Source organism: Methylomonas sp. Uni0011, assembly GCF_056850255.1.
Genome location: NZ_JBVVNO010000019.1, coordinates 1 through 81,343 on the forward strand (window position 1 = coordinate 1; position 81,343 = coordinate 81,343).

The following is an 81,343-nucleotide window of genomic DNA, read 5'->3' on the forward strand; positions in this document are numbered from 1 at the left end:
TCGGAAGTGAAACCGCTTAGCGCCGATGATAGTGTGGCAGGTTGCCATGTGAAAGTAGGTCATCGCCAAGCTCTTAAACATAAAGCCCGTCTCAGACGGGCTTTTTTTTGCCTAGACTCTTCTCACAGCTGCGTGAGCCAGGCAACCTGCAGTATGCGATGGCTCAATCCAGGTACGGGACACGTAAGGCTGCTAATCCGCCTAGAGAGTCGTTCAATTCGACTACATTGCGGCAATTCGTGCTCGCCAGTCCGCTAAATTGAATCGACCAGTCACCCGAGAAACGACATTCCTTTCCCGGTCAATCAAAAAACTGCTGGGCGTCAACGATACATCTCCAAAGGCCCTCGCATGGACGCCTTCGATATCCAAGGCTACTGCATACGGCAATTTCCGCATTTCGCTCAACTGCTTTACTCGGCTGGGAATGTCGTAAGGCATCGCTACCGCAATTATCTGCAAACCCTTGTGGGCGAATTGTTGGTGCAAAGCGATTAAATCCGGAATTTCTTCGATACAGGCCCGGCAGTCGGTCGCCCAAAATGTGATCAATACTGGCTGACCGCCCAATTCTCCGAGCACAATTCGCTCGCCACTTAGCGTGGTGAATTCGGCATCGGGGGCTTTGGGGTTTAGACAATGCCTTCTATCGGGACGGAGGATAGCTACTACAAGAGCGATGGGCTATAAGCCAAAGCACTAAAGACAGTCGTATAAGCCATCAATGAATGCATATAAGTCGCTTTTTAAGCTGAAACCGCCCCTGCGTTTATAAGGTGTAGGCCGCAAAATAGTGTATCGAGAGCTAAGTTGAGGAGGCTATTGATGTGAGTGCCGGAAAAAATTGAAATTGTCTTGACAACAATTTGCTAGGTGGTAGACTGCCTCGCACCTTGAGGGACGTGGGTGTCTTCGAAAGAAGTCTGGTAATAAGGAAAAACAAAGAACTCCCGATTCGATCGGGGATTTAGATAATCTTTTAGGAGGTAGAAATGGCTGCTACAACTGAATCAGTTAAGGCTGATGCTGCGGAAGCACCGCTTTTAAATCAAAAAAACCTGTGGGCAGGCGTTGCTCTGTACTTGGTTTTTTATTCATTCATTCGTTGGTATGAAGGTGTTTACGGCTGGTCCGCTGGTCTTGACTCTTTCGCGCCTGAGTTTGAAACATACTGGATGAACATGCTGTACATCGAGATCGTTATCGAAGTACTGTTGTTTGCTGGTATCAATGGCTATATCTGGAAAACTCGTGATCGCAAAGTAATGTCAATCACTCCACGTGAAGAATTGCGTCGTCATTTCACACACTGGACTTGGTTGGTTTGCTACGGTTGGGCTATCTACTGGGGTGCTTCTTACTTCACCGAGCAAGACGGTACTTGGCACCAAACTATCGTTCGTGATACCGACTTTACTCCAAGTCATATCATCGAGTTCTACCTGTCGTACCCGATCTACATCATCACTGGTTCAGCTTCTTTTATGTATGCAAAAACAAGACTGCCTACATACCATGAAGGTCTGCACCTGATGTACTTGGTTGCGGTTATCGGTCCTTTCATGATTCTGCCTAACGTAGGTTTGAATGAGTGGGGTCACACATTCTGGTTTATGGAAGAGTTGTTCGTTGCTCCTTTGCACTACGGTTTCGTATTCTTTGGTTGGGCTGCTCTGGCTGTAATGGGTGTTGTGAACACCGAAGTAATGGCAATTGCAAAATTGCTGAAAAAAGATCTGGCTTAATAGCTTATCTTTAAAAAGTAAAATACTATCTCCTTTCCTGCCGCTGCTTTAGCTGGTGGCGGTAGGATAAAGAGAAGTGAAAAAAATATAATTTTAATTCTTTAGGAGGTAAGCTAATGAGCGCATCTCAATCAGCTGTACGTTCTCGTGCGGAAGCGGTTCAAGTTTCCCGTACGTTTGACTGGATGATTCTTTTTACACTGTTCACCGCGGTTCTGGGTGGCTATCACATTCACTACATGTTGACCGGTGGTGACTGGGACTTCTGGACCGACTGGAAAGATAGACGTCTGTGGGTTACTGTGGCTCCTATCGTTTCTATTACATTCCCTGCGGCTGTTCAAGCTTGCTTGTGGTGGAGATACCGCTTGCCAGTTGGTGCAACTCTGTCTGTAGTTGCTCTGATGGTGGGTGAGTGGATCAACCGTTACATGAACTTCTGGGGTTGGACTTACTTCCCAGTTAATATTTGCTTCCCATCTAACCTGCTGCCAGGCGCTATCGTTCTGGACGTGGTTCTGATGTTGGGCAACAGCATGACTCTGACCGCTGTAATCGGTGGTTTGGCATACGGTTTGTTGTTCTACCCAGGCAACTGGCCTGTTATCGCTCCGTTGCACGTTCCTGTTGAATACAACGGCATGATGATGACTTTGGCTGACTTGCAAGGTTACCACTACGTACGTACCGGTACACCTGAGTACATCCGTATGGTTGAGAAAGGTACATTAAGAACTTTCGGTAAAGACGTTGCTCCTGTATCAGCGTTCTTCTCCGGTTTCGTTTCTATCATCATCTACTTCTTGTGGCACTTCTTCGGTCGTTGGTTTGCTAAAACTGACTTCATCGCTGACGACGCTTCTTAATTTGAAGTAGTAAGAAAATGAACTTGGCGGCAATATGTCGCCGTCAAAAAGTCTTAATTTAATTTCTCTAGTAATAGAGGAGGAAATATGAAAATAATAAAAGACAAAGTTGCAAAACTGTCCTTTGTCGCACTGTTGGTTGCAATGGCAACAGCGATGTTCTACGCTCCAGCAGCATCTGCTCATGGTGAAAAGTCACAGGCTGCGTTCATGCGTATGCGTACTATTCACTGGTTTGACCTGAACTGGTCAAAAGAAGAAGTGGCTGTCAACGATACAATGACAATTTCTGGTAAATTCCTGGTATTCGCAGGCTGGCCAGAAACTGTTGATAAACCAGAAGTTTCATTCTTGAACGTTGGTATCCCTGGTCCAGTATTTATTCGTGCTGGTTCTTGGATCGGTGGTCAACTGGTTCCTCGTTCAGTTTCTTTGGAACTCGGTGAAGTTTATGAGTTTAAAGTTCTGTTGAAAGCTCGTCGTCCTGGCGACTGGCACGTTCACTCAATGATGAACGTACAAGGCGGTGGTCCAATCATCGGTCCTGGTAAATGGGTAACTGTAACTGGTTCTATGAGCGAGTTCGTAAACCCAGTAACCACTTTGACTGGTCAAACCATCAACTTGGAAAACTACGCTCTGGATAACGTTTACTTCTGGCACGCTGTATGGTTCGCAATTGCGTTCGCATGGTTGCTGTTCTGGATCAAACGTCCTATCTTCGTTCCACGCCATATCGCTGTAAGCACTGGCAAAGCAGATTCTTTGATCTCAGCTGGTGACAAAAAAGTCGGTATGTTGTTTGCTGTTGGTACCATGGTAATCGTAGCGGCTTCTATGGCTTCTACTAATGAAAAATACCCTGTTACTACTCCGTTGCAAGCTGGTTTGTTGCGTGGTATGAAAACTTACCAAATGCCTGAGTCAACTGTTTCTGTAAAAGTTGATGATGCTACCTATCGTGTTCCTGGTCGTGCAATGCAAATGACCTTGACCGTGACAAACAATGGTGATTCTGCTATTCGTTTGGGTGAGTTCAACACTGCTGGCGTTCGCTTCTTGGACCCTGCTGTTCACGAAGACGACACCAACTATCCTGATGACTTGTTGGCCGAAGAAGGCTTGTCTGTTAGCGATAACAGCCCGCTGGCTCCAGGTGAAACCCGCACTATCGAAGTTACCGCTTCTGATGCTGCTTGGGAAGTTTACCGTCTGGCTGACTTGATCTATGACCCAGACAGCCGTTTTGCTGGCTTGTTGTTCTTCTGGGACGCAAACGGCAACCGTCAATTGGTAACTGTTGACGCTCCGCTGATCCCAACTTTCATCTAATATTTGAAAGTGTTCTAGGTTTGTAAAAACTTAGGATTGAAAAACAAACCCCCGCTATTGAAAGATAGCGGGGGTTTTTTTTGGAGTAAATTTCTGATAAAACACATAAATCAGTGTTTTAATCGGAATGAATATTTGAGTTTAAGAGTACAGAAATGAAGAAAGTAATGTTAGTTTGTGCGCTATTTTTACTAGTGGGGTGTGCGGAAAAGGAAGAATATCAAAATGTGGTGTTGGAACAGATGAAAGGAGATAAAGATATTAATGACTACAAAATAGCGCCCGAAAAGATGACAAAATGCGTAGTCCAAACTTCATCGTCAAATATGCCGGGATTGTTTTTTTTGGATCCATTGCGTAGGCAAGCGTATAAAAACTATACAAAGATGTTGCAGCTCAATAAAGCTAGCGACCCCAAAAAAAGCCTAGATGAGTTAAGGCAAGAGTTTGGCGACGCAAAGAAGCTCTCGGAAGCGCATTCTAATTATGTAGAAAGTGTGGTTGATTGTATGTCCAATCTAGTTTCTTCTACAGAAGAAGCTCAAAACAAGTAGTGGCGTCTGTTCTAGAGCACTTATTCGGAAACCGCAAGATAGTCTGAGCGATAAGCTTAATTATTGATGGGATGTGATGTTGGAGAAATTAGCAAAAGCGAGTCGGGAGTTTTCTAAGCAAATGCATTTGCCAATTCTCTGCCTGATACTATATTAATATAATTGTCTGATATAGGAACTTGGTCGTGACGCTAAGATTAGTAGTGATCTCATATAAAGGTACTAGATTAACTGATAATGTAGTCGCCGAGTTTAATCAATCGGGTGGGGCAATAGGCAGGAAAAAAGAAAACACCTTGGTGTTAGGCGATCCGGAAAATTTTGTATCAGGTCGTCATGCCGAAATTTTGTATAACAATGGGCAATATCAATTAAAAGATATTAGTAAAAACGGTACGTATTTGGTTAATGCTAATGTCCAACTGAATGGCGAATCGATTACATTAAATGATAAAGAAGTTTTGCGAATAGGCGAATATGAGGTTTTAGTTGAAATAGACAGTGATCCTGCGGATATTTCAGCTATCGATTTTTCCGAGTTTGATAGGGGGCCTTTCTCTCAGGCTATCATGACGGAGGCGGGAACACCTTTTGGCACTGAATCGATTTCGGTCGGACTCGAGAATCTCTCGGAAGACACTGATAGACAATTTCCGCCGAGTCAAGCATTTCAAGACAGTTTTTCGGTGCCTAACGTCTTGATGGAAAATTCAGCACCGCCAGTTCAACCGGCTAAAGATATTGCCCAATTTCTGAAAGGGTTAGATGCGCTGGAGGATCCAAGACCTTTCGACATACCTGTTGTCAATGGTGCAGCAGCAATCGATAAGCGATTTACCGTTGAAAAATTTCCACAAGATGTATCCCCTCTATCGGGGATAGAGTTGAGCGAGCAGGCAGATCGTATAGCGCCTGAATTACCGCAAGCGAGCAGTGTCTCTCGAGATAGGCAAGAGGAGGTTAGCAGTGTTAAAGCAAGCCATCCAGGCGCAATCGACAATAGCGAATTGCTCAAATGTTTTTTGCAAGGTGCTGGGATTAGCGACACAGATTTTTTGCAAGAATCGCAGCGCCGCCAAGCGATGATGTCGGCTGGCCAACTCTTCAGAAATTTGATTGAAGGCTTGATGGACGTTCTGCGGGCACGCGCAGAAATGAAAAGTGAATTTCGTGTTTCTGTAACGACAATCCGGTCAACTGAAAATAACCCGCTAAAATTCAATCCTGATGTAGAAAGCGTGCTTAAACTCATGCTATCGCCGAATAACCCGGCATTCATCTCCCCGGATGTCGCAGTAGCAGAAGCATTTAGAGATATCAAGTATCACCAGATGGCGATTACCGCGGGTATTCAAGCTTCTCTTGCCGAAATACTGAGAAGATTCGAACCGGATACCTTTGAGAAAACGTTGGGTGAAGGATTAGTGTTTCAGAAGAAGGCGAGATGTTGGGAGCTTTATTGCGAAAAATATCCGGAATTAAAGTCCTTGGCGGTCAATGAGTTTTTTGGGGATGAATTTGCTGACGCATACGAGAAGCAGATGAATTTGTTTAGCCGGCGCTGAGCTTTAGCCTGATTAAATTCCCATCTTAAGCCTATAACCGAGATCAACAGAGTATGTCTATCAACAATAAGATTGTTTGGACTGAAGGCATGTTCCTCCGGCCTCAACACTTTCAGCAACACGACCGTTATCTGGAAACACTGGTCGATGGACGTTGCCGTGGAATCAGAGCGCACGACTGGGGTTTTTCGACAATCGAGATTGACATCGCCCAATTGGCAATAGGTAAGATTTGCTTGAGCGAGGCGAGGGGTATCTTTCAAGACGGTACCCCATTTTACTTGCCACACGAAGATGAATTGCCATTACCTTTAGATGTCCCGCCAGGCACCAGTAATGAAATCGTTTACTTATCTTTGCCGTTGCAGCGCCCTGATGGTGTTGAAGTCGATAGCGAGCAAAACCCTGATGGGTTAGCACGCTATCGTCTAAACCACAGGGACGTCAGAGACAATAACGCTGGATATGATGGACGTTATCCGGTCCAAATAGCGAGTATACGTCCGAAGTTGTTGTTGAGTTCGCAAGAGCGCTCCGGATATTTGTGTTTGGGGATTGCGAATATCGTTGAAGTACGGGCGGACAAAACCGTCGTGTTGGATGAAAAATATATCCCTGTGACGCTGCAATCTAAGGCTAGCCGTATCCTAGCGGGCTTTGTACGCGAGTTGCAGGGATTGCTGCATACTCGCGGTGAGGCGTTAGCAACCCGAGTGGCGGGTGCCTCACATGGTGCCGCTGTGGCCGAAGTAGCGGATTTCATGTTGTTGCAAACGATTAACCGCTACGAACCATTACTCGAGCATTTAGCAGCAGACAGCTCGCTGCATCCAGAAAGCCTATTTTCTCTGTGTTTACAGCTAATGGGCGATCTGGCGACTTTTTATCGTTCAAGCAAGAGACCGATCGCCATTCCGCCTTATCAACATGACGATTTGCGTTGCAATTTCATTCCATTAATCGACGAGTTGCGGCGTTTGCTGAGCATGGTATTGGAACAAAACGCGATTCAAATACCGCTCACCAAACACAGTCAATCGGTTTATTACTCCGGCCGCCCAGATGTAAGGCTACTGGAAAACGCGATCTATATACTCGCTGCCAATGCTCAAGTATCCTCGGAAATGCTGCGCATGCATTTCCCGCCCCAGGTTAAGATCGGTCCGGTTGAAGAGATAACGCAATTGGTCACCGCCGCATTGCCTGGAATTTCTATCCATCCACTGCCGGTTGCGCCGAGGCAATTGCCATACCACGCAGGATGTTCATATTTCGAGCTCGATAAACAAAGTCCTTATTGGAAAAAAATGGCCGAATCGGGCGGATTTGCTTTTCATATCGGCGGCAATTTTCCAGGTCTGGAACTGGAGTTTTGGGCTATTAAAAAAGGGTAGGCTGCAATGACGCAAAATGGTCCATTCGGTGATGACGACAAAACCGTGTTACGCCCGTCGCCGGGCGGGCGTATGCCTGACTCCGCCACGATCAGTCGGGCTGTACAAAAATCGGTAACCCCGCCACCTGCCAGTTTTCAAAATCTGCCGCCAATAAGCGCGTTGACGTTATCGGCATCCGCTTCGTTCTTGGATTTGGCTGCCGGCCTACTTTCGCTGGCCGCCAGATTAAAGACAATGGTCGCGTATTCGGCAATCGACGAATTAAAACAAAAACTCGCTAAGGAACTCAGCGAATTCGAGAACCGTGCACTTGCCTCAGGTTTACAACAAGAGCAAGTGCGTATCGCCAGCTATGGCCTTTGTGCCTTTCTCGACGAAATTATCCAGAACACCCCGTGGGGATCACAAAGCAATTGGGGGCATCAAAGCTTGTTGATCGTGTTTCACAAGGAAGCCTGGGGGGGAGAGCGATTTTTTCAGATTCTCGATCAATTGGTAAGACAACCAGCACAAAATTTGGCTTTGATCGAGCTTTGTTATGTTTTATTGAGTTTCGGTTTCGAAGGCAAATACCGAATTATGGCTAACGGTATGAACGAGCTGGAAAAGCAACGGCTTGAACTATACCAATTGATCCAACGCTTTCGCGGAGACAGCCCGCCGGAATTGTCACCCCGCTGGCAAGGCCAGAAAACCGCAGTACAGCCGCTGCTAAACCGTATCCCTTTATGGGTGTTCGCAACCATAGCGGCCGGATTGGCCTTGCTGTGTTATTTGGGCTTTGTGTTCTTTATCAACGCCGCCTCAGATCCAACCTACAAAGAACTGCTCAAGTTGAGCAAGGAACCGATTTTGCTGGCTGCGGTGGAGTCTACGGCGCCGGCCGTGCCGGCGAGCCCATCGCCGACGCCAAACAGGGCGCAACGTTTTATTCCGCTATTGCACGACGAGATCGCCAGCAACATGGTAGAAGTAGTCGACGATAGCGTTATCCGTATCCGCAATTCATTTCCATCAGGTAGCGATCAGGTTAAACCCGAATTCATTCCGATGTTGAAAAAGATCGCTAAGGAACTCGAGAATCAGCAAGACTCGATACTCGTCACCGGGCATACAGATGATAAACCCATCGTGTCAGCCCGGTTTCCGTCCAATTGGCATTTGTCGACGGCGCGAGCCAAGAATGTATTGGTTATTTTGGTCGCTTCCGCTCAGTTGCGCGGAACCGCCCGGGCCGAGGGGCGCGCAGATGGAGAGCCGCTGGTGCCCAACGACAGCGCAGAACATCGCGCGCTTAACCGCCGTGTCGACATCCTGATTAAGTGAGAACTGCTCGTGGAACGGATATTCAATTTCTTCAAACGTAAATGGGTGTTGGAACTGATCGGCATACTGTTCCTATCGCTAATGATCTGGTTTATCGGGCCGCTGGTGGCAATTGCGGGTGTCGCGCCCTTGGAATCGGAATTGGCCAGAGGAATAACGATCGGGGTATTAGTATTTGTCTGGCTGATTTATCGGCTATTGGCCTACCGCTTCTCGCAACAACGCGACCATAAGCTGATGGCCGATTTGGCCGGAAAGGAGGGCAATGATAGTGCTAACGATACTGAAGCCGCCGCCACCGCAGAGTTGGATATCTTAGGCCGAGGTTTTGAACAAGCGTTAGCGTTGTTGAAAACTAGTGGGGGTAAGCAACAGCGCAGTACCCAGTTTCTGTACGAAATGCCTTGGTATGCAATTATCGGTGCGCCGGGGTCCGGTAAAACGACAGCATTGATCAATTCCGGTTTGCACTTCCCGTTGGCCGAGCGTTTGGGTACGCATTCGGTGAAAGGCGTCAGCGGTACCCGCGATTGCGATTGGTGGTTTTCCGACGAAGCGATATTGCTGGATACCGCCGGCCGCTACACCACGCAAGACAGTCATAAAGAGGTGGATGCGTCCGCTTGGCAGGGTTTCCTGCAGTTGCTTAAAAAATACCGGCCGCGCCGGCCATTAAATGGCGTATTCGTCGCGGTCAGCGTCAGCGACTTGATGCAACAGTCGGAAGAAGAATTGCGGCAGCATGCGGCGGCGGTCAGGCGCCGGATCATGGAGTTGAACGACCGCTTGGGTGTTCAGTTACCGGTTTACGTGTTGTTTACCAAAGCCGACTTAATTGCAGGTTTTAACGACTTTTTCGCCAACTTGACCGAAGACGAACGCAGCCAAGTATGGGGCGAAACTTTCCTGCGTACCGAAATGGCCACCGACAATCCGGCCGAACACATCCAGCAATTCGGACGTGGTTACGACGAGTTGATTGAGCGACTGACTCAGCGGCGCCTGAAACGGATGCAGGAAGAACGTGATGTTCAGCGGCGATCAGCCATTTTCGATTTCCCGCAGCAAATGATGCTGTTCAAAACCGTTGCTACCGATTTTTTGCAGGCTACGTTTTCCACCAATCGTTATGAAGAACCGTTTTTATTGCGCGGCGTCTACTTCAGCAGCGGCACCCAGGAAGGCACCCCTATCGACCGCATCATGTCGGCGCTGGCCGCCAGTTTTAGACTCGAGCGCCAAGCAGTTCCTTTATTGAGCGGCCGCGGCAAAAGTTATTTTCTGACCAAATTGTTGAAACAGGTGGTGTTTCCGGAAGCGGACCTAGTCGGCACCGATCCGCGGGTGGAGCGCCGATATCGCCTGATGACCTTTGCCGCCTACGGCGCTACCTTTGCGTTTGTTGCAATCGCCACCATTGTTTGGTCAATCAGTTTTACCGCCAATAAAATGGCGATAGCCGACGTCGACAAACAAATCGAAGCCTACCGTGCCAGTAATATCGTCGCTCAAGACGCCCGGAGCGGATTTTTGGCCTTGTTGCCGAAGCTAAACGCACTACAGGCGGCGGGCGATGTTTATCGCCAAGCCGGCTGGAGTACAGGTTTTGGATTGGATCAAGGCGACAAGATCGGCTCCGGTGTGGACATGGCCTACCAGCGCTTGTTGCGGGAGGGCTTTGCGGCACAGATCGTCCAGCGCTTGCAACAACGCATGCAGAGCGACGAAGGTAGCAACCTGGATGTGTTATACCAGTTATTGCGAGTTTATCTGATGTTCGGCGAACCCCAACGGATGGACGTCAAGGTGGCTCAGCCCTGGATCAAGCTGGATTGGGAACAAATGTTCGCCACCGATCCGGAAACTCAAGCGAAATTGCAAACCCATTTGGATAATTTGCTGGCTTTGCCGTTGGATCCTGCCGCGATCGATAACAACTTTGTCGGCGCGGTTCGCAACAAACTGAGCCAAATACCGTTGGTCAATCAAGTCTACAGTCGCTTTAAAAGCGAGGCTTTGTTTGACCATAGCCACGATTTGATCGTTGCCGCCCAATTGGCGCCGAATGGCGGCCGGGTTTTCGTCGCGGCCAATGGCAAAGAGTTGGACTCAATCGTGGTACCCGGGGTGTTCACCGCTTATGGCTATACCGAGCTGTTTTTGAAAAAGGGTATGTCTTACGTCAAGGAAGCCAGCGAACAGAACTGGGTATTGGGTGTCGAAACCGGCAATTCCTTGACCGAAATCGACCGCTTGTACGGCGATTTCAAACGGTTGTATCTGGCCGATTATCAAAAAGCCTGGGATGGCGTCTTGGCCGCGGTCAAATTCCGGCCGCAAGCCGGGACCAGCCAGCTGGTCGACACACTGGATCTGTTGTCCAGACCGGACTCGCCGTTGAAATTGTTGCTGGAGTTGGTCGAAAAAAATACTTCACTGAGCAAACTCTCGGCAGACTTGGCCGACAGCCTGAGCAAAGCCGCCGGCGCTGTCGCTGTACCGGAGGCAGCCACCCAGAAATTGTTGGCGATGGCCAAACAGAACGAGCAAGGCATCGATCCGGTTAAAGCGTTAGAAGCTTATTTCGAACCGTTTAACGCGCAAGTGCGCGGCGGTGCCGACCGTCCGGCGCCGATCGCTTCGGCGCTCTCCAGTATTAAAAATCTGCATGACTATTTGATGCAAATCGGCTCGGCCAGCAATGCCGGCGGCCAGGCCCTATCAACCGAAGCGGCCAAAGCCGCAGGCGGCGGCATTGATCCGCTGCAGGCGGCGAAGATGGAGTTCGCCCGCTTACCGGGGCCTATTGCGGCCTCTTTAAACGCCTTGACTGCCACTGGCGGTCAACAAATCAAGAGCGGTGCAAAAAACCAGCTCAACGAAATGTTGAAAACCGCCGTAGCAATTCCCTGTAAGGCTGCCTTGTCCGGCCGCTATCCATTTGCGAAAAATACGCCTCAGGATGTGTTGTTGGCCGATTTTGGCAAGGTGTTTGCCGCGAACGGTATCGTCGACCAGTTTTTCAATGCCAATTTGAAACCTTTCGTCGATATTGCCGCTGTGCAGTGGCAAGAACTTAAATCCGATAACGCTCTGGGCTTGGCCCCGGCCAGCATTCGCCAATTCCAGATTGCCGCCAAAATCCGCGATGCGTTTTTCCCGGCTGGCGGTGCCGTGCCGCAAGTCCAGTTTGAATTGAAGCCGCTGTCCTTAGACGACCGGGTCGGGACTTTCCGGCTGAATGTCGAAGGCCAGGAATTGGTCTATCGCCACGGGCCGGAACAGCTGACTAAATTTCAATGGCCGGGAACCAATAACAGCGCCGGAGTGCGAGTGGTATTCGAAACCCTGGACGGCAAACAAGTTAGCCGTGCCAAAGACGGGGCCTGGGCGCTGTTTCGTATGTTCGATGAATTCAACATAGAGCCTACAGGCCTGCCTGATCGCTTCAATCTGACCGTGCAAGTAGAAGGCCTCAGCGCCCGTTTCGAATTGCACGCCGCGAGCGTAAACAATCCGTTCGGCATTAGCGAATACCAAAGCTTCCGCTGCCCGGAGGCCTTGTGACGAATGTCGAACCGGCAACAGTCGGTTTTTTCGGCAAAGTTCCTAGCTTGGGCGATTTTGTTAGCCGGCGTTTGCCCCGCCAATTCATCGAGCCCTGGGACCAATGGTTGCAATCGTCGTTGCGCGCCAGTCAGGACTCGCTGGGCGACAAGTGGCTATCGTCGTTTCTGGTCAGTCCCTTGTGGCGCTTCGCCCTCGGCCCCGGAGTTTGCGGCAACACTGCCTGGGCTGGCGTGATGATGCCCAGTGTCGACCGGGTCGGACGCTATTACCCGTTGACTTTGGCACAGCCGGTGCCGAGCGACGCCGTGATGGGTTTGTTCCTGCCGGAGACGGATTGGTTCGCGCAATTGGAGGATGTGGCGCTGTCAGTTTTGAGCGAGTCCTTCGATTTGGAGGCATTCGACGCAGCGGTATCAAGTATTTCCTGGAACCGGCATGGTCCGGCCCATTATTTTCAAGGCAATTCTGATGCGGATTTCCGCCAACCCCAAGGTAAGTGGGCCGTTGGCTTCGAAATGCGTGATTTATCGCAAAGCGGGTTGGCGTATCCGTACTTGAGTCAAGCCTTGATGGCGAGGTTTTTAACGTGCTACAGCGTGTGGTCTTCGGCCGGCACCCAGGCCGGCCCTGCCAATCTGTTGTGTTGCGAAGGTTTGCCGCCCATCGAGACTTATGCCGATTTTTTAAAAGGCATCCCGCAAACCACGCGCTCCTGGCAATTACACAGCCATAAACAAACTTTGGAATCTCGTCAGATCGATCCGGCGGTCGTGACAAAGACCGAAATGGCCGCCGAATCGCCGCCGGCTACGCCGAGCTGGTCTTCCCATGGTGTAAGCGTGGTTGGCAATAAGCGCAAACACAACGAGGATGCGATGCTGAATTGCCCGACGCAAGGGCTATGGGTCGTTGCCGATGGTATGGGAGGACACCAGTCAGGTGACTTGGCCAGCCGGCTGGTGGTTGACAGTCTATCGGCCATGGCCCCCACTGAGAGTTTAGACGGACAAATAGAAGCGGCATTAGCGCGTTTGCAAAAGATCAACGAAGATCTACGCCGTTTTGCCTCCGGCCTGCAGCAGGGCGACATCATCGGTACCACGGTTGTGGCGCTTCTGGCCTGCGCGGCGGAATGCGCCGCGATTTGGGCGGGGGATAGCCGGCTGTACCAACTGCGGGGAGGGCGATTCCGGCAACTGACCCGCGATCACACGCTATTAGACGAATTGATGGATTCAGGCTTGATGACTCGGGAAGTGGCCGAGCAGCAGGTCGGAGCGAATGTGATTACCCGTGCCGTGGGTGGACAGCAGGATCTGGTTTTGGATGTGCTGCGATTCCGGGCCGAGGCGGGCGACCGTTACTTACTGTGTAGCGACGGCTTGGACAAAGAATTGAGTGAAGCCGAAATCGCCGCTTCGCTGGCGCTCGGCGATTGTCGCGAAGCCACTGATAGTCTGATCGATCAGGCCTTGGCGCGCAGCGGTAGGGACAACATCACGGTCGTTGTCGCCCAGTTCGGCTGAAAGCCCTGTCCCAGACTTTTACTCACGCCAGGCGGCTGGTCGGTGTTGGCCGTTAGTCCCCACCTCAATTTACCAAATCCCGTATCGGGTACGACATATCGTGCCAACTGTGCGTTTAGACTTGATCGCCTGGCAGGTCCCGACTTTATGCGCTATTTCAATAATTATTATCTTTCAATCGTTTAGCTTTGGGTGGCCGATAAGCCGGCTTGGTTGGCATATTAATTGTGACAGTCCCTATCGTTGAGCGCCGATTGCTCAATTCGATTGAGCGATGAATCCGGCAAGCACGTTTATTTCGATTTTCGGCACGCGTCGTAAAAGCGGCTACACTGGAAGCGCCGCAATCTGGGTAGAGCATGCCGGGAATTATGTTAGGCGACCTAAATTTGTAACCCTGATGGGTTAATAATCAGTTGCGCCATGGCCCGCATTTTCGGATCGCAACGCTCTTGCGACTCGGCTGCCTTGTTTGCCGCTGGTGCTGGATTTTACCGATTTGGAGAATAGAACATGGCCGACTTATCAGGCTTGTTAAACGAAATAAGCCCGGATAACCCCTGCGGCGACAACTTGGAATATGACGCCGCCCGGATTGCGTTGGACACCGATATTCAAGGCACGCCGGAAAATCAGTTTACCGGCGAAAAAGCGATGCCGCCCAACTGGCGCGATATCCAAAAACAAACTCTGGCATTGTTGGAGAGATCCAGAGATCTGCAGGTGATTTTGTACTTGATCAGAGCGTTGATTCCGTTGGAAGGCTTGACCGGTTTTCGCGACGGGCTCGGTCTGTTGCATGAATCGGTGAATCGGTATTGGGATAGCATTCACCCGCAACTCGACCCGGACGACGGCCTGGATCCGACGTTGCGGATCAATATCATCGAAGAGTTGGTTAATTTCGATTGGATCATCCGGCCGTTAAGTTTGACGCCGCTGGTCGAATCCAAAGCCGTAGGCCGTTTCTGTTTACGCGACATTCAGTATGCGACCGATAAGTTGGAGCCGCCGGAAGGCGTTGCCAAACCCGATCTCAACGCCATCAAGGCCGCATTTTTGGATGTGGACGGTGAGGAATTGGGCGCAACGTTCCGGGCGATCGGCGAGAGTATTGCCAGCGTGGCCCAGTTAGAGAATTTTGTCAGCGAAAAAGTAGGTGTTGGCCAGGGCGCCAATTTGTCGGCGCTCCGATCCTTGCTTAAAGAAATCAGTTACCAGTTCGACCAACTCGCCGGCAGCCGACTGGAAAGCGAAGCCGAAAGCACCGAACAGAATGCCGAGCAAGACTCAGCCGGCACAACCGGCGGCAGCGCCCCGACCAAAGCCAAACAAATATCCGGGTCGATCGAATCGCGCGCCGATGTCGTTCGGACGTTAGACTTGCTTTGCAAATATTACGCCGACTACGAGCCTTCCAGCCCGGTGCCTATTTTGTTGCAACGTGCCAAGTATCTTGCTACCGCGGATTTCCTCAGCATAGTCAATAACCTGATGCCGGATGCGCTGTCGCAAATTGATCTAATCAAAGGTCCCGATCTGAACTAAAGTGTTACTGTTGTTTACTATTTCAACTGGAGAAGAACATGGCTGAGAGTAGTCAGAAATTTATACAGCGAAACCGGGCGCCCCGGGTGCAGATTGAATACGATGTCGAATTGTATGGTTCGGAGAAGAAGGTACAGTTGCCGTTTGTGATGGGAGTGATGTCCGATTTATCCGGCAAGCCTTCCGAACCGTTGGCTCCCGTGGCCGACCGCAAATTGCTGGAAATCGACGTCGACAATTTCAACGATCGTTTGAAATCGATGAAGCCGCGCGTTGCGTTCCAGGTCGCCAATACCTTGACCGGCGAAGGCAATTTGAGCGTCGATATCACCTTTGAAAGCATGGACGATTTCTCGCCGGCCGCGGTCGCGAAAAAGGTCGCCGGTCTGGATAAAATCCTGGAGGCCAGAACCCAGCTGTCGAATCTGATCACTTACATGGACGGCAAAACCGGCGCCGAAGAACTGATCGCCAAACTAATTAACGATCCGGCCTTGCTGCAAACCTTGGCGGCATCGGCCAAGCCAGCCGAATCCGGAGCTGAAACCACCGAAGGGCAAGGGGAATAAGCCATGGCAGAATTAGAATCGCAAAGCGCGCAAGGTGCAACCCAAACCCTGGAGTTCGACGATTTCTCCGCATTGCTGGCCAAGGAGTTCAAACCGGGTACCGAGGCGGCGAATCAGGTCAATACCGCCGTAGCGACCCTGGCCCAATACGCCTTGAAGGACGTCGCGAAAATTTCGGACGATGCCATCAAATCGATCCAGGCCATCATTGCCAGTCTGGACCAAAAAATCACCGAACAATTGAATCTGGTCTTGCATCACCCAGACTTCCAAAAACTGGAAGGGGCTTGGCGCGGCTTACACTACTTGGTTAACAACACCGAAACCGACGAGATGTTGAAAATCAAGGTGTTGAATATTTCCAAAAACGAACTGGGCAAAACCCTGAAAAAATTCAAAGGGACCGCCTGGGATCAAAGTCCACTGTTCAAAAAACTGTACGAAGAAGAATACGGCACCTTCGGCGGCGAACCTTTCGGTTGTTTGGTCGGCGATTACCATTTCGACCACAGCCCGCAAGACGTCGAATTGCTCGGCGAGATGGCGAAGATCAGCGCTTCTGCGCATACGCCTTTTATCTCCGGTGTCGCGCCTTCAGTGTTGCAAATGGAAAGCTGGTCGGAACTCGCCAATCCGCGCGACTTGACCAAAATTTTCCAAACGCCCGAGTACGCCGCGTGGCGGTCGCTACGCGAATCGGACGATTCACGCTATATCGGTTTGGCAATGCCGCGCTTCCTGAGCCGTTTGCCTTACGGCTCCAAAACCGATCCGGTCGAAGAATTCGATTTCGAAGAAGACACTTCCGGGGCCGACAGCGGCAAATATACTTGGTCCAACGCGGCCTACGCGATGGCGGTCAACATCAACCGCTCGTTCAAATATTACGGCTGGTGTTCGCAGATTCGCGGCGTCGAGTCCGGCGGTGCAGTGGAAGGTTTGCCGGTGCATTCGTTTCCGACCGACGACGGCGGCGTCGATATGAAATGCCCGACCGAAATCGCGATTACCGACCGCCGCGAAGCGGAACTGGCGAAAAGCGGATTCATGCCTTTGCTGCATAAGAAGAATACCGACTTTGCCGCGTTTATCGGCGCACAGTCCTTACAAAAACCGGCCGAATACGAAGATCCGGATGCAACCGCCAACGCCAATTTGGCCGCGCGTCTGCCTTACCTGTTCGCGACCTGCCGCTTCGCCCATTATCTGAAATGCATCGTCCGCGACAAGATCGGTTCTTTCAAGGAAAGGGAGGATATGGAGTCCTGGTTGAATACCTGGATCAGCCAATACGTGCTGACCAATCCTGCCGTTGCTACCGAGAAAGACAAAGCCAGACGGCCTTTGGCCGGCGCCGAAGTGGTGGTTGAGGAAGTGGAAGGCAATCCTGGCTATTACCAATCCAAGTTTTTCCTGCGGCCGCATTACCAATTGGAAGGCCTGACGGTATCTTTGCGTCTGACATCCAAATTGCCGTCGCAGAAAGGATAAATTGGGTTGCTTGATCGAGCCGGATGCCTTGCGGATTGTTGTGATGAGCATTCGGCTCGCCGCGGTTAGCGGCAAGAAATTTTATAAATCCCGCATTGCCGGGACCTATAAATCCCGGGTGGCATACCCGTTTGTTTTAATGACCAAAGTGGAAAGGAGAGCAGTATGATTTTATTGAAATTTGCAACCGAAATTAAAGGCGACAGTACCGTCGAGGGCCACGCGGATTGGATCACGATTGATTCCGTGCAGTGGGGCGTAGGCCGTGCGATCAGCACCAGCGGCGCCGGTAAAGACCGGGATACCAGCAATCCGTCTTTTTCGGAAGTGACCATGACCAAAAGTATGGACGTTGCGTCCGTGGACTTGTGGATGCAGGCCATTTGCGGCAAGAGCTTGGGCACTGCGACGATTCATTTCATTCAAACCGCCGGTGCCGATACTAAACAACAGGTTTTTTTGGAGATCGAGCTTTCGGAAGCCATCGTCAGCGGCTACAGCCAAAGCAGCGGCGGCGAGCGTCCCTCTGAATCGATTTCCATCAACTTCAACCAGGCCAAAATGAAGTACAGCACCTTCGGCGAAGGCAAATCAGCCACCGCCGGCGCATTCAAAGGCTGGGACTTGAAGAAAAACCAAGCCCTTTAATCGCCGTCCCCGGCAGCCTTTGCGTTGCCGGGGATATTTTTCCGCCCCATTGGAGAAGTCATGCTCAGTGTTTCGCAACTGATTGCAAACGGAGAACTGGATCCCGCTTTGCAGCAAACTCAGCAACAGATTCGCCAGAATCCGGCGGACGCCAAACTGCGGGTTTTATTGTTCCAGTTGTATTGCGTATCCGGCTGGTGGGACAAGGCCCTCAACCAACTCAATGTGCTGCGCGATCTGGATGCATCGACTCTACTGATGGTCAGCACCTACGAGCAGGTTTTACAGTGCGAGGCCTTACGCAAGGAAGTATTTGCCGCCCGCAAGACACCTTTGGTTTTCGGCCAACCGCAGGAATGGATGGCGCTGATGCTGGAAGCGTTGAAATTGGAAAGTGACGGCAATCACCCCCTTGCAGCGGAACTACGCGGCCGTGCCATGCAACAGGCGCCGGCTACGCCCGGCTCCATCGACGGTACCCCATTCGCCTGGATTGCTGATGCCGACGTTCGGCTCGGTCCCAGTCTGGAGGCGATTATCAATGGCCGTTATTATTGGATTCCCTTCATGCAAATCAGCAAGATTCAGTTGGAACAGCCGACCGACTTGCGCGATTTGGTCTGGCTGCCAGCCCATTTCATCTGGGTTAACGGCGGCGAAGCCGAAGGCTTTATTCCGTCGCGTTACCCCGGTTCGGAACTGGCCGACGATGCGCGGATTCGCCTGTCTCGACTCACCGACTGGCAGTCGGTAGCGGCAGACGCTGCGCACGGCCTTGGCCAACGTTTATTGGCGACCGATGTCGACGATTATGCGCTGTTGGATGTGCGCAGCATCGAACTGGCCGCCGCAACGGAACCGCAATAATGGCCGATTTGCTTCACGCTGAGCGGTTACAGCCGTCCTTGTTGGACCGCTTGACCGACGATGCGCCGGAAAACCAAAAAGAAAGCCGGGAACAGCGCGTCATGTCGATGCGCCAGCTCCGGCAAAGCGTACTGCGCGATTTAAGTTGGCTACTGAACACGGCGGCCTTGGAAAGCATGATCGATCTCGGCGACTACCCGTGCGTGGCGAATTCGGTTTTGAACTTCGGTTCGCCGGTGTTTTCCGGCGTATCGGTAACCGGAATCGATGCCAAACAGATCCAGAAAAAGGTTAAACAGGCGATAGCCAGTTTCGAACCGCGCATTCTGCCGGATTCGCTATCGGTGGAACTGGTGAAGGACGATGAGCAAATGAGCAACAAAGCCCTGTCTTTTACCATCGAAGGCGATTTATGGGCGCAGCCCTTGCCGATTCATTTGTTTATCCGTAGCGACCTCGATCTGGAGACCGGGGAAATGAATATTCAGGAATTGGATTAAGCGGCAATGGATCCGAAACTGCTGAAATACTACAACCGCGAATTGCAATACGTGCGGGAAGTCGGGGCCGAATTCGCCGCCGAATTTCCGAAAATTGCCGGCCGCCTGGGCCTGGATACCTTCGAGTGTTCCGATCCTTATGTCGAACGGCTGTTCGAAGGCTTTGCCTTCATGGCGGCGCGGGTACAGCTTAAAGTCGACGCCGAGTTTCCGAATTTTACCCAGCAGTTATTGCAAATCGTCTATCCGCATTATTTGTCGGCGACGCCGTCGATGACGGTGGTGGAATTCAAGCCCGATCTGGCCGAGGCGGCGTTAGCGGAAGGATTGACCATTGCTAAGGATACTGTGCTGCGCAGCTTGATTGCGAAAGGCGAACAAACCGCCTGCGAATATAGGACTTCGCAACCGGTGCAACTTTGGCCGCTGCAACTGGCGCAATTGGAATATTTGCCCAGTTTGGCGGCGATTTCCAGCAGCGGGCTGACACCGGGACGCTATCCACCGACGGTCAAGGCCGCATTCCGCATCGTGTTGCGTACGGTCGGCGGCATTAAGTTCAGCAAGATGCCGCTGCAAAACTTGCCCTTGTTTTTGCGCGGTTCCGGCAATATTCCTTACCGCTTGTACGAGCAGTTTTTGGCCAACGCGGTGGGCTTGGCCGCAAAATTCAAGGCCGGCGCGTCCCATGGTTTCGAATACGCCAACGGCCGGGTGGCGCGTGGCATGGGCTTCAATCAGGAAGAGGCGTTGCTCAGGCAAACGCCGCGCTCGTTCGACGGTTACCGGATATTGCAGGAATATTTCGCGTTTCCGGACCGCTACCTGTTTGTCGAGTTGGAGCGGTTGAATCAGTTGACGGCGGCCTGCGACAGCGAGGAACTGGAGCTGTTCGTGCTGTTGGACCGGAGCGATTTGCAACTGGTCAACGCGTTGGACCAGAACAATTTGGCGCTGTTTTGCGCGCCGGCTATCAATTTGTTCCCGAAGCGCGCCGACCGCATGCACGTCGACCATCGCCAGTCCGAATACCATTTGGTAGTCGACCGCAGCCGGCCGATGGATTTCGAAGTGTACAGCGTTAACGAGGTTTGCGGTTACGGAAACGACCAAGCCGGCGAGCAACCATTTTTGCCGTTCTACGGTTCCAAATCGGCTTACCAGAATCAGGCTGAAACCGCATTTTATGCGCTAAGACGGACGAAACGGGTGTTGTCGTCCAAACAGCGCCGCAAAGGCGTGCGTTCCAGCTACATCGGCAGCGAAGTGTTTATCGCCCTGGTCGACGCGACCGAGGCCCCCTATTCCACCAAATTGGCGCAGTTGGGCGTCGAGACGCTCTGCACCAACCGCGATTTGCCTTTGGTCATGCCGGTTGGTTTGGGCGAGACCGACTTTACGCTCCAGATCAGTGCGCCGGTCAAATCGATCCGTTGTATCGCCGGGCCAACCCGGCCGTTACCGGCTGCCTACGAATCGGATACGGTGTGGCGCTTGATCAACCATTTGTCGCTGAATTACTTATCCTTGATCGACAGCGATCAGAAAACCGGCGCCGCCGCATTGCGGGAATTATTGGGCCTGTACGCGGATGGCCGAGAGCCGGCAATCAAGAAACAGATTGAGGGCGTGATTTCGGTTAGCTCGAAGAATGTAGTCAGGCGCATCGATTCCAAAGGGCCGATGGTGTTCGGCCGCGGTCTGGAAATATCGGTCTTACTCGACGAATCGGCCTTCGAAGGCGGCGGGTATTTCTTAATGGGTACCGTGCTGGAGCAGTTCTTTGCCCGTTACGTGTCGATCAATTCCTTCGTCGAAACCGCGATTCGCACTACCGACCGCGGCGAAGTGGCCAGATGGCCGGTGAGGATGGGATGCCGCCAAACGTTTTGATCGACGAATTGCGGCAAGCCGCGGATCGCTTCGATTTTTTCGAAGCTTTGCGTTTGATAGAAACCTTGCACCCGGACAAGCCGCGGTTGGGAGAGAGTCTGAAAGCCGGGGATGATGCGATCCGCTTGTCTCAGGAACCCGGATTGGAGTTTCCGGCGTCGGCCATCTCGGCTTACGTCGCGGAGAGTGCTAATTCGGCAAAGCCCCGGCTGGCAGTCAACTTTATGGGATTGTTCGGCCCGAACGGTCCGTTGCCCTTGCATTTGACCGAATACGCCCGGCAACGTGCGCGTCACCATCACGACCCGACCCTGGCCCGGTTTGCCGATGTGTTTCACCATCGCATGATCAGCCTGTTTTACCGGGCTTGGGCCAATGCTCGACCGGAAGTGCATTACGATCGGCCGCACACCGACCGCTTTGCTTTTTATGTGGGTAGCTTGGCGGGCGTTGCCGGAGAGGCTTTCCAGCAGCGGGATGCGCTGGCGGATCGGGCGAAACTGTTTTACGCCGGCCATTTTTCCGTCCAAACCAAACATCCCGACGGATTGCGCGCCGTGATTGCCGATGTCCTGGGGCTGGGAGTGCGTATCGAGGAGTTCGTTGGCGAGTGGATGGACATCCAACCGGCCGAACAAACCCGTTTGGGTGCAAGTCCCGAAATTGCCAGCTTAGGCCAAACCGCCTTACTGGGTGCTTCGGTCTGGGGTTGTCAGCACAAATTCAAGGTCGTACTGGGGCCGATGGCGTTGGCCGATTATCTGGCATTGTTGCCGGGCGCGGTATTGTTCGAACAAGTCAAGTCTACCGTAAGGAATTACGTCGGCGATGAGTACGTGTGGGATGCCCAATTGGTATTGAAATGCGCAGAAGTACCGCCGGAAATGGCTCTGGGTGTTCCGCCGCAACAGGATAAGCGCAGTATGAACGGCTATGCCCAACTGGGCTGGAGTATGTGGCTGGGGCCGCGCAGTAGCGAATGCGACGCCGACGATTTATTGCTCGACCCATTTATCGCCGTAGGGGCGAACTGTTAAACCAACCTTAACTTTTGAACAGGAAATGTAGCGATGGCAGAAATTAGCCGAGTCAAGCTGTTTGGGAAATTAAACCGGGTTTGTTACAAAGCCGTCGAGAGCGCGACGGTGTTTTGCAAACTGCGGGGGAACCCCTATGTCGAATTGGTGCATTGGTTGAGCCAATTGCTGCAATTGCCCGACTCCGACCTGCACCGGGCGATCAAGCATTACGGCCTGGACATGTCGCGGATCGCGAAAGAAGTCACCGAAGCGCTGGACAAGCTGCCGCGCGGTTCGACCTCGATTTCCGATTTCTCGCCTCATATCGAAGACAGCGTCGAACGCGGCTGGGTTTACGGCACGTTGTTATTCGGCGAAAACCAGGTACGTAGCGGCCATTTGCTGGTCGGCATGCTAAAAACCAAAGGTCTGCGCAACGAGCTGATCGGCATTTCCCGTGAATTCGAAAAACTTAAACCGGACAGCGTCTCCGACGAGCTGCCGAATGTGATTGCCGGTTCGCCGGAAGACGGCCAGACGGCAACCGACGGCAGCCATATCGCCGCGACGCCGGGCGAGGCCAGCGGTGCGATAGCGCCGGCGGCGATGGGCAAGCAGGAGGCCCTGAAACAATTCACCGTCGACCTGACCGAACAGGCCCGCCAAGGCAAGATTGATCCGATTGTCGGCCGCGACGAGGAAATCCGCCAAGTCATCGACATCCTGATGCGCCGCCGCCAGAACAATCCGATTCTGACCGGCGAGGCCGGGGTCGGCAAAACGGCGGTCGTAGAAGGTTTTGCTTTGAAAATTGTCGCCGGCGACGTGCCGCCGTCTCTGCGCGACGTCAGTTTGCGCACCTTGGACGTCGGCTTGCTGCAGGCCGGCGCCAGCATGAAAGGCGAATTCGAAAACCGCCTGCGCCAAGTCATCGAAGAAGTCCAAGCTTCGCCGAAACCGATCATTCTGTTCATCGACGAAGCTCACACGCTGGTCGGCGCCGGCGGCGCTGCCGGCACTGGCGATGCCGCCAATCTGTTGAAGCCGGCGTTGGCGCGCGGCCAATTGCGTACCGTCGCGGCGACCACCTGGGCCGAGTATAAAAAACATATCGAAAAAGACCCGGCCTTGACCCGCCGCTTTCAAGTCGTGCAAGTCCACGAGCCGGACGAAGCCAAGGCTATCCGCATGATGCGCGGCGTGGTTTCAGTACAGGAAAAACACCATCAGGTATTGATTCTGGATGAAGCGCTGGAAGCGGCGGTGAAATTATCGCACCGCTACATTCCGGCTCGGCAACTGCCGGATAAGGCGGTCAGCCTGTTGGATACCGCTTGCGCCCGCGTCGGCGTCAGCCAGCACGCTGTGCCGGCCGAGGTCGACGACTGCCGCAAGCGTATCGAAGCGCTGGAAACCGAATTGGCGATCATCGGCCGCGAAAAAACCGTCGGTGTCGAAGTGGTTGGCCGCGAAGAGTTGGCCAACGAAAAATTGGCGGCCGAACGCGAGCGGCTGGTGGGTTTGGAGGAGCGTTGGAACGCCGAGAAAGAATTGGTCGGCAAGATTCTGGCGCTGCGCAGCAAATTGCGTTCGGCCGGACATGCGGTGGACGGTGCAGCCGAACCAACAACCGATTCGACTGACGCTCACGAAGACCGCGATGCCTTGTTGGCCGAATTGAAAGACTTGCAAACGCAATTGCATGAACAGCAAGGCGAGTCGCCGTTGATCTTACCGACCGTCGACCATCAGGCCGTCGCCGCCGTAGTGCAGGATTGGACCGGGATTCCGGTCGGGCGGATGGTCAAGAACGAAATCGAAACCGTGCTGAAATTGGCCGACAATCTGGAGCAGCGCATCATCGGCCAGCGCCATGCGTTGGAGATGATCGCCAAGCGGATTCAGACTTCGCGCGCCGGATTGGACAATCCGAACAAACCGATCGGCGTGTTCATGTTGGCCGGTACGTCCGGCGTCGGCAAGACCGAGACCGCGTTGGCCTTGGCCGAAGCCTTGTACGGCGGCGAGCAGAACGTCATTACCATCAACATGAGCGAATACCAGGAAGCGCATACCGTGTCGACATTGAAAGGGGCGCCTCCCGGCTACGTCGGTTACGGCGAGGGCGGGGTGTTGACCGAAGCGGTCCGGCGCCGGCCCTACAGCGTCGTGTTGCTGGACGAGGTCGAAAAAGCTCATCCCGACGTGCACGAAATCTTCTTCCAGGTGTTCGACAAGGGCTGGATGGAAGACGGCGAAGGCCGCGTCATCGACTTCAAAAACACGCTGATTTTATTGACCACCAACGCCGGTACCGACCTGATCGCCAATCTGTGCAAGGACCCGGATCTGATGCCGGAACCGGAAGGGATTGCCAAAGCGCTACGCGAACCGTTGCTGAAGGTGTTCCCGCCGGCGCTGCTCGGCCGTTTGGTGGTGATTCCGTACTATCCGTTAAACGACGAAATGATAGGCGCGATCGCCCGCTTGCAATTGAACCGGATCAAAAAGCGGGTCGAAGAAACCCACAAGGTCCCGTTCAACTACGACGACGACGTGATCAAACTGATCGCCAGCCGCTGCACCGAATTGGAAAGCGGCGGCCGGATGATCGATGCAATTTTGACCAATACTGTCTTGCCCAAAATCAGCGAGGAGTTTTTGACCCGGATGATGCAGGGTGCGCCGGTCGCACGAGTGAACGTGAGCGCGTCGGACGGGAATTTTCAATACGGCTTCGAATAGCGTAATCCAGCCGGGCTGCGTCCTTCCGTAAGCGGCGCGCCTGCTGAGACCGTACCACCATTATCGTCGGCGTCCGGCTAAGAGACCGGCGCTTTGCCCGGGAGCTTGCGGCCCAAGCCGGCTCGCGGTCGACAGTTTACTGAAACATACGCCAGAGAGGGACCGCCCTCAAGGCGCAAGCTTAATACAATTCGAACACCCAGAGGAGTTCATCATGGCCAAATTTGCAAAAGCGTTTCTAACGAATCACATCCGTGTTTTCACGCCGAGCGATAACAAAGAAAAGTTGATCGATGAGGCGGTGAAACGGCTTAACGATCGCAACACTCGTGTCAATTCGACCTTGGTGGTCAGTTCAGTGGAAGAACAGCAGATCCTTGCTCATTGCGATTCGTTGGGGACTTACACCCGCGAAACCGTCGTTGAAATTGTCAACACCGTGAGCTTTGGCATCTTCGCCGACCGGCGTAACGACCAGGTTACTGTCTACAAGGACGTAAAGTTTCAGTACAAATGGGGCTGGTCCAGCGAATGGAATGTCCGGCAAATTTTTCACCTGGAGCGGGTTAGTACCTATACGACGATTGACAAGACCATCAAGAAGTCCTATGTCGAGGATTTTCCGGCCTTGGGGTGAAGTTCCGGTTTGGTACCGGCTTTACTTTGAGCAGACCTAAGGCAATCGCCTTCTCGTGAAACATCACCGTGCATTGAGGTAATCCATGACGCCCAGCGAATTATTGAATCTGATGGAATCTAGCATCATCAAGACCGGTTTTCTGCGTAACACCACTGTCTACGGACGCGCCGAATTGGTGGCACTATCGCCTGACCAGCAATTTAAAGGAGTCAACGACAAAGGCGCCGCCGTGCCTGTTTACAATTTGAAACAGACGGCCAACGCCATGGCGGGTTTCAAGTCGTATATTTGTGACTACACACCGGACAAAGTGCATTATCAAATTTTGGACCAGGAAGCGGACTACTGTTTTACCGTGACTATGAACGGTTGCACTTTTGGCATCGGTTCGCAAGCGGATGACGGTACCGTGATGGTCACCCACGGCAATATGAATTCCTCCGGTCTGGGTGAAGAGTACGGCGAAGCGGTCTATTCGCTGATGGGCAGCGGCACCTCATACATTACTCCGCACATGTATGCCCGAAAATCTGCCGACGAGACTCGAAAAAATCTGACGACCTTCGGTATCCGTATCAACGGCACCTGGAATTTCTTTTATCAGAAGTACGAAATCCTGGGTCCAGGTCAGATCAAGCATCTAGGTTTATTCCCGTTCAAGACCAATATGTTGACCGGCTGATAGCGATTAGCAATCGCAGTGGTAGGGGAAAAAAACCGGCAATCCGGAAAGCCTTAAAGCAACGAATCAACCAAGCACTCGAAAACTTTAACAATCAACCGGAGTGGATACAATGTCAATGAGTAAGACACGAGTCTTGAGCACGATTTCGGGGCTGAGCGCGACCAATAACAAGTGGGGAATTTGCGGTATCAACGCCTGCATGATGTTGTTATTCGATTTTAGAGCCGGGCCGCGACGGCGCGAATTGATCGACCATACCCAATTCCATACGGTGTTGATTGCGATGAGCAATTGGTTGCAAAAGATCGAGCAAAGCGGTGATCCAATCAAACAAAAAATTATCGACTTTGCTGCCGATTTTGGTATGCCTGACGGAAAACAGTTGGTCTGGGATTATCATAAAACCAAAGACCAAATCACCAAACTCTTAACCGGCGACAAATCGCAGGTGACCGAAGACAAATTGGCTGGATTGGAAATCAACCTACCGTTGCCGCCCGAAGCCATCGTGCATTTCTTGAATACAATGTATTCCGTGGACGCAGCCTTTGAAGCCACGGTGAGCCAGACAGCAACCGGAATAATCGGCGTCAAGTCACCTCATGCTAGAGGTAATTCCAAATACGGCGGTCTCGGCCACTGGATTTATGGTGGCCGAGGTAAATACTACACATGGGGCAATGGCTTCGACTCGATCAAAGATATTAAACCCTGGGATTTTGAAGCAATTTATCGGGTTTACTTGAAGAGTAATCAAAATGTCCGAACGACAACCCAAAAAATCGGGTAATTGGATGCCGGTTAAAACCGGATTGTTCTATTAAGGTGGCCAATAACCGACACTGCGGTAGCGACGACCTAGGTTGAATTTGAGTCATTCAGCAGCGTAACGAATCCGACGACTTAATCAGGATAGAAAGTTTGACGAACGACTATGCCGGAATGGCGATTAATTTGCTAAATATTAGCGCCGGGGAAGGCCAATTGTGGGCGGGGGAAGTTGCGAATGAATTGGACGAAGATCGGTCCTTTCGCTGAGCTGTAAACCGGGTAGCTAACTTGGCGTTCAACGGTTAATATTTTTACCTGTGATACGCATAATCACGGTCAGGACAATCCGAACTCAGACTCGTTGAAGATGGGAGACAGCATGACAACTGCGGTAAGTTTACGCAAAGTGACGATGCCCACGGCGGCGCAAATTTGCCGGGATATTCAGTTGGAGCCAGATGCGTTACGTTGTTTGGCCGAGGACTTGGCACCGGCGGCATTTTTGCGCAACTTGATCGAACTCAAACTGTTCCCCGATGCCGTTCGGTTTCTGGCAAGAGCCTTGCCCAAGCGGGAAGCAACCTGGTGGGCCTGCATCAGCGCCCGCAGCGTGGTCGGACCGGATACCAAGCCGGAAGTGGTGAAAGCCTTGGAGGCTGCCGAGTTATGGGTGTTCAAGCCGACCGAACCCAATCGCAGATTGGCGAACAGCGCAGCCCACGATGCGTCGTTCGAAAACCCGGCTGCTTGGGCGGCAATGGCGGCGTTCTGGAGTGAAGGCAGTATGGCGCCGGAAAACGTGCCGGCCGTGCCGCCGGCCGACAATTTGACCGGTAAGGCTGTGGCCGGGGCCGTGATGCTGGCCGCGGTGCTGACGCAGCCGGACAAATCCCAGGACAAATACCAGTTCTTTCTGGAGCAAGGTATCGATATCGCCAACGGCGGCAACGGCCGGGTCTGGCAAGCGGCTTGATGGAGGGAGGATATGGGACAGCCCGCCGCACGCTTGACCGATATGCATGTTTGCCCAATGTTCACCGGACCGGTACCCCATGTGGGCGGGCCGATTTCCGGCCCCGGCGCCCCCACCGTTTTAATCGGTAATATGCCCGCTGCCCGTGCGACAGATATGGCGGTTTGCGTCGGACCTCCCGATACCATTGCGATGGGTTCCACGACAGTATTGATTGGCAATATGCCGGCCGCCCGTATGGGCGACACTTGCGCCCACGGCGGCACCATTGTCGTCGGTTACCCGACCGTATTGATCGGGTAACTCGCCGGGCTCGGTTCTTCAACAGTTTCATTTAGGATTTCGACATGTCCCTCTCTCAAGATCAACGTGTAGCCAAGGTGACCACGGCGCTGGGCGATGGTGTTTTCGCACTTTATCGGATGACCGGTAACGAAACCGTCAGCCGCTTGTTCGAATACGAATTGGAACTGTTGAGCGAAAGCGGTACCCTCGATTTGAAAGCTTTATTGGGTACCGGTTTGACGGTCGAACTGGCATTGGAGAACAGCGGTAGTCGCTGGTTTAACGGTATCGTCACTCGGGTCAATCAACTCGGCATGCTGGGCGACTTGTACAACTACCGGGTCTGGTTGCACCCCAAAGCCTGGTTGATGACCAGGGCGAGCAATTGCCGGGTGTTGTCGCCTTCTGTCGGCGAAGGCAACCAAGCCGCGCCGACCACCGCGTCCGAAATCGTCAAGAGCATACTTGGCGAATACGGCATCGTGCCGACCTTGAATCTGAACGAAACCTACCCGGAGCGTGAGTTCTGCGTGCAATATCGGGAGACGGATTTCAATTTGGTCAGCCGTTTGATGGAGGAGGAGGGTATCTATTACTACTTTAAACACGAGAACGGCAGCCACACCATGGTATTGTGCGACAACATGCAGGCGCACCAGGCGCTTGCCGGCAATGCCACGGTCAAGTATTACCCGCCCGACAATCAGGGCGTGCGCGACGAAGAGCATATTTTCGATTGGACTTTCAGTCGGCAAATTCAAAGCGGCGGTTACCGCTTGAACGAATACGATTTCGAAGCCGCCACTGCCGATTTGAAGGTGGCGTCGTTGATTGATGGCGAGCACGCGGAGTCCGGGAAGGAAATTTACGATTATCCGGGCGAATATAAAACCTCTACGGAAGGCGAGCGCTATGCCAGGTTACGGATGGAACAGGCCCGTTCCGAGCACGAGCAGATCTTTGCCGGCGGTAATGTAAGAGGGCTGGCAACCGGTCTGACGTTCAGCTTGGCCGAATATCCCCGCGCCGACCAGAATAGCCAGTACATGGTGTTGTCTACCGATATCAGCATTCGCAATAACGGTTTCGACTCCGGTGCCGGCGGCGAGGAAGAGTACCTGTGTACCTATTCGGTGATCAATACGTCTTATGTTTACCGCCCGCCCCGATTGACCCGAGTGCCGGTGGTTCAAGGCGTGCAAACCGCCGTCGTGGTTGGCGGACAGGGCGACGAAATCCTGACCGACCAATACGGCCGGGTTAAAGTCCAGTTCCATTGGGACCGGCTCGGCACCAAAAACGAGAATAGCTCCTGTTGGGTGCGGGTCGCGCAGATTTGGGCCGGCAAGAACTGGGGCAGCATGTTCATACCCCGAGTCGGCCAGGAGGTTGTGGTCGATTTTCTGGAAGGCAATCCGGATAATCCGATCATAACCGGCCGAGTTTACAACAGCGTCAATATGCCGCCGTACACGCTGGATGCCAATAAAACCCAAAGTGGTATCAAGACTCGCAGCACGCCTCAAGGCGGCACCGGAAACTTTAATGAACTCCGGTTCGAGGACAAGTATGGTGAAGAGGAAATCTATCTGCACGCGGAAAAAAACTTTACCCGTATCGTCGAGAACAACGACGTGCAGAAAATCGGGTTCGATAAAAAAGATGCCGGCGATCAAACCATCGATATCTATAACCACCGCACCGTGACCCTGGATCAGGGTAACGATAAATTGACGGTCAAGACCGGTAACCGCACCGTCGAGATTCAGCAAGGCAACGACGAATTGACCGTCAGTTCCGGCAACCGTAGCGTCAAGTTGGGATCGGGCAATTTGACGGTTAAGCTCGATGCCGGCGCCATTTCGGAAGAGGCGGCGCAATCCATAGAACTGAAAGTAGGCTCCAACAGCATCAAGATCGACCAGAGCGGTGTGACGATTAAAGGCATGATGGTCAAAATCCAAGCCGACACTCAGGCTGAGCTGAAGGGTTTGCAGACTACCGTTAGCGGCGACGGCATGCTGACATTGAAAGGCGGCGTGGTGATGATCAACTAATGCGTGGCGGGTACTGCCGGGTGCTATTTTATAACACTTTGATTTGCTAGGGTTTTTAAAGGTTCTGGTTGCGGCAACGCCCGGCGCGGCCCTACGATCTGTTCTAAAAATACTAAGCTATTGAATTAAATGTGCTTTTTAAAACCAGAATAATTCTTTATTATAATGCTAGGTAATTAGGTTGGACCCGGTCCGCACCTAGTCACTGCTGCTGTTCAATCAATCTGGAGAATTAAAGATGAGTTTTGAATTACCTGCATTACCGTATGCCAAAGACGCTTTGGCGCCGCACATTTCCGCCGAAACCATCGAATACCACTACGGCAAACACCACCAAACCTATGTGACCAACCTGAACAATCTGGTTCCGGGTACCGAGTTCGAAGGTTTGTCTCTGGAAGAAATCGTCAAAAAATCGTCTGGTGGCGTGTTCAACAACGCAGCCCAAGTCTGGAACCATACATTCTATTGGAATAGCCTGTCTCCCAACGGCGGCGGCGAACCGACCGGCGGCTTGGCCAACGCGATCGAGAGAACCTTCGGTTCGTTCGAAAAATTCAAAGAAGAATTCACCAAGTGCGCCGTCACCACGTTCGGTTCCGGCTGGGCATGGCTGGTGAAAAACGACAAGGGCGGCCTGGAACTGGTCAGCACTAGCAACGCCGGTTGCCCATTGACCGACGGCAAGACTCCGATCTTGACCTGCGACGTTTGGGAGCACGCCTATTACATCGATTTCCGCAACTTGCGCCCTAAATATCTGGAAGCATTCTGGGCTTTGGTTAATTGGGAATTCGCCAGCGCCAATTACGAAGCTTAAGTTCTAACCCGGCGCGGACCGGCGTCCTCACAGGCCCGCCCGCGCCGTTTTTGGCTGAAAAGCACTACGGAACGGCAGAGTCTATTCCCCTGCCTTCTTACTCGGCGCCATTCTTTTGCAAACCAGGTTTTGCCGACGGGCTAAAATAGCCTGTACCGTTCAGGAAATGCCCTGCCACAGCGTGTGGCCCACGATGAAGTACGTCTGCTTCCATAACAAGGGCGGCAAAGGCGTGACCAGCTCTTCGATCATTCATAAATGGCTCCCAAACTCAATCCGCAACAACTCGCCGCGGTCAAAACCGTGGATCGTCCTTTGCTGGTGCTGGCCGGTGCCGGCAGCGGCAAGACCCGGGTAATTACCGAAAAGATTGCGTACCTGGTGCAACAAGGTACCGCGGCGCGGCATATCGCCGCCGTCACCTTTACCAACAAGGCCGCGCGGGAGATGAAAAGCCGGGTCGGCCGTTTGATCGACGACAAGCAAAGCCGCGGCCTGCGGGTGTCGACGTTTCATTCCCTGGGTTTGGAAATTCTGCGTAAGGAACACAAGGCGCTGGGGTACAAGGCCGCGATCACCTTGTTCGACGAGCAGGACAAATTGAGTCTGCTGAAGCAATTGATCGGCCATGGTGCCGACGGTTGCGACATCGACGCCGTCGAGAGTTACAACCATAAGATAGGGCAGTGGAAAAACGCGTTCGTCAGTCCGGAGCAGGCCTTGAGCCGGGCCGACGACACAGAAACCGCCGCGGCGGCGCGCTTGTATCATCAGTTCAACCGCAGTTTGAAGGCCTATAACGCGGTGGATTTCGACGACCTGATCGGGCTGCCGGTGGAATTGTTTCAACGGCATCCGGATGTTCTGGAAAAGTGGCAGCATCGGATTCGCTATTTGCTGGTCGATGAGTATCAGGATACCAATATCACCCAGTACCAGTTGGTGCGGGCGCTGGCCGGGTCCTTGGGGCGGTTTACCGTGGTCGGCGACGACGACCAGTCGATTTATGCCTGGCGCGGCGCCCAGCCCGAGAACCTGAGTCAGTTGCAAAAGGATTACAGCCGGTTGCAGGTGATCAAGCTGGAGCAGAACTACCGCTCGGCCGGGCGGATTTTGAAGGTGGCCAACCAATTGATCGCCAACAATCCGCATACCTTCGAGAAAAAATTGTGGAGCGAACTCGGCTACGGCGAGCCGTTGCGGGTGTTGAGCCATAAAAACGATCTGGCCGAGGCCAAGCAAATCACCGCCGAGATCGTTCACCACCGGTTCAAGACCGGCGGCAGCTACGGCGACTATGCCATTTTGTACCGCGGCAACCACCAGTCGCGCTTGTTCGAGAAGGAGCTGCGCGAAAATAACGTGCCGTATTTCATCAGCGGCAGCGCCTCGTTTTTTTCGTTCACCGAAATCAAAGATGTGTTGGCTTATCTACGCCTGTTGGTCAACCGCGAAGACGACGCGGCGTTCTTGCGGGTGATCAACACGCCGCGGCGGGAGATCGGACCAACTACGCTTGAAAAATTGGGCGCTTACGCCAACGAGCGGCATATCAGCTTGTTCCAGGCCTGTTCCGAGCTGGGCTTGCAGCAGCGGCTTTCGGAAAAATCGGTGCAGCGTTTGACCCGGTTCTGCGATTGGGTGCGGGATAAGGCGCTGAAGATCGAGCGCGGCGATACCTTTGCCGAAATCGAGAAAATGATCGACGAAATCCATTATCCACAGTGGCTGGACGAGAACAGCAAAACCCCGGCCTCGGCCGAGCGCAAGCTGAAAAACGTCTACGAATTGATCGAGTGGCTGCGGCGCATCGCGACTAAAGAGGAGGGCCGCGAACAGTCGTTGGCGGATGTGATCGCTAAAGTGATGCTGCTGGATATCCTGGACCGCAACCAGGAGGAACAGGCCGGCGACCAGGTCAGTCTGATGACCTTGCACGCCGCCAAGGGGCTGGAGTTTCCGCACGTGTTTCTGATCGGCATGGAAGAAAACCTGTTGCCGCACCAGAACAGCATCGAAACCGGCAATATCGAGGAAGAACGGCGCCTGGCTTACGTCGGCATCACCCGCGCCCAACAAACTCTGACCTTCAGTTATTGCACTCACCGCAAGCGCTACGGCGAATTGGCGGAATGCGAACCCAGCCGGTTTTTAGGCGAGTTGCCGGAGGAGGATTTGGAGTGGGCCAATAAAAAACAATTGGCCCCGGAGGAGATCAAGCAGCGCGGCAAGGCCAGCCTGGCCGCGCTGAAGTCGATGTTGACCTGACGCCGACTATTGCAGCACCACGAAGAACGCTTCGCCGCCGCGTTGCAGGTTGACCAGCAGCGGCGCGTTGGGATTGACCACCTGCTTCATTTCGTCCAGGTTCCGGACCCGGTAGCGGTTGGCGGTGACGATGACGTCGCCGGGGCGCAGGCCGGTTTTCCAGGCTTTCGAGTTTTGTTCCACTTTTTCGATCAGAACTCCTTCCACCTGCTCTTTCGGGGTGACGCCGAGCGTGGCGCCGCTCAGGATCGGATGCAGTTTGGCGCCTTCGAGCTGTGGCCGTTTCGGTTTGCCTATGGTTGCTTGCACGGTTTTGCGTTCTTCGCCGCGCATGATGTCCAATTCGGCAGTGTCGCCGACTTGCAGCAGGCCGACCGCATTACGGATTTGGGTGCTACCGCCTTTTACATCCTGGCCGTTGATTGCGACGATGATGTCACCGGGTTCCAGCCCGGCTTTTTCGGCCGGCGATCCGGCTTCGACTCGGCTCACCACGGCGCCATGCTGGCTTTTCAAGGAGAAGGCTTTGACCAAGTCCGGCGTCAGATCTTGGGTGGTGACGCCGAGCAAGCCGCGGCGCACCTCGCCGTGCTGCACCAAAGACTCCATTAAACGCAGCGCCATGTTGGACGGAATCGCGAAGCCGATGCCGACGTTACCGCCGCTCGGCGCCAGGATGGCTGTGTTCATGCCGACGAATTCGCCGCGCAAGTTGACCAGTGCGCCGCCGGAGTTGCCGGGATTGATCGAGGCGTCGGTCTGGATGAAGTCTTCGTAACCTTCGATGCCGAGGCCGGAGCGGCCCAGGGCGCTGACGATGCCGGAAGTGACGGTTTGGCCCAGGCCGAACGGGTTGCCGATCGCGACGACGAAATCGCCGACTTTCAGTTGGCTGGAATCGGCGACTTTTAACGCAGTCAGATTGTCGGCCGGGATTTGGATTACTGCGACGTCGGCTTCCGGGTCGGTGCCGAGCAATTTAGCGTTCAGTTGGCGGCCGTCGGCCAGGGTTACGGTAATTTTGTCGGCTTTGTCGATTACGTGGTTGTTGGTCAAGACGTAGCCTTGGTCCTTGTCGATGATCACGCCGGAGCCCAGGCTGTTGCGCTGTTGTTGCTTGGGGTTGTTGGGGATGTTGAAGAACCGGCGGAAGATGGGGTCGTTCATCAGCGGGTTTGCCTGCATCCTCACGTTGGTGGAGGTGGAAATGTTGACCACGGCCGGCATGCTTTGCTCCAGCATCGGCGCCAGTGACGGCAGGTTGGTGCCATCGACCTGCAAGGGCAATGCGGCGTTGGACTGCCAACTACTGAAGCCAAGCAAAAATAGCAGAATGATTTTTCTCATGGTGGTTATGTTTTTTGGTTGTGGTTTGTTGGATTGCCGGCATGGACACGCCGGAGCCTAATTTGTTTCCCGGAGTTTAGTTAATAATCGGCTATCATAGGTCATGTTCCGTCGTTGGATTCCATACTCTTCAATCCGCACCTGACTAGTGGCTGTCGACATCCATTCCGCCGAGGGCCGGATTATCCGGCAGTTAATTCCGCTCTCCACGCTGCCGTTCAGTAAATTTGAGGCGATATGCGCCCAAATCAATATCGAATCCGCCGAAGAAGGTAAATTTTTATTTCAACGCGGCGACGAACGCAACGAGTTGGTCTATTTGCTGGACGGCAGCGTGACCTTGCAGACCGAAGCGCTTACGATTGAAACCATCAGCGCCGACAGTCCGTCAGCCCGGTTTGCGCTGGCGCATCAGATTCCGCGAAAAGTGAACGCAGTCGCTAATAGTAGAATTCGGTTTTTACGTTTGAATACCGATATGGTGAAATCGGCGCAAGACGGCAATTTCGAGGAAAACGAGAGTTTTATGGTGGTAGACGAGGTGGAAGACAACGACGACTGGATGACGACTTTATTGAAGTCGCCGGTGTTTCGTGCGTTGCCGCCGGCAAACCTGCAGAAGATTTTGATCGGTATGCAGGAACTGCGCGTTGACGCCGGGGACGTGATCGTCAGGCAGGGCGACGCCGGCGATTATTTCTACATCATCAAGAGAGGGCGTTGCCAAGTCAGCCGTCGGCCGGCGCCGAATGCAAAAGATATTAAGCTCGCCCTGCTGAGCGATCAGGATACCTTCGGCGAAGATTCGCTGATTTCCGGGGAGCCGCGAAATGTGTCGGTGACCGCGCTGACCGATGTCAGTCTGTTGCGCTTGGCGAAAGAGTTGTTTTTGACCTTGATCAAGCAGCCGACGCTGAAATATATCAATTATCGAGAGTCTCAGGAATTAGTGGCTAAAGGCGCGGATTTGATCGACGTTCGCGAGCCGGACCACTATAAGCCGCTGCATTTGCCGTTGAGCATCAATATCCCGTTCTTTTCATTGCGAATGCATTTGAAAACCTTGAACCGGCAGCATCCGATCGTGGTGGTGTGCCAGAACGGCCGGATGAGCGAGGCGGCGGCTTTTATTTTGATGAGGCACAAATTCAATGCGCTGATTTTGGCCGGCGGTATTGACGAGATCGATCCGAGCTATTTGAAATCGCCGTCTTCGTTTCCGATCGACGATGGTATCGAGACTGGCAATTTCCGTGAGATTGCCGGTGACACCGCCATGTCAGCCGCCACTAGCCAAGTCTTCGCCGAGCCTTCGTCGCTGCAGGACGACATGCTAAAGCTGCGTCGCTATTTGCAACAGCTAAAGACCAAATACAATATTCTGGAAGCAGAGAAAAAGGCTTTGGAGATGAAATACTTATCGCTTGCCAAGTATTCCGAAAGCCTGAAGGCCGAGCTGGAGGAAATCAAGAGCGCCGGCAACCGGGGCTGACCGGAGATTCCGGCCGCCCGGCGGGCTAGAAGCGGAATTATTTGATTTTGGCTTCTTTGTACATTACGTGTCTGCGGACGACAGGATCGAATTTTTTGATCTCCATCTTTTCCGGCATGGTTTTTTTGTTTTTAGTGGTGGTGTAGAAGTGGCCGGTACCTTCAGTCGAAACCAATTTGATTTTGTCGCGCATTGTCTGTCTCCTTAAACTTGTTCGCCACGGCTACGGATGTCGGCCAAAACCGCATCAATGCCATTTTTGTCGATGATTCGCATGCCTTTTGAAGATACTCTCAAGCGTACCCAGCGGTTTTCGCTTTCCACCCAGAATCTGTGATGGTGCAGATTCGGCTCAAAACGGCGCTTGGTTTTGTTCATTGCGTGTGAAACGTTGTGCCCGCTCAGGGGGCGTTTACCTGTTACTTGGCATACTCTGGACATGACTACCTCAATGCGAGCTTTTGATTCAAAATAGCCGCGCTTTATATCAAAAAAACTTTTCCGGGTAAACCGCAGCCTGGAAAATAAATTTGATAAAATCCCCCGCATTCCCACTTGTTTCGCGTAATACAGGACTTTATGGCAATCAAACTCGGCATGGTCATGGATCCCATCGGCCAGATCAATATCAAAAAAGACACCAGTTTTGCCATGTTGCTGGAGGCTCAGGCCCGCGGTTGGGAGCTGCACTACATGGAGTTGTCCGATCTGTTCATGCGCAACGGCCATGCCTATGCCCGCAGCCGGTTGCTCGAAGTCAAGCGCGACGAGAAACAATGGCATGCTTTCGGCGCCGAGCGGCAGATCGAACTGTCCGAGCTGGACGTGATCATGATGCGTAAGGATCCGCCGTTCAACCAGGAATATATTTACGCCACCTATATGCTGGAGCAAGCCGAACGCCAAGGCGTGTATGTAGTGAACAAGCCGCAGTCGCTACGCGATGCCAACGAAAAAATGTTTACCGCCTGGTTTCCACAATGCTGCACCGATACGTTGGTGGCGCGGGACCCGCAAAAAATCCGCAATTTTCTGGCCGAACAAGGCGAGATCATTTTGAAGCCGCTGGACGGCATGGGCGGCGCCTCGATTTTCCATGTGCGCGAGGGCGACCCTAATCTGAGCGTGATTCTGGAAACCATGACCGGCCACGGCAGCAGTTACATCATGGCGCAACGTTACTTACCGGCGGTGAGAGACGGCGACAAACGAATCTTGATGGTGAACGGCGAACCGGTGCCGTATTGCCTGGCGCGGATTCCGGCCAGCGGCGAAAGCCGCGGCAATCTGGCGGCGGGTGGACGCGGTGAGGGCCGCGAATTGAGCGCGCGCGACCGTTGGATTGCCGAACAGGTTGGGCCGACATTGCGGGAAAAAGGTTTGGTGTTCGTCGGCTTGGATGTGATCGGCGATTACCTGACCGAAGTCAATGTCACCAGCCCGACCTGCGTCCAGGAGTTGGATAAGCAATTCGGCATCAATATCAGTGCGCAATTGATGGACCACATTGCCGCCCAAGTGCAAGGTTGAAATGCAGGCTCCGCAGTTGACGCCGACCCCGCTGTCGCAAGGCGATTCGCTGATCACGGCTTTATTTCTGGCGGCGGTGGTGCATGTCGTGATCGTGTTGGGCATCAACTTTACCGCACCGAAACCGGCAAAGATGGATAAATCGCTGGAGATCACAGTGGCCCATACTCCGCTGAAGAAGGCGCCGAAGGATGCCAAGTATCTGGCTGCGGAGCATCAGCTTGGCGCCGGCGAGCAAACCAAGAAACCGGAGCCTTTGCAGCATAAGGAGGCGGTACCGTTTTCGCCGCCGAGTCCGCCGCAGAAAAAAGTGGTGCCGCAGCCGATGCCGGTTCCGGCTAAACCGGTCACCGAAAAGGTGCTGGTCCAAGCCAGGGCGCCGGTTAAGATTGCGGCAGAGCCGGAACAGCCGGTGGAAACACCCGAGCCGGTTGAGGTCCATGACGCCGCCCCCAAATTATCCCCTGAAGCCCTGCAGCAGCAGATCGCACAACTGGGCGAGCGGATTCGTAACAGCCAGCAAAGTACCCAGGAATCGAAAATCAAATTCGTCAACTCGATCAGTACCCACAAATACCTGGCAGCGCAATACGTCAAGGATTGGGAAGACAAGGTTGAGCGTACCGGCAATCTGAATTATCCTGAGGCGGCTCGCAAAAAAGGGGCCTCGCAAATCTTGACGATGGATGTCGGCATCAGTGCCGACGGCAGTATTTACAGTATGCGGATTGTTAAATCGTCCGGAAATCCGGCGCTGGACGATGCTGCCAAGCGCATCGTCAAGATGAGTGCGCCGTTTGCGGCGTTACCGGACGAGTTGTTGAAAGAAGTGAACGTTTTGGTGATTACCAGGGTCTGGAAATTCTCGGACGAAACCGGTATGACCGCCCGTTAGCCTATGAGCACTGCCATGACAGACGCAACTTATTTGAACAATCAGTTTTTGATCGCGATGCCCGGCCTGGCCGATCCGCATTTCTTTCATACCGTCACCTACCTGTGCCAACATAATGCGGAAGGCGCGCTCGGTATCGTGATAAACCGGCCGACCGGTATGAAGTTGAAAGATATTTTCGAGCAGATGGGCATCAAATCCGAAATCGAAGCCGTGTTGAACACGCCGATTTTCGCCGGCGGCCCGGTGCAGCAGGAACGCGGCTTCGTGATTCACAATGCCTGCGAGCAGCGGTGGGACTCCAGCATTTCTACGGCGGAAAACATCACCTTGACCAGTTCCCGCGACATCCTGGAAGCCATCGCCGAAGGTAGAGGCCCAAGCCATTATCTGATTGCACTGGGTTATGCCGGTTGGGGTAGCGGCCAGTTGGAGAAAGAAATCGTCGAAAACGCCTGGTTGAATACGCCTTGCGGCGAAGCCATCCTCTATGAGACGCCGATCAGCCAGCGCTGGAATGCCGCGGCCGGTCAGCTCGGCATCGACATCAATCGTCTGACCACGCCGGCCGGACATGGTTAAACAAGACCCGCTGGCTGCCAAATTAAGCAGCGACGCCTATTTGGGATTCGATTTCGGCAATAAAAAAATCGGCGTAGCCGTCGGTTATGCTGGTAGCGGCATCGCCAGTCCGCTGCAAACCATTCGTTCCTTAAACCAGGTGCCGGACTGGAGCAGGATCGGCCAACTGATCGCCGAATGGCGGCCGGCCGGCCTGGTCGTCGGCATTTCCCGGCAAGCCGACGGTTCCGACAACGTGGTGACGCCGCGGATGCAGAAGTTCTGTCGCCAGTTGCAGGGGCGTTACAATTTGCCGGTGCACCAGATCGACGAAGCGCTGACCACGTTTGCCGCCAAACAGATGCTGTTCGACGAACTGCAACTCAGTGCGACCAAACTATGGGCGGTCCAAGACCAGCTTGCCGCCCAATTGATTTTGCAAAGTTGGTTCGACCGATAACCGCGGATTTCGGTGCGGATTGGTTATGCCCCGCGCCCGGCCGCCAACAATAACAAAATGCTCAACCACACCATGTCTATCGATTCTTTAAACATCGACGTCCTGCTGGACAATCTGGAACTCGCCATCCGCCAGCAGATCGGCGAACGAAAACTGCAAAATCCGCTGCTGATCGGAATCCACAGCGGCGGGGCTTGGGTTGCCCGCCACATGCACTTGCGCTTGGGCATCAGCGAGCCCTTGGGTTTGCTGGACATCACCTTTTACCGCGACGATTTTTCCCAAATCGGCATGCATCCCAAAGTCAAAACCAGCCAATTGCCGCCACATCTGGAAGGGCGCGATATCATTCTGATCGACGACGTGTTTTACAGCGGCCGTACCAGCCGCGCCGCACTGAACGAGATTTTCGATTACGGCCGCCCCAATCAGGTCGTGCTGGCGGTGTTGATCGAACGCAACGGCCGCCAAATTCCGTTGCAGCCCGATTGCCGCGGCATCCGTATCGATTTGGCCGAGGGCCAGCGGATTAAATTGACCGGTCCCGACCCGCTCGGCATCGAGATTCAGGATTTGGCCGGAGTCGCGGCATGACCCGGCATCTGCAACTGACCGAGCAAGGCAAACTCAAACACTTTCTAACCATCGAGGGCCTGGATCGGGAGTTGCTGACCGAGATTCTGGACACTGCCGAATCCTTCGTCGGCATGTCGGAGCATCAGGTGAAGAAAGTGCCGTTGCTGCGCGGCAAGACCATCGTCAATCTGTTTTTCGAGAACTCGACCCGCACCCGCACCACGTTCGAGCTGGCTGCCACCCGGCTCTCGGCCGACGTGTTGAACATGGATATCGCCCGTTCCGCCACATCCAAGGGCGAAAGCCTGCTCGACACCATCCGCAATTTGGAAGCGATGCAGGTCGACATGTTCGTCGTGCGCCACGCTTTGAGCGGCGCCGCCCACTTCATCGCTCAACAAGTGGCGCCCCACATCAGCGTAATCAATGCCGGCGACGGCCAGCATGCCCACCCGACCCAGGCCATGCTGGATATGTTCACGATTCGTCAACACAAAAAACAATTCGAGGGCCTGAAAGTCGCGATCGTCGGCGATATCCTGCATTCGCGGGTGGCGCGCTCGCAAATCCTGGCTTTAAATGCCTTGGGTGTGGCCGAAGTTAGAGTCATTGCGCCGAAAACGCTATTGCCGGCCCAGGTCAAAACCATGGGCGTGACGCCGATCCACGACATGGACGAGGGCTTGGCCGATGTGGATGTGGTAATCATGTTGCGCTTACAAAAGGAACGGATGAACTCGGCCTTTCTGCCCAGCGAAAGCGAATTTTTCCGCTGCTTCGGCTTGACCGAAACCAAACTGCAACGGGCCAAACCCGATGCGATCGTGATGCATCCGGGCCCAATCAATCGCGGCGTCGAAATCGCCTCCAGTGTTGCCGACGGCCCGCAGTCGGTGATCCTGCAGCAAGTCAGCAACGGCGTGGCGGTAAGGATGGCGATCATGTCAATGACCATGCAAAGCGGAGGTACGGCATGACAAAATTTCAGGATAGAAATTTTGCGCCGCCAACGGCGGCCCGCCAGGGTGCCGCACCAGGAGGTGCGGCATGACCAAAATCCGAATCGACCACGGCCGTATCGTCGATCCGGCCAGCGGTATCGACGCGATTGGCCCGGTCTATATCGCCGACGGCAAAATCGTGGCGGTTGGCGAAGCGCTGGCCGATTTCGCTGCCGCACAAACTATCGACGCGACCGGCCAAGTGGTTTGCCCCGGCTTCGTCGACTTGAGCGTGCGCTTACGCGAGCCGGGCCAGACCCAAAAAGGCAATATCCAATCCGAAACCCGGGCCGCGCTGGCCGCCGGCGTGACTTCGTTGTGTTTGCCGCCCGACACCAAGCCCTGTATCGACACGCCGGCCGTGGTCGAATACATCAAGGACAAGGCCGAGCAGGCCGGTTATGCGCAAGTTTACAGTATCGGCGCGCTTACCCAGCGTCTGGACGGCAACGAGCTCAGTGCCATGTTTGCGCTGAAGCAGGCCGGCTGCATCGCAGTCGGCAATGCCAGTGCCCCGCTCGGCAATTTGCTGATCTTGCGCCGGGCGATGGAGTACGCCAGCAGCCACGATTTGCTGCTGATGTTCCGCGCCAACGAAGCGTCCTTGTCCGGCAAAGGCTGCGCCCACGAAGGCGCGGTCGCCAGCCGCTACGGTCTGCCGGGCATTCCGGAAGCGGCGGAATCGATTGCATTGGCGCAGTGTCTGGAATTGGCCGAATTGACCGGCTGCCGGGTGCATTTCAGCCAGATCAGTTGCAAGCAATCGGTGATCAAGATCCAACAGGCCAAGAAGTACGGTCTGAACGTCACCGCCGACGTCGCGATACACCAACTGCACCTGACCGAAAACGACATGGCACCGTTCGACGGCAATTACCACGTGATGCCGCCGCTACGGGGCACGATAGACCGCCAGTATCTGCGCGAAGCGTTGGCCAACGGCACCATAGACGCGATTTGTTCCGATCACCAACCGCACGATCTCGACGCCAAGCTCGGCGCGTTTCCGGAAACCGAGTCCGGCGTCGCAGCGCTGGAAACGCTGGTGCCGTTGACGCTGGCCCTGACCGGCCAACACCGCATCGGCCTGACGCAAGCGATTGCCGGCCTGACCTGCAACCCGGCGCGGATCATGGGCCTGGCCGCCGGTACCCTGGCCGTGGGCAGCAACGCCGACGTCTGTATTTTCGATCCGGCGCTGGTCTGGCGGGTCGAGCGCCCGGCCTGGCTTAGCGCCGGCTGCAACACGCCTTATTGGGGGCGCGAATTGACCGGGCGCGTGACCCACACCTTACAAGCCGGACGGATTGCTTACCGGTTGCAGGATATTTCAGCAGCTAACAGGGCTTGAACGCCGAACCCGTGACGGCGGGTAAACCTCGCCAAGGAATTAAACATGAGTTGCATTAGAAACCGAGCCAGCAGTTCCGCTTCGACCAGCATTATCGACGATTTGAAAGGCGACCAATCCTGGCGCATCTTCCGGATCATCAGCGAGTTTACCGAAGGCTTCGATGAATTATCCGGCCTGTGCGACGCGATCTCGATTTTCGGTTCGGCCCGTTTGAAACCGGATCATCCCTATTACGTCAAGACCGTCGAAATCGCCGACCTGCTCAGTAAACAGGGCTTTGCCATTATCAGCGGCGGCGGTCCGGGGGTGATGGAGGCGGCCAATAAAGGCGCGATTGCCAACGACCAACCCTCGATCGGTTTGAATATCGAATTGCCGATGGAGCAAAAACCCAACCCTTACCAGAATATCGCGCTGAATTTCCGTTACTTCTTCGTGCGCAAAGTCATGTTCGTGCGCTATTCGATCGGTTACGTCTGTATGCCGGGCGGTTTCGGTACGCTGGACGAATTCTTCGAAGCGCTGACGCTGATGCAGACCCACAAGGTCTATCCGATTCCGCTGGTGTTGTTCGGCAGCGACTTCTGGAACGGGCTGATGGACTGGATGAAGGCGAAAATGCTCGAATACGGCACCATTTCCGAAGAGGATTTAGCACTGATCACCGTCACCGACGATCCGCACGAAGTGGTCAACATCATGGTCGCCCATCGCGAATGGAAAGACCGGCAACGTAAAAACTAGCCGCAACGCAACTTTTCGGACCAAGGTCGGTCCCAACTCGGCAACATCAATCAAACCAATTCGACATGACTGCAACAAGTCCCGATTCCTGCCAAGCGGCGCTGCAACAACTCAAACACCATATCAATAGCCAAATCATCGGCCAGGAAGTCCTGGTAGAGCGGATGCTGATCGCGTTGCTGGCCGACGGCCACCTGTTGGTGGAAGGTGCGCCGGGGTTGGCCAAAACCCGCGCCATCAATGTCCTCAGCCAGGGCGTACAGGCCGATTTTCACCGTGTGCAATTTACCCCGGACCTGTTGCCGGCGGATTTGACCGGCACCGAAATTTACCGGCCGCAGCCCGGCAGCTTCGAATTTCAGAAAGGTCCATTATTCCATAATCTGATTCTGGCCGACGAGATCAACCGGGCGCCGGCAAAAGTGCAGGCCGCGTTGCTGGAAGCAATGGCCGAGCGGCAGATCACGGTCGGTAAAGCCACCTATCCGCTGCCGCAACTGTTCATGGTGATGGCGACCCAAAACCCGATCGAACAGGAAGGCACCTATCCGCTGCCGGAAGCGCAGCTCGACCGGTTTTTGCTGCACGTCAAAATCGATTATCCGGATGCCGGCCATGAACAAGCCATTCTGCACTTGGCTCGGGCCGAAGCCAAAGGTGCTTTGCAAAACGGCGACTACCAGGCGCCCAAAATCAGCCAGCAAACGCTGTTCGCCGCCCGTGGCGAGGTACTCGACTTATACATGGCCGATAGTCTGGAGCAATACTTATTGCAGATCGTATTAGCCACCCGTAAACCGGCGGCCTACGGCCAGGACTTGGCCGGTTGGATCCAATACGGCGCCAGCCCGCGCGCCAGCATTGCGCTGGACCGCTGCGCCCGAGCCAAGGCTTGGCTGGCGCAGCGCGATTTCGTCGACCCGGCCGACATCCAGGACATTGCCTACGACGTACTTCGCCACCGGTTGATCTTGTCCTACGAGGCCGAGGCCGAGGGCGTCACTGCCGACTACGTGGTCAAGGAATTGATCGCCAGGATTGCCGTGCCCTGATGGATGCGCAACACACCGCCGATAACCCGCGGGTGGCGGTTACTCTGAAAGGCTTGGTCGATCTGGCCAAACCGGCCGCCGCGATCAGCCTGGGTCACGCCAATATCCGCGCCGTCCAGAGCGGTAATTACCTGTCGCATCTGAAAGGGCGCGGCATGGCCTTCGACGAAACCCGTCTGTACCAGCCCGGCGACGATGTGCGCCGCATCGATTGGCGCGTCACCGCCCGCACCGGCAAACCGCACAGCAAAATTTTCAAAGAGGAACGCGAGCGGCCGATGTTCATCGCCGTCGATTATCGGGCGGCGATGGCTTTCGCCACCCGCGGCGTGTTCAAGTCGGTGCAGGCCGCCCGTCTGGCCGCATTGCTGGCGTGGGCCGCATTGCAGCAGGGCGACCGCATCGGCGGCCAGATATTCAGCGAAGCCGGTTGCCTGGAATTGCGGCCGCAAACCGGCAAGCCAGCCTTGCTGCGGTTTTTGAATGCCTTGGTAAAACCGGCTTACAGCGGCGACGCGGCCGATCAGCTCGATATTCCGCTGTCCAGGCTGCTACATCACGCCCGCCCCGGCAGCCGGGTTTATATCCTCAGCGATTTTCGCGGTCTGAATCCGGCCGCCGAACGGCATTTGACCAATTTGGCCAAGCACTGCGAAGTGGTCATGGTGCATATTGCCGACCCGTTGGAAATGCGCTTGCCCAGCAAGGGCCGCTACCGATTTACCGATGGCTTGCGGGAAATCCTGTTCGACAGCGCCGACCGGCAACGGGCGCAGTCCTATCAGCAACAGTTTGCCGATCGTCGGCGCCTGCTGCAGAAATTGTCCAGCCAATTGCACTCGCTGCTGATCCCCTGTAGCACGCAGCAAGCTGCTCTGGACGTGCTGACCGGCGCCCGGCCGCATTGCCGCTAGAGGCCCAGTCCGTCATGTCCGGATCCGAAAACTTGCTGCGTCCCGCCAATTTAGCCGCCCCGGGGCCACAGGCGCGGCAAACCGGCGTTGCGCGACCGCTGCATTTTGCCGCCAGCATCGCTATGCTGGCGGCCGCAATTTTTATCGGCGGCTGGCTGGGCATGAAACTGGTGATTCCGCCGGGTTATTCCAGTCCGCTCTGGCCGCCGGCGGGGATCGCACTGGCCGCCTTATTGATATGGGGCCGCCGGTTGTGGCCGGGTATCTGGTTGGGCGCCGTGCTCAACGAATTGACCGCTGCCGCTAATTTTTCCGGGCAATTGAATTCGACTGCCGTCGCGGCCGCGATGTTGATCGCTGGCGGCAGCACCTTACAAGCCTTGGTCGCCTCCGGTTTGTCGGAACGGTATTTGCAGCCGGGCTTGCCGAAACTGGAAACGCCGGGCCGGATCTTGACGTTTTTTGCGTTAGTCGGCCCTTTGGCTTGCGTGACCGCGCCGAGCATTGGCATCGGTGCCCTGTACGGTTTGCAACTGATGCCCGGCGACGAGGTACAAAACTCCTGGCGCAATTGGTGGATCGGCGACAGCCTGGGCGTGATGGTGATCGCGCCGTTGCTGTTCTGCGCCTTCGGCCGGCCGCATGCCTTGTGGCGGGCCCGGCGCTTGAGCGTGGCTTTGCCGCTATTGGGCACTCTGCTGGCGCTGGTGTTAGTGTTCACGCAGGTGTTTCGCGCCGAGCAAACCCGAATCCAGCAGACTTTCGATAACCGGGCGGCCGCCGTCGAAACCCTGTTGGCGGAATACACCACCCACGTCGTCGACAGTAGTCTGGCGCTGAGGGATGTATTCCTGGCGTCCAGCGATATCAGCCGCGAGCAATTTAGCGGCTTTGCTCGCGGCATCTTGGAGCGGCATCCGGAAATCCAGGCGCTGGAATGGTTGCCTAGAATACGCCACCCGCAACGCGCCGGCTTCGAAGCTAAATTGCGGCAGGAAGGCTACGCCGGATTCCGCATCACCGAACGCGACCCCGGCGGCCGTTCGGTGCCGGCCGGCGAACGCGCCGAATATTTTCCGGTGGCCTACGTCGAGCCGATGGCCGGAAACGAGAGATCCTTCGGGTTGGACTCGGTATCCAATCCGCTGAGTAAACAGGCCAAGGATGCCGCGCGGGCCAGCGGCAAGCCGACCGCATCGGCAGACAGCGATTTCATCGGTTTCGTCTCGGCGGTAATTGTGCCGGCGCGGATGTTGGAGGTCGTCACCCAGGGCCTGAACACGCAGTCCTTGGATATCAGTATCGAGGATACCGCCGGCAACGGCGTCTACACCGAGTTGTTCGCCAAGCGCTTACCCTCGACGATGCGCCAGAATTACGCATTGCAGGATTGGCAACGAGTCTTCAAATTCGTCGACCGCGATTGGCGGGTGACGATAATGCCGAGCAGCCAATTCATCAACGAACACGGGTCTTCGGTGTTATGGGTGACCTTGCTCGGCGGTCTATGCTTTACCAGTTTGTTGAATATCATGCTGTTGATCGTCAGCGGCCGCACCGCCGCCGTCGAAGCCTTGGTCGAACAGCGCACCCGCGATCTGGAAACGGCGGTATCCGAACAAAAAGCCGCGGCGCAACAGGCGCGCGAGTCCGAGCTTAAATTGCGCACTATCGTCGATTCGCAACCGGAGTCCGTGAAACTGCTGGCGCGCGACGGCCGGCTGCTGCAGATGAATCCGGCCGGCCTGGACATGATAGAAGCCGATTCGCTGCAACAGGCCCAGAATTGTCGATTGGAAGACTTGGTCGGCGCCAAATACCGGGATCAATTCAAAAAATTGATCCGTCGGGTGTTCGCCGGAGCGTCAGGTACCTTGGAATTCGAAATCACCGGATTGCGCGGCGGCCAGCGCTGGCTGGACACTCATGCCGTTCCGATGCGCGACGCCGACGGCAACATTACCGCCTTGTTGGGCTTGTCGCGCGATATCACCGAACGCAAACTGGCCGAAGACGATTTAAAGCTGGCTGCCCGCGTGTTCAGCGAGGCTCACGAAGGGATTCTGATTACCGACGCCGAGGCCAACATCATCGACGTCAACCCCACCTTTTGCGAGATTACCGGTTACAGCCGCGACGAGATGGTCGGCAAAAAACCCAATATTCTGCAGTCGGGTAAATACGGTCCGGAATTCTACGCCGAGATGTGGCGCGACTTGCAGCAACAGCAACATTGGCGCGGCGAATTATGGAACCGCAAAAAGAACGGCGATCTGTATGCGGAATGGTTGACGATTTCCGCATTGTGCGACAGCGACGGCCGCATCACGCATTACATCGGCCTGTTTTCCGACGTGACCCAAGCCAAACAACAGCAACAGTTGTTGGAGCTGGTGGCGCATTACGATCCGTTGACCCGGTTGCCAAACCGGATTTTGTTCGCCGACCGCTTGAGCCAGGCTATTGCTCACAGCAAACGGGAGAAGTCGTTGTTGGCGATCTGCTTTCTGGATCTGGATGGTTTCAAACCGGTCAACGACCTGTTCGGCCACGACATCGGCGACCGGGTGCTGGTGGAAGTGGCGGAGCGCATCAAGAATACGATTCGCGAGGAGGACAGTGTGTCGCGCCACGGCGGCGACGAATTTGCCTTGCTGCTACGCGATATCGACACCCTCGAGCAATGCGAACAGGCCATTTTGCGTATCCATCAGGCGATCTCCGAACCCTTCTCGGTCGACGGCCAGCAAATCACGGTCGGTGCCAGCAGCGGCTACACCTTATATCCGCTGGACGATGCCGATCCGGACGGCTTGCTGCGGCATGCCGATCACGCCATGTATCAGGCCAAACTGGCCGGCAAGAACCGTTGCCAATTGTTCGATGCGACCCAAGACCAGCAAATCATGCATCGCCACCAACAATTGCGCGATATCGAAGCGGCCTTCGTGAATGGCGAAATGTGTTTGTATTACCAGCCCAAGGTCGATATCAAGCGCGGTCAGGTTGCCGGCGTCGAAGCCTTGATCCGCTGGTTGAGTCCGCAGCGGGGCATGGTGCCGCCGCTGGAGTTTCTGCCGGCCATTGCCTCTACCGATTTGGAAATCCGCATCGGCAACTGGGTGATCGAGCAGGCCTGCCGCGATCTGGCGGCCTGGCAGGCACTGGGCTTGAAATTGGAAGTCAGCGTCAATATCTCCTCCTACCATTTATTGTGGCCGGGAATTCAGGAGCACATAGCCGGCATCTTGCGGCAACATCCCGAAATCCGGGCACAGTCTTTGCAGCTCGAAATCCTGGAAAGTACCGCGCTGGACGATTTGAGCGCCGTGAACCGCATCATCAAGAATTGCCGCGAGCAGCTGGGTATCAGTGTGGCGCTGGACGACTTCGGCACCGGCTATTCGTCGCTGACCCATTTGCGGCATTTGTCGGTCGATACCGTGAAGATCGATCAAACTTTCGTCCGGGACATGCTGGACGATCCGGACGATTACGCCATCATCGACAGTGTGATTGATTTGAGCCAAGCCTTTAACCGTAAGGTGGTCGCCGAAGGCGTCGAAAATCAGGACCAAGGTGTGGTGTTGCTGTTGCTCGGCTGCCGATTGCTGCAAGGTTATGCGATTGCCAGGCCGATGCCGGCAGCGCAGATCGCCGATTGGGTGGCCGCCTACCGGCCTTTTGCCGACTGGGATTTCTATGCCAACGCCGAGTTGACGCCGGAGCAGACCATGATTGCGATTCGGCGTTGCGACGCCCGCCAGTGGTTGCAGCGGGTACGCGACTGCCTGTTTGCGGCCGGACAACAGCCGGTACCGGCCTGGCCGATCATGGATCGCCAGCGCACCCATTTGGGGCGCTGGCTGCGTCAGGCCCGGCAGGAGCGGCAGCACGCCGAGGACTGGCTGGAGCGGCTGCTGCAACTGCAGCAAAATTTGCACAGCCAGGCCGATCGCTTGCAAGGACATTACGATGCCGGCGAGTTGGCGGCAGCCCAAACCGGTTTTGCCGATTTACAGGCGGTACAGCGGGAAATCGACGAAAGCCTGATCCTGTATACTCAACTGCCCTGAATTCGATAACGCCAACGATGGAACAATTGCCGTTAAGAGATATTCATTTGCCCGACGCCGTCGATTTTTGGCCACCGGCGCCCGGTTGGTGGGCTTTGGCGCTATTGCTGCCGGCATTAGTGTTCGGTTTGCGGCAGCTTCATCAACGAATACGTCGGCGCAGTGCCGTTAAAATCGCCGGCAAATTGCTGGAAGCCATGCGCAGCGAGCGCACAGGCGATGCCAGACAAACTGTGGCGGCCTTGTCCGCCTGGTTGCGCCGGGTTGCGCTGAGTACCGCACCGCGCCGCGACGTGGCCAGCCTGAGCGGCCATGCCTGGCTGCAATATCTGGATCGTTCTTTGCCGGATGCGCCGTTCACACAGGGGCCCGGACGTTGTCTGGCCGATGCCCACTACCGGCCGCAGCCACCGAACGACGCGGAATTGGATGCCTTGTTCGAGCTATGCGAACGCTGGTTGAAACAGCAGGCGAAAAAATCATGATGACGCTGGCCTGGCCTTGGCTATTGCTCCTGATACCGTTGCCGCTGTTGCTGCGCCGCTGGTTGCCGGCCCAGACTCCGGTCCGGCAGGCGGCATTGAAGACCCCGTTTCTGGACGATTTCGGCAGCGATTCGGGTCACATCGTCGGCAGCGAGCGGCGTTGGCCGTTGTGGCTGGCGGTTTGCGCCTGGCTTTGCCTGCTGTTGGCCGCGGCCCGGCCGCAGTGGTTGGGCGAACCGCTGGAGCAGGCGGTCAGCGGCCGCGATCTGATGTTGGCGGTCGACGTCTCCGGCAGCATGCAGGAAGAGGACTTTCTGTTGGAGAAACAGCGGGTCGACCGACTGACCGCGATCAAGCAGGTGGCGGGCGAATTCATCATGCGCCGCGCCGGCGACCGCCTCGGCCTGATTCTGTTCGGGACCCAGGCTTATCTGCACGTACCGCTGACTTTCGACCGCAAGACCGTGCAGACCTTGCTCGGGGAGGCCTTTATCGGCATCACTGAAGACGAGCCGAAAACCTCTATCGGCGATGCCATCGGCCTGGCGATCAAGCGGCTGCAAGACCAGAAAGATGCCAGCCGGGTCTTGATCCTGTTGACCGACGGCGCCAACACCGCCGGCGAACTGACACCGCTGAAAGCCGCAGAACTGGCCGCCGAAAACCACTTGAAAATCTATACCATCGGCATCGGCGCCGACGAAATTTTGGTGCGCAGCCTGTTCGGCACGCGCCGGGTCAATCCGTCGCTGGATTTGGACGAGAAAACCTTGACCGCGATCGCCGAAGCCACCGGCGGCCATTACTTCCGCGCCCGCAACACCGAGGAATTGGAGCGCATCTACCAAATGCTGGACCAACTGGAACCGGTGGAAAAGGACAAACAATACTTCCGGCCGCGGAGCGAGCTGTTCCATTGGCCGTTGGGTCTGGCTTTGATATTGGCCGGCTTGATCGCGGCCGGGCGGTTACGGTGGAGCTGATGCCGGCAGAATTCCATTTTTTAAGGCCGCTCTGGTTTCTGGCCTTGCTGCCGGCCGCCTTGCTGTTGCTGAAACTGGCCCGCCACCGGCAAAGTCGGGCAAATTGGACTGAGGTTTGCGATGCCGAGCTATTGCCGTTCGTGCTGCAGGACCAGCCGGCGGCAGCGCAGCGGCGCTATAGCCTGATCGGTGCCGCGCTGGCGACCGTGCTGGCGATTGTTGCGTTGGCCGGGCCGACTTGGGAACGCTTGCCCAGCCCGGCTTTTCGCAACGATGCGGCGCTGGTCATCGCGCTGGATTTGTCCAAATCGATGGACGCCGCCGATATCAAGCCCAGCCGCATCGGCAAGGCCCGCTACAAAATCGCCGACCTGCTGAAACAGCGCAAGGACGGCCAGACCGCACTGCTGGTTTACGGCGGCGATGCCTTTACCGTGACGCCGCTGACCACCGACACCGCCACCATCGACAGCCAGTTGTCGGCATTGACCACCGACATCATGCCCAGCCCCGGCAGTCATACCGCCATTGCCGTAGAACACGCCGCCAATTTGTTGCGTCAGGCCGGACTGGCCAAAGGCCATATCCTGTTGGTGACCGACGGCGCCGACGCCGACGTGGCGGCACAGGCCGAGCATTGGTTGCGCGGTTACCAATTATCGGTATTGGCGGTCGGTACCGCCGACGGCGCGCCGATCCAGGCGGCCGGCGGCGGTTTTTTGAAAGACCGCAGCGGCAATATCGTGGTGGCGAAGATGGACGAAGCGACCTTGGCGACTCTGGCTCGCAACGGCCGCGGCCTTTATCAGCCGGTAACGGCCGGCGACGAAGATGTCGAAGCCTTGAGCCGGGTGTTCAATTCCGCCGTAACAGATCCGCAAAATCAGGACTCCAATTTGCTGTTGCAGCAATGGGACGAAAAAGGCCCATGGCTGGTACTGCTGGTGTTGCCGTGGGCGGCCGGGCAATTCAGGAAAGGCTTGTTGCTCTGGTGCCTGTTGAGTCTGGCGCCGCTGCCCAGAAACAGCTATGCGCTGGATTGGCAGAGCTTGTGGAAAACTCCCGACCAACGCGCAAAGCAGGCCTTCGAGCAGCAACAATACCAGCAGGCGGCCGAGCAATTTCAGGACCAGGCCTGGCGCGCCGCCGCCCAGTACAAAGCCGGCCAATACGAACAGGCCGCCGAGTCCCTGAAACACGCCAACAGCGCGGAAGGCCACTACAACCGCGGCAATGCGCTGGCCCTGGCCGGTCGTTTGCCGGAGGCGGTGCAGGCTTACCAGCAGGCCTTGCAACTCGATCCGCAACATCAGGACGCAAAATACAATAAAGAATTGGTCGAGAAAAAATTGCAGGAGCAGCAGCAACAGCAACAACAGCCGAACCAGGGCCAGGACCGCCAGCCGCAGGACGGCGGACAAGAACAGCAAGCGCAAGACCGGCAATCCCAGTCCGGTCAGGCAGACGGCGACCGGCAGAACGAAGCGGCCAAGCAGCAGCCCGGCGAGCAATCGGCGGCGGACCAGCGCAAGCAGGCCGAGCAGCAATCAAAACCGGCGGAACAAAACCCCTCCGATAGCCGGCAAACTGCGCCGCCGGATCAGGCTCAAAATCAGCCCAAGGATGCCAAACCGGAAGCGCAGCCGGCGGAAGCGGCCGCCGAGGTCGAGCGCAACGAAACCGAACGCGCCAACGAACAGCTATTGAAACGTATTCCCGACGAGCCCACCGGTTTGTTGCGGCGGAAATTCAAGTATCAATACAGCCAACGCAATCGCCGGAATCAGGCCGACAGCCCCTGGTAAAGCGATGCCCAAACCGTTCCACAGACTGACGAAAAGACGATGGATATTGGCCTGATAGTGTTTTTGATTGTGCTCAACGGCGTGTTTGCCATGTCGGAAATGGCCCTAGTGTCTTCCGGTTTGGCCCGCTTGCAGAAATTGGCCGGCGAGAAGCGGGCCGGCGCCGCCACCGCCTTGAAACTGCACCAAGACCCGTCGCGGTTTTTGTCGACGGTCCAGGTCGGTATCACCTCGGTCGGCATCCTCAGCGGCGCGCTCGGCGAAGACGCCCTGACCGAACCGTTGCAGCGCTATCTGGCCCAATTTCCCTGGTTGGCGCCGTACGCCGACAGCATCGCCCTGATCGCGACCGTGGTTGCCATCACCTATTTTTCGGTCGTGGTCGGCGAATTGGCGCCCAAGCGGCTGGCGCTGCTGAATCCGGAACGGATTGCGTTGGCCGTGGCCAAACCGATGAACGCGCTGGCGGCGCTCGCCAGCCCGCTGGTGTGGTTGTTGTCTTCGTCCAGCTCGCTGCTGCTGCGTTTGTGCGGTGCCCACCGGCCGCCGCAGGCCAGCGTGACCAACGAGGAAATCAAATTGCTGATGGAAATCGGCGCCGAGTCCGGCGTGTTTCATGCCAGTGAGCGCCATCTGGTCGGCAATGTGATGAAGCTCGACGAGCAGCGGGTTGGCGCGGCGATGACGCCGCGGCTGCAGATTTACGCGGTCGACCTGGATGACGGCGATGCCGAGGTGCGGCGCAAGCTTGCCGAATGCCCCTATGCCAGAACCGTGATTTGCCGCGGCGGGCTGGACAACATCGCCGGGGTATTGACCCGCAGCGAATTGCTGCAGCCGGCGATGAGCGGGGTGGCCTTCGAAATCGCACCGTTCGTGCACACGCCGCATTACGTGCCGGAGACGATGACTTTGGTGCAACTGCTGGAATATTTCAAAGCCAACCAGGTCGACCTGGCTTTGGTCGCCAACGAGTACGGCGATATCGAGGGCTTGGTCACGCTGAGCGACGTATTGAAAGCCATCGTCGGCGAATTGCCCGGCGCCGACCTGGATGTCGATATTGCCGAGCGGGCCGACGGCTCCTGGCTGGTCGACGGCGGCGTCTCGGTGCAGCGCTTGAAATCGCTGATCGGCTTCAGCGGCGAGCTCCCCGGCGAAGCCGACAATGCTTACCACACGGTAGGCGGCTTCGTCTTGTTTTACCTGGAAGATATTCCGCGCATTGCCGAAGCCTTCGAGTACCGGGAATGGCGGTTCGAGATTGTCGATATCGACGGCGTGCGCATAGACAAAGTGCTGATCACGCCGCGGCCGGGCGAAGAGTAAGCGCCGGGGCGGCCTGTTGCGGCCGTGCCGGGCAAGCAGATTACTGACAAAAGGAAAAACCATGCAATTGCAGCGATTCTTAACCCTGTTACCCGCTTTATTGTGCTGGGCCGGGCCGGTGCCGGCCGCCGACATGAAACCGTTGCTGGAGGCCTCGCCGGCGTTGATGAAATTGTTGACGGTAGACGAAGTCAGGCCCGGCGAGATGCGGGAGTCGTTGAGCCTGTCGGCCCGAGTGGATTTGGACCAGCATCGGGTGGCCCGGATCGGCGCCAGCGTGACCGGCCGTATTACCGAGATTAATGCAATGCTGGGCCAGAACGTCAAGAAGGGCGACCGGCTGGCGCTATTGAACAGCACCGAACTGAGCCAGGCCCAATCGGATTACCTAAAAGCCACGTCGCAAGTCAATCTGCGGCGAATCACCGTCAAGCGCGCCGAGCGGCTGCTGGAAAGCGGCGTGATCGCCGAAGCCGAACTGCAGGAGCGCCAGGGCGTACTGGCCGAAGCCGAGGTGGACCAGCGCGCCGCCAGCGACCGCTTGCGGGTGATGGGCATGAGCGAGGCCGATTTGAAGCGGCTGGACAAGCAACGCAGCATCCATTCGTTTTCGCCGGTAACGTCCAGCATCGACGGCGTCGTGATCGAGCGTAACGTCGCGATCGGCCAGGTGGTACAGCCGGCCGACAGCCTGTACACGGTCGCCGATTTGTCGCAACTATGGCTGGTGGCGGAAATTCCGGAACAGCAGGCGCACTGGGCCCGGCAGGGCGACCAGGTGTTGGCGGAAGTGCCGGCGTTGCCCGGTGAGAGCGTCAGCGGCAAATTAATCTATGTTTCCGATTTGGTCGATCCCGACACCCGCACCGTGACGGTCAGGATGGCGTTAGCCAATCCGCAGCGGCTGTTCAAGCCGCAGATGCTGGCGACTTTAAAAATCAGCAAGCCCGGCGCCCAGTCGCTGCTGATTCCAAGCCCGGCGGTGGTGCGGGAAGACGATAAAGACCACGTCTTCGTGCAGACTGCCGACAATCGGTTCGAATTGCGCCCGGTCAAACTCGGCCGCGAGGAAGCCCAAAAGCGCGAATTGCTGGCCGGTCTGCGCCCCGGCGAAAAAATCGTCGTCAACGGCGCCTTTCATTTGAACAACGAACGCCTGCGTAGCGCGTTGGAGTAAGCCATGATCAACCGTTTGATAGAACTGGCGCTGCAACAACGGATTTTGGTGGCGGTGCTGGCGGTGGCGGTGGCGCTGTTCGGCGTCCGCGCCGTGCGGCAGCTGTCGGTGGATGCGTTTCCGGACGTGACCAACATTCAGGTGCAAATCGCCACCGAAGCCGCCGGAAAATCGCCCGACGAGGTCGAGCGGCTGGTGACCGTGCCGTTGGAGATCGCGATGGCGGGTTTGCCGGGGTTGGAAGAAATGCGCTCGCTGAATAAAAACGGCCTGTCGCTGATTACGCTGATCTTCACCGATAAGACCGAGGTCTATTTCGCCAGGCAATTGGTGATGGAACGCCTGATCGAGGTCAAGCAGCAAATGCCGCCCGGCGTCAATCCGGTGCTGGGCCCGGTGTCGACCGGCCTGGGCGAGGTTTACCAATATACGCTGGACCGCGATGACGACGGCGAGCGGCCGTTGACTCAGGAAGAGTTGCAGTTTCGGCGTGAAGCACAGGACTGGGTGGTCAGGCCGCTGTTGCGCGGCATTCCCGGCGTCGCCGAGATCAATTCCCAGGGCGGTTACGTCAAGCAATACCAGGTTCTGGTCAACCCCAACCGCTTGCACCACTACCGGATTTCGCTGAACGAGGTGTTCGAGGCCTTGGCCCGCAACAACGCCAACAGCGGCGGCGGCGTGTTGCCGCATTATGCCGAGCAATATTTGATCCGCGGCGTTGGTTTGATTAACGACGTCAACGACATCGCCAATATCGTGTTGAAGGAGGACGACAGCGTGCCGGTGCACATGCACGACGTCGCCGAAATCAAAATCGGCCACGAAGTGCGGGCCGGCGCGGTCATCAAAAACGGTTACACCGAATCGGTTGGCGGCATCGTCATGATGCTGCGCGGCGGCAACGCCAAGGAAGTGGTGAGCCGGATCAAGCAACGGGTGGCGGAAATCAACGCCAAGGGCATGCTGCCGGGCGGCTTGAAAATCGTGCCGTATTACGACCGCAGCGATCTGGTCGACGCGGCCCTGCACACCGTGACCAAAGTGTTGATGGAAGGCATCGTCTTGGTCGTCATCATCCTGTTTCTGTTCCTGGGCGACGTGCGCTCCAGCCTGATCGTGGTCGGTACCCTGATCGTGACGCCGCTGGTGACTTTCATCATGATGAACCAATTGGGCTTGTCGGCCAATTTGATGTCCTTGGGCGGCCTGGCGATTGCGATCGGTTTGATGGTGGACGGTTCGGTGGTGGTGGTCGAGAACGCGTTCCGCTTGCTTGGCGAGCGCAAGGGCCGCGCCACCAGCCGGGTGCGGGTGGTGCAGGCCGCGACCCAGGAAGTGGCGACGCCGGTATTGTTCGGCGTCGGCATCATCGTCTTGGTGTTTTTGCCGTTGATGACGCTGCAGGGGATGGAAGGCAAGATGTTTGCGCCGCTGGCTTACACCATTGCGATCGCGCTGCTGATTTCGCTGGTGGTGTCGCTGACCTTGTCGCCGGTGTTGTGCGCGTTTGCGTTGGAGGGCCACGACGGTGAACACGATACCCGCTTGATTGCGTTCATCAAGCGCCATTATCTGCGCTTGCTGGATTTTTCGATGGCCAACCGGCTGAAAGTGGTCGGCGCCGCCGTGGCGGCCTTTGTCGGCGCTTTGGTGTTGTTGCCCTTGCTCGGCACTTCGTTCATTCCGGAAATGAAGGAAGGCTCCATCGTGCCGGGTATCAACCGGATGCCGAATATCTCCTTGGAAGAAAGTATCAATGTCGAGATGCAGGCCATGAAAATGGTGATGCAGATTCCGGGCGTCAAAAACGTGGTGTCCGGCGTCGGCCGCGGCGAAAGTCCGGCCGATCCGCAATCGCAAAACGAGTCGACGCCGATTGTGACCTTGAAACCGCGCGAGGAATGGCCGCAAGGCTGGACTCAGGACGACATTGCCGATGCGATGAGCGACAAGCTGATCGAAAATCTGCCCGGCATGCAGGTGGTGATGGCGCAACCGATTTCCGACCGGGTCGACGAGATGGTGACCGGGGTGCGTTCCGACGTTGCGGTCAAGGTGTTCGGTGACGATCTGGCCGAACTCAAGCGGCTGGCCGATGCGATTGCCGGGGTGGCTAACGGCGTCAGCGGCGCCCGCGACATTCGGGTGGAACGGCTGACCGGTCAGCAATATTTGAACATTACCGTCGACCGCCAGGCGATCGCCCGCCACGGTCTGAATGCGTCGGATATCCACGACGTGATCGAAACCGCGATTGCCGGCAAAGTCGCCACCGAGATTTACCAGGGCGAGCGGCGCTTCTCCGCTGCGGTGAGATTGCCGGAAGCCTTCCGCAACAATATCGCCGCGATCGACCAATTGATGTTGACCTCGCCGAACGGGGCGCGGGTGCCGCTGGGCGACGTGACCAAAATCAGCTTGAACGACGGCCCCGCCCAGATCAGCCGGGAAATGGGCAAGCGGCGGATCGTGGTCGGCATCAACGTGCGTGACCGCGATTTGGGCGGCTTCGTCGCCGAATTGCAAAAAGCCGTGGCCGATAAGGTCAAATTGTCGGAAGGATATTATCTGCAGTGGGGTGGTCAGTTCCAGAACATGGAGCGGGCCTTGGGTCATTTGCAAATGATCATTCCGGTAACGATTGCGGCGATTTTCTTTCTGCTGTTCATGTTGTTCAAATCGCTGCGCTTTGCCGCGCTGATCATCCTGGTGCTGCCGTTCGCTTCGATCGGCGGTATCGTCACGTTGTTTTTGAGTGGCGAGTATTTGTCGGTGCCGGCTTCGGTCGGTTTCATCGCCTTGTGGGGTATCGCAGTGTTGAACGGCGTGGTGTTGGTCTCCTATATCCGGGCCCAGCGCGAGAGCGGGCTGAGCCTGGAATATGCGGTGCGCCGCGGCTGCGAACAGCGTTTCCGGCCGGTAATGATGACGGCGACGGTGGCCTTGTTGGGCTTGGTGCCGTTTCTGTTTGCGGTCGGGCCCGGTTCGGAAGTGCAAAAGCCGCTGGCCATCGTCGTGATCGGCGGCCTGATCAGTTCCACATTATTGACTCTGGTGGTATTGCCGGTGCTGTACGGTTGGTTCGACGACCGTCAGGATGTTCATAAACCGTTTTCGATGAAATGAGCGGATTTTTGTCTATGCGTACTAGTGTGTCGCCCTGGTGGCTGGGGATATTGTGGTTTTGGCTGAGTGCCGTTGCCGGCGCCGCCGAGATCGGCGTTGCGGTCGACCGTAATCCGGTGGCTTTGAACGAGTCGTTTCAAATTACGTTTACCGCAACCGAGCAACCGGACGGCAATCCGGATCTCGAGCCCTTGCGGCAGGATTTCGAGATCGTCAACCAGCAACGCAGCAGCAGTGCTTCCTGGGTCAACGGCAAAAGCAACCGCAATGAGCAATGGGTTTTGACGGCGATGGCCAAGCGCAGCGGCGAGTTGACCATACCGGCCATTGCCTTCGGCGCCGACAGCAGCAAACCGCTGGCATTGACCGTGACCGAAGCCGCGCAACCGACCGCGAAGGACGATGAGCTGTTCCTGGAAGTCTCGGCGACGCCGGAGCAGCCCTATGTGCAGGCGCAGGTGATTTATACGTTGAAACTGTTCCGCCGGGTGCAGATCACCCAGGCCAGTTTGGCGGAGCCGGAAATCAAGGATGCCCTGGTGGAAAAACTGGGCGAGGACAGTACTTACTCGACCCAAATCAAGGGTGTCGACTATTGGGTCACCGAGCGCAAATATGCAATTTTTCCTCAGCAGAGCGGCCTGTTCACGATTGCGCCGCTGGTGTTGAATGCGGAATACATCAGCAGCCGGCAGCAACCGCGTTTCAACGGCTTTTTCAACCGGCCCAGCACCGAGACCCGGCGAGTGGTCTCCAAAGCTGTGACATTGAACGTGCGCGCGGCGCCCGCCGAATTCAAAGGCGCCTGGCTTAGCGCAGAATCTTTGGAGTTAAGCGAGGGTTGGTCCGATTCCAGTTTGCAGGTCAAAGTCGGCGAGCCGCTGACTCGCACCTTGACCTTGAAAGCCAGGGGGGCGACGGTCGGCCAATTGCCCGAGTTGTTCGACAAAACCCCGATCGACGGCATCAAGACCTATCCCGACCAGCCGCTGTTGCACGAGGATAAACAAAGCGACGGTTTGACCGCATCGCGCGAGGAGAAAATCGCCTTCATTCCGTCCAAACCCGGCGAGTACAGTTTGCCGGCACTTAAGATCCAGTGGTTCAATTCCAAATCCCAGAAAATCGAGGTGGCCGCTTTGCCGGCCGTCAAAATCAAAGCTTTGGCGGTGGCCGAGGTCGCCACGCCGACGGCCTCCGCTACCGAGTCCGAACCGGAGCAGGCGAGCCCGATGACGGCAACGCCGATCGCTGTCACTTCCGATAGCGGCGTTCGGCTGTGGCAGGCGGTTTCGGCTGTCCTGGCCATGGGCTGGTTGCTGACCGTAATCGGATTCGTAAGGTCCGGCCGGCAGCGGCGCCAAACTAGGGCTGCCAGTATGGCGCAGTCGGAAAGCGCGCTGGAAAAAGCGATAAAGCGAGCTTGTTGGGAAAATAATCCGCAAGCGGCCAAGCAGTTATTGCTGCAATGGGGCAGGGCCGAATTCGGCGCCGACAGTCTGGCCGGGTTGGCGAGCCGTTGCGATCAGCCGCTGTGCGACGAAATCAACGACTTGAATCGCTTGTTGTACGCACCCGGCGGGCAGGAGTGGCAGGGCCGCGACTTGTGGACCGCATTCAGCGGCCAAGCCCGCCGCGCAGCCGCGCCGGCGCCCCTCGGCGACGGCCTGGAGCCCTTATTCAAAATTTGAGCTAACCGCGCCGTTCGAGATGAGCCAGAGCCATGTACAGTGCGGCGATCGAACGGGCTTCGCTGCATTCGCCGCTGGCCAGCAGGCTGTCGATGCTGCGCAACGACCAGGGCACTACCTGTAATTCTTCCGGTTCGTCGCCTTCCAGCTTCTCCGGGTAAAGTTCTTCGGCCAGGATGATGTCTATGGTGTGTTCCAGATAAGACGGCGCCAACGAGACCCGGTGCAGATGCTCCAGTTTGCCGGCGCCGTAGCCGATTTCTTCTTTCAATTCCCGGTTGGCGCCGCTGAGCATGTCCTCGCCGGCGTCGAGTTTGCCTTTCGGCAGTCCCAGTTCGTAGCGGTGGATGCCGGCGGCATATTCCCTGACCAGCAATACCGTTTCCGGGTCCAGCATCGGTACGATCAGTACCGCGCCGTGCGAGCTGTTGCGCGCCAGCCGTTCGTATTGGCGGCGTTCGCCGTTGCTGAATTCCAGATCCAGGGCTTCGATGCAGAATTGGCGGGTTTGGGCCAGCACCGTTTGTTTTAGAATTTTGGGTCGCTTGGGCATCGTGGGGCGGGTTTGGGTTAGTTAGGCCGAGTTTATGGCCGGAAGTTGTCCGCCGTATGTTCGGCAGCGGCCGGTATCGGCATGGGCTGGCCGAATCCGAGTCGGGGTTTAAAAGTCAGTTTACGCATCATGCTTCTTGGGTCTAGCGCCTGGACTTGGGCTGGCATTGTAAAACGTTGCCGCTGCGGCGGATAGCATCGAATTCCCCGGCGCTGCCGCTTCGCGCGGTGTGCGGCTTATAATCGGCGAATATTTAACGGAGATCTCTAGCAATGTTGGATTGGCGGCAAATCGATACGGTGATGTTGGACATGGACGGCACCCTGCTGGACCTGAATTTCGATAACCATTTCTGGCAGGAATTCGTACCTTTGCGTTTTGCCGAGTTGCACGGCTTGACTCTGGAGCAGGCCAAGCAGGAGTTGGCGCCGCGGTTCAAGGCGATGGAAGGCCGTTTGGAATGGTATTGTCTGGATTACTGGAGTAGCGAGCTAAATTTGAACATCGCCGGATTGAAGCAGGAATTGGCTGGTCTGATCGCGGTGCATCCCCATGTGGTGGAGTTTTTGGATGCGCTACGCGGCCGGCGGCGGCTGTTATTGGTGACCAATGCCCATCGCGACAGTCTCAGTCTGAAAATGGAGAAGACCTGTCTGCACCGGTTTTTCGACGAGATTGTCAGTTCCCACGATTTCGGCTTTGCCAAGGAGCAGCAGGGATTCTGGCAAGCGTTGCAGGAGCGGCATGTATTCGAGAAGCAGCGCAGTTTATTGGTCGACGATAGCCTGGCCGTGCTGCACTCGGCCAGGCAATTCGGTATCGCCCATCTGGTCTCGATCAGCAAGCCGGACAGCCGGCGTCCGGTCAGGCCGATTGCGGAGTTTCCGGCGATTGAGGATTTTCGGGCGTTGATGCCGGGCTTGCTGCCGGATGCGGCCGATGTTCCCTAGGTTTACGGTCCGGCCGGGGCGGGCGTTTACCGTGCTGGACTACCCGTTCCCGCGGTTCGCGGCGCTCGGGCTTGGCGACCTGATCGGCCAGTAGTTCCGGTTCGATCGATGCTACCGGTACTTTTTCGCCGATATAGTCTTCGATGTCCGGCATCGAGTAGGCGTATTCCTCGCAGATGAAGCTGATCGCTTCGCCGCTGGCGCCGAAGCGGGCGGTGCGGCCGATGCGGTGCACGTAATCTTCGACGTCTTGCGGCAGGTCGTAGTTGAATACGTGGGAGACGTCCGGAATATGCAGGCCGCGGGCGGCGACGTCGGTGGCGATCAGCAGGTTGACCTGGTTGTCCTGAAACGCGGCGAGCAGTTTTTGGCGCTTTTCCTGCGGCACGTCGCCGCTCAACATCGCGACTTTGTAGCCGTTGGCCTGCAGGTAGTCGTCCAGCCGTTCCGCGCAACGCTTGGTGTTGACGAAGACGATGCTGCGTTGCGGCTGGTGGTGTTTCAATAAGCCCAGCAGCAACGGAATTTTCTGGTCGTTGGCCGGGCAATAGGCGATTTGTCTGATCGCTTTCGAGGTGACTTCTTCCGGTTCGATCCGGATCAGCACCGGGTTGTTCATGTGTTCGTAAGCCAGTTCGGTGACTTTGTAAGACAGCGTGGCCGAGAACAACAGGTTCAGGCGTTTATCGGCCGGTGGCATCCGCCGTAGCAGAAAGCGAATGTCTTTGATAAAACCCAGGTCGAACATGCGATCGGCTTCGTCGAGTACCGTGACCTGGATGTTATCCAAGGTGAATGCGCCCTGTTTGTAAAAATCGATGATGCGTCCCGGCGTGCCGATGATGATGTCGACGTTGGTTTTGATTTTGTCCAGCTGTTTTTGGTAGTCGGTGCCGCCGTAGATCAAAGCGAATTTCAGGTTCAGATACTTGCTCAGCACCAGCGCGTCCTTGTGGATCTGGATCGCCAGCTCGCGGGTTGGCGCTAAGATCAAGGCCCGCGGGTTCTTGATTTTTTCGCTTTCGTCGTTGATCAGGTGCTGGAACGTCGCGAGCAGGAAGGTCGCGGTCTTGCCGGTGCCGGTTTGCGCTTGGCCGGCGATGTCTTTGCCGCGCAGGGATAAGGGTAACGACTTGTCCTGGATCGGGGTGCAGTTGATGAATCCCGCTTCTTTCAGACCTTTGATGATGGAGTCGGACAGCTCCAAATTGCTAAATCGCGTTTCCGTTAAGTGTGTTTTTTTCATAACTCGCTAGAATAACTCAAAACGCTGCGCGGTTGAAATCGATTGACAATTTAAGCGCGGCGAAACTATATTCATTGCTTTGCAAACTTATGGAGAATGGCGTGAGCGACCTAGTGCTTCATGTATCAGACGCTGATTTCAACGAAACTGTGTTAAAAGCCGGCTCGCCGGTATTGGTCGACTACTGGGCCGAATGGTGTGGCCCTTGCAAAATGATTGCTCCGGTGCTGGATGAAATTGCAGCCGAGTACCAAGGCAAACTGACCGTCGCCAAACTCAACATCGACGAAAACCCGAAAACCCCGCAACATTACGGTGTGCGCGGAATTCCCACTTTGATGATTTTCAAGGGCGGCGAAGTCGAGGCTACCAAAGTCGGCGCCTTGACCAAGTCGCAGTTGGCCGCGTTTATCGACAGCAACCTGTAAAAAGGCTGTAACCGGACTTGTCGAAAATGTTTTGATAAGTCCGGTTATTGCGCTAGAATTCCGCCCGCTAGCTTCTCGCACCCCGATCGCCCGAGTTTTCCAACACACTTCTTCCGCCGTAAACAGCCTTCTGCTGTTTTGCATTTCTTCCATTTCCCTAAGTCAACATGAACCTTACCGAGTTAAAACTTAAACAACCGACAGAAATCATCGCTATCGCAGAATCCCTGGGGTTGGAAAACATCGACAGAGCCCGAAAGCAGGAACTGATTTTCTCGATCTTGAAGAAGCAGGCGAAGAGCGGGGAGGATATATACGGTGACGGGGTACTGGAAATCTTGACCGACGGCTTCGGTTTTCTGCGCACGCCGGGTTGTTCTTATCTGGCAGGGCCGGATGACATTTACGTATCGCCCAGCCAGATCCGCCGTTTCGGCTTGCGCACCGGCGATACCGTCAGCGGCAAGATTCGGCCGCCGAAAGAGGGTGAGCGTTACTTTGCGATGCTGAAGGTAGAGAGCATCAACTTCGAGTCTCCCGAGCAAGCCAAGAACAAAATTTCCTTTTCCAACCTGACGCCCCTCTTCGCCAACAAACGTTTCCGCCTCGAGCAGGGCAACGGGACCAGCGAGGATTTGACCGCCCGCATCATCGATTTGATCGCGCCGATCGGCAAGGGCCAGCGCGGTTTGATCGTATCGCCGCCGAAAGCCGGTAAAACCATGATCATGCAAAGCATCGCCCATGCGATTGCCGAGAATAATCCAGAGTGTTATCTGATCGTATTGCTGATCGACGAGCGTCCGGAAGAGGTGACCGAGATGGAGCGTTGCGTGCGCGGCGAAGTGGTCTCCAGCACCTTCGACGAACCGGCTACCCGCCACGTGCAGGTCGCCGACATGGTGATCGAAAAAGCCCGGCGCATGGTTGAGCACAAGCACGACGTGGTTATTCTGTTAGACTCGATCACGCGCTTGGCTCGTGCTTACAACATGGTGGTGCCGTCTTCCGGCAAACTGCTGTCCGGCGGTGTCGATGCCAATGCCCTGGAAAAACCGAAGCGATTCTTCGGTGCTGCGCGTAATATCGAGGAAGGCGGCAGCCTGACCATCATTGCCACTGCGCTGGTCGAAACCGGTTCGCGGATGGACGAGGTGATTTTCGAGGAGTTCAAAGGTACCGGCAACATGGAGCTGCATCTGGAGCGGAAAATCGCCGAGAAGCGGGTGTATCCGGCGATCAATATCAACCGTTCCGGCACCCGCCGCGAGGAATATCTGGTCGATCCGGACGAACTGCAAAAAACCTGGATTCTGCGCAAGATTCTGCAGCCGATGGACGAATTGGCGGCATCCGAATTCTTGTTGGGCAAACTCAAAGATTTCAAAACTAACGCCGCGTTTTTCGATTCGATGAAGCGTTAACGCTTACTGCCGATGAGGCGAACGGCACTCCGCCTGCCGTTCGCTTCCGGTTCGCTCTAACTCCTCCAATCCCCCGTTGTCCCCGGTATTTCGCTGCCAAACCTAAAGAGTCCGATTCCGCTTCGAGTCGCGTTTGACATCCAACTGAAACATTTCTTGGTTGTGGATGTGCTTAATTTTGTTATATTGCGCCCCGACCTTAACGCGGAGAAATGGCCTTGCGAAACACTAGCAAATTTTTCATGCAGTTCGTCCGATTGGCGGGGCCTTTCTGGTGTTCCGAAAACAAGGCCAGTATTCGCGGACTGTCGGCGGCGTTGATTGCGCTGACTGTCGCCCAAATCGCTATTTCAGTGATTATCACCGAATGGAGCGCCGATTTGTTCGATGCTCTGGAACAACGGTCGATGTCGCGGTTCTTTACCCAAATCGGTCTGATTGTGCTGATCTTTTTGGCGAACATTGCGATCACCGCGACGCACTTGGTCATTAAACGGCGGTTGCAATTGGGTTGGCGCGGCTGGTTGACCGATAAATTGATCGGCCAATGGATGCGAGACGGTCGCCACTATCTGGTGACCCACATTCCCGGCCAGCACGACAATCCGGATGGGCGTATCGCCGAAGATGTCCGGATTTCGACTGAATATGCGATCGATCTACTACATACAATGTTTTACTGCGTGCTGCTGTTGGTAAGTTTTACCGAGATTTTATGGACTTTGTCCGGCAGTGTCGCCATCGATCTCGGTATAGCGCAAATTCCGATTCAAGGCCATTTGGTCTGGTTGGCGCTGATCTATGCCGCCAGTGCCTCGGTTCTGGGCTGGTGGATAGGTCGACCGCTGACTACGGCGACCGATAATCGGCAAACCGTTGAAGCCAATTTCCGTTTTGCACTGGTCAAGGCCCGCGAAAACGCGCAAGCGATTGCCTTGATCCATGGGGAACGCCACGAGAATCCGCATTTCCACCGTTTGTTCGGCAATATCGTCGATGCTTGGAATCAGCAAACCTTGGCCTGGCAACGGATCACAATGTTCAGTTCCGGCTATTCCATCCTGTCCATGGCGTTCCCCATCCTGGTCTCCGCGCCGCGCTTTATTCTGGGAACCATCAGCTTGGGCGCATTGATGCAATCGGCGCAGGCCTTCCAACAGATGGTCGCCGCGTTGTCCTGGCCGGTCGATAACATGGGCAAGGTCGCGGAATGGCGGGCCTCGGTAGAACGCGTGCTTGGGCTGAGTAAGGCACTGGAGCAATTGGAACGCGAAATCGCCAAACCCGATCCGCACCGCATTCGCAGAGTCAAGCAAGACAACTCGGTGTTGGCATTCCGCAATTTGTGCATTAGCCGGCTGGACAACATCGTCTGTATTTCGATGCTAAACGAGGAAATTCGCGCCGGCGAAAGGGTGTTGATTGCCGGTAACGCGTTCTCCGGCAACAAATTGTTTAAGGCAATTGCAGGATTGTGGCCGTGGGGCGAAGGCACCATCGAACTGCCGGACGACGAACAGATGTTTTTCATGCCGCCCAAGCCGTATTTGCCGACCGGCAACCTGCGCGCTTCAATTTGTTATCCGGCCGATGCCAGTAGCTTCGACCAGCAACTATTGATCGACACCCTACAGTTGGCCGGCGTCGGCGAGTTGGTGGAGCAGTTGGATCAACACGCCGATTGGGACAAAACTTTGGAGCGCGAGCAAAAGCAACGTTTGGGTTTGGTGCGCTTGTTGTTGCATAAACCAAAGTGGATATTGATGCAAGAAGCCTTTGATTCGCTCGATCCGGACGGCGAAGTAGAGATGGTCAGTCTAATCCACAAAAAGTTGCCGCAGGCGGCGATGCTGACCATAACCAAGCAACCGACGATTCAGAACATGCACAAGCGCCGGATTACTTTGAGTTGACTGCTCCCCGACAAGCAGGCTCGAACAAAATTTTTGCTCGAAAAGTGGGGTATTTGGTTTCTGAAACGTCTTAATGGATAAGGCGCCCGCCGATCGGCGCCGCCGGGGTGTTAGTCCTTAAGAAAACTCTGAGCGATATGATTCTGCAGGCCGTGTGTAAACTGCTTTGAACGGAATCGACTCTATGTCGTTCGCTGAAACCTGGGACAGCGTTTAATCGAAGCTTCCTTCCGTTCGGGTAATGTTATGAAACCAAGACATTCGCGTAGCAAGTCGGCGGATTTGGCCGCGGAAAAGTTGGAAGCCGCTTTTCCGTCGGCCCGCTATTTTCAAGTTCACTTCGAATATCTGCACGAAACCATCGCTGAACTGAAGCAGCAGATCGAAACGGCGAATCGGCAAATTGCCGAGTTGCAGCGGCGGTTGCCGGAGGCGGAAGCGAAGCAGAGGATGGAACTGGACGGAAAGGCGGCCAACGCCTTTACGACTCAAGATTGGTGTTTGTAGCCGGAGCTGTTTTTATCCACCCAGCGTTGCTCGCCGTTGGTCAGCGTTTCCCGTTTCCAGAACGGCGCCCGGCTTTTCAGATTCTCCATGATGAAACGGCTGGCGTCGAAGGCGTCGCCGCGATGTTCGGACCAGGCCGCTACCAATACCAGCGAGTCGTTGGGTTCGACCCGGCCGACGCGATGCACGACCAGCGTATCCAAAACCCGCCATTGGCTTGTTGCCTGTTCGACTATATGCATCAGTTGTTTCTCGGTCATGCCGGGGTAGTGTTCCAGGTACATGCCGGATACGGCATCGCCTTGGTTGAAATCGCGCATGGTGCCGACGAACACGGCCGTCGCGCCGTATTTTCCGGCCATGCCGGCCGCTTGTTGGTGGTTAGCGATTTCTTGCCAGGGATCGAAAACCGTATCCGATAATTTCACCGCCATGGTCTTCAACCTCCCGTCACCGGCGGAAAAAACGCCACCTCGTCGCCGTCCGCGACCAAGCTGTCCAGATTGGCATAATTCATATTGATCGCCGCCAGCAATGCGGTGGGCCGAGCCAGATCGGGATTGGCCAACTGCCATAGTTCGCCCACCGAAACCGGGGTGGAAACGACGAATTCGTCGCCGTCACGACCGACGTATTCTTTCAAACTTGCGAAGTACAGCACTTTGATCGACATTCTGTTTTACCGGGTAATACAATACGTTTATTTAATCTTTCAGCCTGTCATGTCCAATTCGCCGCTTACCCACTTCAACGCTGCCGGGGATGTCCACATGGTCGATGTCGGCGCCAAAGCCGTTACCCAACGCAGCGCGGTTTGCGAGGGCTATATCGAGATGCGGCCGGAAACGCTGGCATTGATTGTAAACGGCGCACATAAGAAAGGCGATGTGCTTGGCGTGGCCCGGATCGCCGGGATCATGGCCAGCAAGAAGACCGCCGAGCTGATTCCGTTGTGCCATCCGTTGCCACTGACCCATGTCGAAATCGACCTGCAGCCCCAGACCGCTCTGAATCGGGTTTACTGTCGAGCCTTGGTCAAAACCAGCGGCCAGACCGGCGTCGAAATGGAAGCGCTGACCGCCACCCAAATTGCGCTATTGACCATCTACGACATGTGCAAGGCGGTCGACCGCGGCATGACTATCCAAGGCGTGCGCCTGTTGGAAAAGAGCGGCGGCAAATCCGGCGACTGGCGGGCGGATGCCGTCGCCGCGCCTTAATTTTCCGGTTTGGCTTGAGGATTCCGGTTCAGAATTTTCTCGTCTATGGTTTTGTGCAGCAGGCGCAACAGCTCCGCCGAGCCGTCCTCGTCGGTCTCCATCTCTTCCGGTTTGGCCAGGGCCGCGTTAACGCGGATGCCGCCGGTTTGTTCCTGCAACGTGATCAAATATTCGGCTTCGGCGTAATGGTTGTTCAGCAAGGTTCTGATCAGGCTCAGATCCTTGCCGGCCGTGTCCGGGTCGTAACGTACCTGGAACCTGCCGTCCTGCTGATTTTTGTCTAGGATCTCGATGTCGGTGATTTTTAATGCCGTTGCGATCATTTCCCAGGCCCGTTCTTCGCGGGTCTTCAAGGTGAGCAGCGGTTTGTCGCCGTCGGTGAAGGTCATCAGCCCGGCCAGAGCCGATTTCGGCTTCAGATCGTCGGAGTCGAGGGCCGGTTGCGGGTTAGTGTGCTCGATCGGCAGCACCGGCGGTAATTCCAGATGGTGGGTATCGCGGTACTTCTCCGGCGTTTCGCCGCAGGCGGCCAAAAGCAGGCAGGGAAGCGCGTAGCGGACTCGTTTCAACATAACCGGATTCACTCGCAAAAATAGCGTCTGTGTTCCAACACCGGGAACGACACCCGCATCTTTTCCAGTCGGTTCTTGTCGACTTCGCCGCAGACGAAGCCGGGGCCGGTCTTGTAGCAATCCAGCACCACGCCCCAGGGGTCGATGACCATGCTGTGGCCGAAAGTTTGGCGGCCGTTCATATGAAAGCCGCCCTGGTTGGGCGCCAACACGTAGCACAGGTTTTCGATCGCCCGCGCCCGCAGCAGGACTTCCCAGTGCGCAGCGCCGGTTTTGGCGGTGAAGGCTGACGGAATCACCAGGATGTCCAGACCTTTGCGGGTCATGGGCCGGAAAAACTCCGGGAAACGCAGGTCGTAGCAGACCGCGACACCGAGGCGGCCGAACGGGGTATCGATTACGCAGGAACCTTCGCCGGCTTCCACCGAATCCGATTCCCGGTATTCCTCGGCGGTATCGGGGACGCTGACGTCGAACAAGTGCACCTTGTCGTAACGCGCCACACGTTGGCCCTGGTCGTTGTAGATCAGGCAGGCAGCGCGCACTTTATTCGGGACCGAGGCTTGCATCGGCATGGTGCCGCCAATGATCCAAGTGCCGTATTTTTTCGCCGTCGCAGCCAGGAACTCCTGAATCGGGCCCTGTCCGTCCGGCTCGCCGACCTTGACTTTGTCGTACTCGTTCATGCCCATGATGGCAAAGTTTTCCGGCAAAGCCACCAGCTTGGCGCCGGCTTTGACGGCTTCGGCAATTTGTTTTTCGGCTTCGAGCAAATTGGCGCTGACTTGCGGCCCGGAAGCCATTTGGATGGCGGCACATAGTGTCATGAGTGGTCCCTGATGGTATTTAGTTGGTTGCGTCGATCGGGGTGGGCAGTTCTCGCTGGCGCTGAACCGGTCATTTGCCGAGCGAATCCAGCCATTCGAAGCCGGTCAGGCTGCGCCAGGCTTTCTTCACCAAACCGTCCTGGTCGTGCAGCGGCGTCACTTCGACATTGCCCCATGGCCCGCTCAGTTTGTATTGCGAGCCGAAAAAATATCCCTCTTTGTAATCGTCGGTCACCGCTTGGGTAATCATCGCGGCGATGCCGCCGACGATTGTACCAGCAATGGGAACGGCGCCGGAACTCTTAGGTACCACGGCTACCCGTTGGTCCACGATCTTCTGTACCAAGTCGGCGTTGCCGGCGACACTTAGTTTGGCCGACACCGCGTCGATGACCAAATCGTCGGAATAGGCCAGGCCGTTACTGATCTTGACGGTACCGGTAATCGTATCGAAGGCCAGCCCCTGGCGGAAAACGTCGCTGAAATCCAGGCTCAGGCGTTTGGCCCATTGTTCCATCGCGATCAGCCCCAGCAAGCGGCCGAAGCCGGGTTCGATGCTGGAAATGCGGCCGTCGCTGAGTTTGAGCCGGAGTTGGCCGTTGACGCCGGCCAGCGAAAACTGCTGCGGGCCGCCGCGCCAACTGCCGTTAAAGCCGATTTCGGCGTCGGTGCCGCGAAAGTCGTCGGTAAAGCCCAGTTGCGACAGGAACAGACCGAAGCCTTTCATGTTCAATTTTCCGGTCAGTTGGGTGGAACTGGCGCTGCCCAATTTCAACCAGTCGGCGCTGAAGTCGATGGTGCCGGCCACGCTGGCCAGTTGCACGTGCTTGAAATGAATGCCGTTGATCAACCGTTCGGTGCGTAGTTTCAGATTGCCCAGGTCCACATTCCGCCACAGCAATTGCTTGCTATCGATATCGATCAGCGGCAAATCGCCGACGGCCGCCTCCTCGGCACCGCCGAAATTGAGTCCTTCCATGGCGGTCATATTCAGGTGCTCCATTTGCAGGTGGATGCGCTCGGCGCCTCCGCGTTGGTCCGGAATCGTAAAGTGGCCGCGTGCCATCGTGCTGTCTATCGAGCCTTGCCAAGCTTGGTCACTATGCTGCATCCGGCAGGCGACGGCACCTAAGCGGAGTCCTTGCCAAACCAGATCGCCGCTGTCCAGCACCAACTCCTGCAGTGCCGGCAGACGGGCTTGGTTGTCGCCGGAACCGAATGCGGCCAGCGCTTCGGATAATTTGAATTGGGGCTGGCGGATTTCCAATTTCAGGCCGGGACGGTCGAAAATTTCGGCGGCGCCTTCGCCGTAAACGATATGCGCCGAACGCAAGCCGTTACTTTGGCCGTCGATTTGCAAAGCCGCCTGCAGCTCCCGGCCGTAGCCGATATGCAACGGCACGAATTCGCCGTCGTCCAGTATGAAACGCAAGTTCAACGGGCGTTCCTCGCCGGCGGTTTTGCCGAGTCGCTCCGGCGCATCCAGGCTGACGCCCTGCAGATTGCTGGTAATTTGCAAGACGTCGGCCTGGTCGGCGGCGTAAGGCAGGGTCAGTGCGGCCTGGTAATTGAAGCCGCCCTTGGCCGCCTGGGTTTTCAAGAAAGAGAACTGCTTTTGTAAGCGCTCGACGTCGGTGACGCCGCTGATCAGCAATTGCGTTGCGCTCTGGTCGCTTTGCAATTGGCCGCGGATCGGATAGCCCAGGGTTCTGGCTTCCAGCGGGGTGCTACTGACGCGGTCTTCGGTGAAGTGCAGCACGCCGTCGATGTTGTCGACCATTAGATCCACCGGCTTCAGCAGCAGGCGTGCCTTATCCAGATGGGCATCGACTTTCACCGTGGTGGGCAGGGTGTCGTAATAGGCGATTTTCAGATCCAGGTCGACTTGGGTGTCGCCTTCCGGCGCCAATACTTTGGCTAGCGGATCGGTTTTGACGTGCAGCGGGGTTTTTTGCAGATATTGCAGGCTTTGCGGCAGCTTGCTGTGTACTTGGCCCCAGACGTAGACGTAATCGCTGTCGGCCAGGTCCGGAATCGTCACGACGGCCTGATCGATACCCACTTCTTCGCTATGGCCGCCGTCGATCGCAACTTGCAAGTCGGCGCCAAGAAACTGCACGTCGGCATGCACCGCGCGCAAATGCGGCCATAAGGCATTGAACTGGATTTCGCCGTCGTCTATCGCAAACACCACTTCGAAACGGCCGGCGCCGGAGGTGAACGGGAAGTCCGCCAGCTTGCCCTGCAACCGCATTTCGCCCTTATCGATATGGCCGCCGATAAAGGCGTCGTCCAGCCAGGCTACTGCGTCTTTGCCCATTATTTTGGCCGGCAGGTAGCGCGGCACCTGGCTGATGTCGGCGAAATTGCCGAAGCGGGTGCGCATGTCGATTACCGGACTGCCACCGTCGTGCGGGATGCTCAATTGCAGTCGGGTGGTGGTTTGGAAGTCGGCGCTATCCAACTGCAGGCCGTCGCTGGAAAATTGCCAATCGGTATCGGTTTGCACCCAGTCCAGCCGGCCGGTCAGGCGGGCGATTTCCAGTTGGTCCCGAAACATGGCCGGCGCGTCGAAACCGGCGCGTTCGGTAGCGAAAACCAGCCGGCCGCCCTGGTCGCCGGCCGTGATGCTGCCGCGTAAGCCCTGCACTTGCGGCATGCCGTCGACGGCGTCGATGCCGAGCTCGGCAAATTCGCCGGTCACGGCGTAATGTTGCTGTGCGCTATCGATATACAGCGCCGTGTTGCGCAATTCGCCGCGCGGATTCAACTTCAACCAGCGTTCGAAGCCGGCGGCGTCGCCCAGAAACGGCGCCGTCAAATGGTCCAAGGCTTGCAGATTCAGGGCTTCGATGCGGCCGCCGAGATTGCCTTCGGCGTCGCGCTGCAGGTAAAACTCGCCGCCGTGCCAGCGTTGGCGGTTGCTGACCGCGTTCATGTCGTAAACGCCCCAGCGCTGGCGGCCGTCGGTTTCGCTCCAGGCCAGATTGCCCTCGAAGGTGTCCAGTTGCAGGGCTTTGCCGGTCTGTTTGCCGAGCTTGATTTGCTGCCCCTGCACGTAACCGGCAATCCGGTAGGGCGTCGAGTCGCGCCAATCGCTCCACAGCCGAATATCGCCCGAACCCGAATACAAGTGCAGTCCGGCCGGTAAATCTTCGATCAACCAGGCCGGACCTTGCAGATTGTCGCCTTCGATATAAAGCCGACCGTTGAGGGCGTTGGCCTGGAAAATATTGCCGTGCAGTAGTGCGGAAATCCGCATGCTATCGCCTAAGGAATCCGGCAGCCGGCTGATTAAGTGGATTTCGTGGTCCTCGCTACGGTTTTCGATGCGCAAGTCGAAGTCGGCGATCGTCACCGGCGGCCGTTGTCGTTTAGAGTCCAGCCAGGTGACCTGGCTTTGCAGGATTTCGTATTGGCCGCCTTCCAGCAACCAGAGCGGTTGCTCGTCGCTGCTATGCAGGCCTTTGATGCGCAGGGCGCCGTCGGCATCGCGGATAATGTCCAGTTTGGCGCCGACCAGCGTGACCCAGCCGGAGGCCATCGCATCCTGGGTGAACAACCATTCCAGCAAATTGATGCCGATCCGTACCTGTTGCAAACTGATCGCCGGTTTGGTGACGGCTTCCGCGGCGTCTATCGTGATGTCGCGTAGTATCAATTCCGGGCTGAAGCCGCGCATCTTGGCGCTGAGCCGGCCTATGTGCAGCGGCACGCCGCTGATGCGCCGAATTTCGCTTTCCAGCCGTTGGCGGTGGTCGGCGATGTCGATCAGAAACAGCCTGACCGCGCTCAATGCCAGCGCCGCCGCGATCAGCGACCAGAACAGCAGGTGCCGGGTGGCCCGGCTGACATGGCGGTGGATAACCAAAACTTAGGCCTATAGCAACACCACGTCGTAGTGTTCCTGGTTGTATTCGGCTTCGGCGCGAATCTTGATCGCCACCTTCAGAAACACTTCCAGCTCGGCCAGCATGTCGGCTTCCTCGTCCAGCAGCATTTCCACCACCTGCTCCGAGGCCAGGACCAGAATTTGCTGCACGCTGTATTGCCGCACCACCCGGATGATTTCGCGGAAAATCTCCAGGCAGATCGATTCGGCGGTTTTCAGTACGCCGCGACCGCCGCAAGTCGAGCAAGGCTCGCACAGAATGTGCTCCAGGCTCTCGCGGGTGCGTTTGCGGGTCATTTCCACCAGACCCAGCGCCGATACCTCGGTGATCTTGGTCTTGGCGTGGTCTTTTTCCAGATTGCGCTGCAGCGCGGCCAGCACTTGTTTCTTGTGCTCGTCGCTTTGCATATCGATGAAATCGATGATGATGATACCGCCCAGATTGCGCAGCCGCAGCTGGCGGGAAATGGTTTGCGCCGCTTCCAGATTGGTCTTGAAGATGGTTTCTTCCAGGTTGCGGCCGCCGACGTAGCCGCCGGTATTGACGTCCACCGTCGTCATCGATTCGGTCTGGTCGAACACCAGATGGCCGCCGGACTTGAGCTTGACCTTACGGTCCAGGGCCTTGCTGATCTCGTCTTCGACGTTGTAGATGTCGAACACCGGCCGCTCGCCGGAGTAATGTTCGATCACCGAGACGATTTCCGGGACGAAGGTCTCGGCGAATTCGACCAGCTTCAAAAAGGTTTCCTTGGAATCGACCCGGATTTTTTCGATGCCGTCTTTGTACAAATCGCGCAAGGTGCGGATGCTGAGCGGCAGGTCTTCGTGGATCAAGGATTTGACTTTGGCCTTTTTGCTCTTGTCCAGGATCGATTCCCAGAGTTTGTGCAAGAAGGTCATGTCGGAATACAGAATCACTTCCTCGACGCATTCGGCGGCGGTGCGGGCGATGAAGCCACCCGGCACCTGGTGCTTTTGCTGGTAGGCCTCGATGCAGGCCCGCAGCCGGGTGCGCTCGGACTCGCATTCGATGCGCTGCGACACGCCGGAGTTGCCGGCATAAGGCATGTAGACCTGGTAGCGCGACGGAATCGAAATGTCGGTGGTGAGCCGGGCGCCCTTGTTGCCGAGCGGGTCTTTAGTGACTTGCACCACCAGTTTCTGGCCTTCCTTCAGGTAATGTTCGATATTCTCCGAGCCTTTTTCGGCCAGTTCCTGGCTACTGAAGTCGGATAAATGCAGAAAGGCGGCCTTGTCCAGGCCGATGTCGACGAAGGCGGCCTGCATGCCCGGCAATACCCGGCAGACCTCGCCCTTGTAAATGTTGCCGACCAGGCCCTTTTGGCGAACGCGCTCGATGATCAGTTCCTGCAATACGCCGTTTTCGATGACGGCGACCCGGGTTTCCGGCGGCGTCACATTGATTAATATTTCTTCGCTCATTGAATCACTTCTATGCCGGCTTGGCTCAACAGTTGTGCGGTTTCGAATAGCGGTAGGCCCATCACCCCGGAAAAACTGCCGGCGATCGACTCGATAAACACGCTGGCCAGTCCCTGAATCGCATAGGCACCGGCTTTATCGCAAGGTTCCCCGGTTTGCCAATAGGCCACGATCTCCTGGTGGCTGAGGGGGCGGAAACGCACTTCGCTGACGCTCAAGGCCTGCCAATGGGTTTGCCCGCTACGCAAGGATACCGCGCTATACACTTGGTGGCTGCGGCCGGACAGCCGGCTCAGCATTTCGATGGCATGTTGCAGATCGTCGGGCTTGCCCAGAATCCGGCCATCACAAATCACGCTGGTGTCGGCGGCCAGTATCGGTAACCGGCTGTCGCTTTGCGCCGCGCACACGGCCGATTTTTCGGCCGCGACCCGCTCGACATAGGTGGCCGGGGCCTCGCCGGGGAACGGGGTTTCGTCGATGTCGACGGCCATGACGGCGTGGCGGATGCCGATTTGGGCCAGTAATTCGCGGCGGCGCGGCGAGGCCGAGGCCAGGATCAATTGTGCTTGCATACCGTTAACGGTGGTAAGGGTGGTTGTTGAGCAGACTCCAGGCCCGGTAAATTTGTTCGGCAACGACGATACGCACCAGCGGATGCGGGAAGGTCAGCGGCGACAGGCTCCAGGATTCGCGCGCTAACTCTTTGACCTGCGGCGACAGGCCTTCCGGGCCGCCAACCATCAGCGCGACCGGCTGGCCATTACCGAGCCAGCGCTGCAAAGCCTGCGCCAGATCGGGGGTCGACCAGGGTTTGCCGGGAATATCCAGCGTCACCACGTGGGCGCGCGGCGGCAAGGCGGCGATCATCCGTTCGCCTTCGTCGCGGGTAATGCGGGCCACGTCGCCGCTTTTGCGCTTGTCCGGCGCGATTTCGCGCAGTAGCAACTCGCACTCGCGCGGCAGCCGCTTGGCGTACTCATTATAACCTTGCTGTACCCAGTCCGGCATTTTGCTGCCGACGGCGATCAGATGAATTTGCATGGCGGGGAGGATACACAGAAGCGGCAAAGCTGACAACGCAGGGCGGCCGGCAGAGGGCGGCGGCGCGGTTAAATTAAAGCGCCAAGTCGTCCAATGGGCTGACAACACCTTGGCCGCCTTGATTCAGCACATGGGTGTAAATCATTGTGGTTTCCAGCTCGCTATGTCCCAATAAGGCTTGAATGGTGCGAATATCGGTGCCGCGTTGCAGCAAGTGCGTAGCAAAACTGTGGCGGAACGTATGGGCCGATACTCGCTTGTTGAGGCCGGCCTGCCGAACCGCCGCTTTAATCGCCTTATTGATTAGCGATTGGTCTACATGATGGCGGCGAGTCTTGCCGGATAAAGGATCGACCGATAACGAACGGGCCGGGAACACATATTGCCAGCCCCATTCGCGCTCGGCATTGGGGTATTTCTTGGTCAGTGCATGAGGCAGATACACTGCGCCGAAACCGGCTGCCAAATCCTGATCGTGAATTGCCTTGACCTTCTCCAGATGATTTTGCAGCATCGGCACCATGGCCGCCGAAAACGTCGTCACCCTGTCCTTATCGCCCTTGCCGGAGCGCACGGTAATCTGCCTGTAGGCGTAATCGATATCCTGCACTCGCAAGCGGACGGCTTCGGAAATGCGTAAACCGCTACCGTACAAAAACTTGACCACCAATTGCGCGACGCCTTCCACCCGCGGCAAAACCTGCTTGATCTCGTCCACCGACAACACCACCGGAATATGACGGCTGGATTTGGAGCGAATCGCTTCGATACGCTTGAGCAGAGGGACACCCAAAACCTGCTTGTACAAAAACACCAGTGCATTCATGGCTTGGTTCTGGGTGGCGGACGCCACCTGGCGCTCGGTGGCCAAGTAACTCAAAAACGCCTCGATCTTTGCCTCGGCATCCTCCAGTAAAGCAGCCCTTTCGCTAAGCCGATGAAACTTGACGAACTGCTTGATCCACTCGCAATAGGTGCGCTCGGTATGCAGCGAATAATGCTTGAGCCGCATAATGCGGCGCACGTCTTCCAGCAAGGTTGGCGATTTTGTGCTTGACATCAAATTATTAACGAATATAGTGAGGCGCAAGCTGATTATAGAGGCAAATGTGCCCGAATTTATGGCAAATATCCGGTTATCAAGGCAGATGTGCCCGGTTTGGCGGTTATCAGGGCAAAAGTGCCCGAAATGGCCGGCAATATCAACTTGTCGGGCAGATTTGCCTGATAATCAATAGTTAGGCGATTGGTTCTAGGGCGGGCTGAGGCGAGTTTGGTCTCAGCAAGCCGAGACTCCCTCGCTGCGAGACATCCGGCCCGCCCGCGCCGCGTAGCTCCGCGTCGCACTCAGGAACCACTGTCGAGTAGTCGGGAGCAGTTCCGGGAGGGCGCGGGCACCAAACACCACCATCCGGGTTGCGTGAGCAGTTCGCTCCGGGCAAATTGCGCCTAACTACTCGCTCAAGCGGACCAATCAATCGCTTCGCGATTGATGTGGCCGCTTAGCTCCAGCGTTAGCCATCATGAAACGTACATACTCCATCTTCGCCGACTACCACCAGTTCTACCTCTGGGATCGGGACGTTTCACCAGATGCGCCGACCGACTACACCGATACCGACATTGAACGGAGAATCAAAGCAGCACCAAACGTTGTCGTGATTCAGCCCGAAAGAAACATGGATGTACCGGTTACGCTTGAAGTCTTTGAAACGGAGCCCGAACCGGATTTCGACCAGTGGGATCACATAGCCGAGGCCAGCCTGGAGTTGCCGTCTGGTCACCTTGAGATTCATGAATGCACTGGTGGCTCAATTGACCGCATCGACCTGAACCCCGGCACATACCGAGTCCGCGCCTATTTCGGCGCACTAAACGAACTCAGCGCAGATGGCCTTGAGCGCAAAGACCATTACAAATTGGCACTCTGGCCAGCGGCATTCGCCCCAGTTGGAGTGCTTAAGCAGTCTCCTGGCCGAAATGCTGGCTAACCCGGCGCCCAACCCCGTTCACTTCGCTCTCTGGACGCTGCGCGATACAGTCGCGCAGCGCCGGTTAGCTTTACGTTAAATGCGGGCCAATCTCAAAAGGCTTAGAAAACAATAAAAGATGATTGCGAAGAAACGGCAAATAATAGCTGAAGAAATCATGAAAATATGCTACTACCTGGAGGGAAAAACCTTGCAGGTTAACATGCGTTCAACCAGACAAGGTTTTTCCCTCCAGGTTAAGCCATGATTTTCAGCGTCAGTCGAGTTTCTTTGCTTGAATCAGAATTGTTGTTTCGAAATGTCGCTACGGCATTTAACCAGTCGTTCAACCTGACCAAAACTCCGCTTCGCTCCATTTTGGCAGGTTAACTCTATTCGTTAGCCAATGGAAAAAGCGAATGAGCAAAAGTGAAGTCGTAATTGAAGTGGATGCAATTCAAAGCTCCATTCGTAACTCACTCAAGGAGTTCGGGTTCAAAGTTCGTGGGCGCACTTTTAATAGACAAACCCCTGATGGTCTTACGCAAGTTATAAATTTCCAAATGGGACAATCCGAACCTCCGGGTAGTGTATTCATTCCGGGTTTAAAAGAAAATTTCTACGGGCTGTTTACTGTAAACCTTGGTGTATATGTCCCCGAAGTTGCTGAATTTCACGGAGGGTGCTTAGCGAAATCATGGGTTCAAGAATACAATTGCTGTATTCGTGATCGTTTAGGACCCGTAAGTGGTTTAACCAAAGATATTTGGTGGCGAACCCAAAATACGCCTGCTGTAACCGAGGACATACGAACTTTATTGCTTACGTTCGGACTTAATTTTTTAAATCGGTTTGAAAGTCGAGCGTGTATTCTAAAAGAGCTAGAAGGTGCTGAAAATAATTTAAGCTACTGCAACACACCGAGAATAGTTAGTTCAATTATTTACACAAAGCAAAATGAAATAGAAAAAGCCAGAAACCTGCTACTGAAACAGGTTTTAGAGACTCATAATATACGCCATCCTGAATATGTAAGAGCGCTCGCTATACGTTTAGGTTTGGGTGTAATTTAACAAGGCTAACAAGTCGTTACAGCATCACTCCGGCGCTTCGCGCCTCCGTTGGACAGTTTTTAAGTCGCAGTTTTGTGGTTTTGCTGCGCAAAAAGTTTTCCACAAAACCACGACTTAAAAACTGCCGCTGAACTCGGCGTTATGCATCAAAGGAGTCTTGTAACGTATGAAAAATGTGAGTTTTAAAGGATTAACGATAGCTATTGCAGTGGCTCTAGCTATTGATATTACCGGCGGAGTTATTGCTGTACCACTATATGCGGAAGAGCTTACAGAAGAAGCTGTTGAATCTCTATTTCATCAAACCAATGTATTGGTTTACATGTTAATTATTGGCACAAGTAGTTCGTTTTTAGGTGGTTATATTTGTGCAAAATATGCCAAGTTGGCTCCATATAAAAACGCAAGTATTTTTGGACTTATTGGTGTAATTATTAGCCTTGCCATGGCTACATTTGATCCGATCTGGGTTGATGTGGTCGGCTGCTTATTAATTATTCCAGCGGCCATAATGGGCGCACGGCTAGTAGGCAACAATAATGCATAACCAGCGGGTCAACTTGACCGGCAAAAGCTCCGCTCCTATCGTCGCTACGCTTTCGCCGTCAAGTTACCCTTATCGTTATAAGTCTTGTGGCGCCTATGAATAATGACCAACAATTATTCGAGTTACAGCAAATCAAGAAAAAGTGGGGGTATTGCTACATTCCTGCGGTACTTGCGTTTGCTCTAACTGCAATATCTATAACCATGGGTGTTAGTTATAATGACGCTGTTAACTTTGTGCTCGTTCCTGGCGGCTTTCTTTCTTGGGGGCTTTTGTCGTATCACGTGATTACAACCAAATGCCCGAATTGTAAACAAAGGTTTTACAGCTTGTGGTGTTTAGCCGGTTCCGCCAATATTAGAAAACATTCCTGTTGTAACTGTAACTTCGCTTTGCAGCCAAACAATCCAACAAAACCTTATACTAAGGCCACAGGTGATGAATGGAACCAGTAAATCCTTATAACACGTCGCTCAAAGGGACGCTCCGCTTCGCTGCGCGCCCCTTAGCTTGGCGTTAGAGAAAATTAGGACAGTTCTATGATTGACCATGTAGGCTTAACAGTTAGCAACATCGAAAAAAGCAAAGAGTTTTACAAGCTTGCACTCGCCCCAATTGGTTTCCAGCTTTTAGCTGAAGTGCCAGCATCTATTTCAGGCAGCAAAGATTTTGCTGGCTTTGGTGAGCCGCCAAAACCAGAGTTTTGGATAGGCGGCGGCACCCCCAATGACCCACCAATTCACATTGCATTTCAAGCAAGCTCGCGAGCGCAAGTGGATAGTTTTCATACTGCCGCACTTTCTGCAGGTGGTCGTGATAATGGCGCTCCTGGAATTCGCGCCCATTACCATCCCAACTATTATGGGGCGTTTGTCTTAGACTTTGACGGCCACAACATCGAGGTTGTTTGTCATGTCTCAGCGTAACATTTTCTCTAACCCATCATTCAAGCGGGACGCCTAACGGCGCCCCTTAATTCACACGTTAGGTTGCTGAACCATGGACCAGCTTGATGACACAGATATTCGTCTTAGTGCGCAACGCTCGCTCTGGGGTAATGTGCCTTCAACTCTTCGTTCAGCATCTCTTGAAGTTTCCGATGCCGCTATCTCTTTTCGCTGCTACTTTGACAAGGGAGCGTCTGAAGATGACTACGAGCTTTTGCGGTGTGCCGGAACAGAGGTGATTTCAGATTATCCATCCGAGTACACAATTGATGAGCAGTTTATTTTTCTTCCTTGGCCTGAGAGAATGACCCATCTTAAGCATCTGGTGTTTCTTCGCCATGAAGCAACCTAACCCTACGCTCAAGCGGGACTGCGCAAAAGCGCGCAGCCCCTTAGTGTAATGGTCAACAAAAACCGGACACCACATCAGGCAGCGTTTCTATAAAATTCCTGCTCGAATTCAAGCGGGGATTGATAGCCCAATGTTGAGTGCGATCGGCGGCCGTTATAAAAAGCCAAATAA

General features: G+C 55.4%; 71 protein-coding genes. 56 read left to right on the top strand and 15 right to left on the bottom strand.

Annotation, left to right across the window (positions count from 1 at the left end; genetic code table 11):
• Positions 1-222: 222 nt before the first annotated feature.
• Positions 223-681, bottom strand: a complete 459-nt coding sequence (locus AC0IM9_RS16890; protein WP_482804809.1) for a TlpA family protein disulfide reductase — start codon at positions 679-681, stop codon at positions 223-225.
• Between the two features lie 311 nt (positions 682-992).
• Here AC0IM9_RS16890 and amoC point away from each other — a divergent pair, with 311 nt between their 5' ends.
• The 26 genes from amoC (at position 993) to rep (ending at position 33,660) form a co-directional block, all read left to right on the top strand.
• Positions 993-1,745, top strand: a complete 753-nt coding sequence (gene amoC / locus AC0IM9_RS16895; protein WP_140912023.1) for a bacterial ammonia monooxygenase, subunit AmoC — start codon at positions 993-995, stop codon at positions 1,743-1,745.
• Positions 1,746-1,861: 116 nt separating this feature from the next.
• Positions 1,862-2,611 (top strand): bacterial ammonia monooxygenase, subunit AmoA, encoded by a 750-nt coding sequence (amoA, locus tag AC0IM9_RS16900; protein WP_140912024.1) that lies wholly within the window; start codon positions 1,862-1,864, stop codon positions 2,609-2,611.
• 87 nt (positions 2,612-2,698) lie between these two features.
• Complete coding sequence (gene amoB / locus AC0IM9_RS16905; RefSeq protein WP_140912025.1) at positions 2,699-3,943, top strand: bacterial ammonia monooxygenase, subunit AmoB; 1,245 nt, start codon at positions 2,699-2,701, stop codon at positions 3,941-3,943.
• Between the two features lie 155 nt (positions 3,944-4,098).
• Positions 4,099-4,497 carry a hypothetical protein gene (locus tag AC0IM9_RS16910; RefSeq protein ID WP_140912026.1) on the top strand — a complete coding sequence of 133 codons (399 nt, stop codon included), beginning with the start codon at positions 4,099-4,101 and terminating at the stop codon, positions 4,495-4,497.
• A 185-nt stretch (positions 4,498-4,682) separates the two neighbouring features.
• Positions 4,683-6,062: a type VI secretion system-associated FHA domain protein TagH gene (gene tagH / locus AC0IM9_RS16915; RefSeq protein ID WP_482804769.1), complete on the top strand. Its 1,380-nt coding sequence runs from the start codon at positions 4,683-4,685 to the stop codon at positions 6,060-6,062.
• Between the two features lie 53 nt (positions 6,063-6,115).
• Positions 6,116-7,456 (top strand): type VI secretion system baseplate subunit TssK, encoded by a 1,341-nt coding sequence (gene tssK / locus AC0IM9_RS16920; protein WP_482804770.1) that lies wholly within the window; start codon positions 6,116-6,118, stop codon positions 7,454-7,456.
• A gap of 72 nt (positions 7,457-7,528) precedes the next feature.
• Positions 7,529-8,785 carry a type IVB secretion system protein IcmH/DotU gene (gene icmH / locus AC0IM9_RS16925; protein ID WP_482804771.1) on the top strand — a complete coding sequence of 419 codons (1,257 nt, stop codon included), beginning with the start codon at positions 7,529-7,531 and terminating at the stop codon, positions 8,783-8,785.
• A 9-nt stretch (positions 8,786-8,794) separates the two neighbouring features.
• A complete protein-coding gene (tssM, locus tag AC0IM9_RS16930; protein WP_482804772.1) occupies positions 8,795-12,352 on the top strand; it encodes a type VI secretion system membrane subunit TssM in 3,558 nt (1,185 codons plus the stop codon).
• Complete coding sequence (tagF, locus tag AC0IM9_RS16935; RefSeq protein WP_482804773.1) at positions 12,349-13,881, top strand: type VI secretion system-associated protein TagF; 1,533 nt, start codon at positions 12,349-12,351, stop codon at positions 13,879-13,881. Before tssM ends, tagF begins: the two co-directional genes overlap by 4 nt.
• 513 nt (positions 13,882-14,394) lie before the next feature.
• A complete protein-coding gene (gene tssA, locus AC0IM9_RS16940; RefSeq protein WP_482804774.1) occupies positions 14,395-15,429 on the top strand; it encodes a type VI secretion system protein TssA in 1,035 nt (344 codons plus the stop codon).
• A 38-nt stretch (positions 15,430-15,467) separates the two neighbouring features.
• A complete protein-coding gene (gene tssB / locus AC0IM9_RS16945) occupies positions 15,468-15,998 on the top strand; it encodes a type VI secretion system contractile sheath small subunit (RefSeq protein ID WP_256611893.1) in 531 nt (176 codons plus the stop codon).
• A 3-nt stretch (positions 15,999-16,001) separates the two neighbouring features.
• A complete protein-coding gene (tssC, locus tag AC0IM9_RS16950) occupies positions 16,002-17,489 on the top strand; it encodes a type VI secretion system contractile sheath large subunit (RefSeq protein WP_278209765.1) in 1,488 nt (495 codons plus the stop codon).
• 165 nt (positions 17,490-17,654) lie between these two features.
• Positions 17,655-18,137, top strand: coding sequence for an Hcp family type VI secretion system effector (locus AC0IM9_RS16955; RefSeq protein ID WP_140912035.1), 483 nt, complete (start codon positions 17,655-17,657; stop codon positions 18,135-18,137).
• 60 nt (positions 18,138-18,197) lie between these two features.
• Positions 18,198-19,004, top strand: coding sequence for a type VI secretion system accessory protein TagJ (locus AC0IM9_RS16960; RefSeq protein ID WP_482804775.1), 807 nt, complete (start codon positions 18,198-18,200; stop codon positions 19,002-19,004).
• Positions 19,004-19,504: a type VI secretion system baseplate subunit TssE gene (gene tssE, locus AC0IM9_RS16965; protein WP_482804776.1), complete on the top strand. Its 501-nt coding sequence runs from the start codon at positions 19,004-19,006 to the stop codon at positions 19,502-19,504. The genes AC0IM9_RS16960 and tssE overlap by 1 nt, the downstream gene beginning before the upstream one ends.
• Before the next feature lie 6 nt (positions 19,505-19,510).
• Entirely contained in the window at positions 19,511-21,397 is a 1,887-nt protein-coding gene (tssF, locus tag AC0IM9_RS16970; RefSeq protein WP_482804777.1) for a type VI secretion system baseplate subunit TssF, read from the top strand.
• Positions 21,379-22,434 (top strand): type VI secretion system baseplate subunit TssG, encoded by a 1,056-nt coding sequence (gene tssG / locus AC0IM9_RS16975; protein WP_482804778.1) that lies wholly within the window; start codon positions 21,379-21,381, stop codon positions 22,432-22,434. The genes tssF and tssG overlap by 19 nt, the downstream gene beginning before the upstream one ends.
• A gap of 33 nt (positions 22,435-22,467) precedes the next feature.
• Positions 22,468-25,161: a type VI secretion system ATPase TssH gene (gene tssH / locus AC0IM9_RS16980; RefSeq protein ID WP_482804779.1), complete on the top strand. Its 2,694-nt coding sequence runs from the start codon at positions 22,468-22,470 to the stop codon at positions 25,159-25,161.
• A 214-nt stretch (positions 25,162-25,375) separates the two neighbouring features.
• Positions 25,376-25,798 (top strand): hypothetical protein, encoded by a 423-nt coding sequence (locus tag AC0IM9_RS16985; protein WP_482804780.1) that lies wholly within the window; start codon positions 25,376-25,378, stop codon positions 25,796-25,798.
• A gap of 85 nt (positions 25,799-25,883) precedes the next feature.
• Complete coding sequence (locus AC0IM9_RS16990) at positions 25,884-26,483, top strand: hypothetical protein (protein WP_482804781.1); 600 nt, start codon at positions 25,884-25,886, stop codon at positions 26,481-26,483.
• A gap of 118 nt (positions 26,484-26,601) precedes the next feature.
• A complete protein-coding gene (locus AC0IM9_RS16995; RefSeq protein WP_482804782.1) occupies positions 26,602-27,276 on the top strand; it encodes a hypothetical protein in 675 nt (224 codons plus the stop codon).
• Positions 27,277-27,636: 360 nt separating this feature from the next.
• Positions 27,637-28,230: a DUF6931 family protein gene (locus AC0IM9_RS17000; RefSeq protein ID WP_140912044.1), complete on the top strand. Its 594-nt coding sequence runs from the start codon at positions 27,637-27,639 to the stop codon at positions 28,228-28,230.
• A 12-nt stretch (positions 28,231-28,242) separates the two neighbouring features.
• Entirely contained in the window at positions 28,243-28,533 is a 291-nt protein-coding gene (locus tag AC0IM9_RS17005) for a PAAR domain-containing contractile injection system baseplate protein (protein WP_140912045.1), read from the top strand.
• A gap of 44 nt (positions 28,534-28,577) precedes the next feature.
• Positions 28,578-30,572 (top strand): type VI secretion system Vgr family protein, encoded by a 1,995-nt coding sequence (locus tag AC0IM9_RS17010; protein ID WP_482804783.1) that lies wholly within the window; start codon positions 28,578-28,580, stop codon positions 30,570-30,572.
• A gap of 238 nt (positions 30,573-30,810) precedes the next feature.
• Positions 30,811-31,392: a superoxide dismutase [Fe] gene (gene sodB / locus AC0IM9_RS17015; protein WP_278209757.1), complete on the top strand. Its 582-nt coding sequence runs from the start codon at positions 30,811-30,813 to the stop codon at positions 31,390-31,392.
• 258 nt (positions 31,393-31,650) lie between these two features.
• The gene (rep, locus tag AC0IM9_RS17020) at positions 31,651-33,660 is read left to right on the top strand and encodes a DNA helicase Rep (protein WP_482804784.1); all 2,010 of its coding nucleotides are present in this window, start codon (positions 31,651-31,653) and stop codon (positions 33,658-33,660) included.
• Positions 33,661-33,666: 6 nt separating this feature from the next.
• On the opposite strand, the gene AC0IM9_RS17025 is transcribed toward rep, so the two are convergent.
• The gene (locus tag AC0IM9_RS17025; RefSeq protein WP_482804785.1) at positions 33,667-35,007 is read right to left on the bottom strand and encodes a DegQ family serine endoprotease; all 1,341 of its coding nucleotides are present in this window, start codon (positions 35,005-35,007) and stop codon (positions 33,667-33,669) included.
• A 148-nt stretch (positions 35,008-35,155) separates the two neighbouring features.
• On the opposite strand from AC0IM9_RS17025, the gene AC0IM9_RS17030 reads away from it, so the two are divergent.
• Positions 35,156-36,499: a cyclic nucleotide-binding domain-containing protein gene (locus AC0IM9_RS17030; protein WP_482804786.1), complete on the top strand. Its 1,344-nt coding sequence runs from the start codon at positions 35,156-35,158 to the stop codon at positions 36,497-36,499.
• 37 nt (positions 36,500-36,536) lie between these two features.
• On the opposite strand, the gene rpmG is transcribed toward AC0IM9_RS17030, so the two are convergent.
• The gene (gene rpmG, locus AC0IM9_RS17035; protein WP_140912051.1) at positions 36,537-36,692 is read right to left on the bottom strand and encodes a 50S ribosomal protein L33; all 156 of its coding nucleotides are present in this window, start codon (positions 36,690-36,692) and stop codon (positions 36,537-36,539) included.
• Between the two features lie 11 nt (positions 36,693-36,703).
• Positions 36,704-36,940 carry a 50S ribosomal protein L28 gene (gene rpmB, locus AC0IM9_RS17040; RefSeq protein ID WP_140912129.1) on the bottom strand — a complete coding sequence of 79 codons (237 nt, stop codon included), beginning with the start codon at positions 36,938-36,940 and terminating at the stop codon, positions 36,704-36,706.
• A 138-nt stretch (positions 36,941-37,078) separates the two neighbouring features.
• Between rpmB and gshB the strand changes: the two genes are divergently transcribed.
• The 18 genes from gshB (at position 37,079) to AC0IM9_RS17130 (ending at position 60,261) form a co-directional block, all read left to right on the top strand.
• Positions 37,079-38,029 (top strand): glutathione synthase, encoded by a 951-nt coding sequence (gshB, locus tag AC0IM9_RS17045; protein ID WP_140912052.1) that lies wholly within the window; start codon positions 37,079-37,081, stop codon positions 38,027-38,029.
• A gap of 1 nt (position 38,030) precedes the next feature.
• Positions 38,031-38,924, top strand: coding sequence for an energy transducer TonB (locus AC0IM9_RS17050; RefSeq protein WP_482804787.1), 894 nt, complete (start codon positions 38,031-38,033; stop codon positions 38,922-38,924).
• Between the two features lie 15 nt (positions 38,925-38,939).
• Positions 38,940-39,506 carry a YqgE/AlgH family protein gene (locus AC0IM9_RS17055; protein ID WP_278209753.1) on the top strand — a complete coding sequence of 189 codons (567 nt, stop codon included), beginning with the start codon at positions 38,940-38,942 and terminating at the stop codon, positions 39,504-39,506.
• Positions 39,499-39,945, top strand: a complete 447-nt coding sequence (gene ruvX / locus AC0IM9_RS17060) for a Holliday junction resolvase RuvX (protein ID WP_445372280.1) — start codon at positions 39,499-39,501, stop codon at positions 39,943-39,945. Before AC0IM9_RS17055 ends, ruvX begins: the two co-directional genes overlap by 8 nt.
• Positions 39,946-40,017: 72 nt before the next feature.
• Positions 40,018-40,539, top strand: a complete 522-nt coding sequence (gene pyrR / locus AC0IM9_RS17065; protein ID WP_140912056.1) for a bifunctional pyr operon transcriptional regulator/uracil phosphoribosyltransferase PyrR — start codon at positions 40,018-40,020, stop codon at positions 40,537-40,539.
• Entirely contained in the window at positions 40,536-41,498 is a 963-nt protein-coding gene (locus tag AC0IM9_RS17070; protein WP_482804788.1) for an aspartate carbamoyltransferase catalytic subunit, read from the top strand. Before pyrR ends, AC0IM9_RS17070 begins: the two co-directional genes overlap by 4 nt.
• A 70-nt stretch (positions 41,499-41,568) precedes the next feature.
• A complete protein-coding gene (locus tag AC0IM9_RS17075; protein ID WP_482804789.1) occupies positions 41,569-42,873 on the top strand; it encodes a dihydroorotase in 1,305 nt (434 codons plus the stop codon).
• Between the two features lie 45 nt (positions 42,874-42,918).
• Positions 42,919-43,620, top strand: coding sequence for an LOG family protein (locus AC0IM9_RS17080; RefSeq protein ID WP_445372283.1), 702 nt, complete (start codon positions 42,919-42,921; stop codon positions 43,618-43,620).
• 65 nt (positions 43,621-43,685) lie between these two features.
• Positions 43,686-44,672, top strand: a complete 987-nt coding sequence (locus AC0IM9_RS17085; RefSeq protein ID WP_482804790.1) for an AAA family ATPase — start codon at positions 43,686-43,688, stop codon at positions 44,670-44,672.
• Positions 44,672-45,586 (top strand): DUF58 domain-containing protein, encoded by a 915-nt coding sequence (locus AC0IM9_RS17090; RefSeq protein WP_482804791.1) that lies wholly within the window; start codon positions 44,672-44,674, stop codon positions 45,584-45,586. Before AC0IM9_RS17085 ends, AC0IM9_RS17090 begins: the two co-directional genes overlap by 1 nt.
• Before the next feature lie 14 nt (positions 45,587-45,600).
• Complete coding sequence (locus tag AC0IM9_RS17095; protein WP_482804792.1) at positions 45,601-49,662, top strand: EAL domain-containing protein; 4,062 nt, start codon at positions 45,601-45,603, stop codon at positions 49,660-49,662.
• Between the two features lie 17 nt (positions 49,663-49,679).
• On the top strand, positions 49,680-50,147 hold the full coding sequence (locus AC0IM9_RS17100) for a DUF4381 domain-containing protein (protein ID WP_482804793.1): 468 nt from the start codon (positions 49,680-49,682) through the stop codon (positions 50,145-50,147).
• The gene (locus tag AC0IM9_RS17105) at positions 50,144-51,130 is read left to right on the top strand and encodes a vWA domain-containing protein (RefSeq protein WP_482804794.1); all 987 of its coding nucleotides are present in this window, start codon (positions 50,144-50,146) and stop codon (positions 51,128-51,130) included. The genes AC0IM9_RS17100 and AC0IM9_RS17105 overlap by 4 nt, the downstream gene beginning before the upstream one ends.
• Complete coding sequence (locus tag AC0IM9_RS17110) at positions 51,130-52,935, top strand: vWA domain-containing protein (RefSeq protein ID WP_482804796.1); 1,806 nt, start codon at positions 51,130-51,132, stop codon at positions 52,933-52,935. Before AC0IM9_RS17105 ends, AC0IM9_RS17110 begins: the two co-directional genes overlap by 1 nt.
• Positions 52,936-52,974: 39 nt before the next feature.
• Positions 52,975-54,264 (top strand): hemolysin family protein, encoded by a 1,290-nt coding sequence (locus AC0IM9_RS17115; protein ID WP_482804797.1) that lies wholly within the window; start codon positions 52,975-52,977, stop codon positions 54,262-54,264.
• Positions 54,265-54,325: 61 nt separating this feature from the next.
• The gene (locus AC0IM9_RS17120; protein ID WP_482804798.1) at positions 54,326-55,441 is read left to right on the top strand and encodes an efflux RND transporter periplasmic adaptor subunit; all 1,116 of its coding nucleotides are present in this window, start codon (positions 54,326-54,328) and stop codon (positions 55,439-55,441) included.
• A 3-nt stretch (positions 55,442-55,444) separates the two neighbouring features.
• Positions 55,445-58,570 (top strand): efflux RND transporter permease subunit, encoded by a 3,126-nt coding sequence (locus AC0IM9_RS17125; RefSeq protein WP_482804799.1) that lies wholly within the window; start codon positions 55,445-55,447, stop codon positions 58,568-58,570.
• Positions 58,571-58,584: 14 nt separating this feature from the next.
• Positions 58,585-60,261, top strand: coding sequence for a BatD family protein (locus tag AC0IM9_RS17130; RefSeq protein ID WP_482804800.1), 1,677 nt, complete (start codon positions 58,585-58,587; stop codon positions 60,259-60,261).
• Position 60,262: 1 nt separating this feature from the next.
• On the opposite strand, the gene nudE is transcribed toward AC0IM9_RS17130, so the two are convergent.
• Positions 60,263-60,814 carry an ADP compounds hydrolase NudE gene (gene nudE / locus AC0IM9_RS17135; protein WP_140912067.1) on the bottom strand — a complete coding sequence of 184 codons (552 nt, stop codon included), beginning with the start codon at positions 60,812-60,814 and terminating at the stop codon, positions 60,263-60,265.
• A gap of 272 nt (positions 60,815-61,086) precedes the next feature.
• Between nudE and yrfG the strand changes: the two genes are divergently transcribed.
• Positions 61,087-61,764, top strand: a complete 678-nt coding sequence (gene yrfG, locus AC0IM9_RS17140) for a GMP/IMP nucleotidase (protein ID WP_482804801.1) — start codon at positions 61,087-61,089, stop codon at positions 61,762-61,764.
• Here yrfG and rhlB read toward each other — a convergent pair.
• Positions 61,679-63,010 (bottom strand): ATP-dependent RNA helicase RhlB, encoded by a 1,332-nt coding sequence (gene rhlB, locus AC0IM9_RS17145; protein WP_278209738.1) that lies wholly within the window; start codon positions 63,008-63,010, stop codon positions 61,679-61,681. The genes yrfG and rhlB overlap by 86 nt on opposite strands.
• 101 nt (positions 63,011-63,111) lie before the next feature.
• Here rhlB and trxA point away from each other — a divergent pair, with 101 nt between their 5' ends.
• The 4 genes from trxA to AC0IM9_RS17165 all read left to right on the top strand — a co-directional run bounded on the left by trxA (position 63,112) and on the right by AC0IM9_RS17165 (position 67,282).
• Positions 63,112-63,438: a thioredoxin TrxA gene (gene trxA / locus AC0IM9_RS17150; RefSeq protein WP_140912070.1), complete on the top strand. Its 327-nt coding sequence runs from the start codon at positions 63,112-63,114 to the stop codon at positions 63,436-63,438.
• Positions 63,439-63,605: 167 nt separating this feature from the next.
• Entirely contained in the window at positions 63,606-64,862 is a 1,257-nt protein-coding gene (gene rho, locus AC0IM9_RS17155) for a transcription termination factor Rho (protein ID WP_140912071.1), read from the top strand.
• Positions 64,863-65,104: 242 nt separating this feature from the next.
• Positions 65,105-66,775, top strand: coding sequence for an ABC transporter ATP-binding protein/permease (locus tag AC0IM9_RS17160; RefSeq protein ID WP_186289550.1), 1,671 nt, complete (start codon positions 65,105-65,107; stop codon positions 66,773-66,775).
• 246 nt (positions 66,776-67,021) lie between these two features.
• Complete coding sequence (locus AC0IM9_RS17165; RefSeq protein WP_482804802.1) at positions 67,022-67,282, top strand: hypothetical protein; 261 nt, start codon at positions 67,022-67,024, stop codon at positions 67,280-67,282.
• Here AC0IM9_RS17165 and AC0IM9_RS17170 read toward each other — a convergent pair.
• Together AC0IM9_RS17170 and AC0IM9_RS17175 are read right to left on the bottom strand one after the other, a co-directional pair.
• Positions 67,264-67,716: a molybdenum cofactor biosynthesis protein MoaE gene (locus AC0IM9_RS17170; protein WP_482804803.1), complete on the bottom strand. Its 453-nt coding sequence runs from the start codon at positions 67,714-67,716 to the stop codon at positions 67,264-67,266. The genes AC0IM9_RS17165 and AC0IM9_RS17170 overlap by 19 nt on opposite strands.
• A 5-nt stretch (positions 67,717-67,721) precedes the next feature.
• Positions 67,722-67,955, bottom strand: coding sequence for a MoaD/ThiS family protein (locus tag AC0IM9_RS17175; protein WP_140912075.1), 234 nt, complete (start codon positions 67,953-67,955; stop codon positions 67,722-67,724).
• A gap of 49 nt (positions 67,956-68,004) precedes the next feature.
• Between AC0IM9_RS17175 and moaC the strand changes: the two genes are divergently transcribed.
• Entirely contained in the window at positions 68,005-68,502 is a 498-nt protein-coding gene (gene moaC / locus AC0IM9_RS17180; RefSeq protein WP_482804804.1) for a cyclic pyranopterin monophosphate synthase MoaC, read from the top strand.
• On the opposite strand, the gene AC0IM9_RS17185 is transcribed toward moaC, so the two are convergent.
• The 7 genes from AC0IM9_RS17185 to AC0IM9_RS17215 form a co-directional block, all read right to left on the bottom strand.
• Complete coding sequence (locus tag AC0IM9_RS17185; RefSeq protein ID WP_482804805.1) at positions 68,499-69,074, bottom strand: hypothetical protein; 576 nt, start codon at positions 69,072-69,074, stop codon at positions 68,499-68,501. The two genes, moaC and AC0IM9_RS17185, sit on opposite strands and share 4 nt — an antisense overlap.
• A gap of 8 nt (positions 69,075-69,082) precedes the next feature.
• Positions 69,083-69,901: a carbon-nitrogen hydrolase family protein gene (locus AC0IM9_RS17190; protein WP_140912078.1), complete on the bottom strand. Its 819-nt coding sequence runs from the start codon at positions 69,899-69,901 to the stop codon at positions 69,083-69,085.
• Positions 69,902-69,971: 70 nt separating this feature from the next.
• The gene (locus AC0IM9_RS17195; RefSeq protein WP_482804806.1) at positions 69,972-73,772 is read right to left on the bottom strand and encodes a YhdP family protein; all 3,801 of its coding nucleotides are present in this window, start codon (positions 73,770-73,772) and stop codon (positions 69,972-69,974) included.
• Between the two features lie 9 nt (positions 73,773-73,781).
• Positions 73,782-75,239, bottom strand: coding sequence for a ribonuclease G (gene rng, locus AC0IM9_RS17200; RefSeq protein WP_140912080.1), 1,458 nt, complete (start codon positions 75,237-75,239; stop codon positions 73,782-73,784).
• A complete protein-coding gene (locus tag AC0IM9_RS17205) occupies positions 75,236-75,814 on the bottom strand; it encodes a Maf family protein (RefSeq protein WP_445372300.1) in 579 nt (192 codons plus the stop codon). Before AC0IM9_RS17205 ends, rng begins: the two co-directional genes overlap by 4 nt.
• 4 nt (positions 75,815-75,818) lie before the next feature.
• On the bottom strand, positions 75,819-76,283 hold the full coding sequence (rlmH, locus tag AC0IM9_RS17210) for a 23S rRNA (pseudouridine(1915)-N(3))-methyltransferase RlmH (RefSeq protein ID WP_445372301.1): 465 nt from the start codon (positions 76,281-76,283) through the stop codon (positions 75,819-75,821).
• A gap of 73 nt (positions 76,284-76,356) precedes the next feature.
• Complete coding sequence (locus AC0IM9_RS17215; protein ID WP_482804807.1) at positions 76,357-77,343, bottom strand: integron integrase; 987 nt, start codon at positions 77,341-77,343, stop codon at positions 76,357-76,359.
• A gap of 463 nt (positions 77,344-77,806) precedes the next feature.
• Between AC0IM9_RS17215 and AC0IM9_RS17220 the strand changes: the two genes are divergently transcribed.
• The 5 genes from AC0IM9_RS17220 to AC0IM9_RS17240 all read left to right on the top strand — a co-directional run bounded on the left by AC0IM9_RS17220 (position 77,807) and on the right by AC0IM9_RS17240 (position 81,172).
• Positions 77,807-78,274 (top strand): hypothetical protein, encoded by a 468-nt coding sequence (locus AC0IM9_RS17220; RefSeq protein ID WP_482804808.1) that lies wholly within the window; start codon positions 77,807-77,809, stop codon positions 78,272-78,274.
• A gap of 398 nt (positions 78,275-78,672) precedes the next feature.
• On the top strand, positions 78,673-79,326 hold the full coding sequence (locus tag AC0IM9_RS17225) for a DUF4304 domain-containing protein (RefSeq protein ID WP_445372303.1): 654 nt from the start codon (positions 78,673-78,675) through the stop codon (positions 79,324-79,326).
• A 166-nt stretch (positions 79,327-79,492) separates the two neighbouring features.
• Positions 79,493-79,873: a hypothetical protein gene (locus AC0IM9_RS17230; RefSeq protein WP_445372304.1), complete on the top strand. Its 381-nt coding sequence runs from the start codon at positions 79,493-79,495 to the stop codon at positions 79,871-79,873.
• Positions 79,874-80,412: 539 nt separating this feature from the next.
• On the top strand, positions 80,413-80,799 hold the full coding sequence (locus AC0IM9_RS17235; RefSeq protein WP_445372305.1) for a VOC family protein: 387 nt from the start codon (positions 80,413-80,415) through the stop codon (positions 80,797-80,799).
• 73 nt (positions 80,800-80,872) lie between these two features.
• On the top strand, positions 80,873-81,172 hold the full coding sequence (locus tag AC0IM9_RS17240) for a MafI2 family immunity protein (RefSeq protein WP_445372306.1): 300 nt from the start codon (positions 80,873-80,875) through the stop codon (positions 81,170-81,172).
• Positions 81,173-81,343: the final 171 nt, after the last annotated feature.

What these genes read in the sequence shown, in the direction of transcription:
- tssF (WP_482804777.1), top strand. Translation starts at nt 19,511, where the DNA reads ATGGATCCGAAACTGCTGAAATACTACAACCGCGAATTGCAATACGTG.
- AC0IM9_RS17105 (WP_482804794.1), top strand. Translation starts at nt 50,144, where the DNA reads ATGATGACGCTGGCCTGGCCTTGGCTATTGCTCCTGATACCGTTGCCG.
- AC0IM9_RS17130 (WP_482804800.1), top strand. Translation starts at nt 58,585, where the DNA reads ATGCGTACTAGTGTGTCGCCCTGGTGGCTGGGGATATTGTGGTTTTGG.
- tssG (WP_482804778.1), top strand. Translation starts at nt 21,379, where the DNA reads ATGCCGCCAAACGTTTTGATCGACGAATTGCGGCAAGCCGCGGATCGC.
- tssC (WP_278209765.1), top strand. Translation starts at nt 16,002, where the DNA reads ATGGCAGAATTAGAATCGCAAAGCGCGCAAGGTGCAACCCAAACCCTG.
- gshB (WP_140912052.1), top strand. Translation starts at nt 37,079, where the DNA reads ATGGCAATCAAACTCGGCATGGTCATGGATCCCATCGGCCAGATCAAT.
- rep (WP_482804784.1), top strand. Translation starts at nt 31,651, where the DNA reads ATGGCTCCCAAACTCAATCCGCAACAACTCGCCGCGGTCAAAACCGTG.
- AC0IM9_RS17080 (WP_445372283.1), top strand. Translation starts at nt 42,919, where the DNA reads ATGAGTTGCATTAGAAACCGAGCCAGCAGTTCCGCTTCGACCAGCATT.
- moaC (WP_482804804.1), top strand. Translation starts at nt 68,005, where the DNA reads ATGTCCAATTCGCCGCTTACCCACTTCAACGCTGCCGGGGATGTCCAC.
- rpmB (WP_140912129.1), bottom strand. Translation starts at nt 36,940, where the DNA reads ATGTCCAGAGTATGCCAAGTAACAGGTAAACGCCCCCTGAGCGGGCAC.
- ruvX (WP_445372280.1), top strand. Translation starts at nt 39,499, where the DNA reads ATGGTTAAACAAGACCCGCTGGCTGCCAAATTAAGCAGCGACGCCTAT.
- AC0IM9_RS17085 (WP_482804790.1), top strand. Translation starts at nt 43,686, where the DNA reads ATGACTGCAACAAGTCCCGATTCCTGCCAAGCGGCGCTGCAACAACTC.
- AC0IM9_RS17230 (WP_445372304.1), top strand. Translation starts at nt 79,493, where the DNA reads ATGAAAAATGTGAGTTTTAAAGGATTAACGATAGCTATTGCAGTGGCT.
- AC0IM9_RS17000 (WP_140912044.1), top strand. Translation starts at nt 27,637, where the DNA reads ATGACAACTGCGGTAAGTTTACGCAAAGTGACGATGCCCACGGCGGCG.
- AC0IM9_RS17190 (WP_140912078.1), bottom strand. Translation starts at nt 69,901, where the DNA reads ATGACACTATGTGCCGCCATCCAAATGGCTTCCGGGCCGCAAGTCAGC.
- AC0IM9_RS16990 (WP_482804781.1), top strand. Translation starts at nt 25,884, where the DNA reads ATGACGCCCAGCGAATTATTGAATCTGATGGAATCTAGCATCATCAAG.
- sodB (WP_278209757.1), top strand. Translation starts at nt 30,811, where the DNA reads ATGAGTTTTGAATTACCTGCATTACCGTATGCCAAAGACGCTTTGGCG.
- tssA (WP_482804774.1), top strand. Translation starts at nt 14,395, where the DNA reads ATGGCCGACTTATCAGGCTTGTTAAACGAAATAAGCCCGGATAACCCC.
- amoA (WP_140912024.1), top strand. Translation starts at nt 1,862, where the DNA reads ATGAGCGCATCTCAATCAGCTGTACGTTCTCGTGCGGAAGCGGTTCAA.
- rng (WP_140912080.1), bottom strand. Translation starts at nt 75,239, where the DNA reads ATGAGCGAAGAAATATTAATCAATGTGACGCCGCCGGAAACCCGGGTC.
- icmH (WP_482804771.1), top strand. Translation starts at nt 7,529, where the DNA reads ATGCCTGACTCCGCCACGATCAGTCGGGCTGTACAAAAATCGGTAACC.
- AC0IM9_RS17010 (WP_482804783.1), top strand. Translation starts at nt 28,578, where the DNA reads ATGTCCCTCTCTCAAGATCAACGTGTAGCCAAGGTGACCACGGCGCTG.
- tssB (WP_256611893.1), top strand. Translation starts at nt 15,468, where the DNA reads ATGGCTGAGAGTAGTCAGAAATTTATACAGCGAAACCGGGCGCCCCGG.
- AC0IM9_RS17120 (WP_482804798.1), top strand. Translation starts at nt 54,326, where the DNA reads ATGCAATTGCAGCGATTCTTAACCCTGTTACCCGCTTTATTGTGCTGG.
- AC0IM9_RS17095 (WP_482804792.1), top strand. Translation starts at nt 45,601, where the DNA reads ATGTCCGGATCCGAAAACTTGCTGCGTCCCGCCAATTTAGCCGCCCCG.
- AC0IM9_RS17205 (WP_445372300.1), bottom strand. Translation starts at nt 75,814, where the DNA reads ATGCAAGCACAATTGATCCTGGCCTCGGCCTCGCCGCGCCGCCGCGAA.
- nudE (WP_140912067.1), bottom strand. Translation starts at nt 60,814, where the DNA reads ATGCCCAAGCGACCCAAAATTCTAAAACAAACGGTGCTGGCCCAAACC.
- AC0IM9_RS17220 (WP_482804808.1), top strand. Translation starts at nt 77,807, where the DNA reads ATGAAACGTACATACTCCATCTTCGCCGACTACCACCAGTTCTACCTC.
- AC0IM9_RS17110 (WP_482804796.1), top strand. Translation starts at nt 51,130, where the DNA reads ATGCCGGCAGAATTCCATTTTTTAAGGCCGCTCTGGTTTCTGGCCTTG.
- tssE (WP_482804776.1), top strand. Translation starts at nt 19,004, where the DNA reads ATGGCCGATTTGCTTCACGCTGAGCGGTTACAGCCGTCCTTGTTGGAC.
- yrfG (WP_482804801.1), top strand. Translation starts at nt 61,087, where the DNA reads ATGTTGGATTGGCGGCAAATCGATACGGTGATGTTGGACATGGACGGC.
- AC0IM9_RS17025 (WP_482804785.1), bottom strand. Translation starts at nt 35,007, where the DNA reads ATGAGAAAAATCATTCTGCTATTTTTGCTTGGCTTCAGTAGTTGGCAG.
- tssK (WP_482804770.1), top strand. Translation starts at nt 6,116, where the DNA reads ATGTCTATCAACAATAAGATTGTTTGGACTGAAGGCATGTTCCTCCGG.
- AC0IM9_RS17055 (WP_278209753.1), top strand. Translation starts at nt 38,940, where the DNA reads ATGACAGACGCAACTTATTTGAACAATCAGTTTTTGATCGCGATGCCC.
- AC0IM9_RS17125 (WP_482804799.1), top strand. Translation starts at nt 55,445, where the DNA reads ATGATCAACCGTTTGATAGAACTGGCGCTGCAACAACGGATTTTGGTG.
- AC0IM9_RS16910 (WP_140912026.1), top strand. Translation starts at nt 4,099, where the DNA reads ATGAAGAAAGTAATGTTAGTTTGTGCGCTATTTTTACTAGTGGGGTGT.
- AC0IM9_RS16955 (WP_140912035.1), top strand. Translation starts at nt 17,655, where the DNA reads ATGATTTTATTGAAATTTGCAACCGAAATTAAAGGCGACAGTACCGTC.
- AC0IM9_RS17075 (WP_482804789.1), top strand. Translation starts at nt 41,569, where the DNA reads ATGACCAAAATCCGAATCGACCACGGCCGTATCGTCGATCCGGCCAGC.
- tssH (WP_482804779.1), top strand. Translation starts at nt 22,468, where the DNA reads ATGGCAGAAATTAGCCGAGTCAAGCTGTTTGGGAAATTAAACCGGGTT.
- AC0IM9_RS17175 (WP_140912075.1), bottom strand. Translation starts at nt 67,955, where the DNA reads ATGTCGATCAAAGTGCTGTACTTCGCAAGTTTGAAAGAATACGTCGGT.
- amoC (WP_140912023.1), top strand. Translation starts at nt 993, where the DNA reads ATGGCTGCTACAACTGAATCAGTTAAGGCTGATGCTGCGGAAGCACCG.
- AC0IM9_RS17240 (WP_445372306.1), top strand. Translation starts at nt 80,873, where the DNA reads ATGGACCAGCTTGATGACACAGATATTCGTCTTAGTGCGCAACGCTCG.
- amoB (WP_140912025.1), top strand. Translation starts at nt 2,699, where the DNA reads ATGAAAATAATAAAAGACAAAGTTGCAAAACTGTCCTTTGTCGCACTG.
- AC0IM9_RS16995 (WP_482804782.1), top strand. Translation starts at nt 26,602, where the DNA reads ATGAGTAAGACACGAGTCTTGAGCACGATTTCGGGGCTGAGCGCGACC.
- AC0IM9_RS17235 (WP_445372305.1), top strand. Translation starts at nt 80,413, where the DNA reads ATGATTGACCATGTAGGCTTAACAGTTAGCAACATCGAAAAAAGCAAA.
- AC0IM9_RS17050 (WP_482804787.1), top strand. Translation starts at nt 38,031, where the DNA reads ATGCAGGCTCCGCAGTTGACGCCGACCCCGCTGTCGCAAGGCGATTCG.
- rho (WP_140912071.1), top strand. Translation starts at nt 63,606, where the DNA reads ATGAACCTTACCGAGTTAAAACTTAAACAACCGACAGAAATCATCGCT.
- AC0IM9_RS17225 (WP_445372303.1), top strand. Translation starts at nt 78,673, where the DNA reads ATGAGCAAAAGTGAAGTCGTAATTGAAGTGGATGCAATTCAAAGCTCC.
- AC0IM9_RS17215 (WP_482804807.1), bottom strand. Translation starts at nt 77,343, where the DNA reads ATGTCAAGCACAAAATCGCCAACCTTGCTGGAAGACGTGCGCCGCATT.
- AC0IM9_RS17165 (WP_482804802.1), top strand. Translation starts at nt 67,022, where the DNA reads ATGAAACCAAGACATTCGCGTAGCAAGTCGGCGGATTTGGCCGCGGAA.
- AC0IM9_RS16960 (WP_482804775.1), top strand. Translation starts at nt 18,198, where the DNA reads ATGCTCAGTGTTTCGCAACTGATTGCAAACGGAGAACTGGATCCCGCT.
- AC0IM9_RS17115 (WP_482804797.1), top strand. Translation starts at nt 52,975, where the DNA reads ATGGATATTGGCCTGATAGTGTTTTTGATTGTGCTCAACGGCGTGTTT.
- AC0IM9_RS17090 (WP_482804791.1), top strand. Translation starts at nt 44,672, where the DNA reads ATGGATGCGCAACACACCGCCGATAACCCGCGGGTGGCGGTTACTCTG.
- AC0IM9_RS16985 (WP_482804780.1), top strand. Translation starts at nt 25,376, where the DNA reads ATGGCCAAATTTGCAAAAGCGTTTCTAACGAATCACATCCGTGTTTTC.
- rhlB (WP_278209738.1), bottom strand. Translation starts at nt 63,010, where the DNA reads ATGAAAAAAACACACTTAACGGAAACGCGATTTAGCAATTTGGAGCTG.
- AC0IM9_RS17100 (WP_482804793.1), top strand. Translation starts at nt 49,680, where the DNA reads ATGGAACAATTGCCGTTAAGAGATATTCATTTGCCCGACGCCGTCGAT.
- AC0IM9_RS17005 (WP_140912045.1), top strand. Translation starts at nt 28,243, where the DNA reads ATGGGACAGCCCGCCGCACGCTTGACCGATATGCATGTTTGCCCAATG.
- AC0IM9_RS17160 (WP_186289550.1), top strand. Translation starts at nt 65,105, where the DNA reads ATGCAGTTCGTCCGATTGGCGGGGCCTTTCTGGTGTTCCGAAAACAAG.
- AC0IM9_RS17170 (WP_482804803.1), bottom strand. Translation starts at nt 67,716, where the DNA reads ATGGCGGTGAAATTATCGGATACGGTTTTCGATCCCTGGCAAGAAATC.
- pyrR (WP_140912056.1), top strand. Translation starts at nt 40,018, where the DNA reads ATGTCTATCGATTCTTTAAACATCGACGTCCTGCTGGACAATCTGGAA.
- rlmH (WP_445372301.1), bottom strand. Translation starts at nt 76,283, where the DNA reads ATGCAAATTCATCTGATCGCCGTCGGCAGCAAAATGCCGGACTGGGTA.
- rpmG (WP_140912051.1), bottom strand. Translation starts at nt 36,692, where the DNA reads ATGCGCGACAAAATCAAATTGGTTTCGACTGAAGGTACCGGCCACTTC.
- AC0IM9_RS17185 (WP_482804805.1), bottom strand. Translation starts at nt 69,074, where the DNA reads ATGTTGAAACGAGTCCGCTACGCGCTTCCCTGCCTGCTTTTGGCCGCC.
- AC0IM9_RS17070 (WP_482804788.1), top strand. Translation starts at nt 40,536, where the DNA reads ATGACCCGGCATCTGCAACTGACCGAGCAAGGCAAACTCAAACACTTT.